Here is a 107961-nt window from a genome sequence, read left to right as displayed (position 1 = left end):
TCGTAGTTGCGGAAGAAGCGGCTGTTGAGCGCCGACTGGACCGAGACCGGGTCGGGCACCCACGCACGCTGGAGGAGGTCGTCCTTGCCGAGCTCGAGCCTCTCGAGGAGGACGACGAAAGGGCTGCCATCGATGAGGCCCCGGCTGTCGCGCCCCACGTCCAGCCCGGTGACCGCACACCCGTCCGCGCACTCCGGCACCCGGACGGAGCGGGTCACCGCTGCGCCGTCGGCCGGGACCTGCGTACGCAGGGCGACCGCGCCGGACACGTTGGCCGACGTGACGAACCGGAGGGTCAGCTCGGCCCCGCCACCACCCACCCTGACGTCCTCGCCGTCGGGTCCGGTGAACGTCCGCACCGCGGGGACCTCGAGGCCGGACATGCTGACGGTGAGCCGGTCGCCCGACACCTGGAACGGCTCGACGTCGGTGTCGAGGCGGTCGATCGCGTCGGACGCGGCCCGCGCCGGCGTGCCGTCGTAGAAGTCGCCGACGACCGCGTCCCAGCGGGCCGCGTCGACGTACGCCCGTCGCTCGGCCAGCCGCGTCTCGTTGCGCACGATCGCCGTGGCGACGAGGTGCGTGCCCTCGGGGTCGATCCGCTCGGTCAGCTCGACCGCGCCCAGGGCACCCACGTCGGTGGAGATCACGCGGGCTCCGGGGACCTCCACCGCGGCCTGCTCGCGGGTCCAGCCGCTGACGCTGACGGCGCCACTGAGCGCCAGCGCACCGACCACGGCGGCAGCCACGACGAGACGGATGGGCGTGACCAGGTCGTCGGCGCGGGCCAGCCGGCGAGCTGCGAGGAACGCACCCAGGCCGCGCTTCTCGGTGGTCGGCGTCAGTCCGCGCGCGGCGATCCGGATCACCCAGATCGCCACCTGTCCCAGCGCCAGCCCGACGAGGGCCGGACCGAGGAGGACCACCAGGTCGGGGTCGCCCGCAGCAGCGCGGCTGCGGTAGGCGGCGACGCCGGCACTGACGAGCAGCAGGACGCTGAGGAAGATGGTGAGGGTCGTCGCGCGACGCGGCCGCCGCCGGGTGGACACCTGGACGGCGAGCGGCTCACGGAGGGCGGCCGCCGCCGACAGGCCCACGATGAGGAGCCCGGCGCCGGCGATGCCTGCGGCGACGACGAGGGCCGGCTGCTCGAGGGCGGGGGCGGCGTCGTCCAGCCAGGTCCGGGTGGCCGTCGCGGTGCCGACGGCTCCGACGACCAGGCCGAGCAGGGTCCCCACCACGATGGCCAGGAGCGGCTCGACGAGGAGGAAGCGCCACAGGCGGATGCCATGGATGCCGCGCAGGCGGGCGAGACCGATCTCCTCACGCCGGGCCACGGCGAGCTCCGCGCCGATGCTGGGCACGGCGACCGCGCCGAGCAGGAGCAGGGGTGCGGTCAGCCACCGTGACGTGTCGGCGGCCTCCGCGAACTGCAGGACCGTCACAGCCCCGCCGACGACCACCACGGCCATCAGCACCAGCGTCGTCAGGGCACCCCGACGACTCCAGATGCCGCGCAGGACACGACTCAACGACCCGGCCTCTTCGCTCGGACGCTCACCGGACGACCCGGCCCTCGTCGAGCGCGATGTGGAGGTCGCAGGCCTCGACGACGGCTGGGTCGTGCGTGGCGACGACGACCACGGCGCCGCGGGCAGCCTCCTCGCGCAGCTCGGCCAGCACGACGCTGCGGTTGCCCTCGTCGAGCTCGGAGGTCGGCTCGTCGGCCAGCAGCACGTCGGCACCGACGACGAATCCTCGCGCGCACGCGACGCGCTGCATCTGACCGCCCGAGAGCTCCTCGACCTGGCGCTCACCGAGGTCGGCGATGCCGAACCGCGCCAGCGCGGCCTCGGCCGCCTCGTCCGCGTCGGCGGGCGCGACGCCGCGCGCACGCAGCGCGATCGAGACGTTCTCGCGCGCCGAGAGGATGGGCACCAGGCCGTAGACCTGGAGGATGAACGCGACCTCCGGCAACGGGTCGCCACTGCCGGTCCACATGTCCTGGCCGTCGAGCTCGGCAGTGCCCGAGGTCGCCTGCAGGAGGCCTCCGGCGATGGAGAGCAGTGTGGTCTTGCCCGAGCCGCTGGGTCCCGACACCGCGGTGAGCTTGCCTGCCGGGAACGAGACGCTGACGTCGTCGAGGAGCGTGCGTCCGGCGACGTAGGTGATCGAGTCGAGCGCGAGCTCGCGGGCCCGGTGATGGGTCATCGGGTGCTCGCTCACGAGGGGGTCGGTCATGCGTGGCTGCCCTCGCCGCCGGCGCGGGTGACGATGATGCGGCCGTGCTCGTCGTCCTCGAACCGCACCAGCGTCCCGGGCGGCCACTCGGTGGCGATGTGGCCGGGGAGGTGGATCACGCCGTCCTCGCCCACCACGGCGTACTCCGAGCCGCCGTGACCCTCCGCGCCGACGCGACCGCCCTTCATCGTCACCGTGCGCGGGAACGTGGCGGCCACCTCGGGCTGGTGGGTGACGACCACGATCGTGGTGCCGAAGTCGTCGCCGAGGGAGTGGATCAGGTGCAGCACGTGGTCGCGGTCGGCGTGGCTGAGCTGGCTGGTCGGCTCGTCGGCCAGCAGCAGGCGCGGGGAGGTCGACACCGCGCAGGCGAGGGCGAGGCGCTGGCGCTGTCCGCCGGACATCGTGGACACGACCTGGTCAGCCTGCTCGAGCAGCCCCACCCGGTCGAGCAGCTCGGTGTCGGCCAGCGCGTCCTCGCGCTCGCGGCCGGACAGCGACAGTCGCGCGAAGGCGATGTTCTGCCGGGCGGTGGCGTACGCCAGCAGGTTGCGCGTGGCGCCCTGCAGCAGCGTCGAGACCTGGCGCGAGCGGATCCGCGCGAGGTAGCGCTCGCCCATGCGGGAGATCTCCTCCTCGCCCAGGAAGATCCGACCGGCGCTGGGCCGCTGGATGCCACCGAGGAGCGCCAGGAGCGTGGACTTGCCCGAGCCGCTCGGGCCCAGGAAGGCGACCCGCTCACCGGCCCGGATCGTCAGGTCGACACCGCGCAGGGCGACGACGTCGTGGCCCCCGAAGGTCTTGTAGAGATGGACGACACCCTCGCACCGGACGCCGAGTCCACCTGTGCGGGTCTCCTCGACCGTGGTCGCGCTCTCCCGCACGGCTCCCCCTTTGTCACGAACACGGGCCAAGATACATAAAGGTGGGTACCTTGAGGCATGGTCATCCGAGTCGCGCTCGTCAATGACGACGAAGTCGTCGTGCGCGGTCTCGATGCGATGATGCGCAGCTACAGCCACCGGGTCGAGGTCGTCGAGCTGGCGGCGGGCAAGCCGGTGACCCAGCCGGTCGACGTGGCCCTCTACGACACGTTCGGGATGGGCCAGGGCAACGGGCCCGCGGTGCAGCGGCTGGTCGACAACCCGCAGGTGCGCACGGTGGCCGTCTACACCTGGAACTTCCAGCCCTGGCTGACCCGCGAGACCCTCAACCAGGGCGTGCGCGGCTACCTCTCCAAGAGCCTTCCGGCGGCCCGGCTGGTGGACGCGCTCCACGCGATCTCCGAGGGACAGCTCGTGGTCTCCCCCTCGCGGGGGCGCTCGTCGCTGGTGGGTGGCGACTGGCCCGGACGCGAGGAGGGCCTCACCGCGCGCGAGGCCGAGGTGCTGTCCCTCATCACGATGGGCCTCAGCAACCAGGAGATCGCCGAGCGCACGCTCCTGTCGCTCAACTCGATCAAGTCCTACATCCGCTCGGCCTACCGCAAGATCGACGTCGACTCCCGCTCGAAGGCCGTGCTGTGGGGCGTCGAGCACGGGCTGCGCGCCGACCGCGTGCGGATCAACGGCTCGCCTGCGCGCGAGGGCTGACTTCCGCCTGCTCGGCGCTTTGTCGGAATCCCCGCGTACGCGGGGATTCCTGCACGTCATGGGGGTTGCAAACCCCTCGGAGTGCGAGTTTCCCCCCGGGAATGCGTCCCTGACCCGCCAGTAACCAGCCCGGGCGCATCGTCGTTGACCTCCTGAGTCCTTCCAGGAGGTACGCCGTGCGCCTGCACTCCGTCGTGTCCCGTCTCACCCGTCCGTCGGCCCGTCCCGCGGTCGTCGGTGTCGCCGTCGGCATCGCCCTCGGCATCACCCTCGTGCTGCTGACCGCCGTGTTGTCCGTGGTGAACGCTGCGCCGGGCTCGTCGGCACCGCACCAGCAGGGCAAGGTGCGGATCCAGGTGCTCTCCAACCGCGCCGACCTCGTCTCCGGCGGCGACGTGCTCGTCCGGATCACCGTGCCCCGCAGGGCCGGCCGCCTGCGGGTCACGCTCGACGGTCGCGACATCTCGAAGAAGTTCCGCAAGCGCTCGACCGTCCTGCTGCGCGGCCTCGACAACGGCCGCAACGTGCTCGTCGCCCGCGCCGGCAACGCCCGACGCGACAAGGTCGTGATCACCAACCACCGCAACGGCGGACCCGTCTTCAGCGGCCCCGTCGCAGCGGCGTACGACTGCCAGGACACCGCGCGCGACGCGCTGTGCAACCAGCCGGCGTCGTACTCCTACCTCTACAAGCCGAAGGGCCAGTCGGCGCTCCAGCCCTACGACCCCGCGCAGCCCGCGAGCGACGTCGACACCGCGACCACCGACCAGGGCCGGACGGTGCCGTTCGTCGTGCGGCGCGAGGACGGCTACCAGGACCGCGACCGCTACACGATCCTCACGCTCTTCACGCCCGGTGAGAAGTGGAAGGCGTGGGCGCCGCAGGAGCAGTGGAACCACAAGGTGCTGATCACCCACGGCGGCGGGTGCGGGGCGAGCTACGCCCCGGCCGAGCCGCCGCTCGAGGACGCGTCGGGCACGTTCGACGCGGTCCCTGTGCCGCTGCTGCAGAGCTCGTACGTCGAGGCGCTGCGCCGCGGCTTCGCGGTGCTGTCGACGGCCCTGGCCAACACCGGCCACAACTGCAACGTCGCCCACAACGCCGAGTCGCTGATGATGGCCAAGGAGCGGCTGGTCGAGCGCTACGGCACCATCCGCTACACCATCGGCACCGGGTGCAGCGGCGGCTCGGTCGCGCAGCACACGGTCGCCAACGCCTATCCGGGGATCTACCAGGGCCTGGTCACCACCTGCTCCTACCCGGACGTGATGAGCCCCGGCGCGCAGTTCGCCGACTACCACCTCATGCGCGCCTACTTCGAGGACCCGGCGAGGTGGGCCCCCGGCGTGGTGTGGTCACCCACCCAGATCGCGGACGTGGAGGGTCACCTCACGCCCGTCAACGCGGTCACCGCGGACGAGGGCCTCTTCAAGAGCGCCATCAACCCCGAGCACCCCTGCGACGGTGTGCCCGCGCCGGTCGCGGGCGACACCGCGACCCGCTTCGACTCCGACACCAACCCCGGGGGCGTGCGCTGCGACATCCTCACCCTCATGCGCAACCAGCTGGGGCCGCGGCCCGAGTCGGTGTGGAGCTCGCAGGAGAAGGCCGCCGGGCACGGCTTCGCCGGGCTGCCCTTCGGCAACCGGGGGGTGCAGTACGGGCTCAAGGCGGTGCAGGGCGGGCGGATCACGCCCGAGCAGTTCGTCGACCTCAACGAGAAGATCGGCGGCCTCGACGTCAACGCCGACCCGATCGCCGGACGTACGGCGGGTGACCCGGCCTCGATCGCCAACGCCTACCGGACCGGGCTGCTCAACGAGTTCACCCACACCAGCGACGTCGCGATGATCAACCACGGCGGTCCCGACCCCGGCATCGCCCACGACTACTCCCACGCCGTCTGGAGCCACCTGCGGCTCCAGCGCTCGCAGGGCCATACCGACAACCGGATCGAGTGGTTCGGGCCGACGCCGCTGCTCGGCGACACCCGCTGGCCCACGGAGGCGTTCATCGCGATGGACGGCTGGCTGGCGCGGGTCGAGAAGGACCGTCGCTCGGTGCCGCTGGCCCGCAAGATCGTCGAGGACAGGCCCGACTCCCTCGCCGACCGCTGCATCGCCGACGGCGTGCCGGGCGTGGTGTGCCGCGCCGACCTCGCGCGGACCAACCTGTCCACGCCGCGCCAGGAGTCCGGCGGCCCCGCGGCCAACGACGTCCTCGCCTGCCAGCTGAAGCCGCTCGACCGCGCGGGCTACCGCCTGCCCCGCGGCCTGCCGATCCCCTTCACCGACGGGCAGTGGGCCCGCCTGCAGGCCGTCTTCCCGGACGGGGTGTGCGAGTGGGCGCTGCCCGGCATCGGGCAGGGACCGGCCTCGACCTGGCTCGGCTACGGCACCGCCCGCCGGGCGACGTACGGCGGTGCCGAGCTGCCCCCGGCGCCGAAGGGTTCGGGGCTGGGGTGGTTCGGGCGGTCCTTCCGGGGGTTGTGGCGGCAGTGAGGAATCCCCGGCTGACCGGGGATCCCGACATCGCCCGTACGCTTCTCCGGTGAGTGAGCAGCCACCCGACCGGATCGACCCCGCCGACCTGGCGACCACCCTGCGGGTGCTGCAGACCCTCCACGAGCTGCCGGGCGACCACCCCGACCACGTCACGGTCAAGCGGGCCGCATCGCACATGTACAAGTCGATCAAGGCCGAGCGGAAGCTGAGGAAGCGGGCGGCGGAGCTTGCCCACGACCGGGGGATCATCGAGAAGACCGCCACCGGCTCGCGGATGCGCATCGACGACGAGACCGCCGGCATCCCGCTGGTCTCGCAGACCGTCGGCGCGTTCGCCGGCGAGCTGATCACCGCGCGGGGCTGCTACATCTGCAAGCAGGACTTCACCCTCGTCGACGCGTTCTACCACTGGCTCTGCCCCACCTGCGCGGCGATGAGCCACACCAAGCGCGACCAGCGCACCGACCTCACCGGCCGCCGCGCGCTGCTCACGGGCGGTCGGGCCAAGATCGGGATGTACATCGCGCTACGGCTGCTGCGCGACGGCGCGCACACCACGATCACGACGCGTTTCCCCAAGGACGCGGTGCGCCGGTTCGCCGCACTGCCGGACTCCGCCGACTGGATCGACCGGCTCAAGATCGTCGGCATCGACCTGCGCGACCCGACCCAGGTGATCTCGCTGGCCGACGACGTCGCGGCCTCCGGTCCGCTCGACATCCTCATCAACAACGCGTGCCAGACCGTACGACGCACGCCGGGCGCCTACGCGCCCCTCGTCGACGCCGAGCAGCAGCCCCTCCCGTCGGGCATCGACCTGCCCGAGCTGGTCACCTTCGACCGGATCTCCGAGGCCCACCCGGCCGCGATCGCTGGCGCGCTCACCGACACCGCGGTCGCCCACCACGAGGGCGAGTCCGCCGAGCACGCGCGGGCGGCCCACAACGCCGCCACCCTCACCGCGCTCGCCCTCAAGGCGGGGCAGGCCTCGCTCGACGCCCACCTCGCGGGGACGGCCGTCGACGCCGGCGGCCTGCTGCCCGACGTGCAGGTCACCAACTCGTGGACCCAGACCGTCGGCGAGGTCGACCCGCTCGAGCTGCTCGAGGTCCAGCTGTGCAACTCGATCGCTCCCTTCCTGCTGGTCTCCCGGCTGCGCCCGGCGCTGGCCGCGGCCGCCGCGACAGCGGCGTCCGGTCGGGCGTACGTCGTCAACGTCTCCGCCATGGAAGGGCAGTTCTCGCGCCGCTACAAGGGCGCGGGGCACCCGCACACCAACATGGCCAAGGCCGCGCTCAACATGCTGACCCGCACCTCGTCGGGCGAGATGTTCGAGACCGACAAGATCCTGATGACTGCCGTCGACACCGGCTGGATCACCGACGAGCGCCCGCACCACGAGAAGCTGCGCATCGCCGCCGAGGGCTGGCACGCGCCGCTCGACCTGGTCGACGGTGCGGCGCGGGTCTACGACCCGATCGTGCTGGGCGAGGGTGGCACCGACCTGTTCGGCTGCTTCGTGAAGGACTACCAGCCCTCTCCGTGGTGATGCTCGCACTGGTTGACTGCTCGCCATGAGCACCCTCGAGAGCGCCGAAGACTTCCACGCCCGCGTCGCCGCGGCGACCGACGACGAGGGGCGGCTGCCGGTCGCGATCGAGCTGATGCCGGGCTGGGACATCTTCCCGTTCGAGCTCGAGGGCCTGCGGATCAAGCCCCTGGAGCCCATGGTCGACGCCGAGCCGCCGCGGGTCGGCGACGACCCCGCGCAGTGCCCCTGCCAGCAGCCGCCGGATCCCGAGAAGCTCGCCCAGGTCGCGTGGAGCAACGAGCGCTGGATGCTCAAGGTGCTCGACATGAGGCTGCCGGTCACGCTGATCCTCCAGCCGCGCGCCCACCACGACCTCGCCGACCTGCCCGACGACCTCGCCTCCGAGATGGGGCGGCTGATGGTGGCGGTCACGGCCGCGGTGGAGGAGCTCCCGAGCGTCGGCCGGTGCCACGTGGGCCGCTACGGCGACGGCGGCGCGCACCTGCACCCGTTCTTCTTCGGCCGCCCGGCACGGATGCCGCAGCTGCGCGGATCGACGCTCCTCGACTGGGAGGAGAACCTGCCCCCGGTCCCGGAGGACGTACGCCGTGCCAACGCCGGGCACGTCGGGCGGCGGCTCGTCGAGCGGGTGGGAGGCGACGGCCCGGCCTGGTGACGTCAGTCCGGCTGCGTCGTCTCGTGAGTGGTGACGATGTCGTTGAGCGCCGCCCACTCGCCGATGTCACGCCTCTCGATGGCTGCCGCCATCAGGTCGGGGAACAGGTCCGGCGTGCAGGCGAACGACGGCACCCCGATCTCCGCGAGGGCAGCGGCGTGGTCGGCGTCGAAGGACGGCTGGCCGGAGTCGCTCAGCGCCAGGAGGGCGATCATCGTCGCGCCCGAGCCGACGACGGACCGGGCCCGGCGGATCATCTCCTCGGCGATGCCGCCCTCGTAGAGGTCGCTGATCAGCACCAGCACGGTGTCGGCCGGCTGGGTGATCTTGTCCTGGCAGTAGGCCAGGGCCCGGTTGATGTCGGTGCCGCCGCCGAGCTGCACGCCGAAGAGCACGTCGACCGGGTCGTCGATCTCGTCGGTCAGGTCGACCACTTCGGTGTCGAAGACCACGAGGCGTGTGGTGACCGAGCGGATGGAGGCCAGCACCGCACCGAACACCGAGCTGTAGACGATCGACTCGGCCATCGATCCGGACTGGTCGATGCAGAGGATGATCTCACGCTCGACCCGCGTCGACCGGCGGGCGTAGCCCACGAGACGTTCGGGCACGACCGTGCGGTGCTCAGGGAGGTAGTGCTTGAGGTTGGCGGCGACCGTACGTCGCCAGTCGACGTCACGCATCCGCGGCCGACGGGTGCGGGCTGAGCGGTCGAGAGCACCCGACACCGCCTGGACGGTGCGCTGCCGCAACCGTTCCTCGAGCTCGTCGGTGACCTGCCGGACGACCGCGCGCGCCGTCTCGCGCGAGTGCTCGGGGATCACCTGGCCCAGCCCGATCAGGGTGCTGACGAGGCCGACGTCGGGCTGCACGGCCCGCATCATCTCCGGCTCGAGCAGCATCTGCCGCAGCCCGAGGCGCTCCATGGCGTCGCCCTGCATCACCTGGACGACCGAGGACGGGAAGTAGGTGCGGATGTCGCCGAGCCAGCGCGAGACCCGCGGTGCCGAGCCGCCGAGCCCGCCCCGGCGCTCACTGTCGTACAACGCGTCCAGGGCGCCGTCCCGGCGCATGTCCTCGGCGCTCAGGGACACCGGCGCACCGTCGGGCCCGGTCACGCCGTCCGCCTCGTTGCCACCGAGGACCAGTCGCCAGCGGGTGAGCCGGTCACGCCGCACGTCAGGCCCGGACTCAGGCTGCTCCGTCACGGTCCACCACCTTCCACCCGACGTACGCGGCCACGGCCTGGAGCGCCGGGGTGGCCTGCTCGACGTCGAGCAACGACGCCCCAGCGGCTCGGTCGTCCGGTCCGCCCAGCCGGGACACCCGCTCGCCGATCGTGCGGCGCTCGGCTCGGCTGAACTGGGAGAACGTACGCCGCACGAGCGGGAGCAGGTCCTCGAACGTCGCCTCGTCGAGCCCGCCGACCCACTCGTCGACCAGCCCCAGCAGGTCGTGGTCGTGGACCAGCAGCACCGCGTCCCCCGCGAGGAAGCCCTCCAGCCAGGCGGCGGCCTGGGGAGCGGACGCCGCGAGCGAGAGCCGGCGCCCCATGCGACGCGCGGCGACGCCGGAGTCGAGGCGACCGGCGTCGAGGAGGATGCGGGTGGCCCGCCCGGCCACCGCGCCCGCGACGTGGTCGGGTGCGGAGACCGACTCCAGCGCCTCCGACCACGCGGTGTCGAGCTCGTCGTCAGCCAGGAGCGAGAGCCCCCGGTGGGCACCGGCGACGGCGCTCACCATGTCGTCGGCCGCCTCCTCGTCCAGGCTGGCGCACGCCATCGGGAGCCCGACGCACGCGCGGACGACGGTGGCGCCCAGCACCCTGCGTACGCGTCGGGTGTCCACGCCGCGCACGTCGCCGTAGCGGCAGGTGCGAGCGAGCGGCTCGACCGTCGAGAGCAGCGCGGGCACGTCGTGCTGGACAGCCGCGCGCGCATCCAGGGCGTCGAGAACCGCGGCGATGCCGTCGGGCAGGTCGGCGGTGAGGCAGGCGCTGACCAGGGCGGCGAGCTCCGTCAGGTCCCCCGACTTCTCGGCCCTCTCCGCCGCGCGCGCCGACGCCGCCCCGGCGATGGTCGTCCCCCAGACGCTCGCCTCGACCAGGTCGACGGCCAGCTCCGGACGCCACTCCAGCGTCCAGCTCTCCTTGAAGGTGCCCGTGGTGCGTCCGGTGTCGGTGAGCTCCCCCCAATCGATGCCGAGGAGGCTCAACCGGTGGAGCAGCACCGATCGCGCCAGCTGTCTCTCGCGCCTCAGGTCGAGGTCGACCTGCTGGGCGGACGCTGTCGGTCTCAGTCGCAGGGACCGCTGCTGACGCGACAGGTCGGCGGCCAGGGGCACGACCGGTGCAGAGTCCGGGACCGTCCCGAGCTCCGCGCCCACCACGAGGCGTTCGTGGACCAGGTCGAGCGGGACCCGCGAACCCTCGCAGAGCACGGTCTGCGCAGCGTCGTCGAGCTCGCTGAGGCCCACCGAGGGCCGCCCTCTCACGGTGGCGAGCGTCTCGGCCAGGCGCGCGGCCTCGACCACGGAGGCGGTCGAGGCGTCGAGCCTCTCGTCCCGCAGCGTCCTCGCCACCCGCACGAGCCACGTCGTCGCGAGCCCGCGCGGGTCCGGGTCGTCCTGGCTCATGTGGTCGAAGAGGTGCTGGTACCACCCGGGCGCACCGACGCCCGCGCCGTAGCCCGAGGCATAGCTGAGCCGGGCCGCGGTCCACGGGGTCCACGCCGCGGCGACCTTGGTGCGCGGCAGCTTGGTGACGAGGAGCTGGTCCCGCGCCACGGGCGGGAAGTCGGCGGGGACGAGCGCGGGGGCGTGCCACGCACCGCAGACGACGGCGATCCGCGAGTCGGGGGCCGCCTTCATCTCGGCGCGCAGCACCTTGCGCATCCAGGCCTCGCGGCGGGCGTTGGCGTGCACGTCGGGATCGTCGGCCGGACGGCGATCGGCCGACCTGACCGCCGCCATCGCCTCCCGGATCGCGTCGAACCGCTCCGCGGGCGAGTCGTACCGCTGCTCGACGGCGTCCTCCCACCAGCGCTCGGCGTCGTCGTAGCCCGCAGCGGCCGCCAGCGTCCCGATGGGGTCGAGCCGCTCGGGGGGCGCGGCCGGCGGATCCCCGGCCTCACCGCCCGGCTCGTCGACCGGCTCGTCGACGGGCGCCTGCTCCGGCCGGTCACTTCTGTCCTCGGCGGCCAGGGCGAACGCGTGCGTCGCGGGCAGGTCGAGGAAGCGCACCGGCACCCCGCGCGCGAGTGCCCAGCGGGCGGCGACCCACTCCGGGGAGAAGCGGGCCAGCGGGTAGAAGGTCGCCCGGCGAGGCTCGTCGACGGCGTAGACGAGGCCCGCGACAGGTGGCGTCATCGCTTCGTCGCCCAGGAGGTCGACGATGGCGTCGAGCTCGGGACACCCCTCGATCAGCACCAAGTCCGGCGGGTGCTCGTCCAGCGCCCCCCGCACGGCCCGGGCCGAGCCCGGACCGTGGTGGCGTACGCCGTAGATGTCGACCGTCATCGCGATGCGCTCAGCCCAGGTCCCGGCAGGCGCGGTAGAGGTCGCTCCACTCCTTGCGGTTGCGCACGACCGTCTCGAGGTACTCCTGCCAGACCAGCTGGTCCTGGACGGGGTCCTTCACGACCGCGCCGAGCAGGCCACCGGCGACGTCGTCGGCCCGGACGGTGCCGTCCCCGAAGTGGGCGGCCAGCGCGAGGCCGTTGGTCATCACCGAGATGGCCTCCGCGGTCGACAGGGTCGCACTGGGGGACTTGATGGTGGTGCGCTGGTCGGTGGTGACTCCACTGCGCAGCTCGCGCATCACGGTGACCACGCGGTGGATCTCCGAGAGGGAGGCGAGGTCGGCAGGGAGCTCGAGCGAGGCCCCCAGAGCGGTGACGCGCGAGCGGACGATCTCGACCTCCTGCTCGAGGGAGTCCGGCAGGGGCAGCACGACGGTGTTGAAGCGGCGGCGCAGGGCGGACGAGAGGTCGTTGACACCCTTGTCGCGGTTGTTGGCGGTGGCGATGACGTTGAAGCCAGGGCGTGCCTGCACCTCCTCGTCGAGCTCAGGGACCGGCAGTGTCTTCTCGGACAGGATGCTGATCAGGGAGTCCTGGACGTCGGAGGGGATGCGCGTCAGCTCCTCGACCCGCGCGATGGCGCCGGTCTCCATGGCCCGCATGACCGGCCCGGGGACGAGCGCCTCGCGCGAGGGTCCCTCGGAGAGCAGGCGGGCGTAGTTCCAGCCGTAGCGCAGCGCCTCCTCCTGGGTGCCCGCGGTGCCCTGGACCACGAGCGTCGAGCGACCGCTGATCGCTGCCGCGAGGTGCTCGCCCAGCCACGACTTCGCGGTGCCGGGGACGCCGAGCAGCAGGAGCGCGCGATCGGTGGCCAACGAGGAGATGGCCACCTCGACCAGGCGCCGCTGCCCGATGTACTTCGGCGTGATGGTCACGCCGTTGGGCAGGTCGCCGCCGAGGACGTACGTCGCCACCGCCCACGGCGACAGGTGCCACGACGGCGGACGAGGACGGTCGTCCACGGCGGCCAGTGCGGTCAGCTCGTCGGCGTAGGCGTCCTCGGCGTGCTCGCGGAGCACGCCCGGGGCGGTGGACTGGCTGGTGGTCATCTGAAGGCCTCCGTGAGGGATGTGCGGAACGCGTGGAGCTGCAGGGTCTCGGTGAGCGCCCGGCGCAGGTGGGTGGCATCCGCCGGCACCTCGGAGAGCGCGGCGGTGATCTCGGCCGACAACGTGGGGCTGAGGGCAACGGGCAGGAGCGGCGCCACCGCCCGACCGAGGCTCGTGGTGGCGTCTTCACCGCGGAGGCGCTCGAGCACGGCCCGGCCCAGGTCGTCGGGCCACGGCCGCGGCACCTCGACCAGCAGCCCGCGCAGGTCGCGGCCGGCCGGTGGACGCCGCAACCAGGAGATGAGCAGGGCGGTCCGCATCTCGCGGGGCAGCAGCCACAGCAGGCGAGGATCGGGCACCCCGTGGTCGACGCAGGCGGCGGCCCACTCGCGGTCGCCACGGTCGACGACGACCTCGACGAGCCACCCGAGCACGTCCTTGTCACGGATCATCCTCAACGTCGCCGGCACGGACCTGCCCGTGATCTCGATCCAGGTGGTGAGCGGCGCGGCGCCAACGATCTGCGCGAGCCAGACGGTGGGAGGAGGTCCGGCTCCCTTCGCGGGAGCAGTCAGCCCGTCACGGATCGCCGCCTCGTCCGGAGGGTCGGGCACGTCGACCTCGAGGTGCCGGGTGATCGTCCCCCTGACCCGCACCAGCGGGCGCAGCCGTGCGGCCATCCGAGCCCCGCGCGCGCTGCTCGGGAGCTGGTCGAGCACCCCCGCGGCCACCTCGCGCACCGACTTCGACCTGTCGTCCAGGGCCCGCTCGAGGAGGGGCTCGTCGGCGCTGGAGAGGCCGTGGCGAAGGGACCGCAGCGCCTCGCTGCGCACCTTGGCCGAGACGCTGTCCCACTCGGACTCGAGCAGCTCGCGCGCCGCCGCGGGGTCCGTGCGACGTCCGGTGGCGAAGGCCGCGATCGCCTCGACGGTCGCCATCGTCGGCCACTGCGCCGTCCAGTCCCCCGAGGCGCCGGAGGGCGCCGGACGGTCGGCGCTCGACACGCCCGACCAGGCCGCGTTGAGCCCGAGGAGCCAGGTGCCCCGCTCGCCCAGCGCCCCACCGAGTGCGCCGGCCACCGGTCGGCGGGTGGCCGCGAAGTCGAGCAGGGCGGGCAGCAGCGACCACGGCACCCGTTGCCCCGCGCCCTCAGCCAGCCGCAACCACTCGACCACGAGCTCGTCGCGTGCGCCCTTCGAGACCGGCGGTTGCGTGAGCAGCAGTCGCAGCAGCTGGGCGGCAGCATCGCCGCAGACGGCTCGCGTCTCCGGTGGCGCGGTGTGGATGGTGGCATCGGTGGAGGGCACCGGCGTTCCGGCTCGGGAGAGCGCGTCGGCGACGGCAGCGCTGGCCAGGAGCCGGTGCTCGGGGCTCTGGCTCGCGTCGTCCGCGTCGAGGCCGAGGACCGCCGGCACTGGGGGTGGCTCACGTCGCGAGCTGCCGACGAGGGCGCACGTCTCGACGTCGTGGAGCCACTGCTCGACGCCGGTCACAGCGCCACGACTCTTTCGTCGAGCCACACGGCCAGCGGGCGGAAGGCACCGGACTCGAGCTCGCCGAACACGTCCACCGGCTCGCCGCCGCTCAGCGCGAGGAGCGTCCACACCGAGGTGCCGGCCGCGATCGGCAGGGAGCCGGAGGTGTCCTGCGCGAGCCACCGGTCCCCCTCGCCCACGATCCGCACGTCGGCGAGCGGCGCCGGGTGGAGGTCTCGCCAGGGCGCCCGTCCGAGGCTCGCGGCTGCCTGACCATGCGCGGCAGCCAGCGACGTACGCCCCGGGAGACCGGTCACCGACTCGGCACCGGCCGGCGGGTTGCGGAACAGCGCGCGCCTGGGTGGGTGACCGGGGTATCGCGCGAGCTCGACGTCGAGGCGGGCGCCGCTGAGCTGGGGTACGGCGAGGGCCTGGCCGTAGCCTGCGAAGTCGAGGACCGCCACCACCTCACCGTCGTCGTGCGCCAGCCAGGTGCGTTGCTGCTGCAGGCGGCCGTCGTCCGAGCGATGGGCGCCGAGCACGGTCCACGGACCCGGTCGCACGTCGCCGTCCCGGACCTCCTCGCTCGACTGCGGCCAGCCGACGGCGATCCTGACCTCGGCCGTCTCCGCGGCGTCGAGCCGCTCCCGGGCCTGCCAGGCGCAGGTGATGGTCCACCACCGGCCCACCTCCGCGAGGAGGTACGCCGCCCAGTGCTCGCGAGCGTGCACCTGCGACCCCGCCTCCCTGACCCGCTCGGCGAGAGCAGGCACCTGGGCGTCCACGAGCCGGGCCGCCGCGCTGTCCCAGAAGGAGTAGGGCTGCGCACGGGCGGCAGCGAGGCCTCCGCGGACGAGGTCTGCGAGCCACAGCCGGAAGTCCTCGACGCCGGCGTCCATCCGGGCCAGGCGCTGGTCGACCCGCTTGGCGCGGGCGGCCGGGTCCGCAGGCCCCTCCGCTGCTGCCCGCGCGGGCGCGGCCGCGCGCTCGGCCCGCTGACTGGCCCACTCCTCCGCGAAGGTCGCGACCTGCCCCGACTCGTCCAGCCCGCCCTCGGACCACAGCATCAGCAGGGCGAGCGCGTGCTTGCAGGGGAACTTCCGGCTCGGGCAGGAGCACCGGTAGGCAGGACCGGTGAGGTCCACGCTGACCTGGTAGGGCGTCTTGCCGCTCCCTTGGCACTGGCCCCAGACCAGCACGTCGTTGCAGCCCGTCTCCCGCCACGGACCCGGCACGGCGAGCTTGCGCCCGGCGGCCAGCGAGGCCGCGTCGGGCGCGGCCTCGGTCACCTGGTCGGGGCTCCATCGGGTCATGGCGCGGCCATCAAACCACTCGGTCGCGACAACGGGTGCTCATCTGAGGAGTTGGCGGTGCGTACGCTCTCCGGCTGCCTGCTGGCCTAGCCTGCACCCGTGCCCGTCACGATCCGCCCCGCGACCGAGTCCGACGTCCGGTTCCTCACCGACGTCGTCATCGAGGCGACGCTCGACCAGGGCCGGCTGCCCGACGACTTCGACGAGGCCGACTTCCGCAGCGGCTTCGGCGCCTGGACCTCCGAGCAGGTCGACGGGGACGGGATGGGTTCGTCGATCTCGGTGGTCGAGGTCGACGGCCGCGACGCCGGCCGGCTCCGCGTCGTACGTCGCGACGGGCTGGTCGAGATCGCCGGGCTCCAGCTGCTGCCGGAGCACCAGTCGCGCGGGGTCGGGCGGACCGTCGTCGACACGGTCGTCGCACAGGCGCGGGCCGACGGCCTGCCGGTGGAGCTGGGCGTGGAGAAGGACAACCCACGAGCCCGGGCCTTCTGGGAGCGCTGCGGCTTCACCTACGTCGGCGAGGACGAGACCGAGCACCGACTCCGCCTGGCCTCCATGCACACCAGCTGATCCCGTTCGTCCCACGACTCGACGACGATGAAGCCGAGACGCTCGTACAGGGCGATGGCACCTGTCCGCCACCTCCACACCGACAGCCGCACCGCGACATCGCCCCTCTCCGCGGACTGCGCCAGCGCGGTGCTGACCAGGTCCGCCGCGACGCCCCTGTTGCGAAACGCCGGATCCGTCCAGAGCCTCTTGATCTCCGCCAAGCCGTCGACGGGGACCGTCAGGACCAGGCACCCCACAGGGGTCTCACCACTCAGGGCCACCAGCACGACGTCGGCGGCGAACGCGGACTGCGGGTCCAGGACCTCTGCGCGGTAGTGGTCGGGCAAGCCGTCGACATCCGCGACGGCCTCGCCCTTCTCGGCCTGCGTCTGCCGGTGGTAGGCCGTCAACAAGTCCGCGAACCGATCCACGAGTGAGCCTTCGGCGGGCCAGCGCAGGATGACGACCTCGTGGCGACCACTCACGGCGCCAGCATCACAGATGGGCCTCGACAGGTGACGAGGCGCCTCGTGGAGCCTGCTGCGCAAGAGGCTGGCGAGGCGCCTCGTTGACACCACGTGTTCTAGTCCAGCAACCGCGAGACCGCAACCATGGTTGAACGGGCAACCGCGCGACGCCGCCCCGAGCCGTGACTGTTGCCAATCGCCGGATCTCGAACGGATCTGCGGTTACGCTTCCCTAGCCGATGAGCACCTGTGTGGTGCGTGCTGCTCGACGAGTGGGGACATGATGAACCAGCCCGACATCGAGGCTGTGTTCGTGGAGGCGCTGCAGAACATCGCCGAGGGTGTGACCGACCTCGTGGGTTTCGAGGTCGCGGCCATCAGCATCGCCCGCGACGACCACACCCTGGAGATGGTCGCAGTCGCCGGCAGCCAGGATGCGCGGGACCAGCTGCTGGGGCATCACACGCCGATCGAGGAGATCGAGCGCGAGCTCGTGACTGCTGAGGAGTGGGGCGACCTCCGCTTCGTGCCGCACGAGCGGATGAGCATCGAGGTCGAGGAGCTGGGTTGGGTCCCGGACATCGAGGCGTCCGACGACCCGGACGCCTGGCACCCGCTGGACCTGCTCCTGGCGCCCATCCACGACGAGCACAACAGGCTCCGGGGACTGCTCTCGGTGGACCTTCCCCGTGACCGTCGGCGACCAGGGCCGGCGCAGCGCGAGCTGCTGCAGCGCTACGCGCGACAGACCCGGCGGAGCGTGCTCACCGCGCTGGAGAGAGCGGAGTTCGCCGAGCAGGTGCGGATGGCGGACGCTGCTCGCAGGATCGTCCGGCAGGTGAGCTCGGAGCTGTCGATAGGCCGGATCGTCGAGATCTGCCAGCCCGCGATCACCACCGGCTTCAACGCCGTCGGCATGTGGCTCCAGACGTACGACGCCGACGGCCGGGGCACCGACGAGGTCTACGGCGCCACCGAGGGTGACATCGCCGTCCCGGACGAGTTCAAGGTGGCGGGCCGCGAGGCTGCCCACCTGCTGTGGGCCCAGCAGGAGGTCACCGTGGTCGACCTCGAATCCGTGCCGGTGGTCGCGGGCATGCTCCAGGACCCAGCCCAGGTGCAGCGGCTCCATGACTTCATGGCCAAGACGCTCGAGGCGTCCTCGATGCTCTTCGTCCCGATCGGCGCCGGGTCCGAGTGCCTGGGCAACCTGGCCCTGACACGACGCGGGGACAGGACCGACTGGAGCCCAGTGGAGCAGCAGGCGGCGCTCGAGATCGGCCACGACCTGGGACGTGCCCTGGTCAACGCGCGCACCTTCGAGCGGGAGCGACAGCTGCTCCAGGAGCTGCGAGACCTGGCCGGCTACAAGAGCCGGCTCATCGCGACGATCTCCCACGAGCTGAAGAACCCGTTGGCCTCGATCGTCGGTCACCTCGAGCTGATCGATCTCGAGCCCGACCTGACCATGCCGATGACGCAGTCGACCGCGGCGATCGGGCGGGCGGCCCAGCGGATGAGCAGCATCATCGATGACCTGCTCCTGCTCGCGCAGGTCGCCGACCCCGACACCGTGCTCGAGCCCGAGCCCGTGGACCTCGCTGCAGTCGTCGACGACGTGCTCGACCTGCTGCACGTGACCTCCGACCAGAAGAACCTCTGCGTCGTGCTGGATGTGCCCCCACCGCCGACGTACGTCCTGGGCGCGGCGCGCGAGCTCTACCAGGTGTGCGTCAACCTCATCAGCAACGCCGTGAAGTACACCCCCGCCGGGGGGACGATCGCCGTCACGCTGGCCTGCACGCCCACGGACGTCCAGCTCGTCGTCGCCGACACCGGGATCGGGATCTCGTCCACCGACCAGGACCGGCTGTTCCAGGAGTTCTTCCGCTCCACCAACCCGGCGGCGCTGGCCACGCCGGGCACCGGGCTCGGCCTGAGCATCGTCCAGCGCATCGTCGAGCGGCACCACGGCCGGATCGCCCTCGAGTCCGACCTCGGCACCGGCACCACGGTCACCGTCACCCTGCCGCCGGCGCCCTGAGGCCCGCGGCACGGCCAGCCGCGGCGACTCCGCTGCCACATGACCGTCACCGCGATCCTGTCGGCCGAGTGCGGCTCGGATTTACCCAAGTTGTGGAGCCCTCGCGTGGCGTAGGTCCGTGAGGACTCGGGTACGGCAAGGGACTTGCGTGGCGTCGCCGATGACCGCCGGTCTCGCCACCTGACCCTTGGGAGGGACTCGTGATGACTCTTGCCTCAACTCGATCACTGCGGCGTCCCGTGGGGATCGGCCTCGTCGGCATCCTCGCGGCGACCCTGTCGGCGTGCACCGGTCGCGGCGGGGGACAGCTGCCCCCGGACGGCCCGCTGTTCACCGGCGCGGCCTCGTTCGGCTTCAGCTTCAGCTGTGAGCGCTCGTCCGCAAGCGTCCAGCTGCAGCCGCCGACCGGTCGGCTGCGCATCCAGCTCTCGTACTCCGACCACGGCGCAAACCCGCTGGGCTCCGGGTTCGCCGTCCACGGCACGGTCGACACCGTCACACCGCTGATCGAGTCGATGTTCTGCATCGGCCAGGAGCCACCGCCGGGCGCGAACGAGCTCATCTTCCTGGGACGCTACCGAACCACTTCGACCGCCCCTGCGGGGTTCGCGCCCGCGTGCGACAGCGACTCGCCTGTCTGTCGCTTCGAGGTCATCGTCAGGGACAACGACCGCAATGGTGCCCCCACGAGCGGCGACTTCTTCTCGGTCAAGCTGTCCAGCGCAACTGCCGTGACGGCTGAGCTCGACCCGGCGACGGTGTTCTACACCCGGGCCGGGTTGTTGCGAAGCGGCAACCTCACAGTCGACTGACCGTCACCATCTTCGGCCGGTCCGCGGGACCGGCGAGAGGAGCCAGACCCATGAACCTGACCAATCGTCCGTCCGAGTCGGGAGGGCACGGACGCCTCGCGCGACGCGCCTTCCTCGCCAGCGTGGCCGGCGTTTCAGCCGGTGCGATCGTGGGCCGGGCACGCACCGTCGCCCGCGCCGCGGTCAGCGCAGCAACCACCGCACCAAGCGCCGAGGTGGTCCACGGAACCGAGCTCCGCGGCATGTACCTCACCAGCAAGAACCGACTGGCCGAGGGCCGGTTCGGCACGATGTTCAAGAAGCTCCCACCGTTCGCGCCGCGCGACGACCTGCTCGAGGGCCTCGCCCGGACGATGGTCGAGGACCAGACAGTCCCCGACGACAGCCTCCTCAACACCAGCGCCCGGCTCTTCGCAGGCTTCACGTTCATCGGGCAGTTCATCGACCACGACATCACCTTCGACAACACGCCACTCACCCAGCAGCAGGCGGACCCGTACGCGACGACCAACTTCCGGACCCCGCGCTACGACCTCGACTCGGTGTACGGGCGCGGGCCGGCCACCGAGCCGCAGTTCTACGATCCCGCTGACCGGGACAAGCTCCTGGTCACGCCCAACATCCACGGCGTCCCGGACATGCCACGCGGCGCCGACGGTCGCGCGATCATCCCGGAAGCACGCAACGACGAGAACCTGATCCTCGTCCAGCTCCACCAGGCGATCGCCCGGTTCCACAACCGGATCGTCGACCACGCGCGGGCCCAAGGCATCCGTAGCGAGTGGGTGTTCGAGACCGCGCGCCGGCTGACCCGGTGGCACTACCAGTGGGCGGTGACCCACGACTTCCTCCCGCGCTTCGTCGGAGACGCGCTCGTCGGCCCGAGCGGCACGGTCTACAAGGAGGTGGTCGGCAGGCCCCCCGTCATCACGCTCAGCTACTACCGCCCCACCAACAAGGATGGCCGCCCGTTCATGCCGGTCGAGTTCGCCGTCGCGGCCTACCGGTTCGGGCACACCCTCATCCGGCCCTTCTACGTCATCAACCAGTCGACGCTGGACCGTGGGGGCGTCCCGGTCTTCGGCCCGGACGGGGCCTTCAACCTCAACGGTGGGCGCCCGATCCCTGCAGATCTGGTCGTCGAGTGGAAGAACATCCTGCCAGTGGACCCGGGCTTCCCGGCGCGGAAGCCGCGCAAGATCGACACCAAGCTCTCCCTCCCGCTCGCGACCCTCCCCGGCTCGGTCGTCCCACCCCCGGACCCCACGATCCATCTCGCCGTTCGCAACTCGCTCCGTGGCAAGCACGTAGGGCTCGCGTCCGGTCAGCAGGTCGCCCGCGCGATGCGCGCGCCAGTCCTGACCAACTCCACCCTCGACGTCGGCAACGATCCGGGATGGGGCGGCGAGGCACCCCTCTGGTACTACATCCTCAAGGAGGCCGAGCTGCCGCCGAACAACGCCGAACGGCTCGGCGCAGTGGGCGGCAGGATCGTCGCCGAGGTGCTCGTCGGCCTCCTTCAGCGGGATCCGAGCTCCTACCTCTACCTCGACCCGGCCTGGAAGCCGATGCCGCCGATCGCACCCGCCACCGGCCAGTTCACGTTCGTCGACCTGTTGAGGTTCGCCGGCGCGGCGTGACCTGCCTACCGGAGACGGAAGTGGGTACCGGATCTGAGGCTGGCGGCGCCGCCGGCCGACGGGCCGCGACAAGGCCCGGCATCGAGATGGGAGCGACCATGAACCGACTGATGGCGAAGGTCCGGGAGTGGATGGCGCGGCGACGGGCGCACGGCTCGGGCGACGGGGTGCTCGGTGAGCCGGGCACCACCCAGCGACCCGGACGGGGCAGCGGTGGACCCGGCGAGGGCCCGGCCACCGGCGGGTCCACCGGACCGGCGGGTCCCGCTGGGCCTCCGTGAGAAGCCCGTCCTGTCACACTCGACTGATGACGGGACGAGCACATCCTGGAGTCGATGCCTACCTCGCGCAGCTGCCCGCGTGGCAACGATCGATCTGCGAGCAGCTCCGCGAGGCGATCTGGGCCACGGACCCCGAGATCGAGGAGACGATCAAGCGGACCGTGCAGCCCTACTTCGTGCTCCAGGGCAATGTCTGCGCCCTGCTGGCGACGAAGGACCACGTCAACCTCTTCCTCTACGACCCGACCGTCACCGACCCCCACGGCCTCATCAACCAAGGACACGGCAACGCGACCGGGCGGGCGATCCAGGTCTACGAGGACGACCAGATCGACCGGGATGCGCTGATCGACCTCCTCAGCGAGATCGTCGCCCACAACAGGCAAGGCGGTTGGCGCCGGATCAGCCGTCCATGAAGGCGGTGGTGTACGACCGCTACGGATCGCCCGACGTACTTCGGGTCGAGGACGTCCCGACCCCGTCGCCCGGCGTCGGCCAGGTGCGGGTCAGGGTGGCTGCGACGTCGGTCAACCTCAGCGACTGGGAGTGCCTGCGCGGTTCGCCGGCGTACGTCCGGATCGGCGGGCTCCGCTCCCCTGCGCACCGCATCCTCGGGTCGGACATCGCCGGCGTGGTCGAGGAGGTGGGTCCGGGGACGAGCCGGTTCCGACCGGGCGACGAGGTGTACGGCGACAACCTCGCGCTGATGGGTGGCTTCGCGGAGCACGTGGTCGCTGCTGAGGGCAGCCTGGCCCCCAAGCCGGCCGGCCTCACGTTCGCCGAGGCGTCGACCATCCCGCAGGCCGGGGTGATCGCCTGGCAGGGGACCAGCAAGGTCGAGGCAGGGCACCGGGTGCTGATCAACGGCGCCGGCGGAGGATCGGGATCGTTCGCGATACAGCTCGCCAAGCGCCGCGGCGCACACGTCACCGGTGTCGACAACGCCGCGAAGCAGCAGCACATGCAGTCGATGGGCGCGGACCACGTCATCGACTACCGGCGCGACGACTTCACCAAGCCGGACCAGCCGTACGACGTGGTCCTGGACCTGGTCGCACATCGGTCGGTCTTCGCCTACCGGCGCGCACTGGCACGCGGGGGCACGTACCGATGCGTCGGCGGGTCGGTGCCTGCCCTGCTGCGTGTCGTGACGGCCGGCTGGATGGTCGGGCGGCTCACGCGTCGGTCGATCGGGGTGCTCGTCGTGAAGGAGGGCCCGGCCCACTTCGAGCCGTTCGCTGCCCTCTGCGTCGACGGACAGGTCCAGATGCCCATCGAGCGCACCTTCACCCTCGACGAGGTCCCCGCCGCACTGGCGCACGTCGGTGAAGGACGTGCACTCGGCAAGGTCGTGGTGACCCCCTCGGGTCAGACGGGTTCGGTCTCCTGATCGGTGGTCGCGGCGGGTGCCGCGGAGAACCGCAGCTTCAGCGCGCTCCCGATCTCACTGTGTCGCACCAGGAAGGCGCGCTCGTCCAGGCGCTTGCGCCGCAGCCAGCTCGTGACCTCCTGGTTGCACTTGCTGGCGTTGCAGGAGCCGCACGCTGGGGCGATGTTGTCGAGCGTGTAGCGACCCCCGCGTGAGAGGGCCAGTACGCAGTCTTTCTGCAACGGCCCGCCGGTCGCGCCGCAGTAGGCGCAGCCGCCCCACGCCGCCTGGAGGGCCGCCCACTCGGTGTCGCTGAGGTCGTGCTCGACGCTGAGCATCCGCCGCTTCCGTCGCCGCGCGGCCCTGGCCCTTCGGCTCCGGTCGACCGCCATCTGCTCAGACTAGGCAACCGCGTCCTCTGGTCGAGCCCCTACGGGCGCCGGCGAGTCTTGCCGCTGGTCTGGCGCGGGGAGAGCATGGAGTGCCGCAGGTTCCGGCACCGCGGAGCCGCATCCGGAGGTGCGTGATGGCAGATCCGCTGCTGATGGGTCCAGCCGCCTTGTTCCTGACCTCGACCGTCTGGACCACGGCCGTGGCGGCCACCCGACCGGATCTCCCTGGGGAGCCGTTCGGCGTACGTGTCCCGGGCCCGGTCCGCACCCACCTAGCGCTCGGCCTGGGCTCGGCCGTCGCGGCGCCCTGGCCGATGCCGGCGATCGCGATGTGGGCGGCGGCGCGAGGGGACCCCGCGTCCGCGTGGGCGGCCCGGACCACGGCGGCCATCGGGATCGGCGTGGTCGTCGGCATCCTGTCCGAGCCGGCCACGTGGGGGCGACGCCCCCCGCCCACTCACCGCGCCAACGTCGCGCTGGGCCTCGCCATCGGCGCCGCCATGGCTTCAGCCGGCTCGTACCGCCTGAGGCAGCAGGCGGGAGCGACCGCTACACCAGTCGCAGCGAGCGCGTGAGCCAGAAACCAGGGGCGAAGGCCACCAGGAAGCACAGGTTGAGCACCGCGTTCTGCCAGAAGCCAGAGAGCACTGAGTAGCTGGTGTCCAGGAGGAACCAGAGGAGGAATGCCAGCACAAGTGCGTTCCAGGCGCCGGGGACGCGGCGCGGGAGGACGCCGCGAACGAACCAGGCGGTGAACGCGAACCATCCGGCCATCAAGGCCCCCATGACGGTGTGCGCCAGTCGGATGTAGGCCGCCTCCTCGTCGCCGAACGAGGCCGCGAAGTCCGCGCCGTAGAGCATCCAGCCGAAGACGTCGTACACGAGGTCCGGGAACAGCACGAAGGACGCTCCGCCGGCGGCGGTGGCCACCGACACCGCAGTGAGGTAGTCGATCCCGGGCTCGCGGCGCCTGCCACCGGCTTCGTCGAGGTGGTCCACCATGGACGGGAGCATGACAGGTCGATGCTTCGCAGCAGTACGCGTCCCGCGACAGGTCCACCTCGTCGGACCTAGCCTCGTGGGCATGCAGCTCGACCACCTGACGCTGCGCGACGGCCGTCGCGTCGACACGGCGCAGGGCGGCGACGCCCATGGCTTCCCCGTGCTCCTCCAGCACGGGCTGCCGGGCTCTCGACTCGCCGCCGCCCACGCCGAAGAGGCTGCGCACGAGTGCGGTGTACGACTCGTCTCCGTGAGCCGTCCGGGCTTCGGCCGTTCCGCTCCCGCGAACCCCAGCCTGGCCGAGCGAGGTCAGGACGCGATCGAGGTCGTCACTGCACTCGGCATCGACCAGCTCGCCGTCCTGGGCGTGTCCGGTGGTGCGCCTGCCGCGGCGGCGACCGCGGCCGTCGGCGGCGACCGAATCACGGCTCTGGGGATCGCCGTCGGGATCGGGCCGTGGAACGAGCTCGAGCCGGCCGACGACGCTGGGCTGGCGGCCGAGCGGGAGATCGTCGCCACGTACGCCCGGGGCGAGACCGAGGAGGCGCTCCACGCCTACCGCCGGCTCGCCGCGACGTGGTTCGACGACATGCTGAGCCGGGAGTCCGACGAGGATCTGATGTCTGCCTTCGACGCCCTCGCCGCGGGCGAGGACGGGGAGCCCGACGAGGACCTGTCCTACATGACGCCCGGGATGCGTCGCCGCTTCGCCCAGGACCTGCGCGAGGCGTTGCTGACGTACGACGGGATGGCCCTCGACAACCTGACGGTCGGCCGTCCCTGGGACGTCGACCTCAGCTCCATCAGGCAGCCGACGTTCCTGTGGTTCGGCGAGCGCGACGCGTTCGTCTCGCACGTCTACGCCGATTGGTGGCAGCAGCAGATCCCCCACGCCCGGCTGACGCTGCGCGAAGGCAAGGGGCACGGCAGTGCCTACCTCGAGCACTGGGCGGACATGCTGCGCGACCTGACGCGGTGAGCCGCTTCATCACTCCACGCGGTGCGCCAGCCGCGCAACCGCGTCGGCCACGCGCGACCCGAACATGACGGGGTCGTTGTGGTCGGCACCCGCGAGCACCACCCTCTCGGCGAGCGAGGGAGCCTGGTCGGCGACGCGGGCGCTGAGCACTGTGGGCACCACGGAGTCACGGTCGCCGTAGATGATCGTCACCGGCACGTCGCTGGTGGTCAGGTGCTCGACGACAGGGAACCGGTCGCGGAGCAGCACGCGTACGGGAAGCCACGGATAGTGGTGTGCTCCGACGTCGGCGAGGTCGGTGAACGGCGAGCGCAGCACGATCCCCGCCGGTGGGTGCCGGGCCTGGAGAGCCGCAACCACCCCTGAGCCCAGCGACTCGCCGAAGTAGAGCGTCCGCTCCGCTGGGAAGCCCAGCTCCTCCAGCGCCTCCACAGCGGCGTCGGCGTCGGCGGCGAGGCCGTCCTCGCTGGGCTCGCCGGGGTTGCCGCCATAGCCGCGGTAGTCCATCAGCAGCACGGCGAGGCCGCGGCGGCTCAGCTCCTCGGCGAAGCCGGCCCTGCCGGCCCGGTTGCCACCGTTACCCGGCGCCACCAGCACGGCCACCCCCTCATCCGTCGGGCCCGCCGGCGGGACGAACCACGCGCGCAGCTCCAGCCCGTCGGCCGTGTGCAGGGTGACGTCCCGGGCGCCGGCGATGACCTCTCCCGCCCCGGGCACCGGCGTGCGGTCGGGGAAGTAGATCAGCTGACGCTGCAGCGCCCACGACATCGCAACCACCGTCCCCAGGAGCAGCAGCACCACGAGGAGGCCACGCCAGAGCCCTCCGCGATTCCGCCCGGTCATTCCTCATGCTCGCCCCGGTCCTCCGGCGTCGCAAGCGAGAGGGACCGCCCGCTCGAGGTCAGCCGAGGAGCGCCTCGGGCGTGAGCTCGAAGAGCTCGTCGTCCAGCTGGCGTACGCCGGGCGTCTTCGCGAGCGCCCGCAGGGACTTCACGTTGCTGGGGTCGACCCCTGCGTAGACCCGGTCGAGCTCCTTGCGCTCGAAGAGGTCGCGGGCGGCAGCCAAGCCTGCCTCGAGCGCGAAGCCCTTGCCCCAGTGGTCGGGGTGGACGACGACGCCGATCTCGATCGCGTCCGGGTCGACGCCGCTTCCCTCGCCGATCGGAGCCACCTCGACGAAGGCGACGGGCTCACCGTCGAGCAGCACCAGCCAGGAGCCGTACGCGTGCTCGCGCCAGCTCGCGCACCGGCGAGCGAGCTGGCCGGCCATCCGCTCGCGCGGGAGTGGTGCACCCGTACTCGTCGTCGCCACGACGGCTGGCGCGTTGCGGATCGCGAGCAGGACGTCGAGGTCGTCCTCCTCGACGGGACGCAGCACCAACCGAGCGGTGTCGAGCCGAAGCGTCACTCCGCGATCCTAGGGGCGCTTCTGGTGCTGGGCTGGTCCAGCGGACAGCCCGATCCAACCGATCCTGTGTCCGTTCCGTTGGACTATAAGAAGCAGACGGAGGTTGCCATGGGTGCGGCCAGGCAGGACGAGGAGTTCGCGGAGTACGTCGCGGGGGTCTCGACCTGCGCTGTGGCGCACTGCCTACCTGTTGTGCGGCAACGTGGCCCAGGCCGACGACCTGGTGCAGAACGCGCTGCTCAAGCTCTACGTCGCGTGGCCACGGCTGGTGCGCGGGGACCGGCTGGACGGCTACACACGCCGGGTCATCGTCAATTCACACATCGACGAGCTCCGTCGCCCGTGGCGGCGGGAGTCCGAGCCGCTGGAGGGGCACGAGCCCGTCACGGAGATGCCGGACGTCGACCACCGGGCGTTGATCCGGGCGCTGAAAGCCCTCCCGGCGGGGCAGCGCCGGGTTGTCGTGCTGCGCCACTACTGGGGCCTGTCGGTGGCCGAGACCGCGGGGGACCTGGGGATCAGCGAGGGCAGCGTCAAGAGTCAGTGCGCGATCGGGCTGCACAAGCTCGAGGAAGCCCTGGCCTCCCACTACCGAAGCGAGGATCGGGCATGAGCACCCCCGAGGAGATCTGGACCGCTCGGCTGCACGCCGCCGTCGACGACCATCCGGGTGCGCTGACGTTCGACGTGCCGTCGTACGTGGCCGCCGGCCGCAAGCGGGCACGCCGCAACCGCGCAGCCGCTGTTCTCGCGACGACCGCTGCGGTCGCGCTGGTTGCAGCTGGGGCCGCGCTGACGACGGGAGGCACGCGTACAGAGCCGGCACAGCCCGCCGCCCCAAGGCTCCCCAGCACGAGGACGCTCGGGTCGGACACCAACGGGTGGGTAGCGGTCGACACGTGGCAGGGCGGGGGCGAGATCTACCTCCTCCGGCCAGGCGAGGACGCCCGCCGGCTCGAGGTCGCGGGATCGGCTGCGACCACCGAGGCGTGCCCGGCGTGGTCGCCGGATGGCACGAGGCTGCTGTTCGGCCGAGTGAGCCCTACGTCGGACACCTCGCCCATCGACGCCGAGCTCGTGATCGTCCCGGTCGACCAGAGCGGCACAACCGGGACCCCGACCGTGATCGCGCTCGACGGCTTCGACGTGATCACGGGTCACGACGTCCATCCGTGCGGAATCTGGGCACCGGACGGTCGGTGGGTCGCCCTCGCAGGAGACGGCGAGGTATGGGTGGTCGACACGCAGACCGGCACGATTCGGCGTCTGCCAGACCTGCGGCCGAGCGATCTCGAGTGGCGCCCCGGCACCGACGAGCTCGCGATCGCGGGCGACATGGGGCCCTCCCGCGCGGCACGCACGCTGTCGACGCCGGTCAGCGTCTACTCGGTGGCCACTGGTGAGCTCCGCCATCTCGGCTCTGTCGAGGCCGCACACATCACGTGGTCGCCGGACGGCGCGACCCTGGCGTACACGGGCGGCGAGACCGACCCCCCGGACCTCTGGCTCGTCGACGGCGACGGCGCCAACGAGCGGTTGCTTTTCGCCGAGGCGGGCGGGAACCTCCACGGGATCGGGCTCGTGTGGTCGCCCACCGGGGACCGCATCGCCTACCAACGCCTCGCCGGCGGCGGAGAGAGACATGAGGTCGTCCTCGTGGACGTCGCCGACAAGTCCGAGACCGTCATCGAGGCGCCAGAGGCCGACGGGCAGCTCTGGTACCCGTTCACGGTCTCGTGGTCGCCTGAGGGGACGACGCTGCTGTACGCGGCCTGGACCGAGGATGACGAGACGCTGCCCGGCGGAGTGATCGCCGTCTCGGCCGACGACCCGAGCAACGTGACGGTGCTGACGGACGCGATCGACCCGGTGCCGAACTACGACAGCCACCAGTGGACCCCGACCCAGATGTGGGCCCGGCGACCGGGATGATCCAGCGCCCGTCGAAACGTCCGCGACTCGGCGACGGTGAACCTTCACCCCAGGTCACGGCTCATCGACCGCGGGGGTGAGAGCGGGTGAGGCTGCAGGTCGACGCGTCGCACGCCGCAACGGGCGCAGCGTACGTAGAGGACTCGGCCCTCCGACGTCTGATGGCTGGACTCGGTGAGCCAGCCGTGCTCGTGGATGGCGTCCGCGCGCCGGGACAGCTCAGCTGCGATGTCGGTCATGGTCACGACTCTGGTGTAATGGTCTTGTGCATCTCAACCCTTACGGTGAGTACGCCGTGCTCATGGCTGCCTCGCTCGCGGACGACTGGCCTGACGACCGGGCGGGCATCGAAGCCCGGACCCGGGAGTTCGGCATGACGATGGACTTCGCTGAGTCGCCAGATGACTACTGGCGCACGCGCCGGGTCGTCGACGAGTGGCTTCGCGTCGTGGACGCGCCGGAGCCGGGTGAACGGGCGCGGTTGCTCAACGACCTGCTGGCGCAAGCGACCGCGTATCCGCGGCTGACCGACCACGGGCGGGAAGGATGGCACCTTCACTATCGCGACGACGCCAACGATTCGCTTCCGGACGTGCTGCGAGCGGTGATCAGCGTGGGCACCGCGTTGCACCTGACCACTCGGGGCATACATCGCCTGAGCCGGTGCGCGGCGGGGGAGACGAAGGGAGACCCATGCGCTGCAGTGGTCGTAGACGTCACCCGCAACGGGCGACAGCGCTACTGCTCGGTCCGCTGCGCCAACCGCGCCGCGGTCCGCCGGCACCGCGGCAGACGCTCCATGACCGCTCACTGATCGGTTCGCCGCGGGGAGACCAGTTGTTGGCCTGGTTCGGGCAGACTCCGAGCATGCGCCGTTCGCTCGCCTGGACCCTGGTCGGCGCGGGCGTCATCGCAATGAGCGTCTCGAGCCTCTGGGCCCCGCCTCAACCAGAGCTGTTGCAGGACGGCGGTGCGTGTGAAATCAGCCTTTGTGGAACGCTCGAGGACCCGGCACGCTGGCGCGCGGCCTGGTGGTTGTGGGCTGCAGGTCTCTGCGTCCTCGCGATCGCCATTCCGCTTGCGTCCCGACCACGGCGGGTCAGACCACTTTGGGTCGTCCTTGCGGTCGTCACGGCTCCGGGCTGGCTGGTTGGCTACGCGGTCATCGCGTGGATGGTCTCCCTGTGGACCTCGGTCCAGGGGGCGGCCACAGTGTTCGCCTGCGGAGTTCTCGCCCCCTTCCTGTCAGTCCTCACAGGTGCGCTCAAGAGGGGAAGCAGCCGTCCGGTGGCCGCAGGCGAGCGATTCCAGGACGAGCAAGGCTCCTAGTCGCACGCGGTCCGCTGCGCGCGGCATTTGCGGCGGTTAGACGCCGCTTCGAACGAGCGCGATCAGGTGCCCGTACTACCGTCCAACGGGGTTGTGTACGCGCCTGGCCTGGCGGAACCTGATGGTGTGGACGCGTGGCGGGTCATTCTCTTGCCGGGGATCGTGATGCCCGCCGCCGGCGCCTTCGGCGATCTGCTGGCAGACCTCGATGCCGACGTGGACGCAGTGGCAAAGGACTTGGAGGTGTACGCGACCAGCACTCCCCCTCCCGGCTACTCCCTCGACGTAGAGGTAGCCGGGGTCCTGGCCTCTGCGAAGGCGCGAGGCTGGGACCAGTTCCACCTGGTCGGGTACTCCGGCGGTGCGTCCGTTGCGCTGGCCTTCGCCGCCGCTCATGGCGGGTACCTCACAAGTCTCGCCCTGCTCGAGCCCGCATGGGCCGGAAACTGGGCCGACGCCAGCGAGGCTCACAAGGCATTGTGGCCCGAGTACCGGCGAGTAGCGGCCCTGCCGCCCGAGGAGGCACTGCCCGCCTTCGTGCGCATGCAACTGCGCCAAGGAGTAGATCCGCCAGCCCGGCCGGAAGGCCCTCCGCCTCCATGGATGGCCCAACGCCCGGGAGGCATTCGCGCGATGGTCAACGCGTTCCACACCTACGACCTCGATCGGGACGCGCTGCGCCGCTTCCACCGTCCCGTGTACTTCGCCCTGGGGGCGCTCAGCAACCCTGACCAGTTCCGCGAGGAAGCGGAGCGTCTGGCCCGCGTCTTCGACGACTTCTGGCTCGAGGTTTTTCCCCGCCGCCATCACTTCGACCCACCCCACCGCGCCGACGCGCCGGCGCTCGCTGCCTCGCTCCGCAGTCTGTGGCAGCGTTCAGAGCGGAAGTCCACCACGTAGGACAACCCGTCGTCGCGACTGCGTGCACAAATCGTGCCGTCCGGAAGGCGGTGGTACGACGCACTGAGCGAGGTAAAGAACATGCCTGCGCGATTGGGCGCGCCCGCCGAGCTCGCACCCATAGGCGGAGCGTGTCTCACCTGAGGGCGAAACTCGACGGGCACGCACGCATTCCTACCCAGCCGGGCGACAGCAAGGATTCCCCTTGATGGGGCAGAGACGTGCGGTGGATCGCCGCGTCACAGCGGGACGACGCTCGTCCGACTGTGTGTGCAGTCTCTTCACCGGGGTGCTCGTAGCCCTCCACCCTCTGGGAGCGGATCAATAGTTAGGGGCGCAGACCCACGTGCCTCGGCCCACTTCGGGGATGCTCGTGGCCTCGAGGTACGTGCGCCCCGCGGCTCGTTCACAGAGCGATCGAGCTGCCCAGAACGTGCCCATCCCGTCGAGTCGTGCGTCCTGACACCTCCAGTAACCGAAGCGGGCGGCGTGGAAGTCGCCACCGGCGGCGCCGCACAGCACGCGCAGCTGGTGGCTCGTTCCGTAGGCCGGGTCGGCGGAGGCAGGTGTGGCCCCGGCGGCAGCGGTGGCTGCGGCGAGGAAGGCGGCGCCGACCGCGATGCGGGTCGTCCGGGTGCGAGTGCGGTTCAGGTCCATGAGTTCTCCAGGTGTCGTTGTCGGGGACGTGTCGTCGGGGGTGTGGGGGGGCTTGGTTTCTGGGAGGTCCTCGCTCGTGAGTCCGCAGTCACTGGGGGTCCTGCGGGTCGCGCCACATGCGCCACAGTGGTGGTCCGCCGCCCGGGAGGCGTATCTCGTTCATGACGACGAAGCCGTGACGCAGGTAGAGCGCTCGACTGCGAGGAGTGCTGGCCTCGAGGTAGGCGGGGACGCGCTCACGATCCAGTGGTGCGAGCGTTTCGCGCAGCACGAGACTGCCGAGTCCCTGTCCCTGGCATCTCGGGTCTGTGCCGAGGAGCATCAGGTGGGCGTGCGGCTCTCGCGGGATCTGGGCCTCCATGTAGGTGAGCACCCGCAGCGCTCGAGGAGTCTGACGGCCGAGGACCCGCGCGATCTTTGAAGTCAGCCGGAGAGTCTCGAGCAGGCTTGGGCGTGGCTGGTCGGCCGGCTTCCACAGGGCAACGCACCCGTGGTCGGTCGTCGTGTAGCACTCGCCGTCGCGCAAGGCATCAGGCACGAAGACGAGTCGATACAACGCCTCGAGGCCTCGACGCCGCGTGGACCGGTCGGGAAGGACGAACGTCGAGAGGGGGTCGTTCTCGAAGGCTCGCCCGAGCACACCGGCGAGCTGCCGTGTCTCCTCGGTGCGGCCCTTGCGTATTGGGGTTCGTGCGAGGTCGCGTGTGGCATTTGTCGTCACGTGGCAGTCCTCTCGCCCGCGGCGATCTCGCGGATCGCCTGGTGGGTCCTGAAGACGCCATCCGGGTCGTACTCGGCCTTGACCCCGGTGAGGCGCTCGGTGTTCGCACCGAAAGCCGCCCTCATGCGGTCGACACCTTCCTCGCCGATGAAGTTCGGGTAGGTGGCTCCTGCTGAGAATGGGCGCATGTCCTGGCGGAAGGCACGTCCGAGGCGGATGCAGCGCTGGTCGTCGGCCGGATCTTCCCAGAGCAGCAGGGGGTGGACGATGAAGCCGGCCTCCCGCCCGGTCAGCGGTGAGTGCTCGGCGCCGTAGCGCCGTACCGCGCCGCCCCAGGCCACGATGAACAGCTGCGACGGTCCGGCCGGCAGCTCCGTTGCCCGCGCCACGAGGGCGTCGATTGCCTCGTCGGGCAGGTCGACCACGCTCTCGGCGGTCCAGTAGTTGCGGTAGCCCGGGGGGTCATCCACCGAGCACTGGAAGTCGGCGTACGGCGTGGGTTGGAAGAAGTCGGCATCCGGGCCCAGCTCTCGTACCGGTGCGAGCATGTCGTGACCGTCGGTCAGGCTGCCGCACGACATGCCGAGGATCGCGATGGCCGGCTTGCCGCGCAGGTGTCGCGGGATGTCATCCTCGTCGGGAGCGGTGATGAAGGCGCACGCCAGCGACAGCTCGTCCGGCGCGCCGTTCATCACGTCGCGGAAGGTCCGCAGCACCTCCGGTGCGCGGTCGATCGCGAAGAGAGCCACGCCGCCGTGGACCTCAGGACCCACCGGGTGCAGCTTCATCTCCATCGCCGTCACCACGCCGAAGCTGCCGCCCCCGCCCCGAAGGGCCCACAGGAGGTCCGGATTCTCGTCCTCGGAGGCGCGCACGATCTCGCCGTCGCTGGTGACCAGCTCGGCGGCGAGGAGGTTGTCGCAGGCCAGCCCGTGCTTGCGCTCCAGCCAGCCCGAGCCACCTCCGAGAGTCAGTCCGGCCACGCCCGTGGTGGACACCCGGCCTCCGGTGGTGGCCAGTCCGTGGGCCTGGGTGGCACGGTCGACGTCGGCCCAGATGCAGCCGCCGCCGATCCGTACCGTCCGTGTGTCAAGGTCGACGTCGATCTCGGTCATGCCGCGCATGTCGAGCACGACGCCGTCGTCGCACAGGGAGAGCCCCGCGACCGAGTGTCCGCCGGCGCGAACCGCAACCGGTAGGTGGCGCTCGCGGGCGAAGGCGATCACGGCGACCACGTCGTCGAGCGCGACGCACCTGGCCACGAAGCGCGGTCGGCGCTCGACCATGGTGTTGAACAGGGTGCAGGTGTCCTCGTACTGGGCGTCGCCTGGCTCGTACAGGCCGCCGCTGAGACGGAAGCGGAGCTCATCGACCCCGGTGATGAGTGATGTGTGAGTCATGGTGGGAGTCTGGTGCGCACTGGGCAGCGAGCGCGTCGCCCGGAACGGCCATCTGAAGCGAATGGCCCGTTCCGGCCATGGGTTCAGAGGAGGCGCAGCTTCGTGGCGTTCGCCACCGCGGCGGCCCGCGAGGACGCGCCGAGCTTTCGTCGGAGGTTCGCGACGTGGCGGTGCACCGTGTGGGGGCTCAGGAAGAGCCTGTCAGCGATCTGTGCGTCGCTGGACCCCTGGGCGACCAGACGCAGGATGTCGACCTCGCGCGGACTCAGCGTCCCGGAGTTGCTGTCGCCACCTCGAGCGTCGACGCGCGCACCGAGCAGCTCGAGTGCCTGCTGAGCCGCCTTCGTCTCCGCCGCCGCGCGTTCGGGTCTCCCGGCTGCCTCCAGTGCACTCGCCAGCACCAGCCGCGCCCGGGCCGTCTCGTAGGGAGCCGAACATCCGCTGAACAGGTCCACGGCGTCCTCCGCAGCCTCGCGCGCGCCCTCGAGCTCCCCCGCGCCGACGAGCACCTCGCCCCGGACCAGGCGCACCCGCCCGCGGAGGTACGGCGTCGCAAGACCGGGCGCCTCGAGCTGGTCGAGTGCCGCGTGTGCCTGCTCCGAGTCGCCAGCAGCGGCGTGCGCCCGCGCCAGCAGCTCGAGTGCGGGCAGACGGTCGAGCACGCTGGCATCGTCGAGACGCCGCAGAATGCGCTCGGCCGCCTCGATCGCGGTCCTGGGGTCACCCGCCTGGAGGTCGAGCGCGCCGAGTCCGATCACCGCGTGGTGAAACGGCAGGGCCGACTCGAAGAGAGATCGCGCCTCCCGTGACCGTCCCTGGCGTGCGCGAAGCTCGGCGAGACGCACCGTGGTGGGAGCGGCGAGCCCCGGCCGGGTCGACGAGAGGTCCGTCAGCGCGGTCGCGAGCTCCTCCTCAGCCAGTGGCCACTCACCTCTCGTCGTGAGGACCCCGCCGTACGACGTCCGGCAGATGCCGAAGAAGTGGCGCGCCCGCCACGTGGCGGACCAGCTGTGGAGGGCCCGGCTCCACTGATCGGCGCGACCGAAATCGCCGGCATCGGCGCAACCAGAGACGGTGTGGCACAGCGCCCATCCGGGTGCCGCGGTGTCACCGAACTCCTCCGAGACAGCGAGGGCAGCGGACTCGTCGAGTCGCTGCAGCCCCTCCCCGATCGCGCCGGACGCGATCAGCGCACCGCCGAGGATGGCAAGCGCGACCACCTCGACATCGATCTCGTCGCACGCCCTGGCCAGCTCGAGTGCGGCTCTGGCGATCCGTTCGGCCGTCCGCGGATCGTTGTCTGCGAGCAGCGCGACGTCGGCCTCCAGCAGGAGGACGAACCCGAGTTCGGCGCAGGGAGGGTGTCCGTCGAGCAGCGCGTGTGCTCGACGGAGCCAGACCGCACACACGGCGTCGTCACCGCGGAAGTCGAGATGGTCCGAGGCAACCCACATCGCCATCCGAGCGGCACCACGGGCATCCTCAATCCGGCGATAGCCATGGTAGGCGCGCACCCGCGCGGACAGCGTCACCTCCGAGTCGCCCTCCCACCAGGCGGCTCGGCTGATGCCTTCCCACGCCGCCGGCGAGTCCTCGGCTGCTGCCGCTGCTTCGAAGCACACGCGCGCGTCAGCCCACGCGGCGCGCGCAAGGGCCGCCTGCCCGGCGGCCAGAGAGCTCGCGGCGCTCACGGTGGCATGTCGATCGAACGCAGCAGCAGGTAGACCTTGCAACCCAAACACAGCCCTGTCGTTGCGTTCGTGGCAGCCCCGGCGACCGCGACGGCGACGAAGCCATAGCCAATGCGATCGACGCCGATCACGAAGCCCAGCAACGCCAGAGCGGTCAGCACGAACCCGATGAACTGCGCGAAGCGGGCCGGGCGAGCATCCTCCAACTCAGTTGCTGCTCCGATCCGCGGCCAGACGAAGCGGGCAAAGATCTGCGCCCACACGGACCAGTGCACGCTCACGAACGCGGTGAACCCAAACACGGCAACCTGGGAGGCGAGCAGGCCGAGAGCCAGCGGACGGGCGACACCAACGGTGAGCAACACGATCGCGAGCACGCCTGCCGTTGCTGCGGCGCCGAATCGGAGGGCGCGCGGGTCGACCTGACCGCGGAGTGGACACGAGGTGACTCCGGTGGTGCCCATATGGTGCTCCTGACAGTGCCTACGCTAGCGCCTGTTCGGCGAGGTACCCGCGGAACTTCGTCCGGGGGAATCTACCGTTCATGTCAGCGCCTGGTGCGTCAAGGTTCCTCCGCTTCGACCCAGATCATTGATGGCCCTCCAACCGACGCGGTGACTGGACTGTGGGTGACACTCTGAGCTCCAGGCGACCTGCTGCACGATCCAGGGGACAGGTCCTGCCTGGACCGGCTGCCGCTCTGTATCTGTAACCGCTGTGCAGTGCACCCTCCCTGTTGAACTTTCGCAGGCGAGACCTAGCCCCACGTTCGAGCTGAACTGCACACTGCCCATGTTGGCCTACAGCCGCTCCGCGCGGTGTGGGCGAATGCAGGGGGAGAGGGGCCTGGTCCTACCGGGCACCGGGCCAGCGCGGCCACGCCGGGACGCGAAGTGCCAACCACGTTCACGGCTTGACAGTCATTGGCGGCGATATGGGCTAGGTCAAGCTGACACCAGTTCGTGCAGCGGACCCCTCCCCAGCGCATAGGGCAAAGGGCGACGTCGGTCTCGCCGAGCCGAACTAAGGTGTGTCGACCAGAAGGAGGCGCACCGACATGGCCCGGTTCTCCAAGCGAACCTTGCGGATACTCGGCGACGAGTTCGCCGGCTCGTGGACGCTTGCGACCATCACAGACCTCTTCGACGACGCCGACGTCGAACTCGGCGACGCTTCAGCCGCCAGCGAGGTCAGCGGCCAGCGACGCGGGCTCGCGATCCAGTACATCTCCACGTTGAACCTCGACCACCCCGCCGACATCGCGAAACTAGTCGAGGTCGTTAATCACGTCCTGTTCGAGATGACCCACCGTTCTGAGACAGAGCCGTTGGCTGTGGAGTTCACCGAGCGGTTCATCGACCAGCTTCGTCGGGACGGGTTCACGCTGGACGAGCAGACCCAGATTGTCGGGTCCGCGCAGGTTCAGTTCGCCACCGAGTTGCTGTCCTCGCTCCCGGACGCCTCTGCCATTCGCGACCACCTTCGCCGCCTCAACGACAGCATCGAGAGCGACCCGCGGTTGGCCGTCAGTGTCGCGAAGGAGCTCGTTGAGTCGACCGCCAAACTCGTGCTCCGAAGCCGGAAAATCGCCTACACGAAGTCCGACGACGTCCCGCAGCTCGTCGCCCGCGCGCAGGAGGCGCTGAGATTGAATGCGTCTGGTGTCGAAGGAACAGCCGAGGAAGGCAAGGCCCTTCGCCGCATCCTCCAGTCGCTGACCAGCCTGACGCAGGGCATCACCGAGCTTCGCAATCAGGTCGGCACCGGCCACGGCCGCGAGAGCGTCCCCACTTGGGTCCGGCCACGCCACGCGCGCCTCGCCGCAGGCGCCTCCCAGACGTGGTGCCAGCTGATGCTGGAAACCCTCGAGGACCGCGACGCGCCGTGGCGAGCCACTGACTCCGCGTAGCACTACACCGCCCAAACAAGGACCTGACGGCAGCCAGGCACTGGGCGTTGCGCGATCTCTCTGACTCCGACCGTGGAGGGTTGCCGGTAGGGGGCGCGTCAATCTGGGCGGTATGACTCACGAGCTGAGGGCGCGCGACCCCAACGCCTACGCCCTCAGGCCTGAGACTCGCCCGCGATGTTGACCAGCCAGTTGATCCCGAAGCGGTCGACGAACATGCCGAACTCATCGCCCCAGGGGGCGGGCTCCAGCGGCTGCCGGACCTGACCGCCCTCGGACAGCGCCGCGAACCAGCCCCGCAGCTGGTCGCCGTCCTCGGGACCGCCGGAGAGGCTGATCGAGACGTTGTCACCGAAGGTGACCTGCACCATCTCCGGCGGGGCGTCGGCCCCCATGAGCGTGATGCCGCCGGGCGTCTCGAGCTGCCCGTGCATGACCTGGGTGGCCATGGGGCCCTCGGTGCCCATGTCGCCGAAGGTCATCACGTTGAGCTCACCCCCCATGACCGACTGGTAGAACTCCATCGCCTCGCGCGCCTTGGCGTCGGGGAAGTTGAGGTAGGGGTTGAGCAGGACGGCCATCGGGTGCTCCTCACGGGCTCGGCAGGTCCGTTCCACGTTAGCCAGCGCGGGGGGCGCCGGGAAGGGTTCAGCGACCGAGGTTAAGGACCACGGTCAGCAGCACGGAGAGGACGACTGACACCAGGATCATCATCAGGCAGCCGAGGCCACCGCCGAGAGGCCGGATGCGTACGGGCGACACGTCAGTCCCGGTCCTGCGGGGCGTACGGCCGGTAGTAGTCGGCGTGCCTGGTCCGGGTGTCCTCGTTGGCCCACTCGGAGTCGTCGTAGTCCGGCGCGGCCTGGATCTGGTTCTTGCTCATGCTGAGGATGACCCTGCGATCCTCGTGGTCGATGCCGACGACGACGCCAGCGGGGATCACGCGCTTCTTGCCGAAGATCCAGAAGCCGGTGTCGACCACCAGCCACTGGCTGGATGCCTCGGTGCTGGCCTTGTCGATCTTGCCGATCGAGCCGCCCTCGACCTCGACGTCGTAGCCGACCAGGTCGCGGTCCTGCGCCCACTCGCTGTCGCGGTAGCTCCACACGGTGTCGCCCATGGCGGTCCTCCTCGGGTTCGGTGACGGACCATCGAGGCAACCACCGTCCGACGGGTCCGGGCACACCCGATGGGCTGGGTGGTGCAGCGCCCCCGCGGGTCGGCGCCTTCGCACCAGGCGCGACGGCATGACTGAGAGCTGAATGCCGAGTTCCCCAGCCCTCACGCGCCGGCTTCCCTAGCATCAGCCCGTGGACAAGGGGGGATACCGCCTGAGCTTGGCAGTGTGCGCGGTGCTGATGTTGGCGCTGAGTAGCACCGCGTGCGAGGCACCGTCATCCTCGAGAGACGCCGCGCCGACCCCGATTGCCGCGTCTCCGAGCTCGGCTGACGCGGACGCCATGCAGGCGGCTGTGGCAACCGTCCGGGCCTTCTTCGCCGTGAAGGGTCGGGCAGAAGACCCCATCGGCGTCCAGATCGACAGGCAGGCGGTCTACCTCACCTCGCGCGACGTCCACCCCACTGTGGCGTACGAGGACGGCATGGACGGTCATCCGACCGGCATCACCGACTCCGACGTACGCGTCGAGCTGTCCGACCGGCGATGGTCCGGTGACAGGATCCGGATCGACTTCGCCTTCGCCAGCACGGGCTCGAGCTACCCCGTGCGCGGCCGAGAGCTGCAGCTCGATGCGGGCGCGCCGCAGGAGTCACATTGGGAGGGCACTGCGACGCTCGAGAACCGCAACGGTGAGTGGCTGATCGACGACCTGACCGTCGATTCCTTCGGCGGCAGTGTCAAGTGAGCGGGCTTTTGATCCGGATGGGTCAGTCCGAGCCGGAGTGGCCCCGCAGCAGGTCGCCGAAGGGCGTGACGTCGGCCTCGACCTGGGTGCCGGAGCTGCGGCGCGGCCGGGCGGCGAGGTCGGGGGCGAACCCGCCGACGCCGTAGTCCCCCTGGCTCAGCACCGCCGCGGCGAGCTCGGAGGCGGCCCGGGTGATCCGGTCCGACAGGCCGTGGCTGCCGAAGTCCTCGGTCGCCGCGAACACCCCAGTGGGTACGACGACCGCGCGGAGGTAGGCGAAGAGCGGCCGCATCGCGTGGTCGAGGACCAGCGAGTGCCGGGCGCTGCCGGCGGTCGCGGCGATCAGCACCGGCGTACCGGTCAACGCGTCGGGGTCGAGGGCGTCGAAGAACATCTTGAACAGGCCGCTGAAGCTCGCGTTGAAGACCGGGGTGACGGCGATCAGTCCGTCGGCCCCCGAGACGCGCTCGCGGAGCTCGGTCAGGCGCGGCGTCGGGATGCCGCCGGTGACCATGAACGTGGCCAGCTCGCCGGCCACCTCCCGCAGCTCGACGAACTCCACGTCCACCGACTCCCCGCGCGCCGTCACCTGCGCGGTCGTCGCCTCGGCGAGCTGGTCGGCGAGCAGGCGGGTCGACGACGGGACGGTGAGTCCCGCGGTGACGACGACGACACGACGGCTCATGCGCCCTCCTCGACCGACGATGCGGCGGCCTCGGCCAGCGCCCGGGCGGGCTCGACGAGGTGGTGCGGGGAGTCGGGGCCGGCGGCCACGAGCGAGGCGTGCGTGGGCGGGTCGGACGGCACGTGCGCGGGACGGCGGCGCTCGAACTCCTTGCGCAGCACGGGCACGACCTCGGTGCCGAGCATCTCCAGCTGCTCCATCACCAGTGACTCCGGCAGGCCGGCGTGGTCGGCGAGGAAGAGCTGGCGCTGGTAGTCACCGACGTAGTCGGCGAAGCCCAGGGTGCGCTCGATGACCTGCTCGGGAGTGCCGACGGTCAGTGGCGTCATCTTGGTGTAGTCCTCGAGAGACGGGCCGTGACCGTAGACCGGGGCGTTGTCGAAGTAGGGGCGGTAGACCCGCTTGGCCTCGGCCTCGGTCGAGGCCATGAAGACCTGCCCGCCCAGGCCGACGTAGGCCTGGTCGGCGGCGCCGTGGCCGTAGTGCTCGAAGCGGCGTCGGTAGAGCTTCACCATCGCCTCGGTGTGCTCCTTGTTCCAGAAGATGTGGTTGTGGAAGAAGCCGTCGCCGTAGTAGGCGGCCTGCTCCGCGATCTCGGTGCTGCGGATCGAGCCGTGCCACACGAAGGGCGGCGTGCCGTCGAGCGGCGCGGGCGTGGAGGTGAAGCCCTGCAGGGGCGTACGGAACTGGCCCTGCCAGTTGACCTGCGGCTCGCGCCAGAGCTTGCGGAGGAGGTGGTAGTTCTCCACCGCCAGCTTGATGCCGTCGCGGATGTCCTTGCCGAACCACGGGTAGACCGGACCGGTGTTGCCGCGTCCCATCATCAGGTCGACGCGGCCGCCGGAGAGGTGCTGGAGGAAGGCGTAGTCCTCGGCGATCCTCACCGGGTCGGTGGTGGTGATCAGCGTGGTGCTGGTCGAGAGCAGCAGCCGCTCGGTCTTCGCGGCGATGTAGGCGAGGTGCGTCGTCGGGGCCGACACCACGAACGGCGGGTTGTGGTGCTCGCCGGTCGCGAAGACGTCGAGCCCGACCTCCTCGGCCTTGAGCGCGACCCGCGTCATCAGCGCGATCCGCTCGCCCTCGGAGAGCGTGAGACCGGTGGTCGGGTCCGGGGTGACGTCGCCGACGCTGAAGATGCCGAACTGCATGATGCCCTCCATCTAGTTCAAGTTTGTATCATCTCCAACGAGGCTGCGACCCGAAGTATTCCGTGGAATCGCCGGTGGGCGTACGACGTTGGGCCCACGTCCAGGCGCACGCTCGGATGACCGACGTCCCCTGGACGGCTTCGCGAGAGGAGCGACGATGACCGACTTCACCCCCTTCGAGGACCTGCTGCGCGGACACGCGGGCATGCTCGACGACACCGCCCACGATCGCTGGGTGCGAGCCCAGTCCCTCTTCGAGGAGCGGGCCTACCGCGAGGCGGCCGTGCTGCTGACCGAGCTGATCAACGACTCCGCCGACGTGGGGCACGAGCTGACCGACGTACGCCTGCTGCTGGCGCGGTCGCTCTTCCACTCCGCGCAGCTCGACGGCACCATCCGGGTCGCCACCGAGCTGCTCGAGCACGACCCCAACGAGCCTTACGCCCATCTCCTGGTCGGCCGCGCCCTTCAGCGCAAGGGCCGCCGCGAGGAGGCCCAGCCGCACCTGCGCCTCGCCGAGCTGCTCGGCGGCTACCGCACGTGACCGCGCCGCGGCGCCACTCGAGCGGCCATATGTCCGCTCGAGTGGCGCCATGCCGGTGCCCCAGCGTCCACCAGGGTGTCCCAGTGCGAAGCCTCGGTGAACACTCGCCGCAGCACCCCGTCCGGGCGCGACAACCCCGTCAGGACCGACCCATGCTGAGGTCGTGACCAGCTACGGCGACCACTTCGGACCACTCGCCATCGCTCACCGCGGTGGGATGGGGCTCGCGCCCGAGAACACCCTGGCCGCCTTCGGGAGGGCCACCTCCCTCGGCCTGACCCACGTCGAGACCGACGTGCACACCACACGTGACGGGCACGTCGTCTGCTTCCACGACGCGACGCTGCGCCGGGTGACCGGCCACCCCGGACGGGTCGCCGACCTGGACCTGGCCGAGCTCCGGCGGCTCCGCGTGGAAGGCACCGACCAGATCCCGACCCTGGCCGAGGCGATGGCGAGCTTCCCCGCGACGAGGTTCGCCATCGACCTCAAGGACGAGGCGTCGATCGCCCCGATGGCGCGGTTGCTGCGCGCCAACCCGAGCTGGGCCCAGCGCATCTGCGTCGCGGGCGCCTGGAGCCGTTGGCTGCGCCGCCTGCAGGACGAGGCTCCGGGCGTCACGACGGCTCTCGGCTGGCGTTCGCTGACGACGTTGATCGCGTGCTCGCGCGGGGGCGTACGGCCCGTCGGCCTGCGTTCGGCGAGCGTGGCGAGGGGTGCCTTCGCCCACGTGCCGCTGCGCCTGGGCCGGCTGCCGATCCACTCCGAGCGCGTCATCGCGCGGGCGCACGAGCTCGGCATCCGGGTGGTCGTCTGGACCGTCGACGACCCGGCCACCATGCGCTCCCTCCTCGACGCGGGGGTCGACGGGATCATCACCGACCGGCCCGACGTGCTCCGCGAGGTGCTGATCAGCCGGGACCAGTGGGCCCGCCCCGCCCCGGCAGTCCCCAGCGATCGGGTTGCCCCGAGGGTGCTCCCGCAACCCATCTGATGGGGACTACCCGGCTGGGGTGCCGGGACCGGGCGCGACCGCGGAGCCGTGAACACAAGGTGCACAACGGTGACCCCGAGGGCCGTTGCCAGCAGTGTGACGGGCGACACACCACCCCCTTGAAGGAGCCCGCCATGCGTCGGCAGATCCCCCTCGCCTCACTCGCCTGCCTCACCATGTTGTCCCTCGCCGCGTGCGGTGGCGGCGACGCAGACCCCGCCGCCTACCCCGAGTCGGAGATCACCTTCGTGGTGCCCTTCGCCGCCGGCGGACCTACGGACACCGTCACCCGCCTGATCGCCGAGCCGATGTCCAAGGAGCTCGGCCAGCAGGTCGTCGTGCAGAACGTCGAAGGTGCCGGCGGCACCATCGCCGCCGGCCAGGTGGCCGACGAGGATGGCGACGGCTACCAGGTGCTCGTCCACCACATCGGCATGTCGACGGCGCCCGGCCTCTACCCCGACCTGGCCTACGACCCGCTGGAGGACTTCAAGACCGTCGGCCTCGTCACCGACGTCCCGATGACGATCGTCGCCCGCCCGGACTTCGAGCCCGAGACGCTCGAGGAGCTGATCGCGTACGTCGAGGAGAACGCCGACACGGTGACCCTCGCCAACGCCGGTGTGGGCGCCGCGTCCCAGCTGTGCGGCCTGCTCATCGAGCAGGCCACCGGGGTCGACCTCACCGAGGTGCCCTACGACGGGACCGGCCCGGCCCTCACCGACCTCGCCGGCGGCCAGGTCGACTTCATGTGCGACCAGACCACCAACACCGTCACGCAGCTCCAGGCCGAGAAGATCAAGGGCTACGCGGTCACCACCCCCGAGCGGATCGACGCGCTTCCCGACCTGCCCACCACGGCCGAGGCCGGCCTGCCCGACGTCGAGGTCGGCGTGTGGCACGGGCTCTACGTCCCCGCCGACACACCGGACGAGATCGTCCAGAAGCTCACCGACGCCCTCAAGGTCGCGCTGGCCGACCAGAACGTCATCGACAAGTTCGCCGACCTCGGCACCACTCCGGTGGCTGAGGACCAGGTCACGCCGGAGGCCCACACGGCCAAGCTGGAGGAGCAGATCGACCTCTGGACCCCGATCATCGAGGAGTCGGGGGTCACGGGCGGATGAGCACCTACCCTGCGGCGCCCGGGGACTCGCCCGGGCGCCTCGGCGGAGGACGGCCCGGGCCCTCCCTCCCCGACCTGATGGCCGGCGGCACCTTCGTCGTCCTCGGGCTGGCCTTCGCCATCGGCGGCTCGAGGTACGACGTCGGGACGGCGCTGCGGATGGGCTCGGGCTACGTCCCGATCGCCCTCGGCAGCATCCTCACCGTGCTCGGCCTGGTGATCGTGGTCGCGTCGTTCCGCGGCGTCGACCCCACGGTCGCCAACGCCGATCGCGGACCGATCCCGTGGCGACGCATGGGCCTGCTGCTCGGCGCGGTCATGTTCTTCGGGTTCACGGTTCGCGGCCTGGGGCTCGGCCCCGCCCTGCTGGTGACGACCTTCGTCTCCGCCCTGGCCGGCCGCGAGACCAAGCCGACGCAGGCGCTGTTCATCGCGATCGGGCTCACGGCACTCTGCCTGGTCGTGTTTGTCGCGCTGCTCCAGCTGCGGCTGCCCGTCCTGGGCGAATGGCTGGGAGGCTGACGTGGACGGCATCCTCCTGGGGCTGGAGACGGCACTGCAGCCGAGCAACATCCTCATCTGCCTGCTCGGTGTCACGCTCGGCACCATGGTCGGCGTGCTGCCGGGCATCGGGCCGACCGCCACGGTGGCGCTGCTGCTGCCGATCACCTTCTCCTTCGACCCGGTGGCCTCGCTCATCATGCTGGCCGGCATCTACTACGGCGCGCAGTACGGCGGGTCGACGACCGCGATCCTGATCAACCTGCCAGGAGAGTCGTCCTCGGTGGTGACGGCCCTCGACGGCCACGAGATGGCCAAGCAGGGACGAGCCGGTCCCGCGCTGGCCACGGCCGCGCTCGGCTCGTTCTTCGCCGGGACCGTGGCCACCGTGGTGGTGGCGCTCTTCGCGCCACCGCTGGCCCAGGTCGCCCTGAAGTTCGGGTCGGCGGACTACTTCTCCATCGTGGTCCTTGGGCTTCTCGCCTCGATCGCGCTCGCCAGCGGGTCGGCCCTCAAGGCGCTCGCGATGATCGTGCTGGGCCTGCTGCTGGGCACGATCGGGCAGGACCAGTTCACGGCCGTGCCGCGCTTCACGTTCGGCGTGCGCGAGCTCTACGGCGGACTGGACTTCGTGTCACTCGCCGTGGGGCTCTTCGGCCTGGCGGAGATCATCCGCAACCTCGAGTCGCGGCACAACGCGACGCTGGTCACCAAGAAGGTGCAGGGCCTGTGGCTCACACGGGACGACTTCCGGCGCATCCGGATGCCCGTCCTGCGCGGGACGACCCTCGGGTCCCTGCTCGGCGTGCTGCCCGGCGGCGGCCACGTGCTGGCGAGCTTCGCGTCGTACTCGCTGGAGAAGCGGATCTCCAAGACTCCGCAGGAGTTCGGCAAGGGTGCGATCGAGGGGGTGGCGGCGCCGGAGTCGGCCAACAACGCGGCCGCACAGACGTCCTTCATCCCGCTCCTCACCCTGGGACTGCCGGCCCACCCGGTGATGGCCCTGCTGGTGGGCGCCTTCATCATCCAGGGCATCACTCCGGGTCCCAACGTGATCAACGACGAGCCAGAGCTCTTCTGGGGTCTCATCGCGTCGTTCTGGATCGGCAACCTGCTGCTGGTGATGCTCAACCTGCCGCTGATCGGGATCTGGGTGCGGATGCTGAGCGTGCCCTACAGCGTGCTGTTCCCGGCGATCATCGCCTTCGCCTCGATCGGCTGCTACTCCCTGAGCCTGAATCCCTGGGACATCTTCGCGATCGCGGCGGCCGGCCTGCTGGGGTACTTCCTCATCCGCTGGGGGTGCGAGGCCGCTCCGCTGCTGCTGGGCTTCGTCCTCGGCCCGTTGCTGGAGGAGAACCTCAGGCGGGCGATGATCATCTCGCGGGGCGACTTGTCGGTGTTCGTCACCCGGCCGATCTCGGCGTCGCTGCTCGCGCTCGCCCTGGTCATCGTGGTGATCGCGCTGCTCCCGTCCGTACGACAGAAGCGCGAGGTCGTGTTCCAGGGCGAGGACGACTAGGTCTATGGGGCTCGCTCCGCTCGCCCGTGCTCGTCGCCCCTGAGGACGTTGTCTTCCCTCCTCGCTCGACGGCGCTGTCTCGCTGCGCTCGTCACGCTTGCTCGCTCGTCAGTCCAGACAACGTCGGGGCGGCGAGCGCGCGGTCAGGGCTCCACATGCTGGAGGCCTTCCTTGACCCAGCGAGCGTGGCGAGCCCCGAGGTCAGGTCGTCGTGGGGCTCGGCGCCCGACGCCGTCTGGACTGACGAGCGATGCGAGCGCAGCGAGCGAGTCGAGGAGGGAAGACGACGTCCTCGAGGGCGCCGAGCATGCGCGAGCGAAGCGAGCGCCATTCAGCGCGAGTGCCAGCGGTACTCCACCTCCGGCCTTCCGCTGCCGCCGTAGCGCAGCGCGCGGGTGACGACACCGATGTCGGCGAGGTGCTCGAGGTAGCGGCGGGCGGTGACCCGCGAGCTGTCCAGCCGCTCGGCGAGCTCCCGCGCCGACAGCACGCCGGGCGGGCGGCGGAGGTGGTCCATCGCCTCCTTGAGCCGGTCGGCGGTCAGCCCCTTGGGCAGCGCCCCGTCGGACGTCGCGACCCGCAGCGAGCCGAGCATCCGGTCGACCTCGTCCTGCAGCACCTGCTCGGGTGCGTCGACGAGCTGACGGCGGTAGTCGGCGTACTGCTCGAGCTTGGCGCGGAACATCGGGAACGTGAACGGCTTGATGAGGTAGAGCGCCACCCCGTGCGCCACGGCGCGGCGCACCATGTCGGCATCGCGCGCCGACGTCACCGCGATCACGTCGCACAGGTCGCCGGCGGCGCGGAGGTTGCGCAGCAGCCCGAGACCGTGGCCGTCGGGGAGGTACATGTCGAGCAGGACGAGGTCGACGTCGCGGTCGCCGAGCATGCGGGACGCCTCGGAGGCGGAGTGGGCGACGCCGACCACCTCGAAGCCCGGGACCCGGCGGGTGTACTCGGCGTGCGCCTCGGCGACGAGCGGCTCGTCCTCGACGACGAGGACCCGGACGTCGCTGTTGCCCTTGGTGGTGTCGTTCACGGCTGCTCACCGATCGTGACGACCAGCTCGGCACCGCCGAGCGAGGAGCGGCCGATGGTGACGCCACCGCCGAGGCGACGGGCCACCTGGGACACGAGCGCCAGGCCGACCCCGCGGCCGTCCCCCGCGTCGGCCTTGGTGGTCCAGCCGCGCTCCAGTGCGTGGGCGGCCTCCTCCGGGCTGAGGCCGGGACCGCTGTCGCCGACGACCAGCCGCGCGTGGGTGGCCGAGCCCTCGAGGTGCACCACCACCCGCCGGTCGGTGCCGCCGGCCACCGCGTCGAGCGCGTTGTCGACCAGGTTGCCCAGCACGGTCACCAGGTCGCGGGAGGATCCGACGTCGAACTCCGCGGGCAGCTCGCCGCTCACGGTGAGGGAGATGCCACGCTCGGCCGCCTCGGACGACTTGCCGAGGAGCAGGGCGGCCACCACGGGATCACCGGCTGCACCGACCAGCCGGTCGGCCAGCATCTGGGCGACCCGGAGCTCGTCGGTCACGAAGTCGACGGCATCGTCGGGCCGGCCCATCTCGATGAGGGAGACCACGGTGTGCAGCCGGTTGGCGGCCTCGTGCGTCTGGGCGCGCAGCGACTCGGTCAGGCCCCGCACGATGTCGAGCTCGCCGGTCAGGCCCTGCAGCTCCGTGTGGTCGCGCAGCGTGACCACCGCACCCACCTCGCGACCCTCCCAGTACGCCGCGCTCGAGCTGGCGACCAGCACGTGGTCGCCGGTGACGTAGACCTCGTCCGCCCCCCGCTCGCCTGCCGCCGCCTCGACCAGCGCCGGCGGCAGGCCGAGGTCGCCGAGCGAGCGCCCGACCGCGTCGTCGGGGAGCCGCAGCAGCCGTCGGGCCTCGTCGTTGACGAGCTGGACCCGGCCCTCGAGGTCGATCAGCAGCAGTCCCTCGCGGACGGCGTGCAGGACCGCGTTGTAGTACTCGTACATCCGGGTGATCTCGCGCTCGCCCAGGCCGTGGGTCTGCCGGCGCAGGCGGTGGCTGATCAGCCAGGCGCCCAGCACCCCCACCACCAGCACGGAGAGCGCCGCCACCACGATGTCCGCGAACTCGTCCAGCAGCAGGTCGTCGAGCTGGGTGAGGGTGATCCCCACCGAGACCAGGGCCACGACGGGCGCCTCTTCCGAAGTGCCGAACACCGGCACGATCGCGCGGATCGACGGCCCGAGCGTGCCGGCGTACTCCTCGGTGAAGACCTCGCCCACCGACGCACGGCCGAGGTTGCCGATGAACTTCTCGCCGAGCAGGTCCTCGTTGGGGTGCGACCAGCGGGTGCGGTCGGTGGCCATGATCACGACGAAGTCGACGCCGGTGTCCACCCGCACCGCCTCGGCGTAGGGCTGGAGGAGAGCGGACGGGTCGCCGGTCGCCATCGCCTCGTGGAGGACCGGGGACCGGGCGACCGCTCGAGCCACCGAGACCGCCTCGTCGCGTGCGCCCGAGCGGATGTCGGAGCGCGCGTCGTACGTCGCGAGGAGGAGCGCCGTGACGACCAGGACGAGAACGGCGATCACCTGCAGGCCGAGCACCTGGCGCGCGACGGACCGCTCATGGCGGGCACGCTGGGGCATCAGGGCCTCCGGTGGGGAACGGGCATCGAGGAGCGGCCCCCGGTGCGGTGAGGCTACTCGGGTGTGACGTGTGTCTCACCATTGTGTTCATAGTGTGCGTTCGTAGGGTGTGCCCCATGGGACTCAAGGACCTCTTCACCTCCGGCAGCTCCGAGGCGCGCACCGCCAAGGCCGCGCTCGACGCCGCTGACGACCCGCAGGCCGACCCCGGACCGGTCGACCGGCTGGTGGCGATGCTGGTCGACACGGGACTCGACGGGCGGGGGCCGCTCAGCTCCGCGCGGGAGCTCGCCGAGGAGGCGTTGCTCGACGTCGACGGTGACCGCGAGCAGGCGGTCGCCCGGCTGGCGCGCGCCAGCACCGTCAAGGGTGGTATCGGCGGCTTCGTCACCGGCCTGGGCGGCTTCATCACGATGCCGGTCTCGCTGCCGCTCAACGTGGCCGAGTTCTACATCCAGGCGGTGCGGATGGTCGGCGGGATCGCGACCCTCCGCGGCTACGACGTCGACGAGCCGCGCGTGCGCACCGCGGTCCTGCTGACCCTCGTCGGCTCGGACTCCGAGGAGGTCCTCAAGAAGGCCGGGATGGCGACGACCGGCAGCCGGCTGACGTCGTACGCCCTCCGGGGGATGCCGCCCGCGGCACTGATGGTCGTCAACAAGGCCGTCGGGTTCCGGTTGATGCGCGGGGTGAGCGAGAAGCTGCTGTCCCGCCTCGGCCGCGGCATCCCCGTCGCCGGGGGGTTGGTGGGCGGCGGCATCGACGCCTTCATGATGAAGAAGATCGCCGACCACGCGATGAAGGAGTTCCCGGCGATCAGCTGAGCCGGCATCGCTGGTCGAGGTGCGCGGTCAGGTGCGAAGTCCGTGGGTGCGCCGGGTGTGCAGCAGCCAGGCGATCCCCGCGAACGGCAGCACCAGCGGGAGCCAGCCGTAGCCCGCGCCGTACGACGACCACACGGTCTGGTCGGGGAAGAGCCCCGGGTCCAGCACCGTGAGCGTGCCGACCGTGAGGACCCCGACCAGCTCGAAGGTGACGGCGCCCCACGCCAGCCGCCGCGGGTCGGGGCCGATCTCGGCCAGGCCGAGGGTGGCGGCGATGTAGACGAGACCGGCCAGGGCCGAAAGTCCGTAGGCCACGGGTGCCTCGTCGGCCCTGGTCAGCAGCTGTACGAGGGAACGGGCGCTCGCAGCGAGCGCGAAGACGCCGTACACCGCCACGAGGGTGCGGCCGGCGCCGCTGCGGGTGGACGCCGGAGCCGGGTCCGTCATCACGACGGCCAGATCTGGAGGGCGCGGACGACCAGGAACGCCTCGGTCAGCGCGACGACGGCGAGCACCGCCGTGGCGCCGCGGCTGCGCTCGGCCAGCGACCACGCGAAGCCGAGCGGCAGGACGACCAGCGCTGCCAGCAGGTAGCCGAACAACGTGACGGCCGCACCACCGTGCAGGTCGACACCGCCGACCTGGGTCGCGGCGACCACCAGCAGGACGAGGGCACCCACCTCGATCACGCCGGCGAAGCCCAGCAGCCCCCAGTCGGGCGTACGCCCCAGCGCGACGTAGACGAGCACCACCGCCGCGAACGCGAGCGAGGCGACGACCAGGGCGAGTGGCAGCGGGCCTTCCATGGGGCCAGATTGTCCCCGACGCTCCGCACACGACCGGACCAGCCCCGCCGACCGTCACTCTTCCCTTTGGGGGGTCGTGCCACCCATCATCTGTGCATGACCCTTGCCACTCGCGCCGCGGCCGCCGTCGGCGCCGCCCTGCTGCTCCTGCCGGCCACGACCGCGAGCGCCGTCCCGGCCACGAGCCGGGCCACGGTCCTGCAGGCCCATCTCGTCCCGAGCGGCGACGCGGACGGCAGCGGCAAGGCCACCGTGCGCCTGCGCCCGGCGGTCCGTCGCGTCTGCGCGACGATCTCGTGGTCTGGGATCCAGAAGCCGTCCGCGGCCCACATCCATCGCCGCTCGGACGATCAGGTCGTCGTGGACCTGACGGGCTCGGTGACCGGCGGCGCCAGGTGCGTGCGCGCCCCGCGGGCGCTCATCCGCGCCATCGCTGCGCGACCGGGCAGGTACTACCTCAACGTCCACAACGCCACGTATCCCGCCGGGGCCGTGGAGGGCACGCTCCACCCCTGAGCAGAGGCACCCCGTCGGCTCACGCAGACGCCGGCGGCAGGTGCTTCTTCATCAGCCGCTTGACGCGACGCTGCTTGCGGTCGGGGATCATCGACCGCATCTCCTCGAGCTTGCCGAAGCACAGCAGCCGGTCCTCGCCCTCGAGCACGGTCTTGATGCGCGGGTTGGGGATCACCTGGGTGCCCCGGTGCAGGGTCAGCACGGTGATGTCGCGCTCGTCGAGGCCGGACTCGCCCAGCTTCTTGCCCACCATGTCGGAGCCTGCGTGCACGACGATCTCGGCCACGCCGTAGCCGGTGGAGACGGTGAGCCGCTGGCGTACGTCGATGTCGGGGAAGGCGACCTGGTTGTCGATGAAGTCGATGATCGCGCCCGCGACGTCGAGCTTGGTCGCCGCCTCGATGCCCTCCAGGCCGGGCGAGGAGTTGACCTCCATCACCTGCGGACCGTTGCGTCCCTCCAGCATGTCGACACCGGCCACGCGCAGGCCCATGATCTGCGCGGAGCGCACGGCCACGCGCTCGAAGTCCTCGTCGAGATCGACGGGCTCGACGCTGCCGCCGCGGTGCACGTTGGAGCGGAACTCGTCGCCCTGGGCGACCCGGCGCATCGCCGCCACCACGCGGTCACCCACGACCAGGGCGCGGATGTCGCGGCCCTTGCTCTCCTTGACGAAGCTCTGGATCAGCACGTTCTGCCGGGTGCTCTGCAGCGTCTCGATGATGGCCTCGGCGACCTTGATGGTGGGCGCCAGGATCACGCCGATGCCCTGGGTGCCCTCCAGCAGCTTGATGACGACCGGTGCCCCACCGACCCGCTCGATCGCGGGGATCACGTCCGCGCGGTCCTGCACGAAGGTCGTGGCCGGCATCGGGATCTTGTGGCGCGACAGGATCTGCGTCGCGCGCAGCTTGTCGCGGCTGTTGGCGATGCCGTAGGAGGTGTTGGGCGTGTAGACGTCCATCTGCTCGAACTGGCGCACGACCGCGGTGCCGAAGTAGGTGATCGAGTTGCCGATGCGCGGCAGCACCGCGTCGTACGTCGACAGCTGCTTGCCGCGGAACAGCAGGTCGGGCTCCTCCCCCGTGAGGTCGATCCCGAAGCGCAGCGTGTTGAGCACCTTGACGTCGTGACCGCGGTCGACGGCGGCGGTGCGCAGGCGTTGCGTGCTGTAGGAGCGCGGCGCGCGGGAGAGGATGGCGAGCTTCATGGGCAGACATACAAGCACGCGGCCACCTGAGAAGATGGCGCGGTGTCCACGCCCCCAGCGCCCGAGTCCGACGCTGACTCCCCCGCCACCGTAGTGGGGTGGCGCGAGTGGGTGGCCCTCCCCCAGGCGGGCGTCGACTGGCTGAAGGCCAAGATCGACACCGGCGCCCGATCGTCGGCGATCCACGCCTTCGACCTCGAGGCCTACGACGTGGACGGGCAGGAGTGGGTGCGGTTCTCGATCCACCCGTGGCAGCGCTCCGACGAAGACGTGGCCGAGCTGAGCCTGCCGGTTCTCGATCGCCGCGAGGTGCGCAGCAGCAACGGCCAGGTCGAGCAGAGGTACGCCGTCGCCATGGAGGTCACCCTCGCCGGTCGCACCATCACCACCGTGATGACACTGAGCAACCGCGACGAGATGGGCTTCCGGATGCTGATCGGCCGCGAGGCCCTCGAGCGCGGCTTCCTCGTCGACGCCGCGCGCTCCTACGCCGGCGGCAGGCCGCGCCGGGCGGTCCGCCGCAAGAACTGGGGCAAGTGATGCCGCGCGAGTCCTTCGCCATCGGCGGCGTCCGGATCCGCGCCGGGACGGCGCGGGCGCTCGAGCTGCCGATCACCCGGCTGGTGACCGGCGCCGACGTGACGCTGCCGGTGCGGGTCGTCCACGGGCGCGAGGCCGGACCCAGCGTCTGGATCGATGCCGCGATCCACGGCGACGAGGTCGCCGGCGTCGAGATCGTGCGCCAGGTGATGGCAGCGCTCGACCCCAAGACCTTCCGCGGCACGCTCGTCGCGGTCCCGATCGTCAACGTCCTCGGCTTCATGACCGGCGACCGCTACCTCCCCGACCGACGCGACCTCAACCGCTCGTTCCCGGGCTCCGCCCGCGGCTCGCTCGCCGGCCGGATCGCGTTCCTCTTCATGCGCGAGATCGTGGCCGGCTGCGAGGTCGGCATCGACCTCCACACCGGCTCCGACCGGCGCAGCAACCTGCCGCAGGTCCGCGCCGACCTCGACGACCCGCGCACCCGCGAGCTGGCCCAGGCCTTCGGTGCCCCCGTCATGCTGCACGCCAAGATCCGCGACGGGTCGTTGCGCCACGCCGCCCGCGAGCAGGGCGCGAAGGTGCTGCTCTACGAGGGCGGCGAGAACCTGCGGTTCGACTCCTACGCCGTCGACGCGGGCGTGATCGGCGTACGACGCGTGCTGGCCTCGCTCGGCATGACCGAGCCCGTCGACGAGCCGCCGGTCGAGCCGAGCCTGGAGTGCCGCTCGAGCGGGTGGGTGCGCGCCCGTCGGACCGGGATCCTGCACCTCGACGCCGCGCTCGGCCAGAAGGTCAGCGACGGCGAGCGGCTCGGCACCCTCTTCGACTCCTTCGGCAAGACCCTGCGGGCGGTCTACGCCAACCGCGACGGCATCGTCATCGGGCGCACCGAGGCACCGCTGGTCAACTCCGGTGACGCCGTCGTGCACATCGCCAGCTGACCGACCCCCGTGGCGGCGCGCCGGCATACCTGAGCCAGCCCGGTGCCCTGCAGATCGTGGTGCTCCCGAGTCACGGGGTGACCCGGGTCTTCCACGATCTCGCCCGTCAGTCGGCCTGATCGCCACCACCGACCGGCTCGGCACCCTCTTGGGCAAACCCTTCGGCATCCTCCCCGGCATCCTCCTCGGCATCCGCCGTGTCTCCCACGGTCGCGCCCATCAGCCCCGCGCGGAGGGCCGCCTCCCGCTCCTCGTCGGTGACCCGTCTCCCCGCGCCGGGGAAGATCGACTCCTCCGGGTGCTCGGCGTAGGGGTCGGGATCGGGTTGGTCGCTGGTCATGTCTCGACCGTACGCCGCCGCCGTGCACGGAACCTTTCGTGCACGGCGCACGGTCTGGGACGTCCGGTGCACGCAATCTTTCGTGCACGACCCAGGGCCGGCGCTGCCCGGTGCACGCAATCTTTCGTGCGCCCCTCGCTGTCGGACCGCTCCGCCACAATGACCCCGTGAGGCAGACATGAGGCAGGCGTGAGCCAGCACTGGGTGCTCCACGTCGACATGGACCAGTTCCTCGTCGCCGTCGAGCTGCTGCGCCGTCCCGAGCTGGTCGGGCGGCCCGTCGTGGTCGGTGGCCGCGGCGACCCGACCGAGCGGGCGGTCGTGTCGACCGCGTCCTACGAGGCCCGCAAGCACGGCGTACGTTCGGGGCTGGCGCTCAAGCTCGCCAAGAGACGGTGCCCCGACGCGGTGTTCCTGCCCGTCGACTTCCCGGTCTACGAGGAGGCGTCCGCTCGGGTGATGGCGACTCTGCGCGCGACCCCGGGCGCCGTCGTGGAGGTGCTCGGCTGGGACGAGGCGTTCGTCGGTGTCGAGACCGACGACCCGCTGGCCACGGCCCGGGCGATCCAGGCCGCGGTGCTCGCTGCGACCGGCCTGCACTGCTCGGTCGGCATCGGCGACACGTTGGTACGCGCCAAGATCGCCACCGACTTCGGCAAGCCGCAGGGCACGTTCACCCTCACCCGCGACAACTGGATGGAGGTGATGGGCGAGCGGTCCACGACTGCGCTGTGGGGCGTCGGCCCCAGGATCGGGGCCCGGCTGGAGGCCATCGGCATCCGCACGGTCGCGGAGCTCGCCGGCGCCGACGAGGAGGCGCTGGTGGCGGCGTTCGGCCCGTCGAGCGGAAGCCACCTCGGTCGGCTCGGGCGAGGCGGCGGGCGCTCGCGACCGGACGACACCCCGTGGGTGGCGCGAGCGCACGGACGCGAGACGACCTACCAGGCCGACCTCGCCGCGCCCGACGAGGTGCGCGCCGCGCTGGCCGAGCTCGCCGGGCGGGTGGTGGACGACGTCCGGGCCGAGGGCCGCGCCGTGCAACGCGTGCACCTCAAGGTGCGCTTCGCTCCGTTCTTCACCTTCACGAAGGTCCGCAAGCTGACCGAGCCGACCTACGACGTCGAGACCATCACGCAGACGGCGTACGCCCTCTACCTCGCCCTCGACGACGCGCGCCCGGTGCGGCTGCTCGGGGTGCGCGGCGAGATGGTGCCGCCCGAGGGTGGCTACTGACCCCGGGCGGCCCCCCGTCACTCCGTGGCGATGGCGTCGAGCACCTTCATCCGCGACGCCCGGATCGCCGGCACGATGGCGGCCAGCACCCCGAAGATCACCGCGACGACGAAGAACACGCCGAGTCCGTTCAACGGGAGCGCCAGCTCGGTGAGGTCGTCCTTGAGGGACTCGCGCAGCACCACGCCGATGACGAGCCCCACCACCATGCCGAGCACCGCGCCGAGCAGGGCGATCGCCACGGACTCGAGGGTGATCATCCACCGGAGCTTGCGCCGCGAGAGCCCGACGGCACGCAGCAGCCCGATCTCGCGGGTCCGCTCCAGGACGCTGAGGCCCAGCGTGTTGACGATGCCGATCACCGCGATCACGACGGCGAGGGCGAGCAGGCCGTAGATGACGTACAGCAGCTGGTTGACCTGCCCGCTGATGAGCTCCTTGAACTCCTCCTTGTCCTGCACCGCCAGGATCGGCAGGTCCTTGACGACGTCCTCCAGGTCCTGCTTCACCGCACCTCGGTCGGCCCCGTCCTCGACCATGATGCTGAGGCTGGAGTCGCTGCGCTTGACCCCGGCGTCACGCAGGACCGACAGGGGGACCGTGATGCCGCTGGTGGTGGGAGTCTCCTCCGACACCCCGACGACCTCGAGCGCGATGGTCTCGCCTCCGGGGAACGCCACGTCGATGGTGTCTCCAGGACGGGCTCCGAGGTCGTCGGCACGTCCCTCGTTGAGGATCGCCTGGTGCCCGGACATCTGGTCGTTGCCGTCGATCATGGCCAGGTCGTAGATGTCCAGGAAGCCCTGGTCGACGCCCGAGAGGAAGGTCTGGTCGGGCTTGCCGTCGACCTCGACCGTCACCGGCGTGCCCTGCTGGCGCGAGACCAGGGCGACGCCGTCCACGGCCTCCATCTGGTCGCCGAACTGCGCCGGGAAGCCTTGGAAGGTCGGCATCTGGACGAGGAAGTCGCTCTTGAACTCGTCGTCGACGACCTTGTCGTTTGTCGCGCTGAGCGACGAGGCCAGGACTCCCACGGCCGAGACGACGGCGAGGCCGATCATCAGTGCCGAGGCGGTGGCGCCCGTACGCCGCGGGTTGCGCAGCGCGTTCTCGCCGGCCAGCAGGCCGGGAGTGCCGAAGAGGCGTCCGAAGACAGCCCGGCACGCGACGAGCACCGGGTGCCCGACGACCGGGGCGAGCACCGCCGTGGTGATCACCCAGATCACCGCTCCCGCCCCGATCCAGATGGCGTCGGTGCCAGGAGCGCCCATCAGGCCGAGGACCGCGAGCGCAGTGCCGATCACCATGGCGACCCCGCCGAGCACGAGGCGCAGACCCATGCTCTTCTCCTGCACCTCGAGGTCGTCGCGCATGGCAGCGACGGGCGCGACCTTCGCCGCCCGACGGGCCGGGACGAACGCGGCCACCATCGTGACGACGACGCCGACGACGTAGCCCGCGACGATCGTGAACGGGGTGAGCGTGAGCACGTCTCCGGCGATGTCGAGACCGAACGAGCGGAACAGTCCAGCCAGTAGCCGCGAGAGGCCGAGGCCGAGGAGCAGGCCGAGCGTCGAGCCGACCAGCGCCATCAGGAACGCCTCGACCAGCACCGACCGCGTCACCTGCTTCTTGCTGGCCCCGAGGGCACGCAGCAGGGCGGACTCCCGCACGCGTTGGGAGACCAGGATCGAGAAGGTGTTGAAGATGATGAACGCGCCGACCACGATCGCGATCACCGCGAAGGTGGTGAGGAAGATCGAGATGACGTCGAGGAACTGACCGATCTGGTCCTGGGTCTCCTTCACCACCTTGTCGCCGGTCACCGCGGTGAAGCCGGCGGGCGCGACCGCCCGGGCCGCGTCGGCGAGCTCGGTCTGGGAGACGCCCTCGGCTCCGGTCAGGGCCACGCTCGTGAACGCGTCCTCACCGTCGAGGAAGATCTCCTGGGCCTCCTCGGTGTCGAGGAGGACAAGGGTGGCTCCGGCGGTGCCGCCGCCGTTGAAGTCGGCGGTGCCCACGAGGGTGAAGTCCCGCTTGGGCTCAGCGGTGGGCACGATCATGGTGACCGTGTCGCCGACCTCGTAGGCGCCGCGCTCGGCGGACGACGTGTCCAGCGTGACCTCGCCGGGCTTCTCGGGCCAGCGCCCCTCAGTGAGCACGAGGATCTCGTCGCCCTGCATGTTGTCGACGGGCGCGTAGTTGAAGGCGAGGGTCGGTGCGCCCTGCCCGCCGACCAGCTTGTCGTCCTTGCCGAGCAGGAAGGAGCCGATGCCGTCGACCGACCCGACGGCCGCCTCGACCTCGGGCAGCGCCGCGAGATTGTCCACGTCCGCCGGCGTCACGAACTGTGTCGTGCTCACGCCGGCGTTGGCGGCCTGGAGGTCGCCCTCGGGTCGCACCATGGCGTCGGAGGTCGAGCCCTCGACGATGTTGTCGAACGTGGCGTTGAGGCCGGTGCTGAAGGTCATCACGCCCGACAGGAAGCCGATGCCCAGGACGATCGCGAGCGTGCTCATCATCAGGCGCACCTTGCGGGCCAGCAGGTTGCGCCAGGTCAGGCGGAGCACGTCAGCCCGCCACCTTCGCGATCGCCGCGTCCTGGAGCGACGCCATCTTGTCGAGGATCGCGTCGCGGTCGGGCTCGCGCAGCTCGTCGACGATCTTGCCGTCGGCGAGGAAGAGGATGCGGTCGGTGTACGACGCCGCGACCGGGTCGTGGGTGACCATCACCACGGTCTGCCCGAACTCGTCGACGCTGCGGCGCAGGAAGCTCAGCACCTCGGCACTGCTCGTGGAGTCGAGGTTGCCGGTGGGCTCGTCGGCGAACACGATCGAGGGCTTGCTCACCAGGGCGCGGGCGCACGCCACCCGCTGCTGCTGACCGCCGGACATCTGCGCCGGACGGTGGCCGAGCCGCGGGCGCAGGCCGACGGCGTCGACCACCTGGTCGAACCACTCGCGGTCGGGCTTGCGACCGGCGAGGCTCAGCGGCAGCAGGATGTTCTCCTCGGCACTCAGGGTGGGCACGAGGTTGAACGACTGGAAGACGAAGCCGACCTTCTCGCGGCGCAGCGTCGTGAGGTCCTTGTCCTTGAGCCGGCTGAGCGAGGTGCCGTCCACGACCGCCTCGCCGGCCGTGGGCGTGTCGAGTGCCGCCAAGCAGTGCATCAGCGTCGACTTGCCGGAGCCGGACGGCCCCATGATCGCGGTGAACTCACCTGTCATCAGGTCGACGGTCACGCCGTCGAGGGCGCGCACCTCGGCCTCGCCCTTGCCGTAGAACTTCGTCAGGTCCTGTGCCCGTGCGGCGACGCGCTGCGTCGCTTCCCCCGTGGATTGCTCAGTCATGCTTTGCAGTGTGGCAGGGCTCGGAAGGGCGGAGCCATGGGATACCTCCCGCAGAGCACCCTGACATCTGTCAGGGAAACGTCAGGGTCCGAGCGCGCTCAGCCGCCGCCTCGCGTCACTCAGACCCTTGACGTTCTCGGCGTGGTCGACGCCGCCGGTGAGGTCGCCGATGGCCAGCCGCCCGGCGAAGTAGACCCCCTGGACCGCCTCGCGGAACCGGCCGAACGCGTCGAGATGCTGCCTCTCGTCCTCACCGAGCGAACCCCGTGACAGGTACGTCTCCAGGAACGTCGTCGCGTGCTCGCGCCCGCCGAGGTACATCACCGCGGACGCCACGTCGTAGAGCACCGGACCACGCCGGGCACCCGCCCAGTCGATCAGCCCGGTCACGCCCGTCAGGTCATCGTGGATGAACGCATCCGGGACCGGATCGGTGTGAAGCACCGACCAGGTGAGTGTGAGTGCGTCGGTCTCCTCACGAACGGCCCGGATCGCGTCGACGAGCCAGGCGTGCTCAGCCACACCGGGCATCTCGGGTGACAGCCAGTCCCTCGCGAAGGTGGCGGCACTCGGGCCACGCGCCGGGTCGCTCGACGCGTGCACCCGCGCCAACGTGTCAGCGATCCATCGCTGCTCCTCGTCGGACTCACCGTCCAGCTCGCGGCCCGGCACGTGCTCCAGCAGTGCCAGACCGGCCTCCCGCTCCACGACGCTTCCTGCGCGTGTGGGGACGGGACGCCCGGTGACGAAGCCTGCCTCGGCCAGGGCCGTCGCGACCTCGGCGCCGGCCACCAGGTCGGCAACCGCATCAGAGGAGACCGCCTTGGCGACGTAGGTCGAGCCTTCGTGCTCCACCAGCCAGGTCTCGGAGTTCATGCCACCGCCGAGCGGCGTCACGCACGCGGACTCCATCCCCCAGAACGTCGCCAGCGCCTCGCTCGTGCTCACCCTCAACGCTTCTCGTCCCGCGCCAGGGCCTCCCGCGCCACGGCCTCGTCGTGCCGGGCGTGGAGGCGCTCGCGGATCTCGCCGGCGTCGTAGTGACGGCGTACGCGCTCGTCCCTCGCGACGGCCGCACCGGTGGCCACGCCGGCCAGGATCCCGGCCAGGCCGAGGAGCTTCCACACGCGCATGCGGGGAGCGTAGCCCTCGATCCGACGAGGGTGGTGCAGACTGCCGCGCATGGCATCGGCCCTGACCCTCGACCAGGCGGTCGACCTGACCCGCAGCGGCGACATCTGGCTGTTCCGCGGGCGGCGCGCACCCGACCGGGCGATCCGCGCGGTCACCAACTCGCCGGTCAACCATGTCGGGATGGCGGTCGTGGTCGACGACCTCCCGCCGCTGATCTTCCATGCCGAGCTCGGCAAGAAGCAGGTCGACATGTGGACCGGCGGCCACCACCGCGGCGTCCAGCTCCATGACCTGCGCGGGGCCGTGTCGCGGTGGCAGACCGAGTACGAGCAGGACGCCTGGGTGCGCCAGCTGCACCCCGTCATCGGTCGCGACGAGGAGGACGGCATGCTGCGCACGGTCGCGCGCCTCGACGGGGTCTCGTTCCCCAGCCTCACCAAGCTCGGCGCCCGGTGGCTGCGCGGCAGGGACGCCTACGTCCCGCGTCGCAAGCGCGGCCAGCGCGTCACCCCCGAGGCCGCCTTCTGCGCCGAGATCGTGGCGACGTGCTACATCGAGATGGGCATCCTGCGTGACGACCGCCGCGCCACCTGGTACGACCCGGGCAAGTTCTGGAGCGGCGACTACCTCCCCATCTCCGACGGGTGGACCCTCGGCACGGAGGTCGCGGTCAGCCGCCCGGACGCGCGTCCTGCGTGACGGCACGGCTCAACCGCTCGCCCACCTCGGCCACCGCGGCCCTCAGCTCGTCGCCGCCGACGACGGTGAAGGGGAACGGGATCCCGGCCAGCCACTCACCGGCGTACGCCTGCGCGTTGCTGGTGCTGCCGACCAGCTCGCAGCGGCCGTCGGGACGCTCGCGGAGCTCACCCAGCACCGGACGGATCCACGGCCCCACCTCGCCCAAGGGCGCGTCGAACACCACGTGCGTGTCGTACTCCCACCCCTTGCCGAGGTTGACCTCCAGGGCCGCGGCCGGGTCGAGGTCGGCAGGCACGTCGAAGGTGCCCTCGAGAACGGTGACCTCGCTGATCCGGTCGACACGGAAGGTGCGCAGCGCCTCGGCGTGGTGGGACAGGCACAGCAGGTACCACCGCCCGTAGCGCACCACGACCGACCACGGGTCGACCTCGAACGTCCGGGCGTTGCCGGCCGCGGTGCGGTAGCCGAGCCGCACCTGGCGCTGCGCAGCCACCGCCGCGACGAGGTCGCTGGTCACCGTCGGATCGGGCTTCGACGGCGTGCGCTCGGGCACCTTGCGCGCGGTCTCGCGCAGCATCACCGCCTGCCGCGCCACGTTGGTCGGCAGCACGCGCAGGATCTTGCCGAGTGCGGAGCCGACTGGGTCGTCGGGATCGGCGACCGCGTGCTGGGAGTCGAGCGCGGCCATCACCAGACCGAGGGCCTCGGTCGCGGAGAACACCAAGGGCGGGAGCCGCAGCCCCCGGCCGAGCCGGTAGCCGCCGTAGGGACCGCGGGTCGACTCCACCGGGATGTCGGCCTCACGCAGGATCGCGACGTAGCGCCGCGCGGCCCGCTCGGTGACGCCGAGGCGCTGCGCCAGCTCGGCGGCCGTGATGCCCGGGCGGCCCTGGAGGATGTCCAGCGCCCGCAGCGCCCGCGCGGTCGGGCTGATCTCGCTCATGGAGCGATGCTGCCACTCCTACCGGACGTAGAGCGTCCGGAATGGCCCATAGTCTCGGTTTCGAGGCCGACGCCTCGCCACCCACGCGGATCACCAAGGAGAACTCATGGACATCGTGCTGATCGCCGGACTCTGGCTCGACGGATCGGCCTGGGACGACGTGCTGCCCGAGCTGGAGAAGCTCGGCCACCGCGGCATCCCGGTCACGCTGCCCGGCCAGGGCGACGGCGCCACGTCGGCGACGTACGACGACCAGGCGGCGGCGGTGCTGGCCGCGGTCGACGCCGCCGAGGGCGCCCCGCTCGTCGTCGGTCACTCCGCCGCGTCCACGCTCGCGTGGGTGGCCGCGGACCGCCGACCCGACGCCGTCACGGGAGTCGCACTGATCGGCGGCTTCCCGGCCACGGGCGAGAGTGCCTACGCCGACTTCTTCGAGCCCGACGGCGACAGCGTCCCGTTCCCGGGCTGGGAGCCCTTCGCCGGCCCGGACTCAGACGACATGTCACCCGAGCTCAAGGCCGAGGTGGCGGCCGGGACGCATCCGGTCCCGGTCGGCGTCACCAAGGGCATCGTGCGCTGGACCGACGAGCGCCGCCACGGGGTGCCGTTGACGCTGATCTGCCCGGAGTTCAGCCCGGCCCAGGCGCAGGAGTGGATCGAGTCCGGTGATGTCCCCGAGCTGTCCGCCGCCACTGCGCTCGAGCTGGTCGACCTCGACTCCGGCCACTGGCCGATGTTCACCCAGCCGGCCGCGCTGGCGGCCCTGCTGGACGAGGCGACCAGGCGTCCGGCCTCGAGCTAGTCGAGGAGCTCGTCGGCGCTGCTGGCCATCGTCGGGAGCTCCGTCACAGGCGTGCGGGTGTCCTCGACGTACTCGCCGTTGACCGCGGTGGCCAGCCCCTCGGCCAGACCGGAGAGCTCGTTCTCGGCGATGCCGAGCATCTTCGCGACGGTGCGGGCGTTGGCGGGACGATCGCCGGGCTGCTTCTCCAGCAGCGCCTCGACCACGACCCGGAGCTCGGTGGGCACGTCGCCCTTCAGGGGCGGTGGCGCCTCGTTGACGTGGGACATCGCGGTCGCGATGGGGGTGCCGCGGTCGAAGGGGCGTTCACCGTTGAGCATCTCGAGGGCCACGACGCCGAGGGAGTAGAGGTCGCTGGCGCCGGTGGCCTGCTCGCCCAGGGCCTGCTCGGGACTGATGTAGTTGGGGGTGCCGAGCATCTCTCCCGTGCGGGTGTGGCCGATCGCGTCGAGTGCACGGGCGATGCCGAAGTCGGTCAGCTTCACCACTCCGTCGGGCCGCAGCAGGATGTTGGCGGGCTTGACGTCACGGTGCACGACGCGCGCCTCGTGCGCGACACCGAGGGCGAGCGCGGACTGGCCGATGATCGAGCGCACCGACTCCGGCTCCATCGCACCCTGCTCGCGGATGATCGCCGAGAGGGGGAGCCCGGGGACCAGCTCCATGATCAGGAAGCTGAGGTGGTCGTCCTCGCCGTAGTCGAAGACCGTGGTGATGTTGGAGTGCATCAGCGCCGCGGAGTGCAGTGCCTCGTCGCGGAAGCGCTGGGCGAAGATCTCCTCGTTGTCCGGATCGGCTCGCATCACCTTGACCGCGACCTCGCGCTGGAGGACGTCGTCGAGACCGCGCCAGACGTCGGACATGCCACCGGAGGCGATGCGCTGCTGCAACACGTAGCGGTCCCCGAGGCGGAGGCCTTCCACGAGTCTGTGCACGGGTGGTGCCCCACTTCTCTCAAGTTGGCCGGCACGAGCTCCGCACCGCGCCCGGCGATGCTACTCCGGGCCACGGACCTCGCACCCTGATCGATGCACTGTTCCCCCACGGCGTCGATCTCATGCGCCCGGGGCACCTGTTGGGGTCAGTCCCTGCGATCTCGCTCAGGCACTTGACAACGTACAACCATTTGGTTGTACGTTATGCCCATGAGCGAGATCGACGAGGACCGGGCCGATGCCTGGTTCCACGCGCTCGCCGACCGCACCCGTCGCGACATCCTGCGGCGCGTGCTGGCCGGAGAGCACTCGGTCTCGTCCCTGGCGCAGAGCTACGACATGAGCTTCGCCGCCGTCCAGAAGCACGTCGCCGTGCTGGAGCGAGCGGGCCTGCTGACCAAGCGTCGGCAGGGACGTGAGGCCCTGGCCAGCGGAGACGTGGAGGCCGTGCGTTCGGTGGGCGCGATGCTCACCGAGCTCGAGGCCCTGTGGCGCGGCCGGATCTCCCGCATGGACGAGCTCTTCGCCACCGAACCCACCCGACACACCGACCCCACCCACGAAACGGATTGAGCCATGCCTGTCACCGACGTCCAGCACGACCTCGACTCCCTCACCCTGACCATCACCGCCGACTTCGCCGCGCCGGTCGAGCGCGTGTGGGAGGTGTACGCCGACCCACGCCAGCTCGAGCGCGTGTGGGGTCCCCCCGGCTTCCCCGCCACCTTCGTCGACCACGAGCTGGCCCCCGGCGGCCGGATGAACTACTACCTGACCAGCCCGGACGACGAGAAGTACTACGCCTACTGGGACGTCACCGACGTCCAGGCCCCGCAGCGCTTCACGTTCAACGACGGCTTCGCCCTCGACGAGTCCTTCACCCCCAACCCCGAGATGCCCGAGTCCGCGCAGGTCTACTCCTTCGCCGACGCCGGCGGCGCCACCCACGCGACCTTCGTCGCGACGTACGCCTCCGCCGAGGCCCTGCAGCAGGTGCTCGCGATGGGCGTCGTCGAGGGCGCCTCGGCCGCCATCAACCAGATCGACGACCTGCTCGCGTCCTGACGCGACCCCCCACCCGACCCCGACCCACCCCACCCGGCAGAGAGGCCTGACCATGCGACCCATCATCGTCACCGAGTTCATCACCCTCGACGGCATCGTCGACTCCCCTGGCGGCGGGGACCACCCGCACGCCGGCTGGACCTTCAAGGACGTCGAGTTCGACGAGGCGGCCTATGAGATCAAGGGCCGTGAGACCGAGGACGCCACCGCGCTCCTGTTCGGCCGTCAGTCCTACGACGAGTTCGCGCCGGTGTGGCCCTCGATGGAGGAGTTCGCCACCTACAACGCGATGCCGAAGTACGTCGTCTCCTCGACCCTGCAGGACCCTGAGTGGAACAACACCTCCGTGCTGCGCTCCCTCGACGAGGTGGCCGAGCTCAAGCAGACCGAGGGCGGCGAGATCCACGTCCACGGCAGCGCCACCCTGGCGCAGGGCCTGGCCGCCGCGGGCCTGGTCGACCGCTACCACCTGCTGGTCTTCCCGGTCATGCTCGGCAGCGGCAAGCGCCTGTTCGGCGAGGGCGAGAAGACCCGGCTGAGGCTGGTCGAGCACGCGGCCTACTCCAACGGGATCACGCTGCAGCGCTACGACGTCGTGCGCTGAGGCTTCTGGGAGACTCCCTGCGTGGAACTCGCCCTGCTGCTCGTGTCGATGGCCGCCGTGGTGCTGGCCGCGACCGCCGTCAGCGACCGCCTGCACGTCCCGGCGCCGCTCCTGCTCATCGTCGTCGGCGCCGCGGCGTCGTACGTCCCGGCCGTGCCGACCATCCACCTCGAGTCGGAGGTGGTCCTGCTGGGGTTGCTGCCGCCGCTGCTCTACGCCGCCGCGATCCAGACCTCACTGGTCGACTTCAACGCCAACCGCGGCTCGATCCTGCGGCTGTCGGTCGTGCTGGTGGTGATCACCTCGCTGACGGTCGGCGCGGTGGTGCAGTGGCTGGTGCCCGGGATCGGCTGGGCGGCCGCCATCGCCATCGGCGCGGTGGTCGCCCCGCCCGACGCGGTCGCCGCCACCGCGGTGGCCCGCAGGATCGGGCTGCCGCGCCGGGTGGTGACGATCCTCGAGGGCGAGTCGCTGCTCAATGACGCCACCGCGCTCGTCGCGCTTCGCACCGCGATCGCCGCCCTGTCCGCCGGCGTGGCCGTGACCGAGATCGGCGTCGACTTCATCCGTGCCGCGGGCGGTGGCCTGCTCATCGGCATCGGGGTCTTCCTGCTGGTGGCCTGGCTCCGCAAGCAGGTCACCGACCCGCTGATGGACACCGCGATCTCCTTCCTCACCCCGTTCGCGGCGTTCGTGGCCGCCGAGGAGGTGCACGCCTCGGGGGTGATCTCGGTCGTGGTCGCCGGCCTGCTGCTGGGCCACAAGGCGCCGATCATCCAGACCGCGCAGTCGCGGATCACCGAGCGCATCACGTGGCGCACCGTGGCGTTCGTCCTGGAGAACACCGTCTTCCTGCTCATCGGCCTCCAGCTCGACTGGATCCTGGCCGGCGTCGCCGACTCGACGCTCTCCACCGCTCGCATCGCGCTCGTCTGCGGAGCGACTCTCGCCACCGTCATCGCGGTGCGCCTGGCCTGGGTCTACGCCACCTGGCTCTTCCGCCGCCTCGGCGAGGACCCGTTGCCGGCCTCCTGGACCTTCCTCATCGGCTGGGCCGGCATGCGGGGCGTCGTCACCCTGGCCGCCGCGTTCGTCATCCCCGAGGACGCCCCGCACCGTGAGGTCCTCCTGCTCGCCGCCTTCACCGTGGTGGCCGGGACACTCCTGCTCCAAGGCCTGAGCCTGCCGCTGCTGACCCGCCTCCTCGGCGTACCCGCTCCCGACCCGGCCGAGGACGCACTGGCCCGGGCAGCCCTCCTCCAGCAGGCCGCCGACGCGGGCCTTGCCCGCCTCGACGAGCTGGAGTACGACGACCACCACGGGGTCTCCGACCAGATCCGGTCACGCCTCGACCAGCGCTCGTTCGCGGCCTGGGAGCAGCTCGCCACGGCTGAGGACGAGGAGACGCCGTCGCAGCTCTACGCACGGATCCGGCAGGAGATGATCGACGCCGAGCGCGCCAAGGTGCTCCTGGTCCGCAGCAAGGGCAAGATCCCCTCCGAGGTCGTCAGCCAGGTGCTCGGGATGCTCGACATCGAGGAGTCGATGCTCGACGCCGGCTCCGAGGCTCCCGAGCGCATCCGCATCGGCTCCCTGGCCCTCACGGGCGGACGCCAGTGCGACGACCTCGAGGCGTTCCCCGCCGTCGAGACGGTGGCCGACCCCGCGTGCGCGACGTGCCTGGCCGACGGCACGCGCTGGGTGTCGCTGCGCCAGTGCCTGGAGTGCGGCCACGTCGGGTGCTGCGACTCCTCCATCGGCAAGCACGCGAGCGCGCACTTCCACGAGACCCTCCACCCGGTCATGGAGTCCGCCCAGCCTGACGAGTCGTGGCGCTGGTGCTTCGTGCACAACCTCACCGGCTGATGTCGAGCCGAGCCCCGGTATCTAGGGACGTTCTGGTAGGTCCGGGACGCGTTTGACCCACCAGAACGTCCCTAGATACCCCTCGCCGGAGCGCCCGTTTTCCGTTCACCACGTCCTCAGACATCGACGGCTACGATCCGTCGCTATGGGAGCGCCCGCGATCGTCATCGCCTCCGCCCACCACGCCGACGTGCTGGCCGAGGCCTTCGCTCGCTACGAGCGCGAGTACGACGTCTGCGTCGTCAGCGACGAGGTCACCGCGAAGGCCAGGGCCAAGGAGCGGCTCGGGTCGGGCCACCAGGTCGCGCTCTTCGTGATCGACACCGACCACGACCAGGACAAGCTGTACGCCCTGATCGGCGGCACCCGGAAGGCGGTGCCCACCGCGCGGCGGCTCGTCGTGTCCCACATCAGTCGCTTCCGTGAGGACAACCAGACCTTCCGCCACGCGGTCGCGGCCGGCAAGGTCGACGCGCTGCTGCTGATGCCGCAGGGCCCGCGCGACGAGGAGTTCCACGGCGCCGTCGGCGAGCTGCTCAACGAGTGGAACGCCACCGTCGCGGCACCCGTGGTCGAGAACGTCCGCATCATCACGCCCGAGAAGGACGCGCTGACCCGCGAGCTGCTCGACTACCTCGGCCGCATCGGCATGCCCGCCGGCGTGCACCACCCCGAGAGCGAGGTCGGTCGCGAGGTGATGGCGGCCTGCCCCGAGGACGAGGGCCGCTGGCCGGTCGTGTCCTCGCTGGTCGGCTGGTGCGGGCACTGCCCCAGCGTGCGGGCGCTCGCCAACCAGCTCTACGGGCGACCCGACGACATCGAGGTCGACGGTGTGGTGGACCTCGTCGTCGTCGGCGCCGGCCCCGCCGGGCTGGCGGCGAGCGTGTACGCCTCCAGCGAGGGGCTCTCGACCGTCTGCCTCGAGGCCGAGGCGATCGGCGGTCAGGCCGGCACCAGCTCGATGATCCGCAACTACCTCGGCTTCCCCCGCGGCATCTCCGGCATGCGCCTGGCGCAGCGGGCGCGCGGACAGGCCCTGCGCTTCGGGACCCGGTTCTTCACCGGGTGGCCGGCCACCGGCCTGACCCCGGCGGGCGGTGACGGACAGCCCGGACACCACGTGGTGCACACCGACGGTGGCGACGTCCACGCGCGCTCGGTGCTCATCGCCACCGGCGTCGTCTACCGCCGTCTCGGCGTCGAGTCGCTGGAGGAGCTGGTCGGCCGCGGTGTCTACTACGGCGCCGCGATGGCGGCCGCGCGTGAGCTTGCAGGCGACCACGTCGTCATCGTCGGCGGCGGCAACTCCGCCGGGCAGGCCGCCGTCCACGCCGCCCGCTTCGCCAGCCACGTCACCATCGTCGTCCGCCGCCCGGACCTGACCGCCACCATGTCGTCGTACCTCATCAACGAGATCGAGTGGAACCCACGGATCACGGTGCGCGGGTCCACGAGGGTCGTCGACGGCGGCCCGGACGACGTCGGCCACCTGGCGTGGCTGGACATGGAGGACGTGGTCAGCGGAGCCCACGAGCGGGTCGAGGCGCGCGGCCTGTTCCTCCTCCTCGGTGCCGCGCCCGAGTGTGGCTGGCTGCCCGAGTCGGTGCTGCTGGACGACAACGGGTTCGTCCTCACCGGTCGTGACATCCCCCGCGAACGGTGGATCGACGACCTCCCCCCCACCGACCTCGCCACGACGCTCCCGGGCATCTTCGCCACCGGTGACATCCGCTCGGGGTCGATGAAACGGGTCGCCTCCGCGACCGGCGAGGGCGCGTCAGTGGTCTCGCTCGTGCACACGTGGCTCGAGGGCCAACCGGCCTGACCGCCCGCGCGGCAGCCTCAGAGCTCGAGCAGCAGGAACAGCACCGCGAGCGCCGGGAGCGTGCCCTGGATGAGGGCAGCCCGCACCATCGAGCGGTCGTGGGCGACGAGGACGAGCGCCGCCGCGAGCATCGACCCGGTGCCGGCCAGCGCGAGCGCCGACCCGACCCCGTGCTCACTCTTGAGCAGGGCGAGCCCGACGAAGGTGATGACCGCGAGGAAGAGGTTGTAGAAGCCCTGGTTGTAGGCCATCGGGGCGAGCACCCGGGCGTCCTCCTCCGAGACCCCGAACGTCCGGCGCGTCGCCGGCTCGTTCCACCGGAAGGACTCGAGGACCCAGATGTAGACGTGGAGCAGGGCGGCCAGCACCGTGAACCCCACCGTGAAGGCGGTCATGGCTGATCACCCTAAGGGGTGGGTACCCCTCCGTAGGTGGTAGGCGCGGGCGCGTCCGGAGCATGATCGAAACCCGGCCACCCGGCCGACGACACGAGGAGCTCCCCATGGGACGACTGATCGGCATCCTGCTGGTGATCTGGCTGGTGATCGGTGCGTTCGCCGCCTTCCAGCGCGGCTATTTCGACGACACGAGGACCAACTGCTCCGAGGTCAGCGACATCGCGCTCAACATCGTCGCCGGCCCCCTCAACTACACCGGCGTCAACCCCAAGGTGAAGTGCGCCGACGTCGACGCCCCGGAGCCGTCGAAGTAGCGGCTGCCCCCACGTGTCAGCGACCCGTGTTGCGCGGGTGGTTCTTCGCGGTCCGTTCGTTGCCGCGGCGGTAGTTGCCGGTGACCCGTGCCATCAGCTCCTGCGCGTCGCCCTGCTCCACGTCGTCGAGGAAGCGGGCGGCCGCTGCCCCGCGCAGCACGGTGGCTCGGCGCCCGTGGTGGGTGATCACGACCTCGGCGCCACGGACGTCGTAGTCGAAACCCTCGGGTGCGGGCATCCTCACCTCTCCCTCGGCTTGTCGAACGTGACCGGGCTGTCGCTGGCAGGGTGGCGCACTCGCGGTCAGGCGGGCCAGTCCGCCGGCGGATCCTCGCCGACGCGACCGTCGACCGCCTCCCGGAGGAGATCGGCGTGGCCGGTGTGCCGCCCGTACTCCTCGACGAGGTCGAAGATCAGTCGCCGCAGGGTGGCGTGGTTGCCGTTGCCGTCGTCGACGTGCGCGACCAGGTCCAGCCCGCCCTCGGCGAGGGCCGCGGCGATCCGTACGTCGGCACGCGCGACGGCGGCGTCATAGGCGGCGTACCGCTCCGCCGGGCTCAGGCCGCCGACGGTGAACTCCCACTCGTCGTCGCCGTCCCAGCCCATCGAGCGCCACGGCTCGCCGAACCCCTCGCCACGCAGCTTGGTGGTGAAGATGAAGTCCTCGCAGATCGCCAGGTGCAGCAGGAGGCCGCCGAGGGTCAGCGCCGAAGGACCCAGCCGCTGGGACAGGCCGGCCTCGTCGAGCCCATCGGCCTTCCACCGGAAGGTTGCGCGCAGCCGGCCGAGCGCACCGAGCAGGTGCTCGACCTCGGTCCCCGCCAGTGGCGGCTCCCACGGCGGCGGGACCCAGATGTCGTCGGTGCTCGTGTCGGTGCTCTCGTCCGTGCTCATACGAGGGACGCTAGACCCGCTTGCGGACGATCCGCTGCCGCTTGTCCTCGGCCTCGCTGGCTAGGCTCGAGCCGTGCCCGACCTCACCCGCGTCCCCACCGCTCCCCTGCTCGCCGGCGGCCTCGTCGGCGGCTTCGCCCTCGCCCAGCGGACCGGCGTACGTCCCCTGGGCGGCGCCGCGATGCTCGGCGCCAACGTGGTGGCCGCACGTCAGTGGTACGCCGTGGGCGGCGCGCCGCTGGTCGCGGGGCTGAGCGCGGGCTACTGGGCCGCCATGGGCCTGTCGCACCCGCTCGCCAAGCGGGTCGGCACCTGGCCATCGGTGCTCGGGGTCACCGCCGCATCAGCGGGGGCCGCCTGGCTGCTGGCCGACCGGCGTGCCGCTCGCTGACCCTCAGCTCTCCGGCAGGTCGGCGAAGGCCTGCTTCATGTCGCGATACCACCCGAGCGACTTCTTGGGGTGGCGCCACCGGCTCTTCATCTCGTTGCGCGCCTCCTGGTGCGTCGAGTCGCCTGCCTTCTCGGCGGCCTTCAGGTGCTTGTCCTGCGCGTTGATGACGTCGTCGGCGCTCTCGCCGCAGTGCTCGAGCTCGCAGGGGCCGCCGAGCTGGCGGCAGGTCATGGTCTTCATGGTGTGGCTCCTTCTGTGGGCTGTTGTGGTCTTCACTGGTTCGACGATCGGGATGCCGCAGGTGTGACCGCGGTGCGTCACTTCTGTGTCGGGCCGGATCGGCGTACGACCTGGGCGAGGACGTCGGGCTCGGCGCGGAACGTGATGCCCCGCACCTGCCCGTGGTCGACCTCGAAGTCGAAGACGACCTTCGCCTCGCCGCGCAGGAACCAGGCAGAGGCCGGCCGGTCGCCGACGAAGACGGCGAGTGCGGACTGGGCGCTGCCGTTGAAGAAGGCGGCTACCTCGTCGCGGCCCTCGATCGAGGCCGGCGTGCCGGCGAGGATCGCGGCCTCGTCGGCGCCGACGACCGCGTCGGGTGCGAGCAGCTGGAGCAGTCGCTCGAAGTCACCGCCGCGGGCGGCCGCCATGAACGCGTCCACCACCTCCCAGTCCGCGAGGGCGTCCTCCGGTGCCGGCTGAGCGACCTTGGACCGGGCGCGCGAGGCGAGCTTGCGGGCCGCAGTGGGCGTGGTCTCCAGGACGGCCGCGATCGTGCCGAACTCGAAACCGAAGCTGTCGTGCAGCACGAACGCCACGCGCTCGCGCGGCGACAACCGGTCGATGACCGCCTGCAGGGCGATGCCGACCGTGTCCGCGAGCGCGACGTCGTCGGCGGGGTCGGGCGAGGTCTCGGCGACGTCGACCTCATCGACCGGCACCGGCGTACGCGCCCGCAGGCGGTCCAGGCACAGCCGTGTCGTCACCGTGGTGAGCCAGGCCGGCAGGTTCTCGATCTCGGTCTCGTCCCGCGTCACCGCGCGGTCGAGCCGCAACCACGCCTGCTGGACGACGTCCTCGGCCTCGGCGTGGTCGGCCAGCACGCGGGTCGCGATGCCGACCAACCGCGGCCGCTCGGCCTCGAAGATCTCCGTCTGCTCCATGGGTCCACCCTCTCCTGCTCCAATGTTCCAACCTTCCGACGTACGGGCGGGCCCGGATGTGACCGCGAGCCGGGCCCGGATCCCCGTTGGGCCGGTGCCGCACACTGGACGGCATGGACGCCCCCTGGCGCCGAGCCGCCGTCGCCCTCGCCGTCGCGACCCTGCTCGCCGGGTGCTCACCGGGCCCGGACGCGGCACCGACCTCACCCGGGTCCGCGGACTCCCCCAGCTCGCCGGACTCGCCCGCCGCGTCGGAGACGCCGAGCGACGACGGCGTCGAGGAGCCTGCCGAGGAACCTTCCGACGAACCAGCTGAGGACTCCAGCGAGGAGCCCGCCGAGCAGCCGGCCGAGGATCCGCCCGACCCGATCTCGATGGCCGCCCTGGCCGAGGCCGACCTCACCGGCGGCGACCTGCGGCTCGGCGCGGTCCGCGAGCGCACCGCTGCCTACACGTCGTACGACGTCACCTTCGCCTCCACGACCGCGGGCAAGGGGACGGCGCCGCTGCGGATCAGCGGGGTCCTCAACGTGCCGACCGGGCGCGGGCCCTCCCCGGCCGTGGTGCTCGCCCACGGCTACATCGACCCTGCCGTCTACGTCCGCGGCCAGGGCATGACCCGTGAGCGCGGGTTCCTCGCCCAGCGCGGCTACGTCGCGCTGCACGTCGACTACCGCAACCACGCCGAGTCCACCGACGACCCGCGGATCGAGACGGCGGTGCGGCTCGGGTACGCCGCCGACGTGGTCGCCGCGGTCCATGCGTTGCGCCGCTCGCGCGACGTGCGGGTCGACCCCGAGCGGATCGCGATCTTCGGCCGGTCGATGGGTGGCGGCGTCGTGCTCAAGGCCCTCGCCGCCGAGCCCGGGCTGGTCGCGGCGGGGGTGGCCTGGGCGTCGGTGTCGAGCCTCGAGGGCGAGAACTTCGACCACTTCCAACGGCCGGACGCGCCGACGGCCCAGCTGCGCGCGGGGTTCCGCGGTCGGCACGGCCTGCCCGACGAGGACCCCAGGTTCTGGCGCGGAGTCTCCCCGCGCCCGAGCTTCGACCAGGTGACCGATCCGGTGCTGATGGTGCACGGCCGGTTCGACGACACCTGCCCGCCCCGGTGGGCCCGCGAGACCCAGCGCGCGCTGACGAGGGCGGGCGTCGACTCCACGCTGGAGTGGTACGACGACGGGCACGCGTTCGGGCCCGCCTTCGTCGCGGCGATGAACCGCACGGTGCAGTTCCTCCGCGCCGAGATGCCCGCCTGACGCCGCGGGATCACTCGGCCGGCGTGGCTTCGAGCTGCTGCGGCGGGGCGTCGGCGTAGGCCTGCGAGAGCCGGCGGTAGGGAGCCGAGGCAAGCGCGATCAGGACGGTCACGAGCATGATCGCGCCGGCGCCGAGGAACACCAGCGCGATGCCGCGCGCCTCCCCGCTGCCCACCAGCCAGCCCCAGGTGGATCGACCCTCCTCCGACTCCATGTAGGGGATCAGCCAGAACTCCGCGATCGGGCCGATGAGGAAGGCGGAGATCGGGCTCGCGGCGAGCTCGACGCTCTGCGCGAACCCGAACACCCGGCCCTGGGTGCGGAACGGGACGACCCTCTGCAGGATCGTCTGCTCCGCCGCCTCGGCGGCGGGGATGATGCACATGAAGACGAAGATGCCGACGACGTAGAGCCAGGCCCACTCGCGCAGGGTGAACGTCATTCCCAGCAGCGCGATGCCGAGGTTGACCATCAGCAGGGTGCGGACCGGGTTGGCACCGAGGCCGAACTTGGCCACGAGCCCCCCGCCGACGACGAAGCCGAGCCCGGTGACGCCCAGGACGATGCCCCACGCCTCCACGCTGAACAGGGTCAGGCCGTAGGGGTCCATCAGGGCGATGTAGACGCCGCTCACGAGGTTGTTGAAGGTCGAGAACAGGATCAGCGCGACCAGCCCCGGCACCGCACGGATCGCGGTGATGGCGCCGCGGACGTCGTAGCGGGAGACGCCTTCCTCCGGCTCGGGGTCGAGCTCGGGGATCGTGATCGGCATGAGGTGGAGCAGGGACACACCGGTGAGCGCGATCGCGACGGCGAGGGTCCAGCCCATGCCGATCAGTCCGATGCTGAGGCCGCTGAAGACGCTGGTGATCATGAACGCGATGCCCTGCACCGTGCCGACCAGGCCGTTGGCCTTGTCGCGGCCGTCCTCCGGGACGAGCAGGGTGACGGTCGTGGAGAGCGCGATGTTGCGCAGGCTCTCGACCACTCCGCCGGCGAGGATCACGGCGGCGAACAGCCAGAACCAGGCACTCTCCCACTGCGCCAGCCGTTCCTCGCCGAGCAGCAGCCAGAGTCCCCCGGCCGTCGCGTAGGTGAGGAGGGTGATGGTCGAGGACGTGACCATCACGTGCTTCTTGCGGTGGTGGTCGACCAGCGTGCCGAAGAACGTGCCGCACACCGCGGTGAAGAGCATGTAGCCCCCGCCGATGATCGCCGTGGCCATCACCGAGCGGGTCTCGAGGTAGGCCCAGAAGGTCAGCGCGAACCAGAGGTAGCTCGAGGTGACGTTGGCGACGAGGGTGTTGCCGAGGACCGCACGGAAGGCCCGGAGCGTCTCGAGGCCGCGGCTCACCCCGGGTGGGAGGTGCGCCTCGACCTGCGGGGCTGCGGGGTCCGCCGGGATCGGGTCCAGCTCGTCCATGGGCACACCGAAACCCTAGGCGGGGCGACCGACAGCGCGCTTCCTACTTTCGGAGCGCTGGCCCGTCCGCCGGGAACTCCTCTGCCACGCGGGTCAGCCGGATGACGTACGCCGGCCAGTCCACCTCGGGCAGGTTGGTGGCCGCGACCTTCATGCCCGCGGCTCCGTCGATCTCCTCGCGCAGGATGTCGGCGTGGCCGGCGTGCCGCGTCGTGTCGGAGATGACGTGCACGATGATCCGCTGCAGGGACACCTCACGTCGCTCCTCCGACCACCACGGCACCGCACCGCGAGCGTCGAGCGGCAGGTCGGCGATCGTGGCATCGCTGAAGGCCCACACGTCCCGGTAGAACTTCACGACCTCGGCCGCCGAGACCTCGGCCGGGACCCACCAGTCGGCCTGCGGGTCGGTGTCGTAGTCGTCGTCGTCGACGAGCACGGCCGCCCCCGGGTCGGGCCACTCCCGCCCGAAGGTGGACCCGAAGTAGCCGATCTCGACGTTGGCGACGTGGCGGACGATGCCGAGCAGGTTGGTGCCGGTCGGCGTACGCGGCAGCCGGAGGTCGCGCTCGCCGAGGCCTTCCAGCTTCCACAGCAGTGCCTCGCGGGCGTCCTGCAGGTAGTGCCGGAGCGCTGTCTTGGGGTCCAGGAGGTCCGTCATGCATCCACGCTAGTGCGAGAACGCAGCAGCCCGGACCCCGAGGCGGGGTCCAGGCTGCCGGGGTGCGAGCGGCGCTCAGGCCACGTCGTACCGGTCGTTGTCCATCACCTGCGCCCACGCGGCGACGAACTCACGGACGAACCTGTCCGCGGCGTCGTCGCTGGCGTAGACCTCGGCCAGCGCCCTCAGCTGGGAGTGGGAGCCCAGCACCAGGTCGACCGCGGTGGCCGTCCACTTCACGTCGCCGGTCGCCACGTCGCGGATCTCGTAGACGCCCTCGTCGGACTGCGACGCCTTCCACTGCGTGCCCGGGGACAGCAGGTTGGCGAAGAAGTCGTTGGTGAGGACGCCCGGGCGGTCGGTGAGCACGCCGTGCGGCGCGCCGCCCGCGGTGGCGCCCAGCGCCCGCAGCCCACCCAGGAGGGCGGTCATCTGCGGAGCGGAGAGGCCCAGCATGTAGGCCTTGTCGACCAGCAGCTTCTCCGGCTGGAGCTTCTCGCCGGGGCGGATCCAGTTGCGGAAGCCGTCGGCACGCGGCTCGAGGTAGCCGAAGGACTCGACGTCGGTCTCGTCCTGCGAGGCATCCGTGCGGCCGGGCGTGAACGGAACGGTCACCTCGTGGCCGGCGTCCTTGGCCGCCTTCTCGATCGCCGCGGCACCGCCGAGGACGATCAGGTCGGCCAGCGACACGCGCTTTCCACCGGACTGGGCCTCGTTGAAGTCCTGCTGGACCCGCTCGAGGGAGGCGATGGTGGTGTCGAGGTCGAGGTCGGCGTTGACCGCCCAGCCGCGCTGGGGCTCGAGGCGGATGCGGGCACCGTTGGCACCACCGCGCCGGTCCGTACGCCGGAAGGTCGAGGCCGAGGCCCACGCCAGGCTGACCAGCTGCTGGACGGTGAGGCCCGAGCCCAGGAGCTTCTCCTTGAGCGCGGCGACATCGGCGTCGTCGACCAGCTCGTGGTCGACCGCGGGGACCGGGTCCTGCCACAGCTGGGGCTCAGGCACCCACGGGCCGAGCATGTGCTTGCCGACCGGGCCCATGTCGCGGTGGAGCAGCTTGTACCAGGCCTTCGCGAAGGCGAGGCGGAACTCGCCGGGGTTCTCGAGGAAGCGACGCGAGATCTTCTCGTACTCCGGGTCGAAGCGCAGGGCGAGGTCGGAGGTCAGCATCGTCGGGCGGTGCTTCTTCGACGGGTCGTGCGCGTCCGGGATGATCGCGTCGTCGGTCTTCGCGACCCACTGCTTCGCACCGGCCGGGCTCTCGCTGAGCTCCCACTCGTAGCCGAAGAGGATCTCGAAGAACCGGTTGCTCCACTGGGTCGGCTTGTCGGTCCACGTCACCTCGAGACCGGAGGTGATGGTGTCGCCGCCCTTGCCGGAGCCGTACGAGCTGATCCACCCGAGGCCCTGGTTCTCCAGCTCCGCGCCCTCGGGCTCCGGGCCGACGAGGTCGGGGTCACCGGCGCCGTGGGTCTTGCCGAACGTGTGGCCGCCGGCGATCAGCGCCACCGTCTCCTCGTCGTTCATCGCCATCCGGCCGAACGTGTCGCGGATGTCGCGCGCCGAGGCGAGCGGGTCCGGGTTGCCGTTGGGCCCCTCCGGGTTGACGTAGATCAGTCCCATCTGGACGGCGCCGAGAGGCTCGGCCAGCGCACGCTCGTCGGCGTACCGCTCGTCACCCAGCCAGGCGTCCTCCGGACCCCAGAAGATCTCCTCGGGCTCCCAGACGTCCTCGCGGCCGAAGGCGAAGCCGAAGGTCTCGAAGCCCATGTCCTCCAGCGCCACGTTGCCCGCGAGAACCAGCAGGTCGGCCCACGAGATCTTCTGGCCGTACTTCTGCTTCACCGGCCACAGCAGGCGACGGGCCTTGTCGAGGTTGGCGTTGTCGGGCCAGCTGTTGAGGGGGGCGAAGCGCTGGCCGCCGTCGCCCGCGCCGCCGCGACCGTCGTAGACGCGGTAGGTGCCGGCCGCGTGCCAGCTCATCCGGATCATCAGGCCGCCGTAGTGACCGAAGTCGGCCGGCCACCAGTCCTGGGAGGTCGTGAGCACCGCGGCGATGTCGCGCTTGAGGGCCTCGACGTCGAGCTGGGCGAACTCCTGCGGGTAGCTGAAGTCCGCACCAAGCGGGTTGCCCTTCTCGGAGTGGGCGTGCAGCACGGACAGGTCGACCTGGTGGGGCCACCAGTCCTGGTTGGTGTGCGGGCGGCCGACCTTCGGCTCGGGCGAGTCGATGGCGGGGTTCTCGCTCTCGCTGCCCTGAGCGGTGGCGGAGTCGTGCATGACCGGGCAGCCGGCCTCGGCCTTCCGGTCCACCCCCTGGGGGCTCTCGGGGGCGGTGCTGTCCTGGCTGTCGGTCATCGGTGCGTTCCTTCCAAGGTGCGGGGGGGTGGTGCGTCTGGAGTGGTGCGTCTGGGGTGTCACGTACGGGCGGTGGAGCAGGCGGGGCAGGTGCCCCAATAGGTCACCTCGGCCTCGTCGATGACGAAGCCTTGGGAGTCGGAGGCGTCGAGACAGGGGCGGTGGCCGACGGCGCAGTCGACGTCGGCGACCGTGCCGCAGCTGCGGCAGACGACGTGGTGGTGGTTGTCGCCGACGCGGAGCTCGTAGCGGGCCACCGAGCCGGCGGGCTGGATCCGCCGGACCAGGCCAGACTCGGTCAGCGCACCCAGCACGTCGTAGACGGCCTGGTGGGACACGCTCGGCTCCTCGGCTCGGACCGCCGCCAGGACGCTGCCGGTGTCGGCGTGCGGGTGGCGGCGTACGGCGCGCAGGACGGCGAGTCGCGGGCGGGTGACCCTCAGGTCCACGCTGCGGAGCAGGGGCTCGAACTCGCTGTCGTCCATCGGTCGCAACCCTGCCGGGCTTTCTTGAATCAGTCAAGTCTTTCGCGAACGGTATCTAGGGACGAAATGGTCGTCCAGAGGCCCCGTCGACCTACCAGAACGTCCCTAGATACCGGGGCTGGGTACGTCAGACGAGTCCTGCCGCCTCGCGCAGCCATGCCCAAGCGGCCGCACGGGTCTCGTCGCTCGGCCGGGTTCGTCGCCGCAGGTGGGTGGGGCGCTCGACCCGGTCGTGCCAGAACCGGCCGGTGGCGGGAGCGGGCTCCACCGCGGCGAGCCAGATGCTGGTGTCGGCTCCCTGCGCGTCGTCGCGCAGCACGGGTCGCGTGAGGGCGCGGAAGCGTGGCAGGGAGTCCTGTACGCCCGGCGTGTCCGCCCAGCCCGGGTGCATCGTCGCCACCGTGATCGCGTCGACCGACCAGCGCTCGGCGAGGAGCGGGGCCATCTCCACCTGCCAGCGCTTCGAGCGGGCGTAGGACGTGGTGGGCGAGTAGTCGCCCGTGCGGTAGGCCGGGTCGTCCGCGCGCAGCGGCTGGGCGTACATCCCGCCGCTGCTGACGAGCACCACCCGGCCACCGGCCAGTGGACCACGCAAGGCCTCGGTCATCACCACGGGACCGAGCAGGTGGACCGCCATGCTGAGCTCGAAGCCCTGCGGCGACTCGGTGCGCTCGGGCGGCATCGCACCGGCGTTGTGCACGACGGCGTGGAGGTCGGGCACCTCGGCGGCGAGGCTCGCTGCGAAACGGCGTACGTCGTCGAGGTCCGCCACATCGCTTCGCCACAGCCTCAGCCCGGCCCGGGGCCGCGTCGCCCTGATCCGCTCGGCGACCAGGGTGCCCTTGGCCTCGTCGCGCACGAGCATGTGGACGGTCGCGCCCAGGTCGGCAAGCCCCTCGACGGTCGCGATGCCCAGGCCGGAGCTGGCCCCGGTGACCAGCACGTGCCGCCCGGCCAGGGCACCGGCCGGGGGGTCCGCCGGCCAGCCGGGCAGCGCGCGCCGGACCGCGAGTCCGATGGTCGTGTAGCCGAGGACCAGTGAGCGGTCCAGGGCCGCATCGACCGCGCGCGTCAGCAGCGGGCGGGTCACCTGCGTCAGCTGGCGTCGAGCCGGGCCAGCTCGTCGGCGGTCAGCTCGATCTCGGCCGCGGCGGCCGAGTCGGTGATCGAGGACGGTCGCTTCGCGCCGGGGATCGGGATGACGCACGGCGACTGGGCGAGCTCCCACGCGAGGGCGACCTGCTGCGCGCTCACGCCGCGCTCGGCGGCGACCTCGGCGAACGCGGGGTGCTTGTCGGCGAGCTCCTTGGCGTCGGACAGGCCGCCGAGCGGGCTCCAGGGCAGGAAGGCCAGGCCGAGCTCGTCGCAGACGTCGATCTCGGGCCGGCTGCTGCGGAACTTGGGGCTGAACTGGTTCTGCACGCTGACCAGCGCGTCGCCGAGCACGGCGTGGGCGGCACGGATCTGGTCGGGGTCGGCGTTGGAGAGGCCCACACGGGCGACCTTGCCGCTGTCGGCGATCTCCTTCAGCGTGCCGATGACGTCGTCGTAGGAGACCTTCGGGTCCGGTCGGTGGTGCTGCCAGAGCGAGAGCTGGTCGACACCGAGGCGCGCCAGGCTCTCGTCGACGGCCCGGCGCAGGTGGTCGGCCGAGCTGTCGGTGCCCCAGCCACCGCCCTCGGTGCGGACATGTCCGCCCTTCGTGGCCAGGACGACCTGGTCGCGGACGCCGAGCTCGTCGAGGATCGAGGCGATCAGGCGCTCGTTCTCGCCCTGCGCTCCGGCCCCCTTCTCGTCCCCGGGCCCGTAGGCGTCGGCGGTGTCGAAGAGGGTGACGCCCGCGTCGAGCGCGGCGGAGACCGTGTCGAGGAGCTGCTGGCGGGGCTGGGTGCCCGTCTGGTCGAAGGTCATCAGGCCAAGGCCGATCGCGCCGACCTTCTGGTTTCCGAGGCTACGAGTCTGCATGGCGTCGACCCTACGGGTCGGCGAAAGGGGTGGACGCCGATCGCCCCTGCTCGCGTTCTCCGCCTCATCGGCGGATACTCGAGGACACGGTGGAAGGAGGCGCGAGGTGGCAGTCGTGGACGACGTGCTACCGCTCGGGGAGTCCCTCGAGAGGTCCTACGTCGTGACCGTGAGGGGCCGGCTGAAGTTCCGGGTGGGCTCCATCGTCTACGTCGCCTTCTCCCAGGACGAGAGCGTGATGGGCTTCGCGTTCCCCAAGGTGGAGCGGGCCGACCTGGTCGCGAACGACGCGAGGTTCCACCTGCCGGCGGAGTCGGACATGCGCTTCAACTGGGTGCACGCGACCATGGCGGAGCTCGACGCGGACGAGGCCAGGGAGCTGGTCGTCGAGGCGTGGCGGATGGTCGTCCCGCAGAGGGTGTCCCGGGCCTACGACCTGGTCCACCCCCACGGCCCCGGACCACGGCACGCCTGACCTCGGAGACCGGACGAGGTCACCTCTGGACTCGGGCGAGCATCAGGAGCATGGTCGGTTGATGACAACGATGAACCTCCCCGTCGTCAGCTCGTGCAGCGTCGACGGCTGCTCCTACAACCACGACCACGACTGCCACGCCGGGGCCATCACCGTGACGGGCGTCGGTGACGCGACCTGCGGCACCTTCCTCCACGGCGACGAGAAGGGGGGCGTGGACGAGAACGGTCACGTGGGTGCCTGCCACCGCGCGGACTGCCGCCACAACGACCACCTCGAGTGCACGGCGCCCGGAGTCGAGGTCGGGGCGGGGGCAGACCCGGCCGACTGCCTCACCTTCGCTCCGGCCTGACCCGCGGCGTGGGTCACCCCCGCGAGGACCGCGGGGCGGCTCCGGAAGCGCTCACAGGTCCAGCAGCCGGTCCGGGCCGAGGTCGAGCTCGTGCAGCACCAGCCGGCTGCGCAGCTCGCGCACGCCGTGGTCGCGCTTGAGGGTGTCGACGACCATCTCGAACTCGCTCGCGTCGACGCAGGCGATCCGCAGCAGGAAGTCGTACTCGCCGGTGAGCCGGCTGCCCGAGACGACCTGCGGCACCCGCGCCAGGCCGCGCTCGAACTCGGAGCGGTCCCAGCCGTCGCGCAGGCGGATGTCGCTGACCATCATGAGCGTCCGGCCGAGAGCCGCCGGGTCGAGCTCGGCGCGGTAGCCGCGGAGCACGCCACTGGCGCGCAACCGCCGCACCCGGTCGGAGACGGTGTTGGCACTGAGACGCACCGACGCGCCCAGGTCGTGGTAGGTCGTCCGAGCGTCGGCGATCAGGAGGCGGAGCAGGGCTCGGTCGATGGCGTCCACACGACCACTGTCGCATGATCCTCGGACCAACGGGCATGTCACCTCCGAATCCTCGGCGATGCGGGCATTGACCGCTCGAAGTCCGAGCCACATGAGGACGCTTCCGTGGAAGCGTCAGCGGCGTGGAAAGCATCGTCCTCCGTCTCGTCCTTCCTCCCCTCACTGTCCTCGTCGCCGGCTGGCTGCAGCGCCGCGTCGGCCCGCGCCTGTCCGGCCGACTCGTCGGGCTGCCGCTCACCTCGGGCCCCCTGGTGCTGGTCCTCCTCCTCGCCGAGGGAGCGCCCACCGCGGTCACCGCGGCGCAGGGCGTGCTGGCCGGCCAGCTCATGGTGGTGGGCTTCACGACGGCGTACGCGCTGGGCTCCCGCACCGCATCGCGCGCTCGGAGCGTGCTGGTCGCCGCCCTGGTGATCGTGGTGCTGCTCGGCGCGGTCGCCCACCTCGTCATCGGACGGATGCCGTGGGCGTGCGGCCTGCTCGTCGTCCCCCTCGCGCTGATGGCGCTGCGGCTCTGGTCCCCGGCCCGCGTGCAGAGTGAGATCTCCCCCGGCGGGCCGTCCGTCCCGCAGCTCCTCACCCGTGCCGGTGTCACCGGCGTCCTGGTCGCGACGCTGTCCACCTCGTCCCGCCTCATCGGCGCCGGACTCTCAGGAGTCCTGGCCAGCGTGCCGCTGGTGATCGCCGTGGTCTCGCCCGCCACCCACCGCGACGCCGGCGCCGATGTCGCCCGGGCGATGCTGCGCGGGACCCTGACCGTCGTGCCGGGCACCGCCACGTTCGCCGCCGTGCTGGCGGTGGCACTGACACCCCTGGGTTCGCTTGCGGCGTTCGCGGGCGCCGGCGCGGCGATGCTCCTGGTCAACCGGGTGGTCGGCGCGTGGGACGCGCGGTGCCGACGGCCGTAGGCCATCGGGACCGCGCACTTGACATCATAACTGAGTACAGTCATTATTGAGGTCCCTCAATAATGACTCTTCCAAGGACCAGCCATGACCAGCAGCACCGAACCCGTCACCTCCTACGCCGAGGCGCCGGCACGCACCGTCACCACCAAGGGCGCGACCTACGCCTACCGCGAGCTCGGCCCGCGAGGCGGCATCCCGGTCGTCTTCTTCGTCCACCTCGCCGCGACCCTGGACAACTGGGACCCCCGCATCGTCGACGCGATCGCGAAGACGCGGCACGTCATCACCTTCGACCAGCGCGGGGTCGGCGCCTCGACGGGGAAGGTGCCGGACACGATCGAGGAGGCAGCCGACCACGCCCACGAGTTCATCACCGCGCTCGGCTTCGAGAAGATCGACATCTTCTCGTTCTCGATGGGCGGCATGATCGCCCAGGACCTCATCGTCAAGCACCCCGACCTGGTCCGCCGGCTCGTCCTGACCGGCACCGGGCCGCGTGGCGGCAAGGACATCGACAAGGTCGTCGGCGTCACCTACTGGGACATCCTGCGCGCCACCCTCACGCGATCGGACCCGAAGGAGTTCCTCTTCTTCAACCGCGACGCCACGGGCAAGGCCGCCGGCAAGGCGTTCGTCAAGCGGCTCCAGGAGCGCACCACCGACCGCGACCAGGACATCACCCTCAAGGCACTCCGCACCCAGCTGAAGGCCATCCAGAAGTACGGGCGTTCGGCTCCCTCGGACCTGTCGACCTTCACCCAGCCGACCCTGATCGCCAACGGCGACAACGACCGCATGGTGCCCACCGTCCTCTCCGAGGACCTGCACCGCCGCATCACGGGCAGTCAGCTGATCATCTATCCCAACTCCGGCCACGGCGGCATCTTCCAGTTCCACGAGAAGTTCGCGCCCGTCGCCGCCGAGTTCCTTGCCGCATGAGCACCGCGCACGCACGTAAGCACTTCAGCTCGTCCATCCTGCTGTGGATGCGGACCGACCAGCCGCGCCAGACCGGCATGGACCACTGGAAGGGCCCCCACTCAGCAATCATCTCGGCGAGCCCGGGGATGGAGGAGTACCGACAGCTCCACCTCGCCGAGACCAACCCAGGCCGATGGCCTGCCACCGAGGGCGTGGAGACCCAGATCCCGCCCGACCGGAAGGTCGACGGGGTCGCGGAGGTCACCTTCCAGTCAGCCCTCTCGCCGCTGAAGGGTCGCACTCAGACGAAGCTCGCCTACAAGGACGAGATCAACGTGTTCCGCCGCACCCTCCTGTACGCCGGTCCGCCGGGCTCGTCGCGCTGGTACGACGTCGCGAGCCCGGCTGAGACCGTCGGTGCCCGGGCCGTCATCCACCTGCGCCGCAGGAGCGGCGTCTCGGGGCGAGCGTTCCGAAAGGTCGTCGCGAACGAGGTGGTCCCGCGGCTCATCGACACCGGCGTCCTGAAGGAGCTGCGCACGCAGACGTTCCTGCCATGGAACAAGCTGACGTGGAACACCCCGGATGTCTCGCACGACAACCCGGTCGACCAACGGTTCCATGCCTCGCTCGTCCTGGGCTTCGCCGACGCAGTCGCGCGGACGGCATTCTTCGAGAGCACGGACAGCGAGCGGCTGTCCTACGTGCTCGCCCCCGTCGCCTCGGCGATCCATGCCTACGACGTCTCGGCAGCGCTGACCTTCGTCCAGGACGGCAAGGCCCTCGCCCACCACACGGAGTGACCAGGACCCGGACGTGGATGCCTATGCTCAGCCCCGAGCAAGCAACGCCCCAGCTCTCCGGAGGATCCCGCCATGTCATCAGCCGACCCGCCGACCGGACGGCGCGAGCGCAACAAGCAGGCCAAGCTCGAGCGCATCACGGCCGCGGCGACTGAGCTCTTCGCCGAACACGGTGTCGATGACGTCACCACCCAGCAGATCGCCGAGAAGGCGGACATCGGCACGGGCACGCTCTTCCTCTACGCCAAGACCAAGGGCGAGCTCCTCCTGCTGGTCCAGAACGCCCAGTACTCATCGGCGCTCGAGAAGGGGCGGGCGCTGGCCGAGACCATCCCGGACGGGATCGACGCCGTCATGGCCATCGTGCAGCCGGTCGTGCACTGCAACCGCGCCCAGATCGACAACGGTCGGACCTACCTGCGCGAGATGGTCTTCGGCGACCCCCACGAGCCCCATCACGGTGAGGCCCTCGCCATCGCCGGGCAGACCGAGGAGGCCATCGCGGCGGCGCTGCGCCGCGACGAGCGCATCGAGGACGGCGACGCCCCGACGCTGGCCCGCGTCGTCTCCAGCGTGATGTTCCTCAACATGGCGTCGAGCCTCAACGTCGCCTTGAGCGACGACGAGGTCGTGGAGGAGATCCGCAAGCAGGTCACTGCCCTGTTGCCCCACTGAACACCTCGACGCGTCGTTCGGGTCTACCTCAAGACGACGTGAGGTTCGCTGGAACCACCTCACGCATCGACGTAGGACCCCGTCTGCGGCGCAGGTGTTCGTCCACGACGTTGATCGTGGCAGCGAGCACCAGAACCACCGCGGTGACGACGAAGACCGTGCGGAAGCCAGCCGCGCCTGCGACGAAGCCGCCGGTGACAGGCCCCAGCACATGACCGACGTACTGGGCCGAGACGCCGAGGCCGAGCGTACGTCCGACCCGATCGGCCGGCGTGACGTGTCGGATGGCTGCCGTGACCGACGGCATGAGCCCACCGAGACTGACGCCGAGAGCCAGCTGTGCCAGGGCCAGCTGGGGTGCGCTCGCCACGTGTCCCTGGACGAGCACGCAGCCGGCCGCCGCCGTGAGGCAGCTGACGATCACGCGGCGGGGGCCGACGCGATCCGCCAGCTTGCCGATGAACGGGGCTGACGCGATCGACCCGGCGGCGCCGAGAGCGAGCACGAGACCGCTCCACACCGTCGCGCCGCGCGCGCCGTCGAGGTGGATGACGTACGCCGTCACGAGCGGCTCGATCGACATCGTCCCGAACATGAGCATGCTGGCGGTGATCAGCAGGACGGCGACGGAGCGAGCAGAGCCCCGTGTGGTCTGGTCGTGACCGAGCTCGGCGCGCTCGTCCGCGGAGGCCGGCTTCGGCCTGGTCGCGGGCTCGCCCTTGAGCAGGAACATCGTGGCCAGGAAGGCGCAGAAGATCAGGGCGCCCGTGAAGAAGAAGGTCTGGCGGATCCCGATCGCGGCGGGCAGGACACCGCCGAGCAACGGTCCCACGACGGCCCCCGCCATCACCCCCGAGGAGAGGACGCCGAGTGCCCACCCGCTGCGTTCCTTCGGGGCCTGGGCCGCGACGAGGATCGTCGCCGCGGAGCTGTAGCCCCCGAGGAGCCCGACCAGCAACCGGAGTGCGACGAGCTGCCAGACGGTCTGCGCCAGGCCGATGAGGGACATCGCGACGGCCATGCCGAGGCTTGCGCGGATCAACATCGACTTCCTGCCGTAGCGGTCTCCGAGCGCACCCCACAGTGGAGCCGTGAGTGCGGCCGTGAGGAACGGTGCGCCGTAGGCGATGCCCGACCAGCGCAGGACCTCGGCGTCGGTCGATGCACCGAGCTCTCGGACGTAGATGGGCAGGAAGGGCACGAGCAGGGTCATCCCGACGATCGTCGTGAACGATCCCCCGACGCACACCCAGAGGTTGCGGCGCCAGTGCGTCGCCCGCGCTGGGGCGACGACCCCGACCTGAGCCATGACACCAACCCTGACAGGGTTGCCCGCATATTGAGACGAGAATCTTGATATACGGACAACGACGCGATGTCCGATTCTCGCCAGCACACCTGGTGGTCCCTTGATGTGCTTGCTCGCATGCGGTCGCGAAAGGCGCGACATCGTCACGGAAGGACCTGCTTGTGAAGATCGCTCTCGTCACCGGTGCCAACAAGGGGATCGGTCTGGCAGCTGCTCGCCGCCTGGCACGCGACTGCGGCCACGTCATCGTCACCGCTCGGAAGGCCGATGCCGGCGAGGAGGCCGCGGACCGGCTGTCACGCGAGGGGCACTCGGTGAGCAGCCTCGCCATGGACGTCACCGACCCGGTGTCGGTGCGAGCCGCCGCCGCTCATGTGTCCCAGCACTTCGGGCACCTGGACGTGCTCGTCAACAATGCGGGAATCCTTCCGGAGGCGACCAATCCCGAGCCGACGGAGGTCCTCGACCTCGCGATGTTCCAGCAGACCTACGCCACGAACGTCCTCGGCGCGGTCGCCGTCCTCGAAGCGTTCCTGCCGCTGGTCCGGCGGAGTCCGGCCGGGCGGATCGTGAACGTCTCGAGCACTGTGGGATCGCTGGCCCACCAGACCGATCCGGACTCCCCCTGGCACTCGATGGTCGTGCCCGCCTACCAGTCCTCCAAGGCCGCCCTCAACGCGATCACGATCGTGCTGTCCAAGGCTCTTGCCGGCACCCAGATCAAGGTCACCTCGGTGTGCCCCGGCTGGGTCCAGACCGACCTCGCACCCGGCAACAGGGAGCAGGCTCCCCTCACGCCCGAGGAGGCCGCGGACGTCATCCACCGGGCTGCGCGACTCGGCGCCACCGACGCTACGGGGACGTTCATCGACGCGAACGGACCGGTGAGGTGGTGACCTCTTCATCCGCCCTGTCGACGAACATCACCTAGAGCCGCGACGCCCTCGACGATCTGCGAGGGCGTGGCCGCGGCGTACCCGAGCACCAGGCCCGGAGTGCCGGGCGCGGCGCGGTGCCAGCTGAGCGGATGGAGCTTGACCCCTCGCTCCAGCGCTGCCGCGGCCACCTCGACGTCACTGCCTGGATCACCGGCGAAGGTGACGGTGAGGTGGAGTCCGGCGGCAGCCCCGTGGATGGTCGCGTCCGGGAGATGGGTACGGAGCGCGCCGACCATGGCGTCGCGGCGACGCCGGTGGCGCAGGCGGACCGAGTGCAGGTGCCGCTCCAGGTCACCACTGTCCATCAGCCTGGCCAGCACGAGCTGGGGAAGGCTGGGGTTGCCGAGGTCGAGGTCGCGCTTGGCGGCGATCACGGCCGCCCGCAGCTGCGGCGGCACCACCATCCACCCCACGCGCAGCGCCGGCGCGAGTGTCTTGGACAGGCTGCCGGCGTAGCAGATCCGGTCGCTGATGGTGGCCCGCAAGGCAGTCGCCGGCGGCCGGTCGTACCGGTGCTCGGCGTCGTAGTCGTCCTCGAGGATCCAGCCGCCGTCGTCGGCCCAGTGCGCGAGGTCGCGGCGGCGTGTGCCGTCGAGCAGCACTCCGGTCGGGAACTGGTGGGCGGGGGTGACCAGTACCGCCGGCGCGCCGTCGGCGGCGAGCCCGGCGACATCGAGCCCGAGCGCGTCGACGGGGACCGGCGTGGTCGGCATCCCCCACGCCTCCAGCTGGCGTCGCGCGCCGAACGAGCCCGGGTCCTCCACCGCCACCCTGTCGACACCGACCGCCGGCAGCAGCCGCGCCAGGATCGCCAGCGCCTGGGCCACACCTGCGACCACGACGATCTCCTCCGGCGGGACGGAGATCCCGCGGTAGCGCGCGAGCCAGGCCGCGACGGCGGCGCGGAAGACCGGTACGCCGGCGGGGTCGGCGTATCCGAGCCCACCCGCGGGGAGGTCGTGCAGCACGGCACGTTCGGCCCGCAGCCAGGCCGAGCGCGGGAATGCCGCCAGGTCCGGCACTCCCGGCGTGAGGTCGATCGACGCCTCGGCGGCCCGGAGCGCGCCGAACACCCCGAGGTCGGGCTCGGCGAAAGGCACGGGCCGCGGTGGGGCGTCGGGCTCGGGCGTCGCGAGCGGCGGAGCGTGCGCGACGACGGTCCCGGCGCGGCCCTGACCCACGACGTGCCCACCTTCGGCGAGTCGGCGGTAGGCCTCGGTCACGACTCCGCGGGAGACTCCCAGCTCGGTGGCGAGGTCGCGGCTGGCGGGGAGCCGGGCGCCCACGGGCAGCGCCCCACTGGCGATGGCGTCCATGACCCGGGCCGCCAGCCAGGCCGATGCACCGCCTCGAGGCGCGTCCGCCACATCGAGGTGGAGGAACCCGGAGCGAGTTGTGGACCTGTCACCTGGCTCTCGATTGGACCTGTCCATCGGGCCATAATGCTGACACCTTCACGGTATGACAAGCGCTTCCCGCATCCTGCCCGGCGCCATCGGCATGTGCTTCGTCGGCAGCAGCGTCGGCGTCTCCCACGCGCTGATCGACGCTCCCCTGTTCACCGCACAGGCGCTCAGGTACGCCCTCGCCACCGTGCTGCTGGTCGTCGTGGTCCGGATGGTGGGAGTGCGGGTGCTCCGGCCGCGCGGTGTGGAGTGGCTCTGGCTGGGCGGGGTCGCCGCGACCGGGATGGTGATCTTCAACGTCGCCATCGTCCGTGGTGTCGAGCATGCCGAGCCCGCAGTGATCGCGGTCGCGGTCGCCGGCGCGCCGGTGCTCATCGGCGTGGCCGGACCCTTGCTCGAGGGGCGCGTACCGCGTCCCCGGGTTGCCGCCGCCGCGGTCGTCGTGACCGCGGGCAGCGTGCTGGTGGTGGGCACAGGAGAGACCGACGCGACCGGCGTGGCCTGGGCCGCGGTCGCCCTGGGCTGCGAGGCGGCGTTCACCCTGCTCGCCATACCGGTGCTGAGCCGGCACACCGCTTGGGGGGTCTCCCTCCACACGATCTGGATCGCCACCCTGATGCTCGCTGGCATCGGGCTGGTGCGCGAGGGCTCGCGCGCGGTGCTCCGGCTCGACGCCGCCGAGCTCGCCGCCATCGGCTACCTCGCGGTGATCGTCACCACGGTGGCGTTCGTCCTCTGGTACTCCACCGTCGCACGCATCGGCTCCGCTCGGGCGGCCCTGCTCTGCGGCTTGGCACCAGTGGCTGCCGCAGTCGTCGGGATCGCCACCACCGGTCGTGCACCGACGCTCCCGGTGTGGGCGGGCATCGCCGTGGTCATGCTCGGCCTGGTCGTGGGTCTCCGCACTCCGACCTCCGGTGCAGCCACGCCCGCCGGACCGCCACGCGTCGCCGAGGCTCATGCCGTTGCCTGATCGCTCCCACTCCGGGTCAGTACTGCCCCAGTCCCGGACGCTGCTCCTCGTCGCGCTCGCAGCCGGCGGCACCATGGGCGCTCCGCTGCGCCGCGCTGCAGTCGGCCGGGAGCAGGTGTACGGCGGAGCGGATGCCCCAGGGCAACAGGATCGCGACCAGCAGCCAGGGCACCATCGGCACGAAACGCTTGTGACGGATCCAGGAGCTGAGAGCTGGGGCCAGGGCGATCGCAGGGAGGAGCCCCAGGACCGTCAGGGCAGGGACGCTCATGCCCAGCTCTCCGTTCGTCACCGAGCACAGGACGCGCCCCCGGTATGAGTCCGGTGCGATGATCACCGACTCGCTGTAGTCCGGCACGCACGGGACGGCGAGCTCGAGCATCCACATGACGGTGCCCACGAACGCCAGGAACGCTGCCACGCCGACGACGACGCTCGCCAGGACATGGGCGGGCCAGCGCCGCGGCAGTGGATCCTTCATCCGGTCGGCTTCCGCCAGACCGACACGTGGTTCTCGCTGTCTCCGGTGAAGGGGGTGCCGCGCCAGTCCTCGGCACGGCTCTCCAGCTCGAGGCCGGCGAGCTGGGCCATGAGGTCGCACTCGGCCGGCCAGATGTAGCGGAAGTTGCTCGCGCCGTAGGTGATGGTGCCGTCCGGATGGGTCGAGTAGTGGTGCGAGGTCCCACGCTGTGTCGCCATGTCCATCGTGTCGAAGCCGACGTGGCGCTCCCCGACGTGGAAGGGGACGGCAGTCTGGCCCGGCGGGAAGCGACGGATCCCCGGGACCCACAGCTCGACCACGAGACGCCCGCCCGGCGCCAGGTGCCGAGCAGCGTTGCGGAAGCAGGCGACCTGCTCGGCCTGGGTGCGCAGGTTGCCGATGCTGTTCCACACGACGAAGACGAGGGAGAACTCACCGGGGGCTGGTCCTTCCTCGGGGGCCGTGGCGTGGGCCATGTCGCCCACCGTCACCGGCAGGTCAGGTCGCTTCCCCCTGAGCACGTCGACCATGGGCTGGGAGAGCTCGATGCCCGAGACCCGGACCCCGCGCTCGACGAGAGGGATCGCCACTCGCCCGGTCCCGATCGCCAGCTCCAGCGCTGGTCCCGACCCGGCCAGCTCGGCCAGGAAGGCGACCGCCGGATCCAGCACCTCGGGGGCGAACATGAACGCCGACGAGTCGTCGTACTGCTCGGCCGTGTCGTGGTCCCAGTAGTCGCTGCTGGTCATGGCCGTCGACCCTACGGTCGCTGCTCCCTCGCATCCACCGGATATGGGCCCTGGGGGTGACTAGCCCACTCGGCCCCCTAGCCGCGGCATCGGATCTAGGATCAACGGCATGGGGCAACCCGTGGAGGGTGCGACCTCCGGCCCGTTCCTCGCACTGAGCAGCTTCGTCGGCCGTCGCCATGACGTCGCCGAGGTCAGACGCCTGCTGTCCACCTCCCGCCTGGTGACGCTGACCGGTCCGGGCGGCGTGGGAAAGACCCGTCTCGCGCTCGAGGTGGCCAACGCCGTACGCCGGAGCTTCCCCGACGGGATCGTCCTGGTCGAGCTCGACCAGGTCAGCGACCCGGACCTCGTTGCCAGCACGGTCGCCGTGGCGGTCGGCCTCCGCGAGCACTCGGGGCGCGCACCGCTCGACATCCTGACCGACTACCTGGCCCCGCGGCACCTCCTGCTCGTCCTCGACAACTCCGAGCACCTCGTCGATGCCATCGTGGAGCTCGCCGACGCCCTGATGCAGTCCTGTCCGGACCTGCGGATCCTGGCCACGAGTCGCGAATGGCTCAACGTCGCCGGTGAGGTTGTCTTCCGGGTGGCGCCACTGGGGCTGCCCGAGGCCGAGCGGGAAGGTCCCGATCGGCCGGGGAGCCCCAACCTGCTCCAGTACGGCGCTGTCGAGCTCTTCGTCGACCGGGCCTCATCGGCGGTGAGCGACTACCGCCTCACCGATCACAACCGGAACGACGTCGCCGAGATCTGCCGGCGCCTCGACGGGCTGCCGCTGGCGATCGAGCTCGCCGCGGCACGCTTGCGCGCCTTCTCGGAGAGGGAGGTGCTGACCCGGCTCTCCGACCACCCGCACCTGTTGAGCTCCTCGCGCAGCCAGGCGCCGAGCCGGCAGCGGACGCTGCGGTCGTGCATCGAGTGGAGCCACGGCCTGTGCTCGGAGCAGGAGCAGCTCCTGTGGGCGCGTCTCTCGGTCTTCACCGGAGGCTTCGAGCTCGACACCGCGGAGGAGGTCTGCGCGGGCGACGGCCTGGCCGCCGCCGATGTGTCGGGGACCATCGCGCACCTGATCGACAAGTCGATCCTGGTCGGGCAACGGCACGGGGAGGTGATCCGCTACCGGATGCTGGACACCATCCGGGAGTTCGGCCGCGAGCAGCTCGACCAGTCCGGCGAGCGGGCGCGACTGCGCGATCGGCACCGCGACGCCTACCTGCGCCTGGTCGAACGCGCGGACGCGGACTGGGTCAGTCCTCGACAGGTGGAGTGGTTCGCCCGGCTGGACCGCGAGCACGTCAACATCCAGGCGGCGGTGGACTACTGCCTGACCGAGTCACGCGACCTCGATTCGGCGATGCGGATCCTGACTGCGGTCTACCACTTCTACTGGTGGGGGCGCGGATTCGCCCGCGAGGGTCGCCTGTTGCTGTCGCGGGCGCTCGACGCGCCGGGCCCGCCCACTCAGGTGCGGGCATGGGCACTGCTGATCGACGCCGCCCTGGCCCTGGCCGACGGCGACTTCGACGTCGGGGGCCAACGGCTGGCCTCGGCCCGGGCCATCGAGGCCACGACCAGCGATCCCGGGACCCGAGCGATGGCCAGCTGGACAGAGGGGTCGGTGGCTCTCTACAGCGGCGACCTTCCCGCCGCGACCACCGCCTTCGAGCGGGGCCTCGCCATGCTCGAGCCCGGCCAGGAGCTGACCGTGCGCCTCGACCTGCTGCTGTCGTACTCATCGGCCGCGGCGCTGTTGGGTGACGCGGAGCGCGCGACGTGGTGCCATGAGGAGTTCCTCCGGATCACCGAGCCAGCCGGCGAGTGCTTCCACCGTGCGTACGCCCTGTGGACGTTCGGGCTGTTCGTGATGCACCAGGGCGACCTCCCGCGGGCGGCGGAGCTGATCCAGGAGAGCATCGCGCTCCGGCGAGAGCTCCGCGACCTGACGGGTCTGGGGTGGTCGATGGAGTCGCTCGCCTGGGCGGAGTCCGCTCTCCAGCACCACGACCGAGCCGCGACGCTGCTGGGTGCGGCCGACCGCCTCTGGGAGATCATGGGCCGCCCCTTGGCCACCTACCAGCACATGTACCCCTTCCACGAGGCGTGCGTCCAGACCGCCACCGAGCAGCTCGGCAGGGCGCCCTTCGAGGCGGCCTTCGAGAGGGGCGCGGCGTTCAGTGTCGATGACGGCATCGCCTACGCGCTCGGGGAGCGGCCGGCCCCTGCGGCGCCGTCGTCGGAGCAGGACACGGTGCTCACGGCTCGCGAGCTCGAGATCGCCGAGCTGATCGCGGAGGGCCTGAGCAACCGGCAGATCGCGACCCGGTTCACCCTGTCCGTGCGGACGGTCGAGACCCACGTCCAGCACATCATGCTCAAGCTCGGCTTCCGCTCCCGGACGCAGATCGCCTCCTGGTTGGCCCAGCAGCACGCGACGGGTCACGCACCACCGCGGCCCTGACGTGGCGGCGGCACAGTCGTCGCGGCTGCACCGCCGCCAGCCCTGGCTCAGCCGGCGTACTGCGGGTCGGGCGGCGTGACCCACTGCACCAGCTGGTAGATCACGCCGTTCGGGTCGGTCATCTGGAAGTAGCGCTCACCCCAGGGCTCGGTCTCGATGGGGGTGACGATCTCGACGCCTTCCTCCCGCAGCCGTGCGTAGTCCGCGTCGATGTCCTCGACGGTGAAGACCACGAGCAGGCCGTCGACCCTGCCCCCGGCGGAGGCAGGCTTGAACGTCGGCAGCCCTGTGCGGAGGTAGATGAGGTTGACGCCGGCCTGCGGGTGGGCCAGCGAGCAGAACCCGTCGGCGGCCATCGCCTCGGTGAATCCCAGGTGCTTCTGCACCCAGGAGGCCGAGGCCTCGACGTCGGGAACGTTGAGCGACACGGCGGTCTCGGTGATGCGCATGCAGTGGTCTCCTGGTCGGTCGGTGGTCTGGGTTACGGCGACATTGTACATCGTATACCGTACGTCGTACACGTATTCGTGGCAGGATGGTTCCCATGACGGAGAACAGCACCGGGTCCGGCGAGCCCAGCCGTACGCTCGCGCTCCTGTGGGGCGAGGAGTCTGCGGCGCCGCGGCGCAAGGGCCCGGCCCGGTCGGTGACCGTCGCCCAGGTCGTCGACGCGGCGCTGCGCCTGGCCGACGACCAGGGCCTCGCCGCGGTCACCATGCGAGCCGTGGCCGAGCGGGTCGGCGTCTCTGCGATGTCCGTCTACACCTACGTCCCGGGGAAGCCCGAGCTGCTCGACCTGATGGTGGACGCCAGCTATGCCCGGATGGCCCGTATGCCGTGGGCGGGGGAGGCGTGGCGGGACCGGCTCGAGGTCGTCGCCGAGACCAATCGCGACCTGCTCACCTCACACCCGTGGCTCACCGAGGTCGCCGCGCTGAGCCGCCCGCCGCTGGGGCCGGGAGTGATGGCGAAGTACGAGCACGAGCTCGCGGCGTTCGACGGCACCGGCCTGTCCGATGTCGACACGGATGCGGCGCTGACCTACCTGCTCGGGTTCGTGCAGTCCCACTGCCGCTCAGCCCACGACGCCGCCCGGGCCACCACCGACTCGGCGATGAGCGACGCGGACTGGTGGGTCGCCAATCAGCCCATCCTCGCCCGGGCCCTCGATCCCGAGGCGTACCCTCGCGCCGTCCGGATCGGGTCCGCCGCCGGCGAGGCGCAGGGCAGCGCCTGGGAGGCCGACCGCGCCTGGGACTTCGGCCTGGCCCGCACGCTCGACGGCCTGGCGGCGCTGATCGGCGTCCACTGAGTCAGGACTTCAACAGCTAGGCGACCGCTCGACCGCACGACATCCGGTCGGTCGGCGCGGCCGACCCATCGGTGCGCTCGAGGTGGGACTCGCCCCAGAGCCGGACGCTCTCCACCACCGGCAGCACCGTCGAGCCGTACGGCGTCAGGCGGTAGATGACCGGTGCCGGCACCGGCCCGGTCTCCACCCGCTCGACCAGCCCGTCGGCCTCCAGCTCGCGCAGCTGCTCGGCGAGCACCTTGGGTGTGATCGGCGCGGCGCGGCGGCGGAGTCCGGCGAAGTGCGACTCGCCATGGGCCAGCCAGTAGATCAAGGTCAGCTTCCACTTCCCGCCGACCGCCGCGAACGCCGCGGCCATCGGGCAACCGGGCAGCGGGTTGGGGCGCGATGCCGAGGGGTTACCTGAAGGTGCCTTCTTGTCCATGGGTCGCTCCGTTCGGATGCTCGCTCTATGAACCTCTCTCCGGCAAGAACCCTGACACACAACCGAGTCGCCGTCGCTTGTCTCGTGGCGGTGCTGGTGACCGCGACGGCCAGCAGCGGCGGGGCGGTCGCGCCAACCCCTGCCGGCTCGGCCCCCACACTCTCGGCCGCCGCCGTCTCTGCCCCCTCTGTCTCGTCTGACGGGCAGCAGGACTTCGACTGGGAGCTCGGCTCGTGGCGGTCCGACGTCCGTGTGCTGGCCGACCCGCTCTCCGGATCGGAGGAGTGGCTGCGGTTCAGCGGCACGAGCGACGTGCGGCCGCTGATGGACGGCCGCGCGAACGTCGTCGAGCTCGACATCTCCGGCGAGGCGGGTCGGATCGAGGGGCTCAACGTCCGCCTGTACGAGCCTCAGGCCGATCGATGGAGCTCGACGTTCGTCAACATGCGTGACGGCCTGCTCACGTCCTCGGTCTACGGGGGGTTCGACGACGGGGTCGGCGAGTTCTACGGCAAGGACCAGCTCGACGGACGACCGATCGAGGTGCGCTTCCTGATCTTCCGCCTCGGACCGGACAAGGCCAGGTTCGAGCAGGCGTTCTCGGACGACGGCGGCGCGACGTGGGAGACGAACTGGATCTCCGTGGACCGGCGGATCCACCGCTAGCGACAGGGCCTGTGGGGAGCGCACTCTGCGCTGTTGGTGGCGGTCGAGTTGGAACGTGCTGCGCCCTGTCGTGCAGACTTGTCAGCCTGGCAGCGAGGAGGTGACGACGATGAAGGCAGAGCGTCGAGACGTCCCCACGGGCCGGCTCATGCGCCTGGGGGCCGCGTTGGCCATCGTCATCGGCCTCTTCGGCATGCACGTCCTCTCCCACCACGGCATGCCCCACGAGCAGACGACCGCTGCACCGATCAGCACGAGCGCAGCACATGCAGACGGTGGGCACTCCACCACTCGAGCCGAGGACCCGGCTCGCACGGCACCCGTCCATGGTGCCGGCGATGCCGGCGCGACGGGTCACAGCCTCGGCGACCTGCTGATGCTCTGCGTGGCCATGCTGGCGGCCGTGTCCACCCTGCTCGGCCTGTACGCCCTCGGCGGGCGCACCCACCGCCCGTGGGCGATCCTGCGCCCCGCCGCCACCCACGTCCGCCCCGCTCTGCGGTTGGCCCCTACCGGCACCGGGCCACCACCGGTGTGGCAGTTCTCCGTCATCAGGTGCTGACAGGCATCCATCCAGCCGCTCCGGCGAGCCCGCCGAGCGGTCGTTGATGCCGACCCCTCACACACCTGCACCGCACCAGGAGAACAGCATGCGTACCCGCACCATCACCCGCGCCCTCGGCGCCACTGCCCTCACCCTCGGCCTCGGGATGGTCGCCGTCGCCTGCGGCGACGACGACACGTCCGGCGCTGCCACAGAGAGCTCGACGACCGAGCACAACGACGCCGACGTGGCCTTCGCCTCCGAGATGCTCCAGCACCACGCCCAGGCCCTGTCCATGGTCGATCTGACGGTGGAGCGTCCCCTCGACCCGGAGGTCACCGCGTTGGCTGAACAGATCCGGGCCGCGCAGGGACCCGAGATCGAGACCTTCACGGACTGGCTCACCGAATGGGACGAAGAGGTCCCCGAGACCATGCGCGACCACGCCAACGCCGGTCACGACATGGGCGACATGGGCGAGTCCATGGAAGGGATGGACACCAGCATGCCCGGCATGATGACGGCCGAGGACATGACTGCGCTCCAGGACGCACCCGACAGCGAGTTCCAGGCCACGTGGCTGGAGATGATGATCGAGCACCACACAGGTGCCGTCGAATTGGCCAAGGCCCAGACCGAGAACGGGCAGTACAAGCCTGCCATCGATCTCGCCGAAGACATCGTTGCCGCCCAGACCGCCGAGATCGACACCATGCAAGGACTGCTCTCGACCTCCTGACGTAGGGTCCGGCAGCACAGCTCTTTCCCCCGTACGTGTCGATTCCTCCATGTGTCCGCGGAACCAGGAAGGCCCATGCAGATCTACTTCGCCGGCCCCCTGTTCACCCCCTACGAGCGCGACTTCATCGCGCAAGCGGCAGCCAGGATCAGGGGCGAGGGCATCGAGGTCTTCGTCCCTCACGAGCAGCCGCTGCCGGAAGAGGTCACACCGAAGGCGGTCTTCGACAAGGACGCGAAGGGGCTCTTCCCCGCGAACGCGCTGGTCGCGCTGCTCGACGGGCCCATGATCGACGACGGCACGGCCTGCGAGATCGGCTTGTTCCACGGCATGAAGATGCAGGGCGACGACACCAAGAAGGGGATCATCGGACTGGTCACCGACACCCGCAGCATCGGGTCCGAGGGACGCCCGCTCGAAGGCAAGGGGCTCAACCTCTACGTCCGAGGCTGCATCGAGGAGATCGGTGAGGTGGTGTCCGACCTGGACGACGTCGTCGCCATCCTCAAGCGCTGGCAGGCGGAGCTCGCGTGACCCGTCCTCACATCGTCGTCGTCGGCAGCACGATGATCGACATGATCACCTACGCCGAACGCGTGCCCGATGCTGGTGAGACCCTCATCGGCGAGCGGTTCGTGCAGGGATTCGGCGGCAAGGGCGCCAACCAGGCCGTCCTGGCGGCGAGGCTTGGCGCAGCCGTGACCATGGCGACCTGTGTGGGGATCGACGCACTGGGCGACGCGACGGTCGAGAACCTCCGTCGCGAGGGCATCGACGTCGACCACGTCACGCGCACCGACCAGGCGAGCAGCGGAGTCGCCCCGATCTGGGTGGAGAGGGACGGCACCAACCGCATCATCTGCGTACCCGGCGCGAACCACGAGATGACGCAGCAGCAGGCCCGCACCGCCGTGCTGGCCACACCTCAGGTGGACGGCGTCGTCGGCCAGCTCGAGGTGCCGCAGGCCGTGACCTCGGCGGGCTTCCGGGCAGCGAAGGAGCGCGGCGCGTTCACGGTGCTCAACCCCGCTCCGGCCGGCGCACTCGACCCAGGCCTCGTCGAGGTCACGGACTGGCTCGTCCCCAACGAGGCGGAGCTCGTCGAGCTGGCCCGCAGCCTCGGTGTGTCCGCGGACGGGACGCCCGAGCACCTCGCCGTGGCGATCGCCCGGACCACTGGGACGCGGGTGGTCGTCACGCTCGGCAGCCGCGGTGCTGCGGTCTGCGAGGACGGAGAGGCGTCGGTCCACATCGCTGCGCCCACGGTCGAGGCGGTGGACACCACGGGAGCGGGAGACGCCTTCGTGGGCGCGTTCGCCTACGGCCTCGCAGAGGGCAGGTCGGCGACCGAGGCCTCACGGCTGGGTTGTGCGTGCGCCTCGGCCAGCGTGACTCGGCACGGCACGCAGACGTCGTACCCGACACCGGAGGAGGTCGCGTCCCTCATCCAGCAGCTGGCTTAGCGGGTTCGTACAACGTCGTGCGCGCGGCGCAATCCACGTGCATCGTTCCGCGCGCTTGTGGTTGCCTCTGGAACGTGAGTGAGGACCCGCGAATGGAGCTGCTGGCGCTCGATCACGCTGGAGCACTGGAGCGGTTCGAACTGGCCAACCGGATGTTCTTCGCCGAGCGCGTCGGCGACCGCGGAGACGACTTCTTCGAGCACTTCGAGGACCGGCTTGCCGAGCGCGTACGCGAGAACGACGAGCGTACGTCGCTCTTCTTCGTCGTTCTCGACGGAGAAGGTGAGGTTCTGGGACGGGTGAACATCACCGACATCGACCGACCGGAGGCGACCGAGCTCGGGTTCCGGATCGCCGAGGACGCGCAAGGTCGAGGCATCGCCCGTCAGGGCGTCGCCGCCGCCCTGGAGGTCGCGGCCTCACGAGGCGTGAGGACGGTGAAGGCGCGCGTGTCCGCTGAGAATCTCGCCTCACATCGCGTGCTGCAGCACTGCGGCTTCGAGGAGACAGGACCGACCGAGCCCCCGATCAGCTCCCCGACGACGTTCATCGGCTACCGCAAGGACCTCCACGGGAGTTGTTGACCTGATCGATAGCGGCCTGCACGGCGTTCACGATGCTCGACAGGCTCGCCGCATGGGCCAACCTCACGTCCGCGAGCTCGCGCGGCTGGAACCAGCGAAGGTCGTCGTGCTCGTCGGGGGCGGCGTTGACGGGTTCCCCTTCCCACCGCGTGACAAGGAACGCGTACACGTCGAGAGTGGGGTCACTGACCGTCATCGGGAAGGGCTGGGGATCGTGGATGTCGACTCCCAGTTCTTCGCGGCATTCCCGATGGACGGCCTGGTCAGGCGACTCGCCCGATTGGATGTGCCCGCCGACGAGATCCCAGCAGTCCGGATACGCGAGCCGCATCGGGTGTCGATGCGCCATCAGCACGAGGCCGTCACGCACAAGGGCCCCGACCGCGATCCGCGTCTGGGCCACCATGGCCGCAGGCTACCGATCGGCGGACGTGGTGGTCAGTTCCGGAGGATCTGGTGGCTGCTGGATCCGTGGCTCGGCGCAGGGTTGTCGTCGTTCTCGAGCTCGGCGGCGATGGAGACGGTGAGTCCGCCGAGGAGGAAGCCGATCACGGCGGCGGCCAGGGTGTTCGTGTTCATGGACGTGCTCCAGATCAGTGGTGGTGGTGGGTGTGGTGCGAACCGGTCGCGTGGCCCTCGTGCTCGGGGCCGTGGTGGTACTGGTGGGTGAGGGCGTGGCCCTTGCCCTTGTCGATGAGGTACCGGTTGACCGGGAAGGCCGCAAGGAAGGCCACGGCGAGGGCGATCATCATGCCGATCCAGAAGATCGGGTTGACCAGGCCGGCGTCCATGGCTCCGGGGATGAGGGCCATGACGAGGTTGTCGACGAGCTCCATGACGGCGATCGACAGAGTGTCGGCCGCGAAGACGACGCTGAGTGCGGCGCCGAAGCCGAGACCGGCCTTGATCAGGGGCACCGTGGACAGGGCGTAGCCGAACAAGAACGCGAGCCCGACGGCGAGCGCGATCGTGACGCCCGTGCTCAGGCCCATGGCGGTTCCGATCATCAGGCCGAGGATCTCGCCGATCGCGCAGCCGGTGAGGCAGTGCAGGGTGGCGCTGGCGGCCATGGCGTTGCGGGAGTTCATTGCGGTGTACCTTTCTCTGCGGATACCCCCCCACCGTATATAGCCGGGGAAGGCGAGCGCAAGGACGTGATCTCGCTTCCCTGCGTCTCGATGCTTGTGTGAAATACCCTAGGGGGGTAATGTATTTCACATGGCAGAGACACACGACGCGCACCAGCACAGCTACATCGCCAACAACAACAAGGACGCCTACCTCAAGCGGCTGCGTCGCATCGAGGGCCAGGCGCGGGGCCTGCAGCGGATGGTCGAGGAGGAGAAGTACTGCATCGACATCCTCACCCAGATCTCCGCGATGACGAAGGCGCTCGAGGCCGTCGCCCTCGGTCTCCTCGACGAGCACATGGCGCACTGCGTCGCAGGCGCTGTCGCCGCCGGCGGCGAGGAGGCCCAGCTCAAGCTCAAGGAAGCCTCCGACGCCATCGCCCGCCTCGTCCGCTCCTGACACCACCACAACCACCACCACCGAGAGGAATGCTCATGAGCCAGACCAGCACCTACACCGTCACCGGCATGACCTGCGGCCACTGCGTTGCCTCGGTCACCGAGGAGGTCCAGGAGATCGCCGGCGTCGAGGACGTCGCCGTCGACCTGCCCACCGGTGCCGTGACCATCACCAGCGCCGAGCCCCTCGACGACGACGCTGTCCGCGCCGCCGTCGAGGAAGCCGGCTACCAGCTCGCATGAGCACCCCGGTCAAGCTCGCCGGGTTCCTGGCAGCCGTCGCCGCGATCTTCGGACTTGCCGTCGTCGTCGGCCGGGCCGTCGGCCCGGTCGTCGAGATCACCGCCGCGCACGACACCACCCACGGAGACGAGACGGCCCAAGCGAGCCGCTCCGAGGGTGGCCGCGGCGACGTGGATCAGGAACCCTCGACAGCACAAGAGATCCCAGGAGGACTCATGGTCTCCCAGAACGGCTACACCCTCGCCCTCGCCGAGACCCGCGCCCAGGCCGGGCAGGACCGGCGGCTGAGCTTCACCATCACCGGCCCCGACGGCGCTCCGGTGATCGAGTACGACGTCGAGCACGAGAAGGACCTGCACCTGATCGCCGTACGACGCGACTTCTCCGGCTTCCAGCACGTCCACCCCGTCCTCGACGAGGACACGGGAGTCTGGGCGACGGACCTCGACCTCACCCCGGGTACGTGGCGACTCTTCGCCGACTTCAAGCCCACCGGCGCCGACGCGCTGACCCTCGGCGCCGACCTGGCCGTGGACGGTGACTACCAGCCGGCTGCTCCGGCTGCCGAGAGCCGCACCGCGACCGTCGGCGACTACGAAGTCACCCTCGACGGCGACCTGACCGCGGGCGCCGACGCGAAGCTCACCCTGAACGTGACGAAGGACGGGAAGCCGGTCACCGACCTGCAGCCCTACCTCGGCGCCTACGGCCACCTCGTCGCCCTGCGCGGCGGCGACCTCGCCTACCTCCACGTCCACCCCGACGGCACCCCCGGCGACGGCACCACGAAGCCCGGGCCCGACGTGACCTTCTACGCCGCGGTCCCGAGCGCCGGGACCTACCACCTCTACCTCGACTTCCAGCACGACGGGGTCGTCCGCACCGCGGCGTTCACCGTCACTGCGGACAACGCCGACACCACCACGCCAGCCGAGCCCGGCGGCCACTCCGGTCACTGACCGGTCCGACGATCAGGAGAACACGATGACCACGCAGAGTCAGCCAAGCACCCCTGCCGCCGGCTCGATCGAGCTCGCGATCACCGGCATGACCTGCGCGTCCTGCGCCAACCGGATCGAGCGCAAGCTCAACAAGCTCGACGGTGTCACGGCCACGGTCAACTACGCCACCGAGAAGGCGAAGGTCACGTTCGACCCGGACGTGGCGCCCGAGACCCTGGTCTCGGCAGTGGAGCAGGCCGGGTACGGCGCGTCACTGCCACAACCCGAACGGATCACCGGCGAGAACGACGGCGACGCCGGCGCGGAAACTGATCCGGTCCGGGCCCTCCGCCAGCGACTGCTGGTCTCGGCGGTGCTCACTGTCCCGGTCATCGCGATGGCGATGGTCCCCGCTCTTCAGTTCACCAACTGGCAGTGGCTCTCCCTCACCCTCGCCGCACCGGTCGTGGTCTGGGGCGCCTGGCCCTTCCACCGGGCCGCGTGGACCAACCTGCGCCACGGCACCTCCACCATGGACACGCTCATCTCCCTGGGCACCCTGGCCGCGCTGGGTTGGTCGCTCTACGCCCTGTTCTGGGGCACGGCCGGCATCCCGGGCATGACCCATCCGTTCGAGCTCACGATCGAGCGCAGCGACGGCGCCGGCAACATCTACCTCGAAGCGGCCTCAGGCGTCACCACGTTCATCCTCGCCGGCCGCTACTTCGAGCAGCGGTCCAAGCGACGCGCGGGCGCAGCTCTGCGGGCGTTGCTCGAGCTGGGTGCCAAGGAGGTCGCGGTCCTCAAACCTGACGGGGTCACCGAGGCCAAGGTGCCTGTCGACGAGCTCGCGGTCGGCGACCTGTTCGTCGTACGCCCCGGCGAGAAGATCGCCACCGACGGCGTCATCGAGCGCGGTACGTCCGCGGTGGACGCCTCGATGCTCACCGGCGAATCCGTCCCGGTCGAGGTCCGCCCCGGCGACACCGTCGTCGGAGCCACGGTCAACGCCGGCGGGCGCCTGGTCGTCCGGGCGACCCGGGTGGGCGGTGACACCCAGCTCGCCCAGATGGCGCGACTCGTCGAAGACGCCCAGAACGGCAAGGCCCAGGTCCAGCGCCTCGCGGACCGGATCTCCGGGATCTTCGTCCCGATCGTCATCCTGCTCGCTGCCGGCACTCTCGGCTTCTGGCTCGGCACCGGCAACGGCCTCGCCGCCGCCTTCACCGCCGCCGTCGCGGTCCTGATCATCGCCTGCCCCTGCGCCCTCGGACTGGCGACACCAACCGCCCTCATGGTCGGGACCGGCCGCGGCGCGCAGCTCGGGATCCTGATCAAGGGCCCCGAAGTCCTGGAGTCCACTCGCCGGGTCGACACCGTCGTGCTCGACAAGACCGGCACCGTCACCACCGGGAGGATGACCCTGCGCGACGTGGTCGCGGCCGACGGCGAGGACCCGGCTGAGGTCCTGCGCTACGCCGGCGCCCTCGAGGACGCATCCGAGCACCCCATCGCCCGTGCCGTCGCCGACGCCGCCAAGGACAAGCACGGCACCATCCCCGAGGTCGAGGACTTCGTCAACGTCGAGGGCCTCGGCGTCCAGGGAGTTCTGGTGGAAGGGGGTGCGAGCCACGCCGTGCTCGTGGGCCGTCCGCAGTTGCTGGGCGAGTGGTCACAGCACCTGACCGACGACCTGAAGGCCACGCTCGAGCACGCCCAGACCACCGGCGGCACCGCCGTCGCGGTCGGCTGGGACGGCAAGGCACGCGGCATCGTGGTGGTCGCGGACGCGATCAAGCCGACCTCCGCAACCGCCATCCGCGAGCTGCGCGCCCTCGGTCTGCGCCCGGTGCTGCTGACCGGTGACAACGCCGCGGTCGCCCGGACCGTCGCCGCCGAGGTGGGCATCGACGAAGCCGACGTCATCGCAGACGTCCTGCCCGCGGACAAGGTCGACGTGGTGAAGCGACTCCAGGGCGAGGGCAAGGTCGTCGCGATGGTCGGCGACGGCGTCAACGACGCCGCGGCTCTGGCCCAGGCCGACCTGGGTCTGGCCATGGGCACAGGCACCGACGTAGCCATCGAGGCAAGCGACCTCACCTTGGTGCGCGGAGACCTCCGCGTGGCGGTCGACGCGATCCGGCTGTCCCGGCGCACCCTGACGACGATCAAGGGCAACCTGTTCTGGGCCTTCGCCTACAACGTCGCCGCGCTGCCGTTGGCTGCGGCCGGCCTGCTGAACCCGATGCTGGCCGGCGCCGCGATGGCGTTCTCGAGCGTGTTCGTGGTCTCCAACAGCCTGCGCCTGCGCGGATTCAAGGCCCACTCGGCCGCCGCGCCCGAGGCGCCGGGGGCCGCGGCATGAGCGGCTCCGGGGCGCGGTTGGCGGCGCTGACCCCCGCAGACCGCGGTCGGTGCCTCGCGCGACCTGCTCGGTGACCCTGGTGGAGCGGCACGGTCAGGTCGGCGCGATGGTGCGGACCATGGCTCACTCGCCCGCGGTCCTGGGGGGCTACCTCCAGCTGAGCCGAGGCATGAAGCGCGCCAAGCTCGACCGGCGCACCAGCGAGCTGGTCTCGATCGCCCTACAGGTCCACCAAGGCTGAGAGTTGTGCCTGGAGGCCCACGAGAACGCCGCCCGCTCGCTCGGTGTCACGGAGGAGCAGATCGACGACGCCAAGCACGGCACGTCCGCGGACTCGCGGGTCGCGGCGATGATCGCGATCGCGCTCAAGGTCTACCAGGAACCCGCCGACGTCGTTGCCCTGAGGCCGGGTGTATCCGTCGGTGGGACGGTCACCTGCTGAATCAGTCCAGGTTCCCCGGAACGCTGGTGATCGCTGAGCGGACGAGCCCAGCCACGCTGGCGTCGTCGAGGGGGTGGCTGGTGTCCACGGTGAGGACTGGATCGCTCAATCCGAGCGGACCGCGATACGTCTCGCGCATCCGTCGGATGCCTTCCTCGTGCTCTTCTGGCGACCGGAACTGATCCAGGTGGCCCGGATGACGTCGGCGAGCAGCGAACCTTTCCGCCGCGATCTCGACCGGGCAGTCGCAGTGCACCTCCAGGAGCGACGAGGAGATCGCGCGCAGCCTCGTTGGCGCGGAGTCGTGGTTCCACCAGTTCACCAGGACTGCCGCCGGCGAGGACTCGGCGAGTGTGTAGAGCACCTCGTCGCTGGCACGACTGAGCCGATAGCGCTGGTAGCGATCGTCGCAACCCAAGCTGTCGAACAACGCCTCGAGGATCGCGTCCTTGTCGATCAGCGGAAGCGACAACCGCTCGCTGAGAATACGGCCGACGTTGGTCTTGCCACTTGCAGGCAACCCCGAGACGACGACGAGGTGACGCGCGCTCACGGCGTCATGTTGTCAGAGCGGAGTCCGCAGGGAGGATCGCCGGCGCCGACTGGTCAGGTCAGGCTCTCCGGGGACGGCAGGCTCGCCTCGCTGCCGAGCAGCTCGCGCGATGCGGGGTCCGTCACCGCCTTGCCGATGACGTACGACGCCAGCACAGGGCCGCCGGCCAGGTGACGCGTGTCGACGGCGAGCACGCCGCCCCGTCGCACCGGGCGCCAAGCGCGTCCCGTCGGGCCCGTGCGAGTCACGTCGGGCGTGTGGTCGGGGCGCAGCAGCACAGGCATCGGCTGCTGGGGCACTACACCGGTCACGCTCCCCCAAGGGAGGTCGACGACCACGCCGCGGTCGTCGTGGCGCATCCCAGCGGGCGTGAACCACAGCCCGCCGGCCAGGGAGCTGCCGCGGTGGATCGCGCTGCTCCAGCCCAGCCAGCCCGCGGTGACGCCGAGCAGCAGGCACCACACCCAGCGCCCCTCGAGGCCGGTGAAGACCGCCCCCAGCGCGATGACGGCACCGAGCGCCGCCAGGGACCACGAGGAGACGAGCGTCGGCCCTGCCGTGCGCGGCAGGTGGAGAGCGGGCCGCCCGTCGAGCATCTCGAGGCGCGGCCGCGGCGGGTCTCGCCGTGCGCGGCTCTCGACCAGCTCGCGGGCCATCCCGCCGATCGCGCCGACCAGCAGGGCGAGCCCGCCGCACAGCATCCCCCGACCCAGCGCCGTCCCGAGGCCGAGGAGCCCCATCGCCGTCAGCGGGAGGCCGATCGCGAGCAGCAGGATGATGCCCAGCCACGCCAGCGCCCGGAGGCCGGCGGGGCGGGTGTCTTGAGTCGTCCTCACTCCAGCACCCTCTCACCCGTCACCGTCAGTCGAAGAGGCCACCGATGCCATCGACGATGGCACCCCCGACATCGGCCAGCGCCTCGCCGGTGTCAACGACCGAGTCGACACCGGCCATGAACGCGTCGCTGACGTCTCCGTCGTGCTCCCAGAGCCCGTCGATCATGCCGGAGGTGAAGACACCCACCCCGGCGCCGACCACGCACCCGACGACGGTCCCGACGGGCCCGCCGATCATCGTGCCGACGACGGCACCCGTCGCGACGGAGGCAGCGAAGCCACCTGCGTTGGACGCGATGGCCTGCTCCGCGCTCTCACCCTTGACGTGGTAGTCGTAGAACCCGCCACCCACTGCGAGGACGCCGCCCAGGGCAATGGGGGCGAAGCGGCCGACGTTGGCCAGGCGAGCCGCGCGGGACAGCTCGTCGGCCGACTCACCTGCGATGCGGTTCCAGTGGTCGAGGTCGTCGTAGTAGTGCAGGGCACTCGGCACGCGACCGGTCGGTGCAGACTGGTGCATCCGCTGGAGGTAGTCGGCGGAGAGGTCAGCGAAGTACTGCGCGTTGCCGCGCAGCGCACTGGCGTGGACGTCCATCAAGGCGCCGCCGAGGCCACCGGCGACGTCACTGAGCTGGAAGGCCCAGCCAGGACCGTCCATGGCCCTGTTCTGCGCCGACACCCGCTCCCAGGCTCGCTCCATGTCGGCCCACACTTCGTCGGCCCGGGTGACGAGCGCGTTGTAGGCCGTCACCTTGTCCTGGTGGGCGTTGTAGGCATCGACGACGCGGTTGTAGGAGTCGATCTGGCCCTGGGAGGCGTCCATCGGGGGGTCGCCGGGCCGCGCGGGACCGGCGCCGGGGGACTCGACGACGTAGCCCGAGACCGTCAGCCCCGCCGACCTGGCGTCGGCCCGGATCTGCTTCATCCGGTTCTGGCAGGACTCGAGCGAGCCGGCGTAGTCGAGGAAGGTCGTCCGCACGTCGGCAGCGGACCGCTCGAGGGGTCGGGTCTCAGTGATCGCCCGGCCCATCGCACCCTCGAATGCCGACCCCGCCTCACCGCGCCAGTCGCCCGCCGCCTCGGTTCGGGCGTCGCCGAAGGCGCTCAGCCCGTCGTCGATCGCCGGACGGAGCGTCGAGCCGACCCAGTCGCCGGCGCGGCGTACCGACGACGGCGAACCCTTGATCTCGGTCTCAATCGACAACGGGATGCCCCCCGCCGAACGTGGAACCCACAGAGGAGTCGGTCGTCCAGAAGTCGGCTTCGCTATCGCTCACCTGGCTGCTGATCGCCGCCATGCCCTCGGACATGGTGGCCGCGCCGTCAGTGATCTTGGCAAGCATCGCGGTGAGGAGCGGAGTCATGTCGCCGCCGTCTACGGCGCCCGGCGACGACCCGGCACTGTCCTCGAGCGTCGTGCGTGCCCCGTCGAGCACGTCCCGGATGGCGGCCAGGGTCGCCGGCGGCACCCGCACCTCACTCATCGCCCCGCCTCCTGCGGGTGGAGCACACGGTCGAGGAGGAGGAGGTCGTAGGGCGCCTGCTCGAACGCCCGCTGGAGGTCGTCCACGCCCAACAGCACCCAGCCGGCGTCGTCGCCGTACTGCGCCTGGAGCCGGTCGATCGCGGAGTAGACGAACAGGGCGGTCCGGCCGTCGCGCATCTCGTGCATGCGGATCCGGGTCGCGCCCTCGATCGCGATGGTCGGGGCATAAACCACGGGCGGCAGGGTGGGTCGTTGCATGGTGACACGCTGCCCCATCCGGGGGAGCCGAAACCCGCGGGGGGTCAGTCCAGTCCCATCAGCTCGCGGACGGCCAGGAGTCCATCTGCACCCGCTTGGTGCTCGGCCGGCCAGTTGGGCTGTGGGAGAAGGTCGTCGACGACGGAGAAGCCGCCCGGCGTCACCAGGGCGAGCGCCTGGTCCAGGGCATCGAATCCCACCTCTGCCGCCCGCGCAGCGATTTCTCTCGAGCTCTCTCGGTCCATGCCCGAGGTGGAAGCACGGGCTCGCTGTGGGCGCGAACGACTCCCGGCTCGTGCCGTGTACGACGAGGCGGTCATGTCCCGCCACGGGGGATGCTTGAGCGATGCACCTACTCAACGCCGCCGGAAGTCAGTTCACCGTCGAGCGCGCGACCGAGTCTGACGTACCGAGCTTGGTGGCGCTGCTAGCAGATGACGTCATCGGGGCGGATCGAGAAGCGCGGGCACTGGACACGTATCTCGCAGCGTTCCAGGAGATCGACAGTGACCCGCATCAGTACCTCGCATCGGTGCGTGACAAGGACGGCGTCCTTGTCGGCACGATGCAGCTGACCCTGATAGCTGGGCTTTCCCGCGGGGGAACCAAGAGACTCCAGATCGAGGCGGTGCGCCTCGCCTCCGACACGCGCGGAACCGGACTCGGGACTGCGCTGTTCGAGTGGGCACACGCTTTCGGCAGGCAACACGGCGCGACCATCGCTCAGCTGACCACGGACAAGAGGCGGGTCGACGCCCACCGCTTCTACGAAAGGCTTGGCTACGAGGCCAGTCACGAGGGGCTGAAGCGGCACATCTGACTCCGGACCGCGACGGTGCACCTAGGCCGGGCGCCGCAGTTCGTCCCGCAGCTGGGCAGCAAGGTCGACTGATGCCTCGATCTCAGCGCGCCGGATGGAGACGCTCTCGACGTTGAGCCCGAAAGGCACGCCGAGGCGGCGACAGTAGGTGATCAGCTCGCGCGCAGCGGCCAGGGCGAACTCGAAGGACGCCTCGAGGGTGTCGTCCGCGTGCAGAAGCTCGTTCTCGATCCAGCGTGGCACGTCCACGCCCAGCCATCTGAGGAACTCGAGCGTCTTCGTGGAGCCGCACACGGAGAAGGTGAACACGATCGGTGCCGGGGTCACCCCTTGCGCGAGACACTCGTAGCGATAGTCCGACACGAGGTTCTTCGCGGCATTCACGTCGTAGACCACTTG

The 107961-nt window shown here is 70.9% G+C and carries 126 protein-coding genes (2 of these 126 only partly in view); 63 read left to right on the top strand and 63 right to left on the bottom strand.

The window, feature by feature from the left end:
- The 3 genes in view from J3P44_RS11755 to J3P44_RS11745 are tightly spaced (at most 25 nt apart) and all read right to left on the bottom strand, a layout consistent with a single transcriptional unit that may run on beyond the window.
- Positions 1-1532, bottom strand: partial view of an ABC transporter permease gene (locus tag J3P44_RS11755; protein ID WP_255890538.1) — the 5' portion only. Its footprint begins 826 nt before the window's first position; only the first 1532 of its 2358 coding nucleotides appear in the window; it begins with the start codon at positions 1530-1532; the stop codon falls past the left edge of the window.
- A 25-nt stretch (positions 1533-1557) separates the two neighbouring features.
- Complete coding sequence (locus tag J3P44_RS11750) at positions 1558-2241, bottom strand: ATP-binding cassette domain-containing protein (RefSeq protein ID WP_255890537.1); 684 nt, start codon at positions 2239-2241, stop codon at positions 1558-1560.
- Entirely contained in the window at positions 2238-3125 is an 888-nt protein-coding gene (locus J3P44_RS11745) for an ABC transporter ATP-binding protein (protein ID WP_255890536.1), read from the bottom strand. Before J3P44_RS11745 ends, J3P44_RS11750 begins: the two co-directional genes overlap by 4 nt.
- Before the next feature lie 57 nt (positions 3126-3182).
- Here J3P44_RS11745 and J3P44_RS11740 point away from each other — a divergent pair, with 57 nt between their 5' ends.
- From J3P44_RS11740 to J3P44_RS11725, 4 genes are all read left to right on the top strand, one after another.
- Positions 3183-3833, top strand: coding sequence for a response regulator transcription factor (locus J3P44_RS11740; RefSeq protein ID WP_255890535.1), 651 nt, complete (start codon positions 3183-3185; stop codon positions 3831-3833).
- A 176-nt stretch (positions 3834-4009) separates the two neighbouring features.
- The gene (locus J3P44_RS11735; protein WP_255890534.1) at positions 4010-6334 is read left to right on the top strand and encodes a DUF6351 family protein; all 2325 of its coding nucleotides are present in this window, start codon (positions 4010-4012) and stop codon (positions 6332-6334) included.
- A gap of 49 nt (positions 6335-6383) precedes the next feature.
- The gene (locus tag J3P44_RS11730; protein WP_255890533.1) at positions 6384-7886 is read left to right on the top strand and encodes an SDR family NAD(P)-dependent oxidoreductase; all 1503 of its coding nucleotides are present in this window, start codon (positions 6384-6386) and stop codon (positions 7884-7886) included.
- Positions 7887-7911: 25 nt separating this feature from the next.
- On the top strand, positions 7912-8544 hold the full coding sequence (locus tag J3P44_RS11725; RefSeq protein ID WP_255890532.1) for a hypothetical protein: 633 nt from the start codon (positions 7912-7914) through the stop codon (positions 8542-8544).
- 2 nt (positions 8545-8546) lie between these two features.
- Here J3P44_RS11725 and J3P44_RS11720 read toward each other — a convergent pair whose 3' ends face one another.
- The 5 genes from J3P44_RS11720 to J3P44_RS11700 are packed head-to-tail and all read right to left on the bottom strand — an operon-like array spanning position 8547 to position 15959.
- Positions 8547-9752, bottom strand: a complete 1206-nt coding sequence (locus J3P44_RS11720; protein ID WP_255890531.1) for a VWA domain-containing protein — start codon at positions 9750-9752, stop codon at positions 8547-8549.
- Positions 9736-12060, bottom strand: a complete 2325-nt coding sequence (locus J3P44_RS11715) for a DUF5682 family protein (protein ID WP_255890530.1) — start codon at positions 12058-12060, stop codon at positions 9736-9738. Before J3P44_RS11715 ends, J3P44_RS11720 begins: the two co-directional genes overlap by 17 nt.
- A 10-nt stretch (positions 12061-12070) precedes the next feature.
- Positions 12071-13171, bottom strand: a complete 1101-nt coding sequence (locus J3P44_RS11710) for an ATP-binding protein (RefSeq protein ID WP_255890529.1) — start codon at positions 13169-13171, stop codon at positions 12071-12073.
- Positions 13168-14664: a DUF5691 domain-containing protein gene (locus tag J3P44_RS11705; protein WP_255890528.1), complete on the bottom strand. Its 1497-nt coding sequence runs from the start codon at positions 14662-14664 to the stop codon at positions 13168-13170. The genes J3P44_RS11710 and J3P44_RS11705 overlap by 4 nt, the downstream gene beginning before the upstream one ends.
- The gene (locus J3P44_RS11700; protein ID WP_255890527.1) at positions 14661-15959 is read right to left on the bottom strand and encodes an SWIM zinc finger family protein; all 1299 of its coding nucleotides are present in this window, start codon (positions 15957-15959) and stop codon (positions 14661-14663) included. The genes J3P44_RS11705 and J3P44_RS11700 overlap by 4 nt, the downstream gene beginning before the upstream one ends.
- Positions 15960-16058: 99 nt before the next feature.
- Here J3P44_RS11700 and J3P44_RS11695 point away from each other — a divergent pair, with 99 nt between their 5' ends.
- Positions 16059-16532 (top strand): GNAT family N-acetyltransferase, encoded by a 474-nt coding sequence (locus J3P44_RS11695; protein WP_255890526.1) that lies wholly within the window; start codon positions 16059-16061, stop codon positions 16530-16532.
- On the opposite strand, the gene J3P44_RS11690 is transcribed toward J3P44_RS11695, so the two are convergent.
- Positions 16472-16999 carry a GNAT family N-acetyltransferase gene (locus tag J3P44_RS11690; RefSeq protein WP_255890525.1) on the bottom strand — a complete coding sequence of 176 codons (528 nt, stop codon included), beginning with the start codon at positions 16997-16999 and terminating at the stop codon, positions 16472-16474. The genes J3P44_RS11695 and J3P44_RS11690 overlap by 61 nt on opposite strands.
- A gap of 262 nt (positions 17000-17261) precedes the next feature.
- On the opposite strand from J3P44_RS11690, the gene J3P44_RS11685 reads away from it, so the two are divergent.
- The 6 genes from J3P44_RS11685 (at position 17262) to J3P44_RS11660 (ending at position 23148) form a co-directional block, all read left to right on the top strand.
- On the top strand, positions 17262-19025 hold the full coding sequence (locus J3P44_RS11685; protein WP_255890524.1) for a GAF domain-containing sensor histidine kinase: 1764 nt from the start codon (positions 17262-17264) through the stop codon (positions 19023-19025).
- Positions 19026-19228: 203 nt separating this feature from the next.
- Complete coding sequence (locus J3P44_RS11680; protein WP_255890523.1) at positions 19229-19837, top strand: hypothetical protein; 609 nt, start codon at positions 19229-19231, stop codon at positions 19835-19837.
- 50 nt (positions 19838-19887) lie between these two features.
- Positions 19888-21477: a peroxidase family protein gene (locus tag J3P44_RS11675; protein WP_255890522.1), complete on the top strand. Its 1590-nt coding sequence runs from the start codon at positions 19888-19890 to the stop codon at positions 21475-21477.
- A 98-nt stretch (positions 21478-21575) separates the two neighbouring features.
- Positions 21576-21758 carry a hypothetical protein gene (locus J3P44_RS11670; protein WP_255890521.1) on the top strand — a complete coding sequence of 61 codons (183 nt, stop codon included), beginning with the start codon at positions 21576-21578 and terminating at the stop codon, positions 21756-21758.
- Between the two features lie 26 nt (positions 21759-21784).
- Entirely contained in the window at positions 21785-22174 is a 390-nt protein-coding gene (locus J3P44_RS11665; RefSeq protein ID WP_255890520.1) for a DUF1801 domain-containing protein, read from the top strand.
- The gene (locus J3P44_RS11660; RefSeq protein WP_255890519.1) at positions 22171-23148 is read left to right on the top strand and encodes an NAD(P)-dependent alcohol dehydrogenase; all 978 of its coding nucleotides are present in this window, start codon (positions 22171-22173) and stop codon (positions 23146-23148) included. Before J3P44_RS11665 ends, J3P44_RS11660 begins: the two co-directional genes overlap by 4 nt.
- Here the strand turns inward: J3P44_RS11660 and J3P44_RS11655 are convergent.
- The gene (locus J3P44_RS11655) at positions 23127-23519 is read right to left on the bottom strand and encodes an HNH endonuclease (RefSeq protein ID WP_255890518.1); all 393 of its coding nucleotides are present in this window, start codon (positions 23517-23519) and stop codon (positions 23127-23129) included. The genes J3P44_RS11660 and J3P44_RS11655 overlap by 22 nt on opposite strands.
- A 134-nt stretch (positions 23520-23653) precedes the next feature.
- Between J3P44_RS11655 and J3P44_RS11650 the strand changes: the two genes are divergently transcribed.
- Complete coding sequence (locus tag J3P44_RS11650) at positions 23654-24094, top strand: hypothetical protein (RefSeq protein WP_255890517.1); 441 nt, start codon at positions 23654-23656, stop codon at positions 24092-24094.
- Here J3P44_RS11650 and J3P44_RS11645 read toward each other — a convergent pair.
- Entirely contained in the window at positions 24069-24521 is a 453-nt protein-coding gene (locus J3P44_RS11645; RefSeq protein ID WP_255890516.1) for a hypothetical protein, read from the bottom strand. The genes J3P44_RS11650 and J3P44_RS11645 overlap by 26 nt on opposite strands.
- Before the next feature lie 82 nt (positions 24522-24603).
- Here J3P44_RS11645 and J3P44_RS11640 point away from each other — a divergent pair, with 82 nt between their 5' ends.
- The gene (locus tag J3P44_RS11640) at positions 24604-25500 is read left to right on the top strand and encodes an alpha/beta hydrolase (RefSeq protein ID WP_255890515.1); all 897 of its coding nucleotides are present in this window, start codon (positions 24604-24606) and stop codon (positions 25498-25500) included.
- 9 nt (positions 25501-25509) lie between these two features.
- Here J3P44_RS11640 and J3P44_RS11635 read toward each other — a convergent pair whose 3' ends face one another.
- Together J3P44_RS11635 and J3P44_RS11630 are read right to left on the bottom strand one after the other, a co-directional pair.
- Positions 25510-26343 carry an alpha/beta hydrolase gene (locus J3P44_RS11635; RefSeq protein ID WP_255890514.1) on the bottom strand — a complete coding sequence of 278 codons (834 nt, stop codon included), beginning with the start codon at positions 26341-26343 and terminating at the stop codon, positions 25510-25512.
- Positions 26344-26401: 58 nt separating this feature from the next.
- Positions 26402-26908, bottom strand: a complete 507-nt coding sequence (locus tag J3P44_RS11630) for a GNAT family N-acetyltransferase (protein WP_255890513.1) — start codon at positions 26906-26908, stop codon at positions 26402-26404.
- 202 nt (positions 26909-27110) lie between these two features.
- Between J3P44_RS11630 and J3P44_RS11625 the strand changes: the two genes are divergently transcribed.
- Both J3P44_RS11625 and J3P44_RS11620 read left to right on the top strand, forming a co-directional pair.
- Positions 27111-27521, top strand: coding sequence for a sigma-70 family RNA polymerase sigma factor (locus J3P44_RS11625; RefSeq protein ID WP_255890512.1), 411 nt, complete (start codon positions 27111-27113; stop codon positions 27519-27521).
- On the top strand, positions 27518-28840 hold the full coding sequence (locus J3P44_RS11620) for a beta-propeller domain-containing protein (RefSeq protein ID WP_255890511.1): 1323 nt from the start codon (positions 27518-27520) through the stop codon (positions 28838-28840). The genes J3P44_RS11625 and J3P44_RS11620 overlap by 4 nt, the downstream gene beginning before the upstream one ends.
- Before the next feature lie 44 nt (positions 28841-28884).
- On the opposite strand, the gene J3P44_RS11615 is transcribed toward J3P44_RS11620, so the two are convergent.
- Entirely contained in the window at positions 28885-29079 is a 195-nt protein-coding gene (locus J3P44_RS11615; RefSeq protein WP_255890510.1) for a hypothetical protein, read from the bottom strand.
- 26 nt (positions 29080-29105) lie between these two features.
- Here J3P44_RS11615 and J3P44_RS11610 point away from each other — a divergent pair, with 26 nt between their 5' ends.
- From J3P44_RS11610 to J3P44_RS11600, 3 genes are all read left to right on the top strand, one after another.
- Positions 29106-29654 carry a CGNR zinc finger domain-containing protein gene (locus tag J3P44_RS11610; RefSeq protein WP_255890509.1) on the top strand — a complete coding sequence of 183 codons (549 nt, stop codon included), beginning with the start codon at positions 29106-29108 and terminating at the stop codon, positions 29652-29654.
- 53 nt (positions 29655-29707) lie between these two features.
- Positions 29708-30169 carry a hypothetical protein gene (locus J3P44_RS11605; RefSeq protein ID WP_255890508.1) on the top strand — a complete coding sequence of 154 codons (462 nt, stop codon included), beginning with the start codon at positions 29708-29710 and terminating at the stop codon, positions 30167-30169.
- A gap of 126 nt (positions 30170-30295) precedes the next feature.
- A complete protein-coding gene (locus tag J3P44_RS11600; protein ID WP_255890507.1) occupies positions 30296-31069 on the top strand; it encodes an alpha/beta fold hydrolase in 774 nt (257 codons plus the stop codon).
- 321 nt (positions 31070-31390) lie between these two features.
- On the opposite strand, the gene J3P44_RS11595 is transcribed toward J3P44_RS11600, so the two are convergent.
- From J3P44_RS11595 to J3P44_RS11575, 5 genes are all read right to left on the bottom strand, one after another.
- Complete coding sequence (locus tag J3P44_RS11595; RefSeq protein WP_255890506.1) at positions 31391-31726, bottom strand: hypothetical protein; 336 nt, start codon at positions 31724-31726, stop codon at positions 31391-31393.
- An 88-nt stretch (positions 31727-31814) separates the two neighbouring features.
- The gene (locus tag J3P44_RS25510; RefSeq protein WP_255890505.1) at positions 31815-32447 is read right to left on the bottom strand and encodes a GNAT family N-acetyltransferase; all 633 of its coding nucleotides are present in this window, start codon (positions 32445-32447) and stop codon (positions 31815-31817) included.
- A complete protein-coding gene (locus J3P44_RS11585) occupies positions 32444-33847 on the bottom strand; it encodes an FAD-binding oxidoreductase (protein WP_255890504.1) in 1404 nt (467 codons plus the stop codon). The genes J3P44_RS25510 and J3P44_RS11585 overlap by 4 nt, the downstream gene beginning before the upstream one ends.
- Before the next feature lie 83 nt (positions 33848-33930).
- Entirely contained in the window at positions 33931-35538 is a 1608-nt protein-coding gene (locus tag J3P44_RS11580) for a LuxR C-terminal-related transcriptional regulator (RefSeq protein ID WP_255890503.1), read from the bottom strand.
- A complete protein-coding gene (locus J3P44_RS11575; RefSeq protein ID WP_255890502.1) occupies positions 35535-36002 on the bottom strand; it encodes a DUF4395 domain-containing protein in 468 nt (155 codons plus the stop codon). The genes J3P44_RS11580 and J3P44_RS11575 overlap by 4 nt, the downstream gene beginning before the upstream one ends.
- 593 nt (positions 36003-36595) lie before the next feature.
- Between J3P44_RS11575 and J3P44_RS11570 the strand changes: the two genes are divergently transcribed.
- On the top strand, positions 36596-37447 hold the full coding sequence (locus tag J3P44_RS11570; RefSeq protein ID WP_255890501.1) for an abortive infection family protein: 852 nt from the start codon (positions 36596-36598) through the stop codon (positions 37445-37447).
- Between the two features lie 155 nt (positions 37448-37602).
- Here J3P44_RS11570 and J3P44_RS11565 read toward each other — a convergent pair whose 3' ends face one another.
- The gene (locus J3P44_RS11565) at positions 37603-38028 is read right to left on the bottom strand and encodes a VOC family protein (RefSeq protein WP_255890500.1); all 426 of its coding nucleotides are present in this window, start codon (positions 38026-38028) and stop codon (positions 37603-37605) included.
- Between the two features lie 182 nt (positions 38029-38210).
- Positions 38211-38567: a PRC-barrel domain containing protein gene (locus tag J3P44_RS11560; protein WP_255890499.1), complete on the bottom strand. Its 357-nt coding sequence runs from the start codon at positions 38565-38567 to the stop codon at positions 38211-38213.
- Between the two features lie 340 nt (positions 38568-38907).
- On the opposite strand from J3P44_RS11560, the gene J3P44_RS11555 reads away from it, so the two are divergent.
- Positions 38908-39312, top strand: coding sequence for a hypothetical protein (locus J3P44_RS11555; protein WP_255890498.1), 405 nt, complete (start codon positions 38908-38910; stop codon positions 39310-39312).
- A gap of 22 nt (positions 39313-39334) precedes the next feature.
- On the opposite strand, the gene J3P44_RS11550 is transcribed toward J3P44_RS11555, so the two are convergent.
- Together J3P44_RS11550 and J3P44_RS11545 are read right to left on the bottom strand one after the other, a co-directional pair.
- Positions 39335-39997, bottom strand: a complete 663-nt coding sequence (locus J3P44_RS11550) for an FMN reductase (protein ID WP_255890497.1) — start codon at positions 39995-39997, stop codon at positions 39335-39337.
- Positions 39994-41157, bottom strand: coding sequence for an LLM class flavin-dependent oxidoreductase (locus J3P44_RS11545; protein ID WP_443678174.1), 1164 nt, complete (start codon positions 41155-41157; stop codon positions 39994-39996). Before J3P44_RS11545 ends, J3P44_RS11550 begins: the two co-directional genes overlap by 4 nt.
- Positions 41158-41302: 145 nt before the next feature.
- Between J3P44_RS11545 and J3P44_RS11540 the strand changes: the two genes are divergently transcribed.
- From J3P44_RS11540 to J3P44_RS11520, 5 genes are all read left to right on the top strand, one after another.
- Positions 41303-41689 (top strand): tetratricopeptide repeat protein, encoded by a 387-nt coding sequence (locus tag J3P44_RS11540; protein WP_255890496.1) that lies wholly within the window; start codon positions 41303-41305, stop codon positions 41687-41689.
- A gap of 163 nt (positions 41690-41852) precedes the next feature.
- Positions 41853-42683, top strand: a complete 831-nt coding sequence (locus J3P44_RS11535) for a glycerophosphodiester phosphodiesterase family protein (protein ID WP_255890495.1) — start codon at positions 41853-41855, stop codon at positions 42681-42683.
- A gap of 134 nt (positions 42684-42817) precedes the next feature.
- Positions 42818-43810 (top strand): tripartite tricarboxylate transporter substrate-binding protein, encoded by a 993-nt coding sequence (locus J3P44_RS11530; protein WP_255890494.1) that lies wholly within the window; start codon positions 42818-42820, stop codon positions 43808-43810.
- Positions 43807-44331, top strand: coding sequence for a tripartite tricarboxylate transporter TctB family protein (locus tag J3P44_RS11525; protein ID WP_255890493.1), 525 nt, complete (start codon positions 43807-43809; stop codon positions 44329-44331). Before J3P44_RS11530 ends, J3P44_RS11525 begins: the two co-directional genes overlap by 4 nt.
- Before the next feature lies 1 nt (position 44332).
- Positions 44333-45832 (top strand): tripartite tricarboxylate transporter permease, encoded by a 1500-nt coding sequence (locus J3P44_RS11520; protein WP_255890492.1) that lies wholly within the window; start codon positions 44333-44335, stop codon positions 45830-45832.
- 331 nt (positions 45833-46163) lie between these two features.
- Here the strand turns inward: J3P44_RS11520 and J3P44_RS25505 are convergent, their stop codons facing one another.
- Positions 46164-46871 carry a response regulator gene (locus J3P44_RS25505; RefSeq protein WP_255890491.1) on the bottom strand — a complete coding sequence of 236 codons (708 nt, stop codon included), beginning with the start codon at positions 46869-46871 and terminating at the stop codon, positions 46164-46166.
- Positions 46868-48457 carry a sensor histidine kinase gene (locus tag J3P44_RS11510; protein ID WP_255890490.1) on the bottom strand — a complete coding sequence of 530 codons (1590 nt, stop codon included), beginning with the start codon at positions 48455-48457 and terminating at the stop codon, positions 46868-46870. Before J3P44_RS11510 ends, J3P44_RS25505 begins: the two co-directional genes overlap by 4 nt.
- 116 nt (positions 48458-48573) lie before the next feature.
- Between J3P44_RS11510 and J3P44_RS11505 the strand changes: the two genes are divergently transcribed.
- Positions 48574-49281: an EcsC family protein gene (locus tag J3P44_RS11505; RefSeq protein WP_255890489.1), complete on the top strand. Its 708-nt coding sequence runs from the start codon at positions 48574-48576 to the stop codon at positions 49279-49281.
- A 27-nt stretch (positions 49282-49308) separates the two neighbouring features.
- Here J3P44_RS11505 and J3P44_RS11500 read toward each other — a convergent pair whose 3' ends face one another.
- Together J3P44_RS11500 and J3P44_RS11495 are read right to left on the bottom strand one after the other, a co-directional pair.
- The gene (locus tag J3P44_RS11500; RefSeq protein ID WP_255890488.1) at positions 49309-49728 is read right to left on the bottom strand and encodes a hypothetical protein; all 420 of its coding nucleotides are present in this window, start codon (positions 49726-49728) and stop codon (positions 49309-49311) included.
- Positions 49728-50087: a hypothetical protein gene (locus J3P44_RS11495; protein WP_255890487.1), complete on the bottom strand. Its 360-nt coding sequence runs from the start codon at positions 50085-50087 to the stop codon at positions 49728-49730. Before J3P44_RS11495 ends, J3P44_RS11500 begins: the two co-directional genes overlap by 1 nt.
- A gap of 96 nt (positions 50088-50183) precedes the next feature.
- Here J3P44_RS11495 and J3P44_RS11490 point away from each other — a divergent pair, with 96 nt between their 5' ends.
- Positions 50184-50603, top strand: a complete 420-nt coding sequence (locus J3P44_RS11490) for a CHRD domain-containing protein (RefSeq protein WP_255890486.1) — start codon at positions 50184-50186, stop codon at positions 50601-50603.
- A 19-nt stretch (positions 50604-50622) separates the two neighbouring features.
- On the opposite strand, the gene J3P44_RS11485 is transcribed toward J3P44_RS11490, so the two are convergent.
- A complete protein-coding gene (locus tag J3P44_RS11485; RefSeq protein ID WP_255890485.1) occupies positions 50623-51813 on the bottom strand; it encodes a RimK family alpha-L-glutamate ligase in 1191 nt (396 codons plus the stop codon).
- Positions 51814-51855: 42 nt separating this feature from the next.
- On the opposite strand from J3P44_RS11485, the gene J3P44_RS11480 reads away from it, so the two are divergent.
- A complete protein-coding gene (locus tag J3P44_RS11480; protein WP_255890484.1) occupies positions 51856-52353 on the top strand; it encodes an ATP-dependent zinc protease family protein in 498 nt (165 codons plus the stop codon).
- Positions 52353-53300: a succinylglutamate desuccinylase/aspartoacylase family protein gene (locus tag J3P44_RS11475; RefSeq protein ID WP_255890483.1), complete on the top strand. Its 948-nt coding sequence runs from the start codon at positions 52353-52355 to the stop codon at positions 53298-53300. The genes J3P44_RS11480 and J3P44_RS11475 overlap by 1 nt, the downstream gene beginning before the upstream one ends.
- Before the next feature lie 106 nt (positions 53301-53406).
- Here the strand turns inward: J3P44_RS11475 and J3P44_RS11470 are convergent, their stop codons facing one another.
- Positions 53407-53640 carry a hypothetical protein gene (locus tag J3P44_RS11470; protein WP_255890482.1) on the bottom strand — a complete coding sequence of 78 codons (234 nt, stop codon included), beginning with the start codon at positions 53638-53640 and terminating at the stop codon, positions 53407-53409.
- A gap of 189 nt (positions 53641-53829) precedes the next feature.
- On the opposite strand from J3P44_RS11470, the gene J3P44_RS11465 reads away from it, so the two are divergent.
- Positions 53830-54873: a DNA polymerase IV gene (locus J3P44_RS11465; protein WP_255890481.1), complete on the top strand. Its 1044-nt coding sequence runs from the start codon at positions 53830-53832 to the stop codon at positions 54871-54873.
- Between the two features lie 17 nt (positions 54874-54890).
- Here J3P44_RS11465 and J3P44_RS11460 read toward each other — a convergent pair whose 3' ends face one another.
- From J3P44_RS11460 to J3P44_RS11445, 4 genes are all read right to left on the bottom strand, one after another.
- Entirely contained in the window at positions 54891-57443 is a 2553-nt protein-coding gene (locus J3P44_RS11460) for an ABC transporter permease (RefSeq protein ID WP_255890480.1), read from the bottom strand.
- A gap of 1 nt (position 57444) precedes the next feature.
- Entirely contained in the window at positions 57445-58224 is a 780-nt protein-coding gene (locus tag J3P44_RS11455) for an ABC transporter ATP-binding protein (RefSeq protein WP_255890479.1), read from the bottom strand.
- An 81-nt stretch (positions 58225-58305) separates the two neighbouring features.
- Entirely contained in the window at positions 58306-59172 is an 867-nt protein-coding gene (locus tag J3P44_RS11450; protein WP_255890478.1) for a phosphotransferase enzyme family protein, read from the bottom strand.
- A gap of 2 nt (positions 59173-59174) precedes the next feature.
- Positions 59175-59357, bottom strand: coding sequence for a hypothetical protein (locus J3P44_RS11445; protein WP_255890477.1), 183 nt, complete (start codon positions 59355-59357; stop codon positions 59175-59177).
- 49 nt (positions 59358-59406) lie between these two features.
- Here J3P44_RS11445 and J3P44_RS11440 point away from each other — a divergent pair, with 49 nt between their 5' ends.
- Positions 59407-60057, top strand: a complete 651-nt coding sequence (locus tag J3P44_RS11440; protein WP_255890476.1) for a hypothetical protein — start codon at positions 59407-59409, stop codon at positions 60055-60057.
- On the opposite strand, the gene J3P44_RS11435 is transcribed toward J3P44_RS11440, so the two are convergent.
- A complete protein-coding gene (locus J3P44_RS11435) occupies positions 60029-61003 on the bottom strand; it encodes a helix-turn-helix transcriptional regulator (protein WP_255890475.1) in 975 nt (324 codons plus the stop codon). The genes J3P44_RS11440 and J3P44_RS11435 overlap by 29 nt on opposite strands.
- 106 nt (positions 61004-61109) lie before the next feature.
- Here J3P44_RS11435 and J3P44_RS11430 point away from each other — a divergent pair, with 106 nt between their 5' ends.
- The gene (locus J3P44_RS11430) at positions 61110-61805 is read left to right on the top strand and encodes an alpha/beta fold hydrolase (RefSeq protein WP_255890474.1); all 696 of its coding nucleotides are present in this window, start codon (positions 61110-61112) and stop codon (positions 61803-61805) included.
- Here the strand turns inward: J3P44_RS11430 and J3P44_RS11425 are convergent.
- Entirely contained in the window at positions 61802-62740 is a 939-nt protein-coding gene (locus J3P44_RS11425; RefSeq protein WP_255890473.1) for a serine/threonine-protein kinase, read from the bottom strand. The two genes, J3P44_RS11430 and J3P44_RS11425, sit on opposite strands and share 4 nt — an antisense overlap.
- Positions 62741-62950: 210 nt before the next feature.
- On the opposite strand from J3P44_RS11425, the gene J3P44_RS11420 reads away from it, so the two are divergent.
- From J3P44_RS11420 to J3P44_RS11400, 5 genes are all read left to right on the top strand, one after another.
- The gene (locus J3P44_RS11420) at positions 62951-63313 is read left to right on the top strand and encodes an ArsR/SmtB family transcription factor (protein ID WP_255890472.1); all 363 of its coding nucleotides are present in this window, start codon (positions 62951-62953) and stop codon (positions 63311-63313) included.
- A gap of 3 nt (positions 63314-63316) precedes the next feature.
- Positions 63317-63805 (top strand): SRPBCC family protein, encoded by a 489-nt coding sequence (locus J3P44_RS11415; protein WP_255890471.1) that lies wholly within the window; start codon positions 63317-63319, stop codon positions 63803-63805.
- 52 nt (positions 63806-63857) lie between these two features.
- Positions 63858-64409, top strand: a complete 552-nt coding sequence (locus J3P44_RS11410; protein WP_255890470.1) for a dihydrofolate reductase family protein — start codon at positions 63858-63860, stop codon at positions 64407-64409.
- A 21-nt stretch (positions 64410-64430) separates the two neighbouring features.
- Positions 64431-66275, top strand: a complete 1845-nt coding sequence (locus tag J3P44_RS11405; RefSeq protein ID WP_255890469.1) for a Na+/H+ antiporter — start codon at positions 64431-64433, stop codon at positions 66273-66275.
- A 145-nt stretch (positions 66276-66420) separates the two neighbouring features.
- Positions 66421-68100, top strand: coding sequence for an NAD(P)/FAD-dependent oxidoreductase (locus tag J3P44_RS11400; RefSeq protein WP_255890468.1), 1680 nt, complete (start codon positions 66421-66423; stop codon positions 68098-68100).
- A gap of 17 nt (positions 68101-68117) precedes the next feature.
- On the opposite strand, the gene J3P44_RS11395 is transcribed toward J3P44_RS11400, so the two are convergent.
- Positions 68118-68495, bottom strand: coding sequence for a DUF1304 domain-containing protein (locus J3P44_RS11395; protein WP_255890467.1), 378 nt, complete (start codon positions 68493-68495; stop codon positions 68118-68120).
- 107 nt (positions 68496-68602) lie between these two features.
- On the opposite strand from J3P44_RS11395, the gene J3P44_RS11390 reads away from it, so the two are divergent.
- On the top strand, positions 68603-68812 hold the full coding sequence (locus J3P44_RS11390) for a hypothetical protein (protein ID WP_255890466.1): 210 nt from the start codon (positions 68603-68605) through the stop codon (positions 68810-68812).
- Positions 68813-68828: 16 nt separating this feature from the next.
- Here J3P44_RS11390 and J3P44_RS11385 read toward each other — a convergent pair whose 3' ends face one another.
- Positions 68829-69050 carry a hypothetical protein gene (locus tag J3P44_RS11385; RefSeq protein ID WP_255890465.1) on the bottom strand — a complete coding sequence of 74 codons (222 nt, stop codon included), beginning with the start codon at positions 69048-69050 and terminating at the stop codon, positions 68829-68831.
- A 65-nt stretch (positions 69051-69115) separates the two neighbouring features.
- Positions 69116-69706: a mycothiol transferase gene (locus J3P44_RS11380; protein ID WP_255890464.1), complete on the bottom strand. Its 591-nt coding sequence runs from the start codon at positions 69704-69706 to the stop codon at positions 69116-69118.
- A gap of 73 nt (positions 69707-69779) precedes the next feature.
- On the opposite strand from J3P44_RS11380, the gene J3P44_RS11375 reads away from it, so the two are divergent.
- Complete coding sequence (locus tag J3P44_RS11375) at positions 69780-70097, top strand: hypothetical protein (RefSeq protein WP_255890463.1); 318 nt, start codon at positions 69780-69782, stop codon at positions 70095-70097.
- A 3-nt stretch (positions 70098-70100) separates the two neighbouring features.
- On the opposite strand, the gene J3P44_RS11370 is transcribed toward J3P44_RS11375, so the two are convergent.
- The gene (locus J3P44_RS11370) at positions 70101-70337 is read right to left on the bottom strand and encodes a hypothetical protein (protein WP_255890462.1); all 237 of its coding nucleotides are present in this window, start codon (positions 70335-70337) and stop codon (positions 70101-70103) included.
- 77 nt (positions 70338-70414) lie between these two features.
- The gene (locus J3P44_RS11365; RefSeq protein ID WP_255890461.1) at positions 70415-71260 is read right to left on the bottom strand and encodes a sigma-70 family RNA polymerase sigma factor; all 846 of its coding nucleotides are present in this window, start codon (positions 71258-71260) and stop codon (positions 70415-70417) included.
- Positions 71261-71373: 113 nt separating this feature from the next.
- Here J3P44_RS11365 and J3P44_RS11360 point away from each other — a divergent pair, with 113 nt between their 5' ends.
- On the top strand, positions 71374-72516 hold the full coding sequence (locus tag J3P44_RS11360; RefSeq protein ID WP_255890460.1) for an alpha/beta hydrolase family protein: 1143 nt from the start codon (positions 71374-71376) through the stop codon (positions 72514-72516).
- Between the two features lie 10 nt (positions 72517-72526).
- Here the strand turns inward: J3P44_RS11360 and J3P44_RS11355 are convergent, their stop codons facing one another.
- From J3P44_RS11355 to J3P44_RS11330, 6 genes are all read right to left on the bottom strand, one after another.
- The gene (locus J3P44_RS11355; RefSeq protein ID WP_255890458.1) at positions 72527-73939 is read right to left on the bottom strand and encodes an MFS transporter; all 1413 of its coding nucleotides are present in this window, start codon (positions 73937-73939) and stop codon (positions 72527-72529) included.
- A 43-nt stretch (positions 73940-73982) separates the two neighbouring features.
- The gene (locus tag J3P44_RS11350; RefSeq protein ID WP_255890457.1) at positions 73983-74600 is read right to left on the bottom strand and encodes a DinB family protein; all 618 of its coding nucleotides are present in this window, start codon (positions 74598-74600) and stop codon (positions 73983-73985) included.
- Between the two features lie 75 nt (positions 74601-74675).
- Entirely contained in the window at positions 74676-76958 is a 2283-nt protein-coding gene (katG, locus tag J3P44_RS11345; protein WP_255890456.1) for a catalase/peroxidase HPI, read from the bottom strand.
- Positions 76959-77017: 59 nt separating this feature from the next.
- Entirely contained in the window at positions 77018-77443 is a 426-nt protein-coding gene (locus J3P44_RS11340; protein WP_255890455.1) for a Fur family transcriptional regulator, read from the bottom strand.
- Between the two features lie 127 nt (positions 77444-77570).
- Positions 77571-78533 carry an SDR family NAD(P)-dependent oxidoreductase gene (locus tag J3P44_RS11335; protein ID WP_255890454.1) on the bottom strand — a complete coding sequence of 321 codons (963 nt, stop codon included), beginning with the start codon at positions 78531-78533 and terminating at the stop codon, positions 77571-77573.
- Positions 78534-78538: 5 nt separating this feature from the next.
- Complete coding sequence (locus tag J3P44_RS11330; RefSeq protein ID WP_255890453.1) at positions 78539-79408, bottom strand: aldo/keto reductase; 870 nt, start codon at positions 79406-79408, stop codon at positions 78539-78541.
- A 106-nt stretch (positions 79409-79514) separates the two neighbouring features.
- Here J3P44_RS11330 and J3P44_RS11325 point away from each other — a divergent pair, with 106 nt between their 5' ends.
- Together J3P44_RS11325 and J3P44_RS11320 are read left to right on the top strand one after the other, a co-directional pair.
- Positions 79515-79883, top strand: a complete 369-nt coding sequence (locus J3P44_RS11325) for a hypothetical protein (protein WP_255890452.1) — start codon at positions 79515-79517, stop codon at positions 79881-79883.
- Positions 79884-79944: 61 nt separating this feature from the next.
- Positions 79945-80235, top strand: coding sequence for a DUF1540 domain-containing protein (locus J3P44_RS11320; RefSeq protein ID WP_255890451.1), 291 nt, complete (start codon positions 79945-79947; stop codon positions 80233-80235).
- Between the two features lie 51 nt (positions 80236-80286).
- On the opposite strand, the gene J3P44_RS11315 is transcribed toward J3P44_RS11320, so the two are convergent.
- Positions 80287-80736, bottom strand: coding sequence for an Lrp/AsnC family transcriptional regulator (locus J3P44_RS11315; RefSeq protein WP_255890450.1), 450 nt, complete (start codon positions 80734-80736; stop codon positions 80287-80289).
- A 122-nt stretch (positions 80737-80858) separates the two neighbouring features.
- Here J3P44_RS11315 and J3P44_RS11310 point away from each other — a divergent pair, with 122 nt between their 5' ends.
- From J3P44_RS11310 to J3P44_RS11295, 4 genes are all read left to right on the top strand, one after another.
- A complete protein-coding gene (locus tag J3P44_RS11310; protein WP_255890449.1) occupies positions 80859-81641 on the top strand; it encodes a hypothetical protein in 783 nt (260 codons plus the stop codon).
- Positions 81642-81725: 84 nt separating this feature from the next.
- Positions 81726-82580: an alpha/beta fold hydrolase gene (locus J3P44_RS11305; protein WP_255890448.1), complete on the top strand. Its 855-nt coding sequence runs from the start codon at positions 81726-81728 to the stop codon at positions 82578-82580.
- Positions 82577-83365 carry a hypothetical protein gene (locus J3P44_RS11300; RefSeq protein ID WP_255890447.1) on the top strand — a complete coding sequence of 263 codons (789 nt, stop codon included), beginning with the start codon at positions 82577-82579 and terminating at the stop codon, positions 83363-83365. The genes J3P44_RS11305 and J3P44_RS11300 overlap by 4 nt, the downstream gene beginning before the upstream one ends.
- Positions 83366-83437: 72 nt before the next feature.
- Complete coding sequence (locus J3P44_RS11295; protein ID WP_255890446.1) at positions 83438-84040, top strand: TetR/AcrR family transcriptional regulator; 603 nt, start codon at positions 83438-83440, stop codon at positions 84038-84040.
- Positions 84041-84068: 28 nt separating this feature from the next.
- Here J3P44_RS11295 and J3P44_RS11290 read toward each other — a convergent pair whose 3' ends face one another.
- A complete protein-coding gene (locus tag J3P44_RS11290) occupies positions 84069-85349 on the bottom strand; it encodes an MFS transporter (protein WP_255890445.1) in 1281 nt (426 codons plus the stop codon).
- 161 nt (positions 85350-85510) lie between these two features.
- On the opposite strand from J3P44_RS11290, the gene J3P44_RS11285 reads away from it, so the two are divergent.
- Positions 85511-86245 (top strand): SDR family oxidoreductase, encoded by a 735-nt coding sequence (locus J3P44_RS11285; protein WP_255890444.1) that lies wholly within the window; start codon positions 85511-85513, stop codon positions 86243-86245.
- Positions 86246-86250: 5 nt separating this feature from the next.
- On the opposite strand, the gene pdxR is transcribed toward J3P44_RS11285, so the two are convergent.
- A complete protein-coding gene (gene pdxR / locus J3P44_RS11280) occupies positions 86251-87720 on the bottom strand; it encodes a MocR-like pyridoxine biosynthesis transcription factor PdxR (RefSeq protein ID WP_443678173.1) in 1470 nt (489 codons plus the stop codon).
- 28 nt (positions 87721-87748) lie between these two features.
- Here pdxR and J3P44_RS11275 point away from each other — a divergent pair, with 28 nt between their 5' ends.
- Positions 87749-88666: an EamA family transporter gene (locus tag J3P44_RS11275; RefSeq protein WP_255890442.1), complete on the top strand. Its 918-nt coding sequence runs from the start codon at positions 87749-87751 to the stop codon at positions 88664-88666.
- Between the two features lie 16 nt (positions 88667-88682).
- Here the strand turns inward: J3P44_RS11275 and J3P44_RS11270 are convergent, their stop codons facing one another.
- On the bottom strand, positions 88683-89147 hold the full coding sequence (locus tag J3P44_RS11270) for a hypothetical protein (protein ID WP_255890440.1): 465 nt from the start codon (positions 89145-89147) through the stop codon (positions 88683-88685).
- A complete protein-coding gene (locus J3P44_RS11265; RefSeq protein ID WP_255890438.1) occupies positions 89144-89896 on the bottom strand; it encodes a class I SAM-dependent DNA methyltransferase in 753 nt (250 codons plus the stop codon). The genes J3P44_RS11270 and J3P44_RS11265 overlap by 4 nt, the downstream gene beginning before the upstream one ends.
- A 109-nt stretch (positions 89897-90005) precedes the next feature.
- On the opposite strand from J3P44_RS11265, the gene J3P44_RS11260 reads away from it, so the two are divergent.
- Complete coding sequence (locus J3P44_RS11260; protein WP_255890437.1) at positions 90006-92357, top strand: ATP-binding protein; 2352 nt, start codon at positions 90006-90008, stop codon at positions 92355-92357.
- A 47-nt stretch (positions 92358-92404) separates the two neighbouring features.
- Here the strand turns inward: J3P44_RS11260 and J3P44_RS11255 are convergent, their stop codons facing one another.
- A complete protein-coding gene (locus tag J3P44_RS11255) occupies positions 92405-92806 on the bottom strand; it encodes a VOC family protein (RefSeq protein WP_255890435.1) in 402 nt (133 codons plus the stop codon).
- A gap of 95 nt (positions 92807-92901) precedes the next feature.
- Here J3P44_RS11255 and J3P44_RS11250 point away from each other — a divergent pair, with 95 nt between their 5' ends.
- The gene (locus J3P44_RS11250) at positions 92902-93669 is read left to right on the top strand and encodes a TetR/AcrR family transcriptional regulator (RefSeq protein ID WP_255890434.1); all 768 of its coding nucleotides are present in this window, start codon (positions 92902-92904) and stop codon (positions 93667-93669) included.
- 16 nt (positions 93670-93685) lie between these two features.
- On the opposite strand, the gene J3P44_RS11245 is transcribed toward J3P44_RS11250, so the two are convergent.
- A complete protein-coding gene (locus tag J3P44_RS11245) occupies positions 93686-94093 on the bottom strand; it encodes a winged helix-turn-helix transcriptional regulator (protein ID WP_255890433.1) in 408 nt (135 codons plus the stop codon).
- 96 nt (positions 94094-94189) lie between these two features.
- Between J3P44_RS11245 and J3P44_RS11240 the strand changes: the two genes are divergently transcribed.
- From J3P44_RS11240 to J3P44_RS11215, 6 genes are all read left to right on the top strand, one after another.
- Positions 94190-94759 carry a hypothetical protein gene (locus tag J3P44_RS11240; RefSeq protein ID WP_255890432.1) on the top strand — a complete coding sequence of 190 codons (570 nt, stop codon included), beginning with the start codon at positions 94190-94192 and terminating at the stop codon, positions 94757-94759.
- A 109-nt stretch (positions 94760-94868) separates the two neighbouring features.
- Positions 94869-95321: a hypothetical protein gene (locus J3P44_RS11235; RefSeq protein ID WP_255890431.1), complete on the top strand. Its 453-nt coding sequence runs from the start codon at positions 94869-94871 to the stop codon at positions 95319-95321.
- 88 nt (positions 95322-95409) lie between these two features.
- A complete protein-coding gene (locus tag J3P44_RS11230) occupies positions 95410-96042 on the top strand; it encodes a DUF305 domain-containing protein (RefSeq protein WP_255890430.1) in 633 nt (210 codons plus the stop codon).
- 75 nt (positions 96043-96117) lie between these two features.
- The gene (locus J3P44_RS11225) at positions 96118-96576 is read left to right on the top strand and encodes a nucleoside 2-deoxyribosyltransferase (protein WP_255890429.1); all 459 of its coding nucleotides are present in this window, start codon (positions 96118-96120) and stop codon (positions 96574-96576) included.
- Positions 96573-97505, top strand: coding sequence for a ribokinase (locus J3P44_RS11220; protein WP_255890428.1), 933 nt, complete (start codon positions 96573-96575; stop codon positions 97503-97505). The genes J3P44_RS11225 and J3P44_RS11220 overlap by 4 nt, the downstream gene beginning before the upstream one ends.
- A gap of 74 nt (positions 97506-97579) precedes the next feature.
- Positions 97580-98089 carry a GNAT family N-acetyltransferase gene (locus J3P44_RS11215; RefSeq protein WP_255890427.1) on the top strand — a complete coding sequence of 170 codons (510 nt, stop codon included), beginning with the start codon at positions 97580-97582 and terminating at the stop codon, positions 98087-98089.
- Here J3P44_RS11215 and J3P44_RS11210 read toward each other — a convergent pair.
- Genes J3P44_RS11210 through J3P44_RS11200 form a run of 3 tightly spaced genes read right to left on the bottom strand, consistent with a single transcriptional unit; the run spans position 98052 to position 99177 of the window.
- Entirely contained in the window at positions 98052-98495 is a 444-nt protein-coding gene (locus J3P44_RS11210) for an NUDIX domain-containing protein (RefSeq protein ID WP_255890426.1), read from the bottom strand. The two genes, J3P44_RS11215 and J3P44_RS11210, sit on opposite strands and share 38 nt — an antisense overlap.
- A gap of 32 nt (positions 98496-98527) precedes the next feature.
- Positions 98528-98668: a hypothetical protein gene (locus J3P44_RS11205; protein WP_255890425.1), complete on the bottom strand. Its 141-nt coding sequence runs from the start codon at positions 98666-98668 to the stop codon at positions 98528-98530.
- Between the two features lie 14 nt (positions 98669-98682).
- Complete coding sequence (locus J3P44_RS11200) at positions 98683-99177, bottom strand: DUF4396 domain-containing protein (protein WP_255890424.1); 495 nt, start codon at positions 99175-99177, stop codon at positions 98683-98685.
- Positions 99178-99307: 130 nt separating this feature from the next.
- On the opposite strand from J3P44_RS11200, the gene J3P44_RS11195 reads away from it, so the two are divergent.
- The 6 genes from J3P44_RS11195 to J3P44_RS11170 are packed head-to-tail and all read left to right on the top strand — an operon-like array spanning position 99308 to position 103609.
- Positions 99308-99619: a metal-sensitive transcriptional regulator gene (locus J3P44_RS11195; protein ID WP_255890423.1), complete on the top strand. Its 312-nt coding sequence runs from the start codon at positions 99308-99310 to the stop codon at positions 99617-99619.
- 35 nt (positions 99620-99654) lie between these two features.
- Positions 99655-99861 carry a heavy-metal-associated domain-containing protein gene (locus J3P44_RS11190; protein WP_255890422.1) on the top strand — a complete coding sequence of 69 codons (207 nt, stop codon included), beginning with the start codon at positions 99655-99657 and terminating at the stop codon, positions 99859-99861.
- Positions 99858-100820, top strand: coding sequence for a DUF8832 domain-containing protein (locus J3P44_RS11185; RefSeq protein WP_255890421.1), 963 nt, complete (start codon positions 99858-99860; stop codon positions 100818-100820). The genes J3P44_RS11190 and J3P44_RS11185 overlap by 4 nt, the downstream gene beginning before the upstream one ends.
- A 25-nt stretch (positions 100821-100845) precedes the next feature.
- Positions 100846-103167, top strand: coding sequence for a heavy metal translocating P-type ATPase (locus J3P44_RS11180; RefSeq protein WP_255890420.1), 2322 nt, complete (start codon positions 100846-100848; stop codon positions 103165-103167).
- A gap of 49 nt (positions 103168-103216) precedes the next feature.
- Positions 103217-103408 carry a hypothetical protein gene (locus J3P44_RS11175; RefSeq protein WP_255890419.1) on the top strand — a complete coding sequence of 64 codons (192 nt, stop codon included), beginning with the start codon at positions 103217-103219 and terminating at the stop codon, positions 103406-103408.
- 3 nt (positions 103409-103411) lie between these two features.
- Positions 103412-103609: a carboxymuconolactone decarboxylase family protein gene (locus J3P44_RS11170; RefSeq protein WP_255890418.1), complete on the top strand. Its 198-nt coding sequence runs from the start codon at positions 103412-103414 to the stop codon at positions 103607-103609.
- A 1-nt stretch (position 103610) separates the two neighbouring features.
- On the opposite strand, the gene J3P44_RS11165 is transcribed toward J3P44_RS11170, so the two are convergent.
- From J3P44_RS11165 to J3P44_RS11140, 6 genes are read right to left on the bottom strand one after another with little or no spacing between them, the layout of a single operon-like run.
- Positions 103611-104162, bottom strand: coding sequence for a P-loop nucleotide/nucleoside kinase family protein (locus J3P44_RS11165; protein WP_255890417.1), 552 nt, complete (start codon positions 104160-104162; stop codon positions 103611-103613).
- Positions 104163-104215: 53 nt separating this feature from the next.
- Complete coding sequence (locus J3P44_RS11160) at positions 104216-104998, bottom strand: hypothetical protein (RefSeq protein ID WP_255890416.1); 783 nt, start codon at positions 104996-104998, stop codon at positions 104216-104218.
- Positions 104999-105023: 25 nt separating this feature from the next.
- Positions 105024-106202: a hypothetical protein gene (locus tag J3P44_RS11155; protein WP_255890415.1), complete on the bottom strand. Its 1179-nt coding sequence runs from the start codon at positions 106200-106202 to the stop codon at positions 105024-105026.
- Positions 106192-106482 carry a hypothetical protein gene (locus tag J3P44_RS11150; protein ID WP_255890414.1) on the bottom strand — a complete coding sequence of 97 codons (291 nt, stop codon included), beginning with the start codon at positions 106480-106482 and terminating at the stop codon, positions 106192-106194. The genes J3P44_RS11155 and J3P44_RS11150 overlap by 11 nt, the downstream gene beginning before the upstream one ends.
- Positions 106479-106742: an SAV_915 family protein gene (locus J3P44_RS11145; RefSeq protein ID WP_255890413.1), complete on the bottom strand. Its 264-nt coding sequence runs from the start codon at positions 106740-106742 to the stop codon at positions 106479-106481. The genes J3P44_RS11150 and J3P44_RS11145 overlap by 4 nt, the downstream gene beginning before the upstream one ends.
- A gap of 44 nt (positions 106743-106786) precedes the next feature.
- Positions 106787-106987 (bottom strand): hypothetical protein, encoded by a 201-nt coding sequence (locus J3P44_RS11140; protein WP_255890412.1) that lies wholly within the window; start codon positions 106985-106987, stop codon positions 106787-106789.
- Positions 106988-107088: 101 nt separating this feature from the next.
- Here J3P44_RS11140 and J3P44_RS11135 point away from each other — a divergent pair, with 101 nt between their 5' ends.
- Positions 107089-107562, top strand: a complete 474-nt coding sequence (locus J3P44_RS11135) for a GNAT family N-acetyltransferase (protein WP_255890411.1) — start codon at positions 107089-107091, stop codon at positions 107560-107562.
- A gap of 21 nt (positions 107563-107583) precedes the next feature.
- Here the strand turns inward: J3P44_RS11135 and J3P44_RS11130 are convergent, their stop codons facing one another.
- Positions 107584-107961: the final stretch of a methylenetetrahydrofolate reductase gene (locus tag J3P44_RS11130; RefSeq protein WP_255890410.1), read on the bottom strand. It continues 549 nt past the right edge of the window; only the last 378 of its 927 coding nucleotides appear in the window; the start codon falls outside the window, past its right edge; its stop codon occupies positions 107584-107586.

The organism is Nocardioides astragali, assembly GCF_024436375.1.
GTDB lineage: Bacteria > Actinomycetota > Actinomycetes > Propionibacteriales > Nocardioidaceae > Nocardioides > Nocardioides astragali.
This window is presented reverse-complemented; position numbering and strand designations above follow the sequence as displayed.

What these genes read in the sequence shown, in the direction of transcription:
- J3P44_RS11650 (WP_255890517.1), top strand. Translation starts at nt 23,654, where the DNA reads ATGGCAGATCCGCTGCTGATGGGTCCAGCCGCCTTGTTCCTGACCTCG.
- J3P44_RS11620 (WP_255890511.1), top strand. Translation starts at nt 27,518, where the DNA reads ATGAGCACCCCCGAGGAGATCTGGACCGCTCGGCTGCACGCCGCCGTC.
- J3P44_RS11545 (WP_443678174.1), bottom strand. Translation starts at nt 41,157, where the DNA reads ATGGAGGGCATCATGCAGTTCGGCATCTTCAGCGTCGGCGACGTCACC.
- J3P44_RS11350 (WP_255890457.1), bottom strand. Translation starts at nt 74,600, where the DNA reads ATGACGGACCTCCTGGACCCCAAGACAGCGCTCCGGCACTACCTGCAG.
- J3P44_RS11725 (WP_255890532.1), top strand. Translation starts at nt 7,912, where the DNA reads ATGAGCACCCTCGAGAGCGCCGAAGACTTCCACGCCCGCGTCGCCGCG.
- J3P44_RS11660 (WP_255890519.1), top strand. Translation starts at nt 22,171, where the DNA reads ATGAAGGCGGTGGTGTACGACCGCTACGGATCGCCCGACGTACTTCGG.
- J3P44_RS11275 (WP_255890442.1), top strand. Translation starts at nt 87,749, where the DNA reads ATGACAAGCGCTTCCCGCATCCTGCCCGGCGCCATCGGCATGTGCTTC.
- J3P44_RS11395 (WP_255890467.1), bottom strand. Translation starts at nt 68,495, where the DNA reads ATGACCGCCTTCACGGTGGGGTTCACGGTGCTGGCCGCCCTGCTCCAC.
- J3P44_RS11430 (WP_255890474.1), top strand. Translation starts at nt 61,110, where the DNA reads ATGGACATCGTGCTGATCGCCGGACTCTGGCTCGACGGATCGGCCTGG.
- J3P44_RS11210 (WP_255890426.1), bottom strand. Translation starts at nt 98,495, where the DNA reads ATGGTGGCCCAGACGCGGATCGCGGTCGGGGCCCTTGTGCGTGACGGC.
- J3P44_RS11525 (WP_255890493.1), top strand. Translation starts at nt 43,807, where the DNA reads ATGAGCACCTACCCTGCGGCGCCCGGGGACTCGCCCGGGCGCCTCGGC.
- J3P44_RS11505 (WP_255890489.1), top strand. Translation starts at nt 48,574, where the DNA reads ATGGGACTCAAGGACCTCTTCACCTCCGGCAGCTCCGAGGCGCGCACC.
- J3P44_RS11700 (WP_255890527.1), bottom strand. Translation starts at nt 15,959, where the DNA reads ATGACCCGATGGAGCCCCGACCAGGTGACCGAGGCCGCGCCCGACGCG.
- J3P44_RS11150 (WP_255890414.1), bottom strand. Translation starts at nt 106,482, where the DNA reads ATGAGTGAGGTGCGGGTGCCGCCGGCGACCCTGGCCGCCATCCGGGAC.
- J3P44_RS11255 (WP_255890435.1), bottom strand. Translation starts at nt 92,806, where the DNA reads ATGCGCATCACCGAGACCGCCGTGTCGCTCAACGTTCCCGACGTCGAG.
- pdxR (WP_443678173.1), bottom strand. Translation starts at nt 87,720, where the DNA reads ATGGACAGGTCCAATCGAGAGCCAGGTGACAGGTCCACAACTCGCTCC.
- J3P44_RS11330 (WP_255890453.1), bottom strand. Translation starts at nt 79,408, where the DNA reads ATGCAGACTCGTAGCCTCGGAAACCAGAAGGTCGGCGCGATCGGCCTT.
- J3P44_RS11290 (WP_255890445.1), bottom strand. Translation starts at nt 85,349, where the DNA reads ATGGCTCAGGTCGGGGTCGTCGCCCCAGCGCGGGCGACGCACTGGCGC.
- J3P44_RS11470 (WP_255890482.1), bottom strand. Translation starts at nt 53,640, where the DNA reads ATGACCAGCGACCAACCCGATCCCGACCCCTACGCCGAGCACCCGGAG.
- J3P44_RS11435 (WP_255890475.1), bottom strand. Translation starts at nt 61,003, where the DNA reads ATGAGCGAGATCAGCCCGACCGCGCGGGCGCTGCGGGCGCTGGACATC.
- J3P44_RS11560 (WP_255890499.1), bottom strand. Translation starts at nt 38,567, where the DNA reads ATGGGCGACACCGTGTGGAGCTACCGCGACAGCGAGTGGGCGCAGGAC.
- J3P44_RS11675 (WP_255890522.1), top strand. Translation starts at nt 19,888, where the DNA reads ATGAACCTGACCAATCGTCCGTCCGAGTCGGGAGGGCACGGACGCCTC.
- J3P44_RS11750 (WP_255890537.1), bottom strand. Translation starts at nt 2,241, where the DNA reads ATGACCGACCCCCTCGTGAGCGAGCACCCGATGACCCATCACCGGGCC.
- J3P44_RS11445 (WP_255890477.1), bottom strand. Translation starts at nt 59,357, where the DNA reads ATGCGCGTGTGGAAGCTCCTCGGCCTGGCCGGGATCCTGGCCGGCGTG.
- J3P44_RS11485 (WP_255890485.1), bottom strand. Translation starts at nt 51,813, where the DNA reads ATGAAGCTCGCCATCCTCTCCCGCGCGCCGCGCTCCTACAGCACGCAA.
- J3P44_RS11510 (WP_255890490.1), bottom strand. Translation starts at nt 48,457, where the DNA reads ATGCCCCAGCGTGCCCGCCATGAGCGGTCCGTCGCGCGCCAGGTGCTC.
- J3P44_RS11245 (WP_255890433.1), bottom strand. Translation starts at nt 94,093, where the DNA reads ATGGACAAGAAGGCACCTTCAGGTAACCCCTCGGCATCGCGCCCCAAC.
- J3P44_RS11370 (WP_255890462.1), bottom strand. Translation starts at nt 70,337, where the DNA reads ATGAAGACCATGACCTGCCGCCAGCTCGGCGGCCCCTGCGAGCTCGAG.
- J3P44_RS11530 (WP_255890494.1), top strand. Translation starts at nt 42,818, where the DNA reads ATGCGTCGGCAGATCCCCCTCGCCTCACTCGCCTGCCTCACCATGTTG.
- J3P44_RS11185 (WP_255890421.1), top strand. Translation starts at nt 99,858, where the DNA reads ATGAGCACCCCGGTCAAGCTCGCCGGGTTCCTGGCAGCCGTCGCCGCG.
- J3P44_RS11390 (WP_255890466.1), top strand. Translation starts at nt 68,603, where the DNA reads ATGGGACGACTGATCGGCATCCTGCTGGTGATCTGGCTGGTGATCGGT.
- J3P44_RS11320 (WP_255890451.1), top strand. Translation starts at nt 79,945, where the DNA reads ATGACAACGATGAACCTCCCCGTCGTCAGCTCGTGCAGCGTCGACGGC.
- J3P44_RS11635 (WP_255890514.1), bottom strand. Translation starts at nt 26,343, where the DNA reads ATGACCGGGCGGAATCGCGGAGGGCTCTGGCGTGGCCTCCTCGTGGTG.
- J3P44_RS11565 (WP_255890500.1), bottom strand. Translation starts at nt 38,028, where the DNA reads ATGGCCGTCCTGCTCAACCCCTACCTCAACTTCCCCGACGCCAAGGCG.
- J3P44_RS11410 (WP_255890470.1), top strand. Translation starts at nt 63,858, where the DNA reads ATGCGACCCATCATCGTCACCGAGTTCATCACCCTCGACGGCATCGTC.
- J3P44_RS11420 (WP_255890472.1), top strand. Translation starts at nt 62,951, where the DNA reads ATGAGCGAGATCGACGAGGACCGGGCCGATGCCTGGTTCCACGCGCTC.
- J3P44_RS11455 (WP_255890479.1), bottom strand. Translation starts at nt 58,224, where the DNA reads ATGACTGAGCAATCCACGGGGGAAGCGACGCAGCGCGTCGCCGCACGG.
- J3P44_RS11190 (WP_255890422.1), top strand. Translation starts at nt 99,655, where the DNA reads ATGAGCCAGACCAGCACCTACACCGTCACCGGCATGACCTGCGGCCAC.
- J3P44_RS11235 (WP_255890431.1), top strand. Translation starts at nt 94,869, where the DNA reads ATGAAGGCAGAGCGTCGAGACGTCCCCACGGGCCGGCTCATGCGCCTG.
- J3P44_RS11490 (WP_255890486.1), top strand. Translation starts at nt 50,184, where the DNA reads ATGACCCTTGCCACTCGCGCCGCGGCCGCCGTCGGCGCCGCCCTGCTG.
- J3P44_RS11555 (WP_255890498.1), top strand. Translation starts at nt 38,908, where the DNA reads ATGCAGGCGGCTGTGGCAACCGTCCGGGCCTTCTTCGCCGTGAAGGGT.
- J3P44_RS11685 (WP_255890524.1), top strand. Translation starts at nt 17,262, where the DNA reads ATGATGAACCAGCCCGACATCGAGGCTGTGTTCGTGGAGGCGCTGCAG.
- J3P44_RS11605 (WP_255890508.1), top strand. Translation starts at nt 29,708, where the DNA reads ATGCGCCGTTCGCTCGCCTGGACCCTGGTCGGCGCGGGCGTCATCGCA.
- J3P44_RS11670 (WP_255890521.1), top strand. Translation starts at nt 21,576, where the DNA reads ATGAACCGACTGATGGCGAAGGTCCGGGAGTGGATGGCGCGGCGACGG.
- J3P44_RS11225 (WP_255890429.1), top strand. Translation starts at nt 96,118, where the DNA reads ATGCAGATCTACTTCGCCGGCCCCCTGTTCACCCCCTACGAGCGCGAC.
- J3P44_RS11595 (WP_255890506.1), bottom strand. Translation starts at nt 31,726, where the DNA reads ATGGACCTGAACCGCACTCGCACCCGGACGACCCGCATCGCGGTCGGC.
- J3P44_RS11205 (WP_255890425.1), bottom strand. Translation starts at nt 98,668, where the DNA reads ATGAACACGAACACCCTGGCCGCCGCCGTGATCGGCTTCCTCCTCGGC.
- J3P44_RS11400 (WP_255890468.1), top strand. Translation starts at nt 66,421, where the DNA reads ATGGGAGCGCCCGCGATCGTCATCGCCTCCGCCCACCACGCCGACGTG.
- J3P44_RS11250 (WP_255890434.1), top strand. Translation starts at nt 92,902, where the DNA reads ATGACGGAGAACAGCACCGGGTCCGGCGAGCCCAGCCGTACGCTCGCG.
- J3P44_RS11715 (WP_255890530.1), bottom strand. Translation starts at nt 12,060, where the DNA reads ATGACGGTCGACATCTACGGCGTACGCCACCACGGTCCGGGCTCGGCC.
- J3P44_RS11640 (WP_255890515.1), top strand. Translation starts at nt 24,604, where the DNA reads ATGCAGCTCGACCACCTGACGCTGCGCGACGGCCGTCGCGTCGACACG.
- J3P44_RS11500 (WP_255890488.1), bottom strand. Translation starts at nt 49,728, where the DNA reads ATGACGGACCCGGCTCCGGCGTCCACCCGCAGCGGCGCCGGCCGCACC.
- J3P44_RS11340 (WP_255890455.1), bottom strand. Translation starts at nt 77,443, where the DNA reads ATGGACGACAGCGAGTTCGAGCCCCTGCTCCGCAGCGTGGACCTGAGG.
- J3P44_RS11570 (WP_255890501.1), top strand. Translation starts at nt 36,596, where the DNA reads ATGGCCCGGTTCTCCAAGCGAACCTTGCGGATACTCGGCGACGAGTTC.
- J3P44_RS11355 (WP_255890458.1), bottom strand. Translation starts at nt 73,939, where the DNA reads ATGGACGAGCTGGACCCGATCCCGGCGGACCCCGCAGCCCCGCAGGTC.
- J3P44_RS11385 (WP_255890465.1), bottom strand. Translation starts at nt 69,050, where the DNA reads ATGCCCGCACCCGAGGGTTTCGACTACGACGTCCGTGGCGCCGAGGTC.
- J3P44_RS11260 (WP_255890437.1), top strand. Translation starts at nt 90,006, where the DNA reads ATGGGGCAACCCGTGGAGGGTGCGACCTCCGGCCCGTTCCTCGCACTG.
- J3P44_RS11365 (WP_255890461.1), bottom strand. Translation starts at nt 71,260, where the DNA reads ATGGAGCAGACGGAGATCTTCGAGGCCGAGCGGCCGCGGTTGGTCGGC.
- J3P44_RS11270 (WP_255890440.1), bottom strand. Translation starts at nt 89,147, where the DNA reads ATGAAGGATCCACTGCCGCGGCGCTGGCCCGCCCATGTCCTGGCGAGC.
- J3P44_RS11230 (WP_255890430.1), top strand. Translation starts at nt 95,410, where the DNA reads ATGCGTACCCGCACCATCACCCGCGCCCTCGGCGCCACTGCCCTCACC.
- J3P44_RS11195 (WP_255890423.1), top strand. Translation starts at nt 99,308, where the DNA reads ATGGCAGAGACACACGACGCGCACCAGCACAGCTACATCGCCAACAAC.
- J3P44_RS11200 (WP_255890424.1), bottom strand. Translation starts at nt 99,177, where the DNA reads ATGAACTCCCGCAACGCCATGGCCGCCAGCGCCACCCTGCACTGCCTC.
- J3P44_RS11415 (WP_255890471.1), top strand. Translation starts at nt 63,317, where the DNA reads ATGCCTGTCACCGACGTCCAGCACGACCTCGACTCCCTCACCCTGACC.
- J3P44_RS11145 (WP_255890413.1), bottom strand. Translation starts at nt 106,742, where the DNA reads ATGCAACGACCCACCCTGCCGCCCGTGGTTTATGCCCCGACCATCGCG.
- J3P44_RS11295 (WP_255890446.1), top strand. Translation starts at nt 83,438, where the DNA reads ATGTCATCAGCCGACCCGCCGACCGGACGGCGCGAGCGCAACAAGCAG.
- J3P44_RS11495 (WP_255890487.1), bottom strand. Translation starts at nt 50,087, where the DNA reads ATGGAAGGCCCGCTGCCACTCGCCCTGGTCGTCGCCTCGCTCGCGTTC.
- J3P44_RS11740 (WP_255890535.1), top strand. Translation starts at nt 3,183, where the DNA reads ATGGTCATCCGAGTCGCGCTCGTCAATGACGACGAAGTCGTCGTGCGC.
- J3P44_RS11645 (WP_255890516.1), bottom strand. Translation starts at nt 24,521, where the DNA reads ATGGTGGACCACCTCGACGAAGCCGGTGGCAGGCGCCGCGAGCCCGGG.
- J3P44_RS11440 (WP_255890476.1), top strand. Translation starts at nt 59,407, where the DNA reads ATGGCATCGGCCCTGACCCTCGACCAGGCGGTCGACCTGACCCGCAGC.
- J3P44_RS11300 (WP_255890447.1), top strand. Translation starts at nt 82,577, where the DNA reads ATGAGCACCGCGCACGCACGTAAGCACTTCAGCTCGTCCATCCTGCTG.
- J3P44_RS11135 (WP_255890411.1), top strand. Translation starts at nt 107,089, where the DNA reads ATGCACCTACTCAACGCCGCCGGAAGTCAGTTCACCGTCGAGCGCGCG.
- J3P44_RS11305 (WP_255890448.1), top strand. Translation starts at nt 81,726, where the DNA reads ATGACCAGCAGCACCGAACCCGTCACCTCCTACGCCGAGGCGCCGGCA.
- J3P44_RS11550 (WP_255890497.1), bottom strand. Translation starts at nt 39,997, where the DNA reads ATGAGCCGTCGTGTCGTCGTCGTCACCGCGGGACTCACCGTCCCGTCG.
- katG (WP_255890456.1), bottom strand. Translation starts at nt 76,958, where the DNA reads ATGACCGACAGCCAGGACAGCACCGCCCCCGAGAGCCCCCAGGGGGTG.
- J3P44_RS11665 (WP_255890520.1), top strand. Translation starts at nt 21,785, where the DNA reads ATGACGGGACGAGCACATCCTGGAGTCGATGCCTACCTCGCGCAGCTG.
- J3P44_RS11710 (WP_255890529.1), bottom strand. Translation starts at nt 13,171, where the DNA reads ATGACCACCAGCCAGTCCACCGCCCCGGGCGTGCTCCGCGAGCACGCC.
- J3P44_RS11585 (WP_255890504.1), bottom strand. Translation starts at nt 33,847, where the DNA reads ATGACTCACACATCACTCATCACCGGGGTCGATGAGCTCCGCTTCCGT.
- J3P44_RS11680 (WP_255890523.1), top strand. Translation starts at nt 19,229, where the DNA reads ATGACTCTTGCCTCAACTCGATCACTGCGGCGTCCCGTGGGGATCGGC.
- J3P44_RS11655 (WP_255890518.1), bottom strand. Translation starts at nt 23,519, where the DNA reads ATGGCGGTCGACCGGAGCCGAAGGGCCAGGGCCGCGCGGCGACGGAAG.
- J3P44_RS11140 (WP_255890412.1), bottom strand. Translation starts at nt 106,987, where the DNA reads ATGGACCGAGAGAGCTCGAGAGAAATCGCTGCGCGGGCGGCAGAGGTG.
- J3P44_RS11615 (WP_255890510.1), bottom strand. Translation starts at nt 29,079, where the DNA reads ATGACCGACATCGCAGCTGAGCTGTCCCGGCGCGCGGACGCCATCCAC.
- J3P44_RS11360 (WP_255890460.1), top strand. Translation starts at nt 71,374, where the DNA reads ATGGACGCCCCCTGGCGCCGAGCCGCCGTCGCCCTCGCCGTCGCGACC.
- J3P44_RS11380 (WP_255890464.1), bottom strand. Translation starts at nt 69,706, where the DNA reads ATGAGCACGGACGAGAGCACCGACACGAGCACCGACGACATCTGGGTC.
- J3P44_RS11265 (WP_255890438.1), bottom strand. Translation starts at nt 89,896, where the DNA reads ATGACCAGCAGCGACTACTGGGACCACGACACGGCCGAGCAGTACGAC.
- J3P44_RS11180 (WP_255890420.1), top strand. Translation starts at nt 100,846, where the DNA reads ATGACCACGCAGAGTCAGCCAAGCACCCCTGCCGCCGGCTCGATCGAG.
- J3P44_RS11575 (WP_255890502.1), bottom strand. Translation starts at nt 36,002, where the DNA reads ATGGGCACCACCGGAGTCACCTCGTGTCCACTCCGCGGTCAGGTCGAC.
- J3P44_RS11475 (WP_255890483.1), top strand. Translation starts at nt 52,353, where the DNA reads ATGCCGCGCGAGTCCTTCGCCATCGGCGGCGTCCGGATCCGCGCCGGG.
- J3P44_RS11540 (WP_255890496.1), top strand. Translation starts at nt 41,303, where the DNA reads ATGACCGACTTCACCCCCTTCGAGGACCTGCTGCGCGGACACGCGGGC.